The organism is Roseateles asaccharophilus (assembly GCF_031458115.1).
Lineage (GTDB): Bacteria > Pseudomonadota > Gammaproteobacteria > Burkholderiales > Burkholderiaceae_C > Pelomonas > Pelomonas asaccharophilus_A.
Genome location: NZ_JAVDXV010000005.1, coordinates 1 through 112,228 on the forward strand (window position 1 = coordinate 1; position 112,228 = coordinate 112,228).

Here is a 112,228-nt window from a genome sequence, read left to right on the forward strand (position 1 = left end):
CAGGGGGCTCAAGGCCCCGGCAAGACTCATCTTGAGACGAGTTTCCCGCTTAGATGCTTTCAGCGGTTATCTCTTCCGCACTTAGCTACTCGGCAATGCCACTGGCGTGACAACCGATACACCAGAGGTGCGTCCACTCCGGTCCTCTCGTACTAGGAGCAGGCTCTCTCAATCTTGCAGCGCCCACGGAAGATAGGGACCAAACTGTCTCACGACGTTTTAAACCCAGCTCACGTACCTCTTTAAATGGCGAACAGCCATACCCTTGGGACCGGCTACAGCCCCAGGATGAGATGAGCCGACATCGAGGTGCCAAACACCGCCGTCGATATGAACTCTTGGGCGGTATCAGCCTGTTATCCCCAGAGTACCTTTTATCCGTTGAGCGATGGCCCTTCCATACAGAACCACCGGATCACTTTGTCCTACTTTCGTACCTGCTCGACTTGTCAGTCTCGCAGTCAAGCACGCTTATGCCAATGCACTATCGTCACGATTTCCGACCGTAACTAGCGTACCTTCGAACTCCTCCGTTACACTTTGGGAGGAGACCGCCCCAGTCAAACTGCCCACCATACACTGTCCCCAACCCGGATAACGGGCCAAGGTTAGAACCTCAAACACACCAGGGTGGTATTTCAACGTCGGCTCCACCAAAACTAGCGTCCTGGTTTCAAAGCCTCCCACCTATCCTACACAGATCTGTTCAAAGTCCAATGTAAAGCTACAGTAAAGGTTCATGGGGTCTTTCCGTCTTTCCGCGGGGAGATTGCATCATCACAAACATTTCAACTTCGCTGAGTCTCTGGAGGAGACAGTGTGGCCATCATTACTCCATTCGTGCAGGTCGGAACTTACCCGACAAGGAATTTCGCTACCTTAGGACCGTTATAGTTACGGCCGCCGTTTACTGGGACTTCAGTCAAGAGCTTGCACCCCATCATTTAATCTTCCAGCACCGGGCAGGAGTCACACCCTATACGTCGACTTTCGTCTTTGCAGAGTGCTGTGTTTTTAATAAACAGTTGCAGCCACCGATTCTCTGCGGCCTCATTGGGCTCCCCAAGTAAATGGTTCACCTACTAAAGGCACACCTTCTTCCGAAGTTACGGTGTCAATTTGCCGAGTTCCTTCTCCAGAGTTCTCTCAAGCGCCTTAGAATACTCATCTCGCGCACCAGTGTCGGTTTGCGGTACGGTCGTCAATAGCTGAAGCTTAGTGGCTTTTCTTGGAAGCAGGGTATCACTCACTTCGTCTGCAAGCAGACTCGTTATCACGCCTCATCTAAGCTCTCCGGATTTGCCTAAAGAGCACGACTACACGCTTGAACCAACATATCCAACAGTTGGCTGAGCTAACCTTCTCCGTCCCCACATCGCACTATTGATCGGTACAGGAATATTGACCTGTTTCCCATCAGCTACGCATCTCTGCCTCGCCTTAGGGGCCGACTCACCCTACGCCGATGAACGTTGCGTAGGAAACCTTGCGCTTTCGGCGAGGGGGCTTTTCACCCCCTTTAACGCTACTCATGTCAGCATTCGCACTTCTGATACCTCCAGCAGGCTTCACAACCCACCTTCACAGGCTTACAGAACGCTCTCCTACCACGCATATTGCTATGCATCCGCAGCTTCGGTAACTGGCTTAGCCCCGTTACATCTTCCGCGCAGGACGACTCGATCAGTGAGCTATTACGCTTTCTTTAAATGATGGCTGCTTCTAAGCCAACATCCTGACTGTTTTAGCCTTCCCACTTCGTTTCCCACTTAGCCAATTTTAGGGACCTTAGCTGGCGGTCTGGGTTGTTTCCCTCTTGAGTCCGGACGTTAGCACCCGGTGCTCTGTCTCCCAAGCTGTACTCTGCGGTATTCGGAGTTTGCCAAGGTTTGGTAAGTCGCCATGACCCCCTAGCCTAAACAGTGCTCTACCCCCGCAGGTAATACTTGAGGCACTACCTAAATAGTTTTCGGAGAGAACCAGCTATTTCCAAGTTTGTTTAGCCTTTCACCCCTATCCACAGCTCATCCGCTAGTTTTGCAACACTAGTCGGTTCGGACCTCCAGCACCTGTTACGGTACCTTCATCCTGGCCATGGATAGATCACTTGGTTTCGGGTCTACACCCAGCGACTATTCGCCCTATTCGGACTCGATTTCTCTACGGCTTCCCTATTCGGTTAACCTCGCCACTGAATGTAAGTCGCTGACCCATTATACAAAAGGTACGCAGTCACCCTTTCGGGCTCCTACTTTTTGTATGCATGCGGTTTCAGGATCTATTTCACTCCCCTCCCGGGGTTCTTTTCGCCTTTCCCTCACGGTACTTGTTCACTATCGGTCGATTACGAGTATTTAGCCTTGGAGGATGGTCCCCCCATATTCAGACAGGATTTCACGTGTCCCGCCCTACTCTATTCGCGCCTAGTTCCACAATCTACATTTCTCATACGGGGCTATCACCCGCTGTGGCCGGACTTTCCATTCCGTTCTGATATGCAAACTGCTAAAACGCGAGGGCTACTCCGATTTCGCTCGCCACTACTTTCGGAATCTCGGTTGATGTCTTTTCCTCGAGCTACTGAGATGTTTCAGTTCACCCGGTTCGCCACAATGACCTATGTATTCAGTCAGAGTTACTCCTTGCGGAGTGGGTTTCCCCATTCGGAAATCTCCGGATCAAAGCTAATTTGCCAGCTCCCCGAAGCTTATCGCAGGCTATCACGTCCTTCGTCGCCTGTAATCGCCAAGGCATCCACCACATGCACTTAGTCACTTGACCCTATAACTTTGACACCGCTGACTGCAGTGTCGTCAAGGACTCAATTCAGATCCGCAGATCTAAACTGTTTTTGAGTATTCACGCGTTACGCCGTTCTTCATACCTAATCAATTTCTTGCTTAGTTGAAGTCTATGTTTGACGCAATCAAAATCATTGTTAGCGGCACGGTGCGTCAGGAGACGCTTTCCGCTAACAACGCTGATTCGACTCTACAAATTGTTAAAGAACAACAGCCGATCTTTCGATCAAGACTGGCAAACCTCAACAGAACTCGCGTTCCGCTGAGGTTTGCCAACCTAATGAGTGAACTGGTGGAGGATGACGGGATCGAACCGACGACCCCCTGCTTGCAAAGCAGGTGCTCTCCCAGCTGAGCTAATCCCCCGTACAGATTTCTCTGCAATCCGTGGTGGGTCTGGCTGGATTCGAACCAGCGACCCCCGCCTTATCAAGACGGTGCTCTAACCGACTGAGCTACAGACCCACGCGAACTTCGTTGCGTTTGCCTGTCATCACCAGCCTGTCGAGGCCAGCTCCCCAGGCTCACACGATATTCACTCACTGTTGTGTTTACAGCCGATAAGTGTGGGCGCTTGAAACTAAGTGCTTGAGCTTTCGCTCTATTAGCGATCTTGCTCTGCAAGTCCCGAGGAACCTACGAGGCGCGATCAATCTAGAAAGGAGGTGATCCAGCCGCACCTTCCGATACGGCTACCTTGTTACGACTTCACCCCAGTCACGAACCCTGCCGTGGTAATCGCCCTCCTTGCGGTTAGGCTAACTACTTCTGGCAGAACCCGCTCCCATGGTGTGACGGGCGGTGTGTACAAGACCCGGGAACGTATTCACCGCGGCAAGCTGATCCGCGATTACTAGCGATTCCGACTTCACGCAGTCGAGTTGCAGACTACGATCCGGACTACGACCGGGTTTCTGGGATTAGCTCCCCCTCGCGGGTTGGCAGCCCTCTGTCCCGGCCATTGTATGACGTGTGTAGCCCTACCCATAAGGGCCATGATGACCTGACGTCATCCCCACCTTCCTCCGGTTTGTCACCGGCAGTCTCATTAGAGTGCCCTTTCGTAGCAACTAATGACAAGGGTTGCGCTCGTTGCGGGACTTAACCCAACATCTCACGACACGAGCTGACGACGGCCATGCAGCACCTGTGTTCTGGCTCTCTTTCGAGCACTCCCAAATCTCTTCAGGATTCCAGACATGTCAAGGGTAGGTAAGGTTTTTCGCGTTGCATCGAATTAAACCACATCATCCACCGCTTGTGCGGGTCCCCGTCAATTCCTTTGAGTTTCAACCTTGCGGCCGTACTCCCCAGGCGGTCAACTTCACGCGTTAGCTACGTTACTGAGAAGAAACCCTCCCAACAACCAGTTGACATCGTTTAGGGCGTGGACTACCAGGGTATCTAATCCTGTTTGCTCCCCACGCTTTCGTGCATGAGCGTCAGTACAGGTCCAGGGGATTGCCTTCGCCATCGGTGTTCCTCCGCATATCTACGCATTTCACTGCTACACGCGGAATTCCATCCCCCTCTACCGTACTCTAGCTATGCAGTCACAAAGGCAGTTCCCAGGTTGAGCCCGGGGATTTCACCTCTGTCTTGCATAACCGCCTGCGCACGCTTTACGCCCAGTAATTCCGATTAACGCTTGCACCCTACGTATTACCGCGGCTGCTGGCACGTAGTTAGCCGGTGCTTATTCTTCAGGTACCGTCATTACCCCGAGGTATTAACCCAGAGCGTTTCTTCCCTGACAAAAGCGGTTTACAACCCGAAGGCCTTCTTCCCGCACGCGGCATGGCTGGATCAGACTTGCGTCCATTGTCCAAAATTCCCCACTGCTGCCTCCCGTAGGAGTCTGGGCCGTGTCTCAGTCCCAGTGTGGCTGGTCGTCCTCTCAGACCAGCTACAGATCGTTGGCTTGGTAGGCTTTTACCCCACCAACTACCTAATCTGATATCGGCCGCTCCAATCGCGCGAGGTCTTGCGATCCCCCGCTTTCACCCTCAGGTCGTATGCGGTATTAGCTGCTCTTTCGAGCAGTTATCCCCCACGACTGGGCACGTTCCGATATATTACTCACCCGTTCGCCACTCGTCAGCTTAACCTGTTACCGTTCGACTTGCATGTGTAAGGCATGCCGCCAGCGTTCAATCTGAGCCAGGATCAAACTCTACAGTTCGATCTTGATTTACTCAACGGAATCGACTCAAACCATTTGCATGATTCAAATCTAATTTCCGTGAGCGTTTAAAGTCCGAAGGACCGTTGCAAGTCACCTTGCAACATCACTTCGCCTCAAACGCCCACGCTTATCGGCTGTTAATTCTTAAAGAACATCGCAAACTTCAGAGTCTTAACTCTTCATTTTGCGCTGCTGACTTCGTTTGTCGTCATCAGCACAGAAGCGAGATTCTAATCCGCTTTTTGCCTCGTCGTCAAGTATTTTTGAAAATTTCTTTTCTCAACACTTTGCTGATTTTCATCAGCAGCCGACTCGGCCTCCTTGTTGCTTTCAATCAATCCGCTTTCGCGATTTGTTGTCAGCAGCAAAGAGATGGGATTTTGAACTGCTTTCGCATCTGTCGTCAAGTACTTTTGAAAAATTATTTTCGAAGCACTCGGCGACTCTCTCGATCCGCCCAGACCTTTCGACCCGCCTCCGCCAACTGGCCCTGCGTCTTTCAACTCAGTGCTGTGATCAGCGAAGCCCACGACTGTAGCACAGGAATTTGGGGGCGGGCAAGAGTTTCGACAACTTTTGCTCTGCGCAATGAAGAACACCCATGGCGCCTGGCGGACCATGGGTGTTCGTTTGATTGCTTTCAGCGCGAGCCTCGCGACGGTGGCGCCGAACGCTATATAGATAGGAGGCGCTACGCCTCTTCGTGGAACGCCTCTTCGCGCTTGTTCTTGATGGATGGCAGCATGACGACCACGATCATCAGCGCTGCAGCGATCAGGAGGCCAGCCGACAGCGGGCGGGTCAGGAAGGTGCTCCAGTCGCCCCGCGCCAGCAGCAGCGCGCGGCGCAGGTTCTCTTCCATCATCGGGCCCAGGATGAACCCCAGCAGCAGCGGCGCCGGTTCGCAGCTCAGCTTGTAGAAGACATAGCCCAGCAGCGCGAAGCCCGCCGTCATGTAGACGTCGAAGTTGTTGTTGTTCAGCGAGTAGGTACCGATGCAGCAGAACACCACGATGGCCGGGAACAGGAAGCGGTAGGGCACCGTCAGCAGCTTGATCCAGATGCCGATCAGCGGCAGGTTCAGCACGATGAGCATCAGGTTGCCCAGCCACATCGATGCAATCAGGCCCCAGAACAGCTCAGGGTTGCTGGTCATCACCTGCGGACCGGGCTGGATGCCCTTGATGGTCATCGCGCCGACCATCAGCGCCATGACGGCATTGGGCGGGATGCCCAGCGTCAGCATCGGAATGAAGCTGGTCTGCGCGCCGGCGTTGTTGGCGCTCTCAGGCCCGGCCACCCCCTGGATGGCGCCCTTGCCGAAGGGAACGCGCGGATTGCGGGTCACCTTCTTCTCCAGCGTGTACGACGCAAACGCTGCCAGCAACGCGCCGCCACCGGGCAGCACGCCTAGCACCGAACCCAAGGCCGTGCCGCGCAGAACAGCCGGCCACGCATCCTGGAAGTCTTCACGCGTGGGCCACAAGCCCTTGACCTCCTTGGTGAACACCTCGCGGTGCTCGGCGGGCTGACCCAGGTTGGCAATGATTTCCCCGAAGCCGAACACGCCCATGGCAATAACCACGAAGCCGATGCCGTCGGTCAACTCGGGAACATCGAACGAGAAGCGCGCCGTGCCCGTGATGACGTCGGTGTTGATCTGCCCCAGCAGCAGCCCGAGGACGATCATCGCGATCGCTTTCAGCAGCGAGCCCGAAGCGAGCACGACGGCGCCCACCAGGCCCAGCACCATCAGCGAGAAGTACTCCGCGGAGCCGAACTTGAACGCGAGTTCGGTCAACGGAGGTGCGAAGGCGGCAATGATGATGGTGCCCACGCACCCGGCGAAGAAGCTGCCCAGGCCAGCCGCGGCCAGCGCCGCCCCTGCGCGGCCACGGCGGGCCATCTGGTAGCCGTCGATGGCTGTAACGACCGAGCTGGATTCGCCCGGCACGTTGATCAGGATGGCGGTCGTCGACCCGCCGTACTGAGCGCCGTAGTAGATACCGGCCAGCATGATCAGCGCGGGCGTTGCATCCAGCGTGTAGATGGACGGCAGCAGCATCGCGATCGTGGCGACGGGGCCCAGCCCCGGCAGCACGCCGATCAGCGTGCCCAGCACCGCACCAAAGAAGGCATAGAACAGGTTCTGCAGGCTCAATGCCGTCTGCAGGCCCAGTCCGAGGTTGTTCAGCAGTTCCATGTTCGTCCTCAGATGTTCAGAAAGACCGGCCAGACCGGCAGGGTCAGCTTCAGTCCGAGGATGAACAGCGCCCAACTGCCGGCAGTCAGCACCACGCAGCTGAGCAACACATCACGCAGGCGGAACTCCTGCCCCGCCAGAGAAGCCAGGATGATGGTCAACGGCAGCGTGCAGATCAGGCCCAGGCGCGGCAGCGCCACCGCGAACAGCGTGATCGCCGCAATGATGACCAGCAAGGGGCGCCACGCGATGGGGCCGATGGGATCGCCCCCTTCGGACTCCAGCGTCAAGGCCTTGAACAGCACCAGCGCACCCATCAAGGCGAGCAGCACACCCAAACCGAAAGGGAAATAGCCGGGACCTGGCTGAGCGGATGTGCCGAAGGAATATTCCGTCGCACCCCACGCAAAGCCCAGACCCACTGCCAGGAACAGCATCCCGGACCAGAAGTCCCGCTGGCTTTTGATCTTCATCGCTTCTTGTCTCCATTGCGCCGCGGGAGGGCGCGAACAACGTCGAGCGATTCTGTCAGCGGGGGGAGGCCCTCAGCCTGTGGATTACACGGATCAACCTTCCCAGGCGGGCGTGCTGCGCAGCACCTCTTCCACCGTCGTCGCACCCTCGGCGACTTTCATCGCGCCGGCCAATCGCAGCGGACGCAAACCCTCCTGCATGGCTTGCCGGCGCAGTGCGGTCAAGTCGGCCAATGCGCCCTTCACGCCTTCGGTCACGGTCAGCAGCTCATACAGGCCGGCGCGACCGCGGAAGCCGGTGTTGCGGCACTCCAGGCAGCCCACCGGCTTGTACGGTTTCACACCGCCACCGAGGCGCCAGTGCTTCACCAGCTCGTTGAGGCTTTCGCGCGTGACCAGCGGGTCCGGCTGCTTGCAGTGCACGCACAGCGTGCGCACCAGCCGCTGTGCCAGCACGCCGATGACGGTGGCGCTGATCAGATAGGTCGGCACGCCCAGGTCTTGCAGCCGCGTGATGGCCGAGACCGAATCGTTGGTGTGCAGCGTGCTGAAGACCAGGTGGCCGGTCAGCGCCGCCTGGATGGCCATCTCGGCCGTCTCCAGGTCACGGATTTCGCCGACCATGATGATGTCCGGGTCCTGGCGCATCAGCGCGCGCAGCCCTTCCGCGAAGCCGAAGTCCAGCTGGTTCTGCACCTGAGTCTGGTTGAAGGCCGGCTCGATCATCTCGATCGGGTCTTCGATGGTGGTCACATTGACCTCGTCCGTCGCCAGCCGCTTCAGCGTCGAATACAGCGTCGTGGTCTTGCCGCTGCCGGTGGGGCCGGTCACGAGGATGATGCCGTGCGGCTGCTTGACCAGCCCTTCCCAGCGGTCCGAGTCGTGCTGGCCGAAGCCCAGCGAGGCCAGGTCCTTGACCGCTGTGTCGGGGTCGAAGATACGCATGACCATCTTCTCGCCGAAGGCGGTGGGCAGCGTGGACAGCCGCATTTCCACTTCATCGCCGGCCGGGTTGCGCGTCTTGATGCGGCCGTCCAGCGGCCTGCGCTTCTCCACCACGTCCATGCGGCCCAGCAGCTTGATGCGCGACGTCATCGCGCTCATCACCGTGGGCGGCAGCTGGTAGACCGTGTGCAGCACGCCGTCGATGCGGAAGCGGATAACGCCCATCTCGCGGCGCGGCTCCAGGTGGATGTCGCTGGCGCGCTGGTCGAAGGCGTACTGCCACAGCCAGTCCACCACCTGCACGACGCCCTGGTCGTTGGCGTCCAACTGCTTGTTCGCGCGGCCCAGTTCCACGAGCTGCTCGAAGCTCGCCACCTGGCTTTGCTCGCCGGCCTTGGTGGCCGCGCGCACAGAGCGGGCCAGCGTGAAGAACTCGGTCGTGTAGCGGGCGATGTCCAGCGGATTGGCCACCACCAGCTTGACCGGCTTGCGCACGTGCGACTCGATCTGCGCCACCCAACTGGTGTCGAAGGGCTCGGAGGTCGCGACGGTCACGTCGTTGACACCGAACAGCACGGGCAGGCAGCGCTTGGCCTCGGCATAGCCGATGGACATCACGTCGCCCACGCGGCCCACGTCCACCTTCAATGGGTCGATGCGCAGATAGGGCAGCCTGGCTCGCACCGCCAGCCACTCCGCCAGCGCGTCCACGTCCATGGTCTTGCCCGTGGCCAGGTGCACGAGATTGGCGTGCCCCAGCCGCACCAGCGGGTGCAGCGAGCTGTCGCCGGCGCCCAGGCGCTGCTCGGTGCGCTGCACCTGGGACTCATCGATGAGGCCGTCCTCCATCAACCATTTCAGCAACGTGCGCCATTCCAGGCGGCCGTCGGACTTGGGGGCGGGAGCCAAGGGCTTGGACTTGGTCGTCATCGAGGGCGGGCTCAAAGGGCGTTGAGGATGCTCATGGGCAGTGGTCGCACCAGGCGCAACCACTTGCGCGCCGGCAGGCTGAAGCGCGATTCGATATTAGCCGCGCGCAGCTCCAACACGTCTCGGTGCGGCACCTGAACACCGCGCGCCGCGACGACCACCGTGTTGCCCTCCTTGGTGGGCGCCAGGCTCCAGACCTGGTCCGAACCAAACACCCGGGCGATGCGCAGCGCGCTGCGCGCAAAGCTGGCGCTGCGGCCGAACAGGTTGACGGTCATCAACCCGCCGTCCGACAGCACGCCGCGGCAGGCGGCGTAAAAGTCCTCGTCGTCCAGCACGGGCGACTCGGCCTCGTGGTCATAGAGGTCCACATTCAGCACGTTTGCCGTCTGCAGATGGGCGTCATCCGTGACCCAGCGCGCCGCGTCGCCGTTGACGACCTCCAGGCGCGCGTCGTCGTGCGGCAGCCGGAACCACTGCCGGCAGGCGGCGATGACCTCGGGGTTGATCTCCACGGCCGTGGTGCGCATCTTCAGCTGGCCCAGGCTGAAGCGCGTCAGCGCCGCGGCGCCCAGGCCCAGCTGCACCGCGTGGCCCTGGCCCAGCTCCGCCTCGTCGCGCCACAGCATCCAGGCACACATGCGCTGGATGTACTCCAGCTCCAGCTGGTCGGGCTTGCGGATGCGCATGGCGCCCTGCACCCAGATCGAGTCGAGATGCAGGAAGCGCACGCCGTCGAACTCGCTCAGCGTGGCAGGAACCCAATTTCTTTTCTTGGCCGTCATGCACCCATCATCCCAGGTGCGGCGCTAGCGCCGCGCGCCAGACCTCGATCTTGTCGGCCAGCGCCACGCCCGCGTGGGCCGGGCTGGTGGACGGCAGGCGCAGTACCGGCACGCCGGGGTCGCCCAGCAGCGCCAGCGTCTCGCGGTGGGCCAGCGCGCCGTTGCAGGCGATGGCGCGCAGCGCGGGCAGGCGCTGCAGCAGCTGCGTCAGATCGCTGGGCAGCGCTTCGGCGATGGCGGTGTCCAGGCTGCCCTCGCGGTGGCAGGAGGCAACGGCGTCCCACAACCCCACGCGGCCGGCCAGCAGCGCCTGCAGGCGCTGTGCATAGGGTTGGGCCGTCAGCTCCGGCTCCCGCAGCAACGCCGCCATCACCGGCCAGAACGCATTGCGCGGATGGGCGTAGTACTGAGCGGCCTTCAGCGATGCCGCTCCCGGGAAGCTGCCCAGCACCAGCACGCGCACGTCCGCGTCGACGACCGGTGCCAGCCCGATCAGGCGGTCCGGCGCCGGGGTCGTTGCCGGGGGACTGGTCAGCGCGCGGTGACGCTGCGAGGATGCGCGGGCTTTCAAGGGAGACATGGATGACGATGACGAGCCCGCAGTGTCTCAGCCCCCGCATCGAGGTCAGCCATGGCTGACCTGATCGCACGCATCGCCACGCTGTGGCGCTATCCGGTCAAGTCCTGCGCCGGTGAGACGGTCGACAGCCTGTCGCTGGGCGAGGACGGCTGGCCCGTCGGCGACCGCAGCTGGGGCGTGATCGACGCCGGCGGCGAACTGACGTGGATGGGCGCTCACCCACGGTTGGCGCTGGTCCATGCGCGGCTGAACGGCAGCACGCTGGAGCTGCAGGCACAGGGCCGCGCTCTGGCTCTGCCGGCCGATGGCGGCGAGGCTGTCGAGGTGCGCGGCTGGAACGGCGAGCGCCAGGACTTTGATCGGCTGCTGGCCTGGGACGGCGGCGACGACGCCGCCGCGCTGCTGCGCGCCACGACCGGCGAGCGGCTGCGCCTCGTGCGCCTGAGCATCGAAGCGCAACGGCGGCCGGTGCTAAACGCGCTGCACCTGGTGGGCGACGGCTCGCTGCAGGCCTGGCGGGCCGCCAATCCGCAACCGCTGAACGGCGCGACGCAACGCGCGCGGCCCAACATCGTGCTGCAGGCCGAGGACGGCGGCGAGTTGCCGCCCTTCATCGAAGACATCCTGACCCAGGCCCGCATCGGCCAGCTGTCGCTGCAGCGCACGACGGTCTGCGTGCGCTGCGTGATGCCCACCGTGGACCCTGCCACCGGCGAGCGGCAGCCCCCGGCGCTGGACACGCTGACCCGGCTCAGTGCCGAGCGGGCACCCGGTGCACCGGTGCAGTTCGGCGTCTACGCACGTGGCAGCGGTGCGGGCCGGCTGAACGTGGGCGACCGCGTCGAACTGACGTTGAATTTCTCCTGAGTCTCGACCCCATGAAGAAACTGCTCCTGCTGTCCATCGCCCTCTGCGCCACACTGGCCTGCCACGCGGCTGAACCCGAAGCCAAGGCTCCCATGCCCGCTGCCAGCGCTGCGTCCGCGGCCATCAAATTGCCCAAGGGCCGCTGCCCCACCATGCCCCCGCCGCAGATGGTGCTCACGCGAGCCACCGGCGAATTCCATTACGTCGCCCGCTTCCTGCTCAAAGCCGACGGCAGCATCGAAAATATACGCATCGAAGGTCGTGGCCCTCGCGGACTTTCAGATCGCATCGGCTCGGCCATTGCGGGCTACCGTTGCCTGGCCGCAGAGGCCGATCAGGAAATCGTCCAGACCTTCGACTTCAAAGTGAGCTGAGGGCGCCCAACCTCGGCAGCGCCGCACGTGCGTTGGCCGAGGTGATGGCGGCCGTCTGTTCCAACGTCCAGCCACGCAGCTCGGCCAGGCTCTGCGCGATGCGCGGCAGCTCGGCGGACTCGTTGCGCGCCTGGCCGGGCTCGGCCTCGCGCAGGGCGGCGGTCTTGTAGAGCCAGTGCGGCGGAATGTCGGGCGCATCGGTCTCCATGACCAGCGCACTCTCGGGCACCGTCGCCGCGATGCGGCGGATCTGCAGCGAGCGGTCGAAGGTCAGCGTGCCGCCAAAGCCGAGCTTGAAGCCGAGATCGATGAAGGCCTGGGCCTGCTGCTCGCTGCCGTTGAAGGCGTGCGCAATGCCGCCGTGCGCAAAGTCGACGCGGCGCAGCCCGGCCAGCAGCTTGTCGGCGCTGCGGCGCACATGCAGCAGCACCGGCAGTCCGGCGCGCTTGGCGAGTTTGAGCTGCTCGACGTAGAAATGCTGCTGGGTGTCAGGGGCTATGCCCGGCACGAAGTAGTCCAGGCCGATCTCGCCAACGGCGACGAGTCTGGGATCGATGCCGTGGGTGTCCAGCGCCTCGGCAAGCCGATCAAGATCACCCGCCCCGGCACCCATCACGCACAGTGGATGGATGCCCAGCGCATAGCTGAAGCCTTGGCGGATCGCCAGCAGCCGCACGGTGTCGAAGTTGCCGGCTGCAACGGCCGGGATGACGATCTGCGTGACGCCTGTTGCGCGGGCCCGCGCGACCACGGCGTCACGGTCGGCATCAAACTCGGCCGCGTCGAGGTGGCAGTGGGTATCGATCCACACTGCCAGCCCCTTCAACGGAAGACGACCGTGCGGTTGCCGTTCAACAGCACGCGGTGCTCCGCATGCCACTGGATGGCGCGCGCCAGCGCCACGCATTCCATGTCGCGGCCAATGCCCACGAGCTGCTCGGGCGGCATGCTGTGGTCGATGCGCGCGACCTCCTGCTCGATGATGGGGCCTTCGTCCAGGTCGCTGGTCACGTAGTGGGCCGTCGCACCGATCAGCTTCACGCCACGCTCGTAGGCCTGGTGGTATGGCTTGGCACCCTTGAAGCTGGGCAGGAAGCTGTGGTGGATGTTGATGGCCCGGCCGCTGAGGTGCTCGCACAGCTCGGGTGACAGGATCTGCATGTAGCGCGCCAGCACCACCAGGTCGATCTGGTTCTCGGCGATGACGTCGCGGATCTTGGCTTCCTGCGCCGCCTTCTGCTCATCGGTCGCGGCCAGCAGCGGGAAGTGGTGGAAGGGGATGTTGTGCGAGGCCGCGAGTTGGTAGAAGTCGCGGTGGTTCGAGACGATGGCCGGGATCTCAATGGGCAGGTGGCCCGTCTGAACGCGGAACAGCAGGTCGTTCAGGCAGTGGCCCAGCTTGGAGACCAGCAGCAGCACGCGGGTCCTGCGGGCGCGGGCCACCAGTTCCCAGTCCATCGCGAACTCGGCGGCCAGCGGCGCGAACGCGGCCTGCAGCGCAGCTTCCTCGGCGGCGGCCTCGAACTCGATGCGCATGAAGAAGCGCGCATGGTCGGCATCGCCGTGCTGGTGCGACGTGATGATGTTGCCGCCCTCGCGCAGCAGCACGCCGGTGACGGCGTGCACGATGCCGGCGCGGTCGGGGCAGGAGAGCTTGAGGATGAAGCGCGGGGTCGTCATGGAACTCAGGGCTGGAATTGACCCGCGACAAGACGCAGCTGCCGGTCGCAGCGCGCCGCCAGGTCGCGGTCGTGGGTGACAAGGATGAAGGCGGTGCCGAGCTGGCGCGAGCGCTCCAGCATCAGCGCGAAGACGGCGTCGGCCGTGTCGCGGTCCAGGTTGCCGGTGGGCTCGTCGGCCAGCACGCAGGCCGGGTGCGTGACCAGCGCGCGCGCGATGGCCACGCGCTGGCGCTCGCCGCCGGACAGCTCGGCCGGCCGGTGTTGCAGCCGGTCCTTCAGGCCCACCTGGGCCAGCATCTGCGCGGCCGTCTCGCGCGCCTGCGCCGGCGTCTGGCGGCGGATGCGCAGCGGCATGGCTACGTTGTCCAGCGCGCTGAACTCGGGCAGCAGATGGTGGAACTGGTAGACAAAGCCCAGGTGCTGGTTGCGCCACTGGCCGCGTGCGGCCTCGTCCATGCCCGCCAGCGACTTGCCCATCAGCGTGACGCCACCCTGCGTGGGCACGTCCAAACCGCCCAGCAGGTGCAACAGCGTGGACTTGCCGGAGCCCGAGGCTCCGACGATGGCCAAGGTCTCGCCCTTCTTCACCGTCAGGTCGACGCCGCGCAACACGGTCACGTCCAGGCCGCCTTCGCTGAAGCGGCGCGTCAGGCCTTGGGCCTGCAGGATGACGTCACTCATAGCGCAGCGCCTCCGCCGGTTGCACGCGGCTGGCACGCCAACTGGGATAGAGCGTGGCCAGGAAGGCCAGCACCAGCGACGTGACGGCGATGGGGACGATGTCGGCCTGCTGCGGATCGCTGGGCATCTGGCTGATCAGGTAGATGCTGCCCGGCAGGAAGCTGACGTTCAGCATGTGTTCGATGAAGGGCACGATGACATCGACGTTGAACGCGATCAGCAGCCCCAGCGCCACGCCGGCCAGCGTGCCGATGACACCCGACACCGCGCCCTGCACGATGAAGATGCCCATGATGGAGCGCGGGCTGGCGCCCAGCGTGCGCAGGATGGCGATGTCGCTCTGCTTGTCGGTGACCGTCATGACCAGCGTGGACACCAGATTGAAGGCCGCCACCGCGACGATCAGCGTCAGCACGATGCCCATCATGCGTTTCTCGATCTGCACCGCGTCGAACCACACCGCATTGGAGCGGGTCCAGTCCCGCACCAGGATCTCCGGCCCCATGCTGCCGGCCAGGTCGGCCGCCACGCGGCGGGCGTCGTGCACGTCCTTCAGCTTCAGCTGCACGCCGGTGGGGCCACCGGTGCGGTACAGCTTGGCCGCGTCGTCCACATGGACCAGCGCCAGGCTGGAGTCGTATTCGTAGTGGCCCGAGCTGAACGTGCCCACCACATTGAACGCGCGCAGCCGCGGCACGACGCCGGCCGGCGTCACCTGGCCGCCCGGTGCGACGACGGTGATCTTGTCGCCCTCGCCCACGTTCAGCTGGCGCGCCAGCTCGGCGCCCAGCACGATGTTCCAGGCACCGGGCTGCAGGCGGGCGAACGCGCCGTCCTTCAGCTGCGCCCCCAGGGCGGTGACCTGCGCCTCGTCGGCCGGCGAGATGCCGCGGATGACCGTGCCGCGCATGTCGTCGCCGCGCGCGATCAGGCTCTGCGTGGCGATGAAGGGCGCCGCGCCGATGACGGCCGGGTTCTGCCGCGCCTTGGTGGCCGTGGCCTGCCAGTCCGGCAGCGCCTGCCCGGCATAGTCCAGCAGCTCCACATGCGCGATGACGTTCAGCATGCGGTCGCGCACTTCCTTCTGGAAGCCGTTCATGACCGACAGCACGACGATGAGGGCCATGACCCCCAACGCGATGCCGATCATGGACGCGCCGGAGATGAAGCTGATGAAGGCGTTGCGCCGCCCGCCGCGGCCGGCGCGGATGTAGCGCCAGCCGACCTGGAGTTCAAAAGGCAAGGCCATGGACCGGATGTGCAGGGAACAGCATGGGGCCGGGATGGTAACTGGCGCCTCTGGCGAGAATGCCTCGATCTCCCTTCAGGAACCGCGATGAAGCGCTTTTCCGTCCTGCTGACGGCCTGTCTGCTGACAAGCCCCCTTGTCGCCCAGCCCGACCTGGTCATCCTGGTGCGCCATGCCGAACGCGCCACCGAGCCCGCCGGCGACCCGGGCCTGACGCCGGCCGGCCAGCAACGCGCCGCCGCGCTCGCCCAGGCGCTCGCCGGGCTGCGCGTGAACGCCATCGTCACGACGCAATACCGCCGCACGCGCGACACGGCCGCGCCACTGGCCCAGGCCTCGGGTCTACAGCCGCTGGTGGTGGACGCCAAGGCCGGCCATGTGCAGGCCGTGGCCGACGCCGTGCGCGCGCAGACGGGCGTGGTGCTGGTCGTGGGCCACAGCAACACGGTGCCTGCCGTGCTGGCCGCTCTGGGCGGCCCCAAGCTGGTGGATCTGTGCGAGACCAGCTTCCATCACGTCTTCACGCTGCAGCCCGGCCCGCAAGCGCGGTGGGCGCAGTTCAGCTACGGCGCGCCCAGCAAGCCTCCAGAGGCCGGTTGCCTTTAGGGCCTGTTAGCCCTACGGGAGTAGGTCGCGAAGGCCCTCTGCCAGGGGCCAATCAAGGCGCAGCGCGCCGCTCGCATTGATATGCGAGCAAGTGGTGCAACGCGGAGTGGCCCCTGGCAGAGGGCCTTCCCTTCGGGTTGAGGCCAGAAAGCCCGCGCGCGGCGTTGCAAATGCTCGCCGGGTGTTCAACCCGGCTCCGCTTTGCGCCTTGCTCGCGGGCCTTCTGGCCTCACCGCGGCCTGCTCCCGTAGGGTTAACAGGCCCTAGTTCGCGCCAGGCCGCTTCAGCTCCCACTTCGCCAGCGTGAACTCGCGATAGGGCACGGCCTGCGTGCTCAAGGTGCGCTCGAACCACGGCAGCGCGTCGCCGCGCCGGCCCTGGGCTGCCAGCTGCTGGCCGATGAAGAAATAGGCCTCGGCCAGGCGCAGCCGCTCATGCTCGGGCTTGGCCTTGGCGGCCTTCAGCAGCGAATCGCGGTCCAGCGCGCCGCCCAGGTAGCGCAGCAACTGGCCGCCCCATTCGTCCTGGCCGGCATCAAGATTGGCAACGTCGTCGGCGATGGCCGCCTTGCCCCGGCCGCCCTGGCGCTCGGCGGCCAGGTACAGCCACAGCAGCACGAAGTGGCGTGACTCGCCGGTGGTGTTGGCGGCCACGTCGCGCAGCACGGACTCTGCCTTCGCATAGTCGCCCAGCATGAAGTGCGCCGTACCCAGCCAGCCCGCGGGCGGGCTGCTGCTGCCCAGCTGCGCCTGCGCGTTGAATGCGGCCAGCGCATCGGCCGGGCGGGCCAGGCCCACCAGCGCCACGCCCTTGGCCTCCAGCGCCGCGGCGGCCTCCTCGGCGGGCGGCTGGGTCTTCAGCGCCGCCTCGGCGTCGAGCAGCGCGCCCTCGAAGTCGCCCAGCAGGTTGCTGGCCTGCGCACGCTCGGCCCACACGCGGGCGGCGAGGCGGCCGGCGGGATCCAGCTTGGGCAGCAGCAGCGTGCCAGCCAATCGCGTGATCTCGTTGGCCTGCAGGATCTGCAGCAGCGTATCGGGCCGGCCCGCGCTGAACTTGGCCATGCGACGGTCTATGGCCTTGAACTCGTCCTCCAGCTTTTTGTCGCGGAAGTCGATCAGCACCAGCCGCGCCCGGCTGCTCAGCAGTTGCCGCGCGCGGCCGACGCGCTCGCGGTAGGTCTCCAGATCGCTGGGCAGCACCTCGTCGCCACGGCGCTCATAGCGGCTGGCCACCACCATCGCGCCGTTCTGCGCCTCCACGCGCACCTGGAAGCCGAAGTGCTTGTCGCTGACCTGCTGCGGCGCGGGCGCCGCGGCCGTGAAGGGCTGCGGGCCGGTGAAGCTGACGCGCAGCTCCATCAGCCGCGGCGGGTCCAGCAGAAAGGGTTGGCGGCGGCGCGCCTCGGGCGGCAGCGCGAACGCATCGACCAGCTCGATGGCCGGCAGCTCCACCTCCAGCTGGCCACGGCCATAGCGCCCCGGCGCCGGGTGCTCGAAGGCCAGCTTCAACTCGATCTCGTTGCTGGCCCGGTCGTCCACCAGCTCCGGCGCGCCCACGCTGACCAGCCCCGGCACCGCCTTCACGTACTGCCCGCCAACGGCCTCGGCGAGACGGTCGACGCCGGCCTGCGCCGCGTTGGCGCGCCAGCGCTCGGCCGCCAGGCCGGCGGCCTTGAACGAGGTGCGCAACTGCGCGGGCTTCTTCAAGTCCGCCAGGTTCCAGTCCTGGCGGAAGCTCATGCTGTCCACCGCGAACGCCGGCGGCGCGATGGCCGTCAGTGCCTCGGTGCCGGGGCCGACGACGAGCCCGGCGCCATAGGGGAAGTAGCCGCGCCGCTCCAGCGACAGGCCCTGGCCGTTCATCGTCGGGTCCAGGAAATAGACCTGCTCGCCCAACTGCACGCGGCTGATGACGTGGTCGAACACGTTGTGCGAGGGCAGGAAGCCGAACACGCCACGGTTGCGGAACACCGACACCAGCACGGGGCGCGCGTCCAGCCCCAGGCCGGTCAGCAGCGCGTTCAGCAGCACGACCTTGTCCTTGCAGTCGCCCAGCCGCTCGGCCAGCGTGCGTGCCGCGGGCTTGGGGCGGTGCGAACTTTCACCCAGGCTGGCGGAGAAGTAGCGCACCTCGTCCTGCACGAAGCGCAGCGCCGCGGCCACCTGCTCCTGCGGCGTGCCGCCCTGCGCCCGGATCGCGGCCACGCGTTCGGCCAGCGCCGCATCCGCGGGCTCGGCCGCGAACAGCCGCTGGGCCCACTGGTTCACGTCGGCCCAGCTGCCGTAGTCGCTGACATGCAGCGCCGGGTAGACCTTGAACCAGGGCGGCGTGTTCACCTCTTCGGTGACGGGCGCGACCTGCTCCCTCACCAGGCGCAGCACCTGGCGGCCCCCCTCCTCGAAGCGCTCCGGCTGCAGCGCCGTGGCCAGGCCCTTGACCTGCAGGGGCCGGTCGGGCGGGCTTTCGATGCGCAGGTGCAGGCGGTCGATGGGCACGTCGTCCGCCAGCGTCAGCAGCGCGGCGAAGTGGCCTTCAAAGATGGGGTTCTCGCCCTCGATGCTGTAGGCCACGTCGACGACGTCGCCCACGCGCACGTCGTTGATGACGACCAGCGCCGTGCGCACGCCGTCGATCATCTGGCGCTCCAGCTGCTGCTCGCGGCGCATCAGCTCGATGCGTGCATCCTTCAGCCGGTCCTCGCGCCGGCCGTCGCGGATGACGGCCACCTGGTGGATGACCAGTTGCTGGTAGGCCGGGTTGAAGCCGATCTGCGGCTCCGACACCTCGCGCAGCGTGGACGTGTCCAGCGCCACGCGCTGCAGGCGGGTCCAGCCGACGGTGGCCGACTTGGGCGCGACCTGGATCTGCAAGTCAACCAGCGGATCACGCCTGGCCTTGGTGCCGGGCGCCGCCGGCTTGGCGGTCGACGCGCTGGCCTCGGGCACGGGCTTGACCCAGCCGGGCACCGGGCCGAAGCGGTAGCCGGCGCCGACCGGCACGGCGGGATAGGGGGATGCCGGCGCCGCCTTCACAGCGTTGACGGGCTTCGCCGGCTTGGCGGCACCTGCCGCAGCGGGCTTGGGGGCCGCTGTCGTCTGCGCGACGGCCAGCCCAAAGGACAGGGCCAGCCACAGCGCCGGCCAGAACTTCTTGGTCATCAGCATCTTCTCCCTGCTCTGCCGCCGCGATTGTGCGGCGGCTCAGGGTCGGATGCTCAGTGCAGCATCTGCTCCACCTCGGCCGACGGATCACCGGCGGCGGCCACCTTGGCGGCCAGCATGTCCAGGTCCAGGTGCAGATGCTCGATCAGTTCGGGCACGGCCACCTTCAGCGCATGCACGGGCTCGTCGTGATGCTCGGCCGCATCGGCCAGCACCTCGGCCACATGCAGCACCGCGGCGATCAGCGAGAACGGGCGGATCTCCAGCGGCGTGTTGGCGTCCTTGAACGCCTCCACCATGCGGTCCGGGAAATGCCAGTGTGCCGCCAGCGACGCGGTCACGTCGGCATGCGTGCAGCCGAAGCGGTGCTCCTCCAGCGAGAAGCGGCTGCCCGGCTCGGCGGCGTGGCTCTCCACGTCGGCCACCAGGTGGGGCTCGTCGATGGCCATCAACAGCTGGCCGGTGCGCAGCATCAGCCCGGCCAGGTAGGCGGTGTCGGTGGTGGCGCTGTCGGCCCCCAGCATGCGGGCCAGGATGCGCGAGTAGTTCGCGGTGGCGATGCTGTGGCGCCAGAACACGGTACGGTCCAGACCCTGAACCTTGGGAAAGGCGCCGCTGAGGCAGGCGGCCATCGCCAGGTTGCGCAGCGTCTCCAGGCCCAACGCATGGGCGGCGTCGATGACGGTGGAGATCTGGTGCGACGGGCTGTAGTGCGCCGAGTTGGCCAGCCGCAGCACCTTGGCGGTCAGCGCCCCGTCTTTCTCGATGAGGGCGGCGATCTGGGCCAGACCCACGTTGTCGTCGTCAAAGCTCCTCAGCAGCCGGGAGGCCACCTCGGGCATGGTCGGCAGGGCGTTGTGCTTGACGAAGAAACGCTCGGCAGCTGCAGTCATCGTTGACTCCTTCCTGAACTCGGATGCGAACCAGTCTAGGACTAGAGCACCAGCAGCGCGCGGAAATCGTTCACGTTGGTAAAGCTGGGGCCAACGCTCAGTAAATCCCCCAGGGGGGCAAAGAAACTGGCGCTGTCGTGCGCGTCCAGCAGCGCCTGCGGATTCAGGCCCAGGGCGCGGGCGCGACCCAGGCTGGTGGGGGTCAGCAGCGCACCGGCGTGCGGGCCCACGCCGTCGATGCCATCGGTGTCGGCGGCCAGCGCGTAGACGCCCGGCTCGCACTGCAAGGCCAGCGCGCAGCCCAGCAGGAACTCGGTTGCGCGGCCACCCTTGCCTGCCGGCTTGGAGGCGCCGACGGTCACGGTCGTCTCGCCGCCGGACAGGATCACGCAAGGTTTGGCGAAGGGCTGGCCACGTCGCGCGACCGCGCGGGCCAGCGCCGCATGCAGGCCGCCCACGACGCGGGACTCGCCCTCGATCTCGTCGCTGAGGATATGGGCCGCGATGCCTTGCGCCCGCGCGGCGTCGGCAGCGGCTTCGAGGCTCATCTGCGGCGTGGCCAGCATGACCAGCGCATGCCCGGCCAGCCGCTCATCGCCGGGCTTGGGGGTCTCGAACGCGCCCGACTCCAGGCCGGCGCGGGCGGCGGCGGGCAGGTCAATCTTGTAGCGGCGGCAGATGGTCAGCGCATCGGCGCAGGTGGTGGGGTCGGCCACCGTGGGGCCTGAAGCGATGACGGCCGGGTCGTCACCCGGCACGTCGCTGATCGCCAGCGTCAGCACGCGGGCCGGCGCGCAGGCCGCGGCCAGGCGCCCGCCCTTGATGGCGGACAGGTGCTTGCGCACGCAGTTCATCTCGCCTATGGATGCGCCGCTGTTCAACAGTGCCCGGTTGACGGCCTGCTTGTCCGCCAGCGTCAGGCCGGGCGCAGGCAGGCTCAGCAGCGCGGAGCCGCCGCCAGAGATCAGGCAGATGACCAGGTCGTCGGCCGTCAGTCCACGCGTCAGCGCCAGCAGCTTCTCGGTGGCGGCCAGGCCGGTCGCGTCGGGCACCGGATGAGCGGCCTCGACGACCTCCAGCCAGCGCGGCCGCCAGTTTGTGGGAATGTGGCCATAGCGCGTGATGACCAGCCCGGACAGCTTCGCCTCGGCGGGCCAGGCCGCCTCCAGCGCCTGCGCCATCGCGCCGCCCGCCTTGCCGGCGCCCAGCACGAGCGTTCGGCCTTTCGGCGGCGACGGCAGGTGCGCCGCGAGCATCCGTGCTGGTAGTGCCCGCGCGACGGCCACGTCGTACAGCTGGCGCAGCAAGGCGCGCGGGTCGACTGTCATTTCTGCAAGGCCCAACGCGCCATCAACGCGCGTTCCTCTTCGGTCATGGCCGTCGCGTTGTTCAGCGGCATGAGGCGCTGCACGGCGACCTGCTGGTGGATCTGCGCCTTGTGCGCCGTCAGCGTCTCGGCCGTGTCCAGCCGCACGCCCTTCTGCGCCACGTCGCCGGTGTGGCACATCAGGCAGCGCTGCGTGGCGATGGCCTGCACCTGCTCCAGCGTGACGGGCGCCACCGCCGCGACGGCCGGCTGCGGCTTGGGCGCCATCCACACGATGAGCCCGGCCAGCAGCGCCAGCGCGAGCGCGACCGAGCCCCAGCTGTTGACGCCCTTGTGCCGCTTCACGAAGAAGATGCGGATGGCCACGCCCGCCGCCATCAGCACGCACAGGACCATCCAGTTGTGCGCGTGCTGGGTCAGCATGCCGTAATGGTTGCTCAGCATCGCGATCAGCACCGGCAGGCCGAAATAGGTGTTGTGCACGCTGCGCTGCTTGCCGCGCTGGCCATGGATGGGATCAGGCTTCTGGCCCGCACGCATCTGAGCGATGACCTTCTTCTGGCCCGGGATGATCCAGTGCGCCACGTTGGCGGTCATCATGGTCGCCAGCATCGCGCCGACGATCAGGAAGGCCGCACGGCCGGCGAACAGGTGACAAGCCAGCCAACTCGCGAAGATGACCACGACGACGACCACCGCCATCACGCGGCCGTCGTTGCCGATGCCGCCGTCCTTCGTGCGCCCCAGCGTCTGGCAGGCGATGTCGTACGCCGCCGCGCCGCCGAACAGGAAGCCGATGGCCGCCAGCACCGCATGCCAGGGCGCACCCCATTCGTGCACGCGGGTGTCGATCAGCATCTGGCTGGGGTTGCACAGATAGAGCACGACGAACAGCGCGAAGCCGCTCATCCAGGTCCAGTAGCTCTCCCAGTAGAACCAGTGCAGGTCCTTGGGCAGGTTGGCGGGCGCCACCATGTACTTCTGCGGGTTGTAGAAGCCGCCGCCGTGCACGGCCCACAGCTCACCGTCCACGCCCTTGGCCTTGAGGTCCTCGGCCGTGGGCTTGAGCAGGTGGTTGTCCAGCCAGACGAAGTAGAACGACGCGCCTATCCAGGCGATGACGGTGATGACATGCAGCCAGCGCAGCAGCAGGTTGGCCCAGTCCAGGAGATAAATGTCCATGAGCGGCGGGTTCTCGCACGGCCCCACCACGGCGGGTGCTGTGGGGCCTCAAGCGTCGCGTCCGCAGGGGCCAACATGGCCCCCGACACCGCTGCGACTGGGCGCGAGTGTAGGCAGGCACGCGTCACCCGCGCACCACGCGCCGCTCCGCGAACCCACAATCGGCCCATGCTCCTTTGCACATCCTGTGCCCGTTCGTTCGCCGCCACTATTGCACTGGCACTCGCCGGCCCCGTGCTGGCGCAGGAGGCCCCGGTGGTCCGTCTGGCCACCAATGTCGAGCGCAGCTACTTTCCGCCGGCCGAGGCGCTGCTGCGCAAGGCCTATGCCTCGCTGGGGATGCAGGTCGAGTTCCTGCCCTGGCCGCTGCCACGCGTGCAGGTGGAACTGGCCACCGGCCGCCTGGACGGCGTGGCCATGCGCGTGGACGCCTTTTTCGAGCAGACGCCCATCGTGCGCAAGGTGGATGTGCAGTTGCTGCAGTTGCATGTCTACGCCTTTGGCCGACCGCCCTGCCCCGCTGCGCTGAGCGCCGAGGAGCTGGCGCGGCGGCGCATCAGCTACCAGCGCGGCATGACGGCCGTGGAGGCGCTGCTGCCCGAAGCCTCGCGCGTGCCGGCCAACACGCCCAGCGACGCCTTCCTGAACCTGGGCGCCGGCGCGGCCGACTTTGCGCTGGTGCTGACCACGCCGTGGATGGCCGAGGTGCCCGTGGACACGCGCGGGGGCACGCTGTGCCGGGTGGCCACGCCGCTGGCCCGCAGCGCGCTGTTCCACGGCGTGCACGAGTCGCGGGCGGCCTGGGTGGCGCCGCTGGAGAAGGCGCTGCGCCGCATGCGCGACCGCGGCGAGATCCAGCAGGCCTGGGCCGACTACGAGCGCGAGGTCGCCAGCGAGAACAAGCGCCTGCAAGCCCAGCCAGGCCGCAGCCTCACGCTGACGCCGGCGGCAGTGCCAGCATCTGCGCCAGCACGGCCACCGCAATGACGGCGGGCTCCTTGCCCGGCACGCCCGGCACGCCGATGGGACAGACGACCTGGGCCAGTTCACCCTCCGTGAAGCCGCGCGCCTCCAGGCGCTGACGAAAGCTCGCCCACTTGCTGCGGCTGCCGATGAGGCCGATGAAGGCCAGGTCGCCGCGTTCGCGCTGGCGCTTCAGGCAGGCGGCGACGATGTTGAAGTCCTCGGCATGGCTGTAGCTCATGATGAGGACGGCCGAACCGCCGGCGAGGTCGGGCACCGCGTCGGCCGGCGAGTCCAGCGATTCCTGCTGCCAATGGGGCTCGGGCGGCTGGGTGGGAAAGGCGGCCTCGCGGCTGTCCACCCAGTGCAGGGCCAGCGGCAGATCACGCGCGATGCGGGCGATGGCCAGCCCCACGTGGCCGGCGCCGAACAGCGCGACGGGACGCAGTGGCGGCACGGGCAGGTAAGCGGCCAGGTCTTCGCCCGCGGCAATGGCCTGGAAGCGCAGCCACACGACGCCGCCGCAGCACTGGCCCAGGCCGGGGCCCAACGGATAGCGCACTTCGGCTTCCAACGCGCCGCCGGCCAGCGCCGCGCGGGCACGGGCGATGGCGTCGAACTCCAGATGGCCGCCGCCCACGGTGCCGGTGGTGGCGCTGGCCGTCACGGTCATCCAGGCGCCCTCTTCGCGCGGCACGCTGCCGCTGGTGCGGGAGACCGTAACGAGGATCAGCGCTTCAGCTGCCACGGTAGGTGGAATAACTCCACGGCGACGCCAGCAGCGGCACGTGGTAGTGGCTGGCCGCGTCGGCGATGCCGAAGTCCAGCGGCACTTCGTCCAGGAAGGCTGGCTGCGGCAGCGCGGTGCCGCGGGCGCGGAAATAGCTCGCCACCTCGAACACCAGCCGGTAGCGGCCGGCCAGGAAGTCCGCGCCCTCCAGCAGCGGTGCGTCCGCCCGGCCGTCGGCGTTCAGGTGCAGGCTGCGCAGCCACTTGGGGCCTTCCGCATCGAATCGGTACAGCCGCACGGCCATGCCGGCGGCCGGGCAGCCGTTGGCGGTGTCCAGCACATGTGTTGTCAGTTTGCCCATGGGAACTCCGAGGCGGAATCGACGATTGCTTCAGGCAAAGTGTAGGGATGAGTACACCCCGCTACCCCCGTGACCTGATCGGCTATGGCGAAAACCCGCCCCACGCGCAGTGGCCCGGCGGCGCGCGGGTGGCCGTGCAGTTCGTGCTGAACTACGAGGAAGGCGGCGAGAACTCGGTGCTGCACGGCGACGCCGGCAGCGAGCAGTTCCTGTCCGAGATGTTCAACCCGGCCAGCTACCCGGCCCGACACCTGAGCATGGAGGGCATCTACGAGTACGGATCGCGCGTGGGCGTATGGCGGCTGCTGAAGGAGTTCGAGCAGCGCGCGCTGCCGCTGACCGTGTTCGGCGTGGGCATGGCGTTGGAGCGCCACCCGGACCTGACGCAGGCCTTCGTCGAGCTGGACCACGAGATCGCCTCGCACGGCTGGCGCTGGATCCACTACCAGAACATGGAAGAGGACACCGAGCGCGCCCACATGGCGCAAGCCATGGCCAGCCTCAAGCGCCTGACGCTGGGCCGGGACCCGCACGGCCTGGGCTGGTACACCGGCCGCGACAGCCCCAACACGCGCCGCCTGGTGGCCGACTTCGGCGGCTTCGAGTACGACAGCGACTACTACGGCGACGACCTGCCGTTCTGGATGCAGGTGAAGAAGACCGATGGCAGCCTGGCGCCCCATCTGGTGGTGCCCTACACGCTGGACTGCAACGACATGCGCTTCGCGCTGCCGCAGGGCTTCAGCCATGGCGAGCCGTTCTTCGAGTACCTGAAGGACACCTTCGACGTGCTGTACGCCGAGGGCGCCGACAGTCCCAAGATGATGAGCATCGGCATGCACTGCCGGCTGCTGGGGCGGCCCGGGCGCATGCGGGCGCTGCAACGCTTTCTCGACCACATCGAGGCCCATGACCGCGTGTGGGTGTGCCGGCGGCTGGACATTGCGCGGCACTGGAAAGCCACCCACCCGTTCGATGCCAAGACGGCCTTCGTCTGGGAATGACCACGCTACATATCCGGGCCCCACAAGGTTTGCACAGGACGCTTTGACCATGTCTTCCTCCACCCACGTCACCGACGCCTGGATCGCCGATCACTTCGAAGACGAAGTCCGCTTCCTGCAGCAACTCGTCCGCATCCCCACCGACACCCCGCCCGGCAACAACGCGCCGCATGCGGACCTCACGGCGGAGCTGCTGACCGAGCTGGGCTTCACGGTCGAGAAGCACCCGGCGCCGGGCTGGGCCGTGCAGGCGGCGGGCATGCAGTCGGTGACCAACCTGGTCGTGCGGCACCGCTTCTCCACCTACGGCCCCACCGTCGCGCTGAACGCGCACGGCGATGTCGTGCCGCCCGGCGACGGCTGGACACATGACCCTTATGGCGCCGAGATCGTCGACGGCAAGCTCTACGGCCGCGCCGCCGCGGTCAGCAAGAGTGACTTCGCGACCTACACCTTCGCGCTGCTGGCGCTGAAGAATTCCGGCCTGCCGCTGAAGGGTGCGGTGGAGCTGCACTTCACCTACGACGAGGAATTCGGCGGCGAGCTGGGCCCCGGCTGGCTGTTGCGCGAAGGCATCACGCGGCCCAAGTTCCTCATCGCGGCCGGTTTCAGCTACCAGGTCGTCACGGCGCACAACGGCTGCCTGCAGCTTGAGGTCACGCTTTCGGGCCAGGCCTCGCACGCGGCCTATCCGCACACGGGCGTGGACGCGCTGCAGGCCGCCAACAAGCTGCTGACGGCGCTGTACGCGCACAACGACGTGCTGCGCACGCGGCTGTCGCAGGTGCCCGGCATCACGCACCCCTACCTGAACGTGGGCCGCATCGAGGGCGGCAGCAACACCAACGTCGTGCCGGGCAAGGTGGTGCTGAAGCTGGACCGCCGCATGATCCCCGAGGAAGACGCCACCGAGGTCGAGGCCGAACTGCGCGCGCTGATCGCCGCCGCCGTCGCGCAGAGCCCCGGCGTGACGCTGGACATCAAGCGCCTGCTGCTGGCCCATTCCATGCAGCCGCTGCCCGGCGCGGCGCTGCTGATCGCCGCGCTGCAGAAGCATGCCGAAGCGGTTTTCGGCGAGCCCATCCCCACCTCCGGCACGCCGCTGTACACCGACGTGCGCCTGTACACCGCGCACGGCGTGCCGGCCGCCATCTACGGCGCCGGCCCGCGCACGGTGCTGGAGAGCAATGCCAAGCGGGCCGACGAGCATCTGGTGCTGGACGACCTGAAGCGCGCCACGCAGGTGGTGGCACGGACGGTGGCGGACCTGCTGTCGCCCGCCTGAGTCGCGAAACGTGAACCGCCTCGTGCCCCGCTCACGGAAGCGCCCGCGATGAAGTCGCGTCGTGGCGACGGCGCCGACCTGCAGCAGCTGCTCGCGCTGAACCTCGCCGACCTGCAGTTGCTGGCCGTGCTGCTTCAGGAAGGCAGCGTCACGCGGGCCGCCGAGCGCACCCGCCAGCCCCAGCCGGCGGTCAGCCGCAAGCTGCAGCGGCTGCGTGCCGTGCTGGGCGACCCCTTGCTGGTGCGCAGCGGGTCGCGCCTGGTGCCGACCGAGCGCGCCGCGCTGCTGCGTGAGCCGCTGTCCGAGATCCTGTCGCAGGTGGCGCGGCTGGGCGCCGGCAGCGGCTTCGACCCGGCGACGACGCAGCGCGCCTTCGTCATCGCCTCGGCGGACAGCCTCGCGCCGACCTTCCTGCCCGAGGTGATCGCGCGCGTCACGGCGGCCGGCTCGCGCATTGCCGTCCATGTGCGGCCGGTCGACCCGGCGTTCGACATCGCCCAGGCGCTGGACGCCGGCCACATCGACCTGGTCGTCAGCAACGAGCCGCGGCCGCGCGAGGATCTGCGCCTGGGGCCGCTCTACAGCGACGAGGTGGTCTGCATCATGCGCGAAGGCCATCCCTTCGCGCAGGAGCGGCGCCTGTCGCTGGCGCGCTACCTGCGCATGAGCCACCTCGTGCCGCACGCGGGCACCGCACCGCGCACGGGCCCCATCGACGGCGAACTCGCGAAGACCGGCTACCAGCGGCGCATCACCGCGACGGTGCCGGAGTTCAATCTCGTGCCCTATGTGCTGACGCGCTCCGACCTCGTCTTCACCACCGCGCGCCGCTTCGCCGAGCACTACGCGGCCATGATGCCGCTCGTCATCACGCGCGCGCCCAGCGAGCTGCCGCCGATGAACTTCTACCAGCTGTGGCACGAACGCAGCCACGCCAGCCCGGCGAGCCGGTGGCTGCGTGAGCAGGTCAATGCCGTCGCCCAGGATCTGACGCGGCCCACCTGAGGCCCAACATGGCCTGAGCGATATGGGCCACATGGCCCGCGCATGGCTTTTGCCATGCCTGCGCGATTCCTAGACTGAATGCATTCGTCCAGGAGCTCGCTGATGCACCGCCGCCAATTGCTCAAGTTCGCCGCCGCCTGCGCGCCGGTCCTCCCCGCCCCGGCGCTCGCCGCACCGGCCAGGCTGACGCCCATCAAGTTCACGCTGGACTTCCGCGTCACCGGCCAGGTCGCGCCGTTCTTCGTCGCGCTGGCCAAGGGCTACTACCGCGAACAGGGGCTGGACGTCAGCATCGATGTGGGCAGCGGCTCGGTGGCCTCCATCACCCGCGTGGCCAGCGGCGCCTACGACCTGGGCTTCGGCGACATCAGCTCGCTGATCGAGTTCAACGCCGATGCCGGCCGCGCCGACCTCGTGCGCGCCGTCTACCAGTACTACAACCGTGCGCCCTTCGTCATCATCGGCCGCCGCGACCGCGGCCTCGCCAACGACTGGCGCAGCATCGCCGGCAAGCGCATCGCCGCCGCCGCCGTCGAGTCGACCCGCCGCGCCTGGCCCATGGCCGCCAAGCAGCTGGGCATGAAGGCTGACGCGTTCGAGTGGGTCACGACCGACTTCTCGCAGCGCGACAACGTCCTCATCCGCGGCGACGTGGACGGCGCGACCTACTTCCACGACTCCGCGGTGTCGCTGTTCCAGCGCGTGCCGGCCGAGCAGCTCGCGGTGCTGAAGTATTCGGATGCCGGCTTGCAGCTCTATGGCAACGCCATCCTCGCGTCGACCAAGCTGGCCGCCGCCAACCCGAATGCCGTCGCCGGCTTTCTGCGTGCCACGCAGCGCGGGCTGCACGACACGCTGGCCGACCCGGCTGGCGCGATGGCCCATGTCCTCGCCCGCGAGCCGCTGCTGAATGCGGCGACCGAAGTGGCGCGCTGGAACATCACCGCCGGCTATGTGAGCGGCGCCGACACGCGCCAGCATGGCCTGGGTGGCGTGCACCGCGCGCTCGTGGAGCAGCAGATCGCCTCGGTCGGCGAGACCTTCGGGCTGAAGGCCAAGCCGGCCTTGGACGGCGTCTACGACCTGCGCTTCCTGCCGCCCATGGCCGAGCGCGCGCCGAAGGCCTGAGCACCATGAGCGACGCCCTGAACGACAGCGATGCGCTGTATCTGCGCCGCGCGATCCAGCTCTCGGCCGAAGCCGGCTGGCGCGGCAACCGGCCGTTCGGTGCGGTCGTCGTGAGCCGCAGCGGCACGTTGCTCGGCGAAGGCCGCAACGACAACACCGAGACCGGCAACTGCACCCGGCACGCCGAGGTCAATGCGCTGAGCGCCGCCTCGCAGGCGCACCCACGCGACGCGCTCGTCGGCGCCACGATGTACGCCTCCGGCGAACCCTGCGTGATGTGCGCGGGCGCCATCTTCTGGTCGGGCATACGCCGCGTCGTCTTCGGCATCGACGCCGTCAGCCTGAGGACTTTCCGAGCACTGCAGGCCGGCGCCGACGACCTGGAGATGTCCTGCCGCGAGGTCTTCGCCACGTCTTCCCAACCCTTCGAGGTGCTAGGCCCGGCGCTCGCCGACGAAGCCCTCGAACCCCACAACGCCTTCTGGCACCGCTGAAGCAGAGTCACCATGAACATGATGCAGGAACTGCAGAAGGAGTCGCGCATGGGCGCGATGGGCTCCGAGACCCATCAGCGCGAGGTGCGCGTCATCGACCTGGCCGACTTCGACGCCCGGCGCGCCGAGATTGCCGACCAGCTCTGGGACGCCGCCGTCGATGTGGGCTTCTTCCAGCTGAAGAACCACGGCATTGCGCCGGGCGTCATCACGCAGGCGTTCGAAACAACCCAGCGCTTCTTCGCGCTGCCCGAGGCGGTGAAGGCCCGGCACCCGTTGAAGAAGCAGTTCAACGCCGGCTGGGAAAGCCGCGCCCAGGTGCGCCCCTCCACCGGCACGCCCGACCAGAAGGAGTCCTACCAGATCACGCGGCCGCACATGGCCGGCCTGTGGCCCGACGACGAGCTGCCCGGCTTCCAGGCCACGATGCTGGACTTCGAGCGGCAGGCCTGGGCAGTGGGCATGCGCGTGCTGTCCTGCTTTGCCACCAAGCTGGGCTTCGCAGACGACTTCTTCAGCATCGCGCACGACCCGTCCAAGCCCGCCTACCAGAGCACGCTGCGCCTGCTGCACTACTTCGCCATAGCCCCCGACCAGCGCGACCGCCTGGGCCTGTGGCGGGCCGGTGCGCACACCGACTTCGACTGCCTGACGCTGCTTTTCCAGCGTGCCGGCCAGGGCGGCCTGCAGCTGCTGCCGGGCAAGGACATGGACTCGCAGGCCTGGACGCCGATCACGCCGGCCGACGACCTCATCACCTGCAACATCGGCGACATGCTGATGCGCTGGAGCGACGACCAGCTGCCGTCCAACTTCCATCGCGTGAAGAACCCTGGCCCGGACGAGTACCAGGGCGCGCGCTACAGCCTCGCGTTCTTCGCGCAGGCCAACCGCGACGTGCTCATCGAAAGCCCCTCGGGCAAGTACGCGCCCATCACGGCCGAGGACTATCTGCAGCAGCGCGTGGCCGCCAACTTCGCCAAGTACTGACATCGCCGCACCACATCAGGGCGAGAGCGCTCAAGCGTCGATCGCCCGTGGTGCAGACGGCGTTTTCGCGACGCCATGACCCGCACCACTGCAGGCATGGAACTTGTGTAGTGCAGGGAATCACTGCGTCGCACGCCTCTCAAGGAAACCGAATGACCTTCACCCAGCACGTCGGCAAGCTGCTCACCGCCCTCGCCCTGATCACCGCGCCATTCGTCCACACACAGGCGCAGGCCCAGGAGACGCCCATCAAGTTCCAGCTCGACTGGCGCTTCGAAGGCCCCGCCGCGCTGTTCCTGCTGCCGGTGGCCAAGGGTCACTTCAAGGCCGAGAAGCTGGACGTGACCGTGGACGCCGGTAACGGCTCGGGCGGCGCGGTGACGCGCGTGGCCTCGGGGAGCTACGACATCGGCTTCGCGGACATGGCCGCGCTGATGGAGTTCCACGCCAACAACCCCGACGCGCCCAACAAGCCGGTGGCGGTCATGGTGGTCTACAACAACACGCCGGCCGCGGTTCTGGCGCTGAAGAAGTCGGGCATCAAGAGCCTGGCCGACCTCACCGGCAAGAAGCTGGGCGCGCCGGTGTTCGACGCCGGCCGCCGCGGCTTCCCCATCCTGGCCAAGGCCAACAAGCTGGGCGCCGTGAACTGGATCAGCATGGACCCGCCGCTGCGCGAGACCATGCTGATGCGCGGTGACGTGGATGCCATCACCGGCTTCTCGTTCACGTCGCTTTTGAACCTGGAAGCGCGCGGCGCCAAGGCGGCCGACGTGGTCGTCTTCCCATACGCCGAGAACGGCGTGAAGCTGTACGGCAACGTCATCATCGCCAGCCCGAAGTTCATCAAGGAGAAGCCGCAAGCGCTGAAGGCCTTCCTGCGCGCCTTCACCAAGGGCGCCAAGGAGGTGCTGGCCAAGCCCGACGACGCCATTGCCTTCGTCAAGGAGCGCGACGGCATCATCAACGTGGACCTGGAAAAGCGCCGGCTGCGCATGGCCATCGCCGACGTCATCGCCAGCCCGGATGCACGCGCCGAAGGCTTCGGCCAGCTGAACGCAGCACGCCTGTCGCTGATGGCCAGCCAGGTGTCCGACACCTATGCCACCAAGACGCGCGTGGACGCCGGCAGCGTGTGGAACGGCAGCTTCCTGCCCAGCGCCGCCGAGCTGAACATCCTGCCGGCCAAGAAGTGAGCATGGAGGCGTTTGTCGATTTCCGCGATGTCTGGCTCGCCTACAACGACGAGCTGCTGCAGCAGGGCAAGTTTGCTGTCGAAGCCATAGACCTGAAGGTCGCGCGCGGCGAGTTCATCGCCATCGTCGGTCCGTCGGGCTGCGGCAAGTCCACCTTCATGAAGCTGGCCACGGGCCTGAAGCCACCGTCCCGTGGCGAGATCCGCGTGGACGGCAAGACCGTGCACGGCCCGCTGAAGATCAGCGGCATGGCCTTCCAGTCGGCCTCGCTGCTGCCCTGGCGCACCACGCTGGCCAACGTCATGTTGCCGTTGGAGATCGTGGAGCCCTTCCGCTCCGAGCTGAAGCACAAGCGCCAGGAGTTCGAGGCCCGCGCCCGCGCCTTGCTGGCCCGCGTGGGTCTGGCCGGCTATGAAGACAAGTTCCCCTGGCAGCTGTCCGGCGGCATGCAGCAGCGCGCCAGCATCTGCCGTGCGCTGATCCACGAGCCCCAGCTGCTGCTGCTGGACGAGCCCTTTGGCGCGCTGGACGCATTCACGCGCGAGGAGCTGTGGTGCATCCTGCGCGACCTGCAGTCCGCGCAGGGCTTCAACGTCATCCTCGTCACGCACGACCTGCGCGAGTCGGTCTTCCTGGCCGACACCATCTACGTGATGAGCAAGAGCCCGGGCCGCTTCCTGTTGAAGCGCGAGGTCGGCCTGCCGCGCCCGCGCGAGCTGGACGTCACCTACACGCCCGAGTTCGGCGAGATCGTCCATGAGTTGCGTGGCCACATCGGCGCGCTGAAGAAGGCCGGCGCGGAGATCGCCCAATGAAACTGCGCAACCAGGCCCACTGGATCCTGCTGGTCCTCATCCTCGGCATCTGGCAGAGCCTGTGCGGCCTGTTCGACGTGTCGGAGTTCATCTTCCCCAGCCCCTCGCGCATCGCGCAGCAGTTCTGGGAGCACCACATGGTCATCCTGGGCCATGCCTGGCGCACCTGGTGGGTCACGATGCTGGGCTTCGCGATCTCCATCGTCGTGGGCGTGCTGCTGGGCTGCCTGATGGGCAGCTCCAAGCTGGCCTACTCGGCCATGTACCCGCTGATGACCGGCTTCAACGCGCTGCCCAAGGCGGCCTTCGTGCCCATACTGGTCGTGTGGTTCGGCATCGGCGTGGGGCCCGCGGTGCTGACAGCCTTCCTGATCAGCTTCTTCCCCATCATGGTCAACATCGCCACCGGCCTGGCCACGCTGGAGCCCGAGCTGGAGGACGTGCTGCGCGTGCTCGGCGCGCGCCGCACGGACGTGCTGTGGAAGGTGGGCCTGCCCCGCTCCATGCCCTACTTCTTTGGCGCGCTGAAGGTCTCCATCACGCTGGCCTTCGTCGGCACCACGGTGTCGGAGATGACCGCCTCCAACGAAGGCATAGGCTATCTGCTGATCTCGGCCGGCTCCTCCATGCAGATGGGTCTGGCCTTCGCCGGCCTGGTGGTGGTGGGCGCGATGGCCATGGCCATGTACGAATTCTTCGCCGTCGTCGAGCGCCGCATGACCGGCTGGGCGCACCGCGGCAGCCAATCCTGATTCACACCTGAGGAGAACCATGAACAAGAAACAAGCGCTGCTGTCTGCTCTCGTCACTCTCGCCGCCGGCCCCGCGCTGGCACAAAGCAGCGTGACTGCCTTTGGCCTGATCGACATGAGCATAGGCACCGGCAAGGTGGCCGGCACCAACGCGTCGATCAAGACCGCCGACAGCGGCAAGATGACCACCAGCCACTTCGGCTTCCGCGGCATGGAAGACCTGGGCGGCGGCGTGGCCGCCACCTTCCAGCTGGAGAGCTTCCTGCGCGCCGACATCGGCAACAGCGGCCGCTCCAACACCGACAACTTCTGGGCCCGCAACGCCAACGTGGGCCTGACCAGCAAGGAGTGGGGCACGGTCAAGCTGGGCCGCAACACCACCACGCTGTTCGTCGCGGCGCTGAACTTCAATGCCTTCGGCGACTCCTTCGGCTACTCGCCCACCATCCGCCACATCTTCACCAGCGGTACGGTGACCGGCGACTCCGGCTGGAGCGACTCGGTGCTCTACACCACGCCCAACTACAGCGGCTTCACGGCCAGCGCCTTCGTCGCCGCCGGCGAAGGCTCGGGCGGCCGCAACGTGGCCGCCAGCGGCACCTACGTGAACGGCCCGCTGGCCGGCGCGCTGGTCTACCAGAAGGTGCAGAAGGACGCGGCCGTGGACGACACCTCGGTGTGGATGGCCAATGGCTCCTACGACTTCGGCGCCGTCAAGCTGTTCGGCCAGTACGCCAAGGCCGAGAACCTGACCCGCCGCGTCGACTACAAGATCTACGAGGTGGGCGCCAGCGTGCCCATCGGTGCCGGCAAGCTGCTGGCGCAGTACGGCGAGATCAGCCCCAGCGCCGGCGCTGGCCGCAAGACCTGGACCGTGGGCTATGACTACTGGCTGTCCAAGCGCACGGACGTCTATCTCGTCGGCATGAGCGACAAGATCGAAGGCCTCGCGGCTGGCAACAGCGTGTCGCTGGGCATGCGCCACCGGTTCTGACGCGCCCCGGCGGCCTGCCTAGAATGCGGCCCGCCATGCCCACGCTGACCCACGCCCGCGCGCGCCGCCACTCCTGGTGGTGGCTGGCCGTGTTCGTGCTGGGCGTGCTGGCGCCGGGCATCAGCGCGACGCTGGCGCACGCGCGCGGCGACTTCTCGGCCTGGCAGGACATCTGCCGCTCGGCCAGTTCGCCCAACGCGCTGAAGCCGCAGCCCATCGAGGCCGCGCTGGACCTGCTGGCCAAGGGCCATTGCCCGGCCTGCCACCTGGCCGCGGCCGACCTGGCGCCGCCGCCCGCCCCGATGCTGCTGCCGCTGCGCAGCGAGCTGGGCTTCGAAGCCCCCGAGCGCTTCTGGAGCGCGCCGGTCACCGCGCATGCGTGGCGGCCTGCCGCCGCACGCGCCCCTCCCCTGCAAGCCTGAGTCCCCGACCGTCGCCACCGCGCCGCGCGGTGGCCTTGCCGCGCACGCCTGCGCGGCCGACTCTGCTTGCATCCGTCATGAAACTCCATCCATTCGCGCTGGCGGCCCTGGCCGCCATGGCGCCCGCTGTCGCCCAGGAAGACAGCCCCCGCACCGCCCTGGGCCTGGTCACCGTCCAAGGCGGCACCGCCACCTCGCTGCCCACCGTCATCCCCACCACGCTGGAAGGCCTGACCGCCGCCGACATCGCCCGCAGCATCAACGCCACCGACGCCGAGGACGCGCTGAAGTACCTGCCCAGCCTGCTGGTGCGCAAGCGCTACCCCGGCGACTACAACCATGCCGTGCTGTCCACCCGCGCCTCCGGCACCGGCAACAGCGCGCGGGCCCTGGTCTTCGTGGACGGCATCCCGCTGGCCAACCTGCTGGGCAATGGCGCCAGCTTCACGCCGCGCTGGGGCCTGGTGGCGCCGGAAGACATCGCGCGCGTGGACGTGCTGTACGGCCCGTTCTCCGCCGCCTACAGCGGCAACTCGGTCGGCGCCGTCGTGGACTACCAGACCCGCCGCCCGCAGCGCTTCGAGGCCCATGCCGAGGCCGGCCTGTACGAGCAGCGCTGGCGCTACGGCAGCGACGACGCGCGCTACCAGGGCCGCCACGCCAGCGCGTCGCTGGCCGACCGCGCCGGCGACTGGAGCTGGTCGCTGGGCCTCTCGCGCCACGACAACGAGGGCCAGCCGCTGACCTTCCCGACCCGCGCCGTCGCCACCACCGCGCCCGCCGCCAACGCGGTGCCGGTCACCGGCGCCGTCGCCGGCCAGGACCGCTTCGGCCAGCCCTGGTGGCTGCTGGGTTCTGCCACGCAGATGCACACGGTGCAGGATCAGGCGCGGCTGCGCCTCGCCTGGCAGGCCACGCCCGAACTGCGCGCGCAATTGCTGGGCGGCCTGTGGCGCAACACGGCCAATGCCACCAGCCAGAGCTGGCTGCGCGACGCCGCCGGCCAGCCGGTGTTCAGCGGCCCCATCAGCATTGCCGGCCGCGGCTACACGCTGGCCGCCAACGAGTTCGGGCTGACGCGTGACGAGGCCGAGCACCGCCTGCTGGGCGCCACGCTGAAGCGCACGGTGGCCGACGGCCTGAACTGGGAGCTGGCCGCCAGCCACTTCGACTACGCCAAGGACCGCAGCGCCCAGCCGCTGGCGCGCACCGGCGGCCCAGGCCGGGTCACCCGGCTGGACGGCAGCGGCTGGACCACGCTGGCCGCCAAGGCCTCGGCCGGCGGCTGGGAGGGCGGCGTGCAGCGCGAACACCATGTCTGGCGCCAGCGCGTGGACAACGCAAGTGAGTGGCGGACCGACGGCACGTTGACGCCGTTCACCGCGTTCAACGGCGAGACCACGCTGACCAGCGCGTTCGCGCAACGCGTGATGGAGCTGCGCACCGACCTGCGCGCCGTGTTGGGCCTGCGCCACGAGAGCTGGCGCGCCGACCACGGCAGCAAGACCGCGTCCACAGGCCAGACCGTGGGCTATGCCGCGCGCCTCGAGACCGAGCTGTCGCCCAAGGCCGCGCTGGGCTGGGCCGCCAGCGATGCGCTGGACCTGCGCGTCAGCATCGGCCGCGCGGTGCGCTGGCCCACCGTGGGCGAGCTGTTCCAGGGCGGCGTCAGCAGCACGGGCGCCTATGTCGAGGGCGACCCCGTCACCAACCCCGGCCTGAAGGCCGAACGCGGCTGGACGCGCGAGCTGTCCGCGCTGTGGCATGCCGAAGCCGCCGAGCTGCGCGCCACCGTGTTCCACGAGAACACGCACGACGCGCTGTACAGCCAGTCCACCGTCATCAACGGCCGATCGGTGTCCAGCGTGCAGAACATCGGGCGCATCGAGACGCTGGGGCTGGAGCTGGCCGGCCGCGGCGAGATGGCCAAGGCCTGGCGCTGGCAGGCCAGCCTGACCTATGCGGACTCCACCATCCAGGAGAACGCCGGCTTCGTCGCCGCGCCGGGCGATACGGTGGGCAAGCAGCAGCCGCGCGTGCCGCGCTGGCGCGCCAGTGCGCTCATCAGCTACGCAATCACTCAGGCGCTGGACGCGTCGTTCGGCGCCCGCTACGGCAGTTCTCAGTACGGCAACCTGAACAACGCCGACTTCAACGGCATGGCCTACCAGGGCTTCAGCCGCTACCTGACGGCGGACGTGAAGCTGAACTGGCGCATCACGCGGCAGTGGAGCGCCAGCCTCGGCGTGGACAACATCAACGACGCCGAGTACTGGAACTTCCATCCCTACCCGGGGCGCACGGTGCTGGCGAATGTCCGTTTCGACCTGTAAAAACAGTCCAATGAATTAGCGGGGGCCGGCCGGGGTTGATCGCGGCATCGTTCACGGCCGCAGCCCCGATGATTCATCCCGTCACCAGTGCACGGCCCCCGGCAACGCTGCGGCCCCTGGCGAGACGGCGCGCGCGCCGTCCGCGACGCTACGGAAACGTGGAGCCAGTCCTCGCGATGCGGCGCGCCCTGACTGGGGATGGGCTGCAAGGCGAAAACCGCAGCCATAGCCCGGCTATGGCGAGGATTTGCAACGCCGCAGAGCGCCCCAGGCAGGGATGCGCCGCTCGCGGGGGACTGGCTTCGCGTTTCCCACAGGCCTGCGTTGCGTCACCCGCGAGGGTGTCGCCAGATTGGCCGCCTGCGCTGTGATGCACGCCGCAGCCCCACGTCTTCGCAAGAAGATGTCCCGGGCGGTGTGAGGCGCTCTTGCGCCCCGACGGCTGTTGCCGGCGGGGCTTCTTTCTTTTCAACGCATGGCGACGATGCCGCCTTCGCGCGTGTGCGCCAGCAGGAAGAGCCCCGCCTCGCGGCGCTCGCCGCTGCTGACCTGCACATCCACCATGCAGGCTCCGCCCACATCAGTGGCGCGCACCAGCCGCGTCTGGCGCTTTGCCGGTGCCCGGCCCAGGCGCTCGATCAGCTCGCGGTAGACCGCCTGGCGGCCCGGCTCGCCGGCGGCGCCGAGGCTGCCCTGCATCGCGAACTGCGCCGTCAGGCCCCAGGCGTCGCTGGCGTTCCAGCTGGCATCGAAGTCATCCAGCCGCTGCTGCAGCGCAGCGCGGTCCTCGCACGGCGACGTGGCCGCGAAAGCGGCATCGGGCAGGGCCAGCACGCCGGCGGCGACGATGGCCACGGACGACACCAGCGCATAGAACAGGCCTGCTTGAGAGGTGAAGCGCTTCATGAGGTTCTCCAGAGATGGGTTCAGCGGGCCACGGGCGCGATGGGCTCGGGCACCTTGTTGCGGATGGCGGGCAGGCTTTGCAGGTAGGCGAACACGGCCTTGAGGTCGTCGTCCGTCATCTGGCTGTAGACGGGGATGGGCATGGGCGGCAGCACGGGTCGGCCGCGGCCCAGGTGGCGGCCGGTGCGCATCGTCTGCAGGAAGTCGTTCTCGCTCCAGCGGCCCAGGCCGGTCTCCAGGTCGGGCGTCAGGTTGGCCGAGAAGCTCAGGCCCCAGGGGCCGGAGTAGGCCGTGCCGGTGGCGGCGATGGTCACCATCCACGGGCCGGCCGGCGGCGCCACCGGTGCGGTGATGACGAAGCCCTCCGGGTGGCCCGACAGCGCCCGCGCGAGGTCGGGCTCCGGGCCATGGGCGCCCTTCTTCAGTGGCGTGTGGCAGTCCGTGCAGCCGCTGGTGTTGACGAGGTAGCGGCCGCGCTCGACGCGGTCGGCCGCCTGCGCGCCGCCGGCCAGCAGCGCGAGCAGGGGAATGAGGATCTTCATCAAGGGTTCTCCGGTTTGAAATGGCGGGCCAGCAGTGCCAGGCCCAGGGCGTCGACCTCGCGGGTGCCCAGGGGCGGCATCTGCTGGTAGGGGTTTCGCGTGCCGGCGCGGCGCAGCACGGCGGCGCCATCCACTGACACGGGTGCGGCGCCCACATCCAGCGCCAGCCGCAGCGGCACGGGCACGCCGCCGTCGAAATGGCAGTGCGCGCAGTTGCCGTGCAGATAGCCGCGCGCGGCGTGCTCGGCCGCGCTGGCGGCAATGAAGTCGGGCGCCTGCGTGGCCCAGGCGGCGGGGGCGTTCTTCAGCAAGCCGTCGCGCAGCAAAGCCGGTACGGCCGGCCCCAGCTGCAGCGCGGCGAAGCCCAGCACCGGGCTGCGCGCGCCGCCGTGGCAGGCGATGCAGTCGCCGGTGGACGGCACGTCGTAGCGCCGCCCGCCGGGCAGCGTCAGCTGCAGGCCGCGGGCCGGCGCGCGGACGGCGTCATCACCCTGCCAGACGTAGCTGGCGAAGGTCCAGCGGCCATCGGCCTCCCGCGTGATGACGCGGGTCTCGACCGGCTGGCCGGCCACGCTGAACTCCTTCCACAGCCGCGTGCCAGCGGGAAAGCGCCAGGCGTCCGGCTGGGCCGCGTCCACCTGCGCGCCCGGCGGCAGCGCGATCCAGCGCCGCTTGGCGGCGCCGTCGCTCCACAGCGCAAAGCGCGGCTCGAACGCACTCACCGCCGCCCCATCCAGGCCGGTCTGGCTCAGGCGATCGGGCAGCCCGGCGCGCACCGCGGAGGCGGCGAGCAGCAGCAGGAGGACGGCGAGGCGTTGCATGGGCCGGCACTGTGCCGAGCGCGTCTGCCGCGGCCATCGCCCCGACGAGCCAATGTGAGGAATACCAAGGAGCCATGACCGAGGTCATGGCATGGCTCTTCGGGGCTGGCCCGTTGGGGCGATGGCAGCGGCGGCGCCCGCCGGAACACTGGCGGCCTCAACAGGAGCACCGCATGACCCACCCCGCCCGCCTCGACCTCTACGCCCACATCCACAAGGCCCTGCGCCTATTCATGACCGACACGCTGCAGCAGCTGGGCCGCATGGATATCGACGACCCGCTGGACCTGGCCACCGCGCTGGCCCAGCTGGACGCGCTGCTGGACGCCGCCGCCCACCACGTGGAGAAGGAGAACACCTACATGCACCCGGCCATCGAGGCCCGCCGCGCCGGCGCCAGCGCCGCCATCGAGGCCGAGCACGAGGAACATCTGGACGCCATCGCCACGCTGCGGGCCGAAGGCGCCGCGCTGCGCGCCATGCCTTCACCCGCCGCGGCGCAACGGCTGTACCGCCGCTTCGCCGGCTTCGTCGCGCACAACTTCGAGCACATGGCCGTGGAGGAGAGCCGCCACAACCAGGCGCTGTGGGCGGCCTACACGGACGCGGAGCTGTTCGAGATCCACGGCCGCATCCTGGCCAGCATCGGCCCGCGCGAGATGGGCGACGTGCTGCGCTGGATGATCCCGGCGCTGTCACCGGCCGAGCGGGCGCTGGTGGTCGGCGGCATGCCAGCCGCCGTGCAGGCCCCGGTGCTCGCGTCGGCCCGCGCCTGGCTCAACGACACGGCCTGGGCCAAGCTGTGCCGGGCGGTGGGTCAGCCCAGCGCGCCCGGCCTGGTCGCCGCCTGACGCTGACTGTTCCACCACGCCGCGGCCTCACCCCGCGAGTTCAGGCCCAGCTTGTCGAGGATGTTGGCCACATGCCGCTTGACGGTGTGGGGGCTGAGGTCCAGCGCGCGGGCGATGTGCTTGTTGCTCGCGCCGGCGGCGATCTGCGCGATGACCTCGGCCTCGCGCTGCGACAGACGCTCGTCGGCCGGCGCTACCGGCAGCACTTCCTGCGTCGCCGGCCTCAGCGCATCGGCCCAGCCGCGCAGGCGGGCCAGGTCGCCGGTGTCCAGCAGATCGCCCCAATCCTCGCCGGCCACGCGCAGCAGCCGCGGCACCACCCACATCAGGCCGCCGGGCTCGCGCCGCGCGAGGGCCGGTGCCAGCGCCTGCGCCGCACCGGCACGGTCGCTCTGCTCCAGCAGCGCCTCGGCCAGCAGCAGCCGGGCCTCGGCCAGCTGGCCCAGCAGATCGCCGCTCTCGCCGTCGGCCAGCAGGCCACGCCAGGCGGCAATGGCGTCGGCACGCCGCCCCTCCAGCGCCGCCAGCTGGGCCTGCAAGCCCAACAGCGGCCGCGGGCGGTAGGGCATGACGAGATCGTTCAGATCGGCCCCCAGCCGCGCCAGGCGCGCCAGCCCTTCGGTCAGCGCCGCGCGGTTGCCGCAGGCCGCGGCCATGCGCGACATGAAGAACGTGGCATGCCATTCACCCCAGATGCCGTAGCCCGGCACATGCTCGGCCAGACGCAGCCGCATCAGCTCCAGCGCCGAGTCGTGCTGGCCGGCGATCAGGTCCAGCATCGCGTGCAGGGCCTGGCCATGGTTGCGCGCAATGATGAGGCGGCCGAACCAGGCCGCGTCGGACTCGGCGCGCGCCAGCCACTGCCGTGCATCCGGCAGGCGCCCCTGCCAGAACAGGTTCCAGGCCTGGGCCATGTGGGCGTTGACGCCGAATGGCAGCGCCCGGTCGCCCAGCACCTGCATCGCGCCGCGGTACCAGCGGTCCACGGGCAGCGCCATGCCGGCGCAGCTGATCTGCCGCGGCGCTGGCGAGCCGGTGTACCAGGCCTCCAGCGACGTCGACTGCTCCAGCTCCGCGACGAGCGCCTCGAACAGCGGCGCAACCGCATCGAAACGGCAGCTCTCCAGCGCATGCCAGGTGCGGCCCAGCAGCGACATGCGGCGCAGTTCGCCGGACAGCGCGAAGGGATCGAGGTCGCGCAGCAAGGCCTCAGCCTCCTTGAGCCGGCCCTGCGCGATCAACAGGATGCTGCGGTGCGCGCGCGACGCGCGCAGGCCGGCGTCGTCGCCGCGCGCCTCGAACAGCGCCTCGGCGCGGCTCAGATGCCATTCGGCCTGCTGCGCCTCCCACAGCACCCACAGCGCCAGTGCCTTCACGCGGTGCAGCTCGGCGTTGGTGTCGGCGAAACCGGCATCGAAGCGGCGCGTCAGGTCCAGCAGGCCTTGCGCGCCCAGCTGGTTCATCAGCAGCGCGCCGTCGGCCAGCAGCAGCTCGGCGGCGCGCTCGGGGCGGCCGGCGGCCAACAGCAGGCCCTGCCGGCGCATCGCGTCGGTCTCCAGCATCGCGGCCCGCTCCAGCAGCTCGCGATGGACGTCGGGCTGCTCCTGGCGCAGCCGCTGCCGCAGCATGTTGCGGAACATCTGGTGCAGCCGCAGCGTGTGCGGTGCCAGATCCACGACGGTGACGAACAGCGACAGCCGCTCGATCTCGGCCAGCCAACCCGGCACGTGGGCGCCTTCGCCCAGCGCCTGGCAGCGCGCGACGTCCAGTTCGTACAGCACGCTGCTGCGCAACAGGAAGCCGCGCAGGCCGGCATCCAGCCGGTCCAGCACCTCGGCGGCCAGGTAGTCGAAGGTCGCGCGGTCGATGGCCGCGGGCAGGCGCTGGCCCTGCTTCATGCCCAGCACCAGACGCACACCGGCCGGCCAGCCCTGGCAGCGCTCGTACAGGCCGGCGGCGGCCTCGCCGTCCAGGCCCGCCGTGTGGGCCAGTCGCTCGACCTCGTCGCGCGCCAGCGCCAGTTCGGCCGGGCCCAGGTCGGCCAGTTCGCCCGTGGCGCGCAGGCGGGCCAGGCGCAGCGGCGGCTCGTGCCGTGCCGACAGCACCAGCCGCCAGCGCCAGCCCATGCGGGCCAGCCAGCGGTCCAGGAACTGCACGGAAGCAGCGTCCTGCAGGTGGTGGACGTCGTCCAGCACGATGAGCCCGCGCTCGACCTCGCAGGCCTCCAGCGCGTTCAGCATCGCATCGGCCACGGCGGTGATCTCGCCGCCGCCCCGCAGCGCCGCATCGCGCAGCCCCTCGGGCGCCGTGCGCCACGGTGGGTCGAAGGGTTCGAAGGCGGCGAACAGGCAGTCCAGCAGCCGTCCCAGGTCGTCGCCCTCGTCCAGCGCCACCCAGGCGATGGCGGTGTCGCGCCCCCGGGCGGCAAGCGCCTGCGTCAGCAGCGCCGTCTTGCCATAGCCGGCGGGCGCATTGATCAGCAGCACGCGCTGCTCGGCCAGCGCCCGCTCGACCTGCGCCAGCAGTCCCGGCCGGGGCAGCAGCAAGCCCTCGCGGGGCTGGGGGGCACGGGTCTTGGTGTGGGCGAGGGCCATGGCGCGAAATGATAGGGGGCGCCCCCTGCCTCTACCCCCCGGACCGCGGGGGCCACGGGGCCGTCGCCGCTAACGATTGCCTAACGGGTGCTCCAGAGACTGGCGCGGCTTGAAAGAGGAGTCCTCCATGACCATCGCTCGCCGCCTGCTTGCCTCCGCCCTGCTCTGCACCACGCTGGCCGCCCAGGCCCAGCAAGGCGCCGACCTGGCGTTCACCTTCACCGACTTCACGACCTGGACGCTGTTCGGCAACGCCACGGCGCAGAACGACACGCCGGGCAACGGCTTCACCTACAGCAACCTCATCCTGACGCCGCCGGCCAGCGGCGGCGGCATGAGCGGCGCCGGCTTTGCGCCCGGCGCGCTGGCGCTGGACTTCAACCAGTCGTTCAGCTTCAACTTCCACTTCTTCATCCCCGTCAGCAGCGAGCTGCGCGGCGACGGCCTGACCTTCACGCTGAGCGATGTCGCCGGCCTGGGCAACGCGGGCTCCGGCCTGGGCTACGAGGGCCTGAGCAGCCGCAGCATCGCGCTGGCCATCGACACCTTCCATTTCGACGGCAAGCCGGTGTCGCCCAGCCTGCAGATCCTGTCCGGCGGCTCGGTCACGCCGCTGGCCGCCACCGAGACCGGCCTGGGCGACGCGATCCGCGACCCCAACTACCAGTGGTACGCCTCGCTGAGCTTCGCCCCCTCGGGGCTGGACGACCACGCCGGCACGCTGACCGGCACCATCGAGCACCTCGATCTGGGTACGTTCACCGTCAGCGCGGCGGTCAGCTTCGCGGACCTGGGCCTGGTGGGCGAGCCCGTGTACTTCGGCTTCACGGCCGCCAACGGCCTGGCCACGGACAGCCACTTCGTCACCAGCGCGATGCCGGTGCCCGAGCCGGGCACCTGGGCCATGCTGCTGGCCGGCCTGGTGCTGGTGGGCGGCACCGCCAGCCGGCGGCTGCGCTCACGCTGATCCGATGGACAACAGCTGCTCCAGCCGCTGCTCGCGCAGCCCGTAGAAGCGCTTGATCTCGGCGATCTGCGCCAGCAGCTCGGGCCGGCGCGCGGCCAGCGCCTCGGCCGCGGCGCCTTGTGCCTTCACTGCCAGGATCATCTTGTTCTTGCTGGTGTGCTCCAGCGCGATGAACTCGAACACCTGCGTGCGGTAGCCCTGGCTCTCCAGCAGCAGCGCGCGCAGCGAGTCGGTCACCATCTCGGCCTCCTGGCCCAGGTGGATGCCATGCTGCAGCATGGGCCTGAGCACGGCCGGCATCGTCATCTGCGGGCGCAGCTCCTTGTGGCAGCAGGGCGAGCTCATGATGACGCGGGCGCCAGACTGCAGACCCACGTGCAGCGCGTGGTCTGTCGCGATGTCGCAGGCGTGCAGCGCGATCATCACGTCCAGCGGCTGCACGGGCTGCGTGCGCACATCGCCCTGATCGAAGCGTATGCCCTGGAGCTGCTCGTTGGCGATGACGGCCGCGCACAGCCTGACCATGTCGTCGCGCAGCTCGATGCCGGTGACGCGCGGTGCCAGGCCTTGCGCCTGCAGCCAGTCGTGCACGGCGAACGTCAGATAGCCCTTGCCGGAGCCGAAGTCGGCCACGCGCACGGGGCCTTGCAGCTGCGCCTCGTCAACGGCGGACGACAGGATCTCGACGAAGCGGTTGATCTGCTTCCATTTGCGCGCCATCGCCGGCACCAGCGCCGGCTGGCCCTTCACGAGATGCGTCAGCCCCAGCGCCGACCAGACCGGGTGGGCCATCTCCAGCGGGCGATGCTTGGCCTTGTCGTGCGCGGCCGGTGCCGGCGCTTCGGCGTCGCTGCCTGCATCCAGGCGGGTCACGCGCAAGGTCTCGCGGCCCTTGCGGCTGACGGCGAACTGCACCTCTTCGGAAGCCGTGTGCAGGTGGGCGTTGCGAAAGCGCGCGCCCAGCAGCGCGGCGATCTCGGCCAAGCCGGCCTCAGGCGCATGGTTCTTCGTGACGTCCTTCGTCCGGTGGCGCCACAGGAAAGTCAGTGCTGGCTCACCGCGCAGTTCAATGGCGCGCACGGTCAGGCGCTCGACATCCTCATCGTCGCCAACCGGGCCCGAGAGCAGCAGCTTGCCGAACTGGCCGCCGGCCAGCGCAAGGCGGATCAGGTGCAGGAAGCGCTCATGCGCGGGCGCGGTCTGCGCGGGAGGTGGGGTGATCAGGCTCGTGAACATCGAGCCGGATTGTCTCAAGCGTGGCTGATCAGCCCCCGCGCTTCGGCAGAGTCCAGATGCGGCAAGGTATTGAACGTGACGAGATGGAAGCGCTCGCGGTTGTAGGCCAGCTCGGTCAGCGACGCATTGCGCAGCCGCAGGTTCAGCTCCACCAGGCTCTCGGGCGGCGCCTGCAGCACATGCGCCACCGCCGTCGAGATCGGGCCACCGCTGGACACCACCAGCACCTGCCGGCCCACGCCGACGGCCAGCACGCGCGCCAGCGCATCGACGATGCCGGCGTGGAAGTCCACATGGGCCGGCATGCCCTGCGGCTGCGACTCGCCACGCATCCACGCGAGCAGCCCCGTGCGCAGCAGCCGGAAATGCTGCTTGACCGTCTCCGGGTCGGTGGGCTTGGCCAGCGGCTCCGGGTGAACGGCGCGCACGACGGCCTCGCTGTCGTACTCGTTCAGGCCCGGCAGCGCGATGGCGGGCAGCTCCTCGCCATAGCCCTCGACGATGCCGGCCAGCGACTGCGCATGGCGGCGCAAGGTGCCGGTGAACACCGCATCGAAGCGCTGGCCGCGCTCGCGCCAGTAGGCGCCCAGCAGCCGGCATTGCTCGTGGCCCTTGGCGCTGAGCTGGTCGTAATCGGCCGCGCCGAAACTGGCCTGGCCGTGACGGACGAGGTAGAGGCTTCCCATGCAGCGCATCATCACCGCGGGCCCCGCCGGTGCTTGTCGCGCAGAAGACGACAACGCCCGCCGCCGTTCGGCGACCGGGCGCAGGCCAGGCCCCTCGAGCGGGTGGCGAACGCGTGCCACGCACGTAACGATTCGCCGCAAAGGCCGGCAGGCCCGTGCAATGGGCTTAGAGTCGGCCAGCGGGCCGGGCGGCCCGTCGCGCATCGACCCGGAGCGGGAATGTCGGCCTTCCACAGTTCCAAGCCACCCAGGCGCCCTGTCAGGACCACGCTGCGAGGCGCGCGGTCGCGAGACCTAGGCCTGCGCGCCAGCGGCCATACCGATCCGCGCTGGTACCGGCAGCTGTTCCAGGCCAACCCGCTGCCCATGTGGGTCTATGACCTCGAAACGCTGCGCTTCCTGGCCGTCAACGAGGTGGCGTGCCAGAAATACGGCTACACGCGCGACGAGTTCCTGGCGATGACCATCCGCGACATCCGCCCGCCGGAGGACATCGGCGCCGTGGAGCAGTCGGTGCGCCTCACGCCGGCCCAGGTCTTCAGCAGCGGCGTTTGGCGACATCGGTTCAAGGACGGCACGATCATCTTCGTGCTGATCACTTCACATGAATTGCGCTACGAAGGCCGCCCTGCCCGTTTCGTCGCGCCGCTGGACGTGACCGGGCGCGTGCGCGCCGAAGCCGCGCTGCAGGAGAGCGAGGCTGCGCTGCGCCGCGCGCAGGGCATGGCCAAGCTCAGCCACGTCGTGAGCCGCCCGGACGGCAGCTTCGAGCGCTGGTCGGAGACGCTGCCGGTGCTGGCCGGCTATGCGCCGCAGGACATGCCAGTCACGACGCGCGACTGGATGAACCGCGTCGTGCATCCGGACGACCGCGCGATGTATCGAAGCAAGAGCCTGGCGGCCGCGCGGAACCGGTGCAAGGTCGAGATCGAGTACCGCATCGTGCGCCCGGACGGCGCCATCGTGCACATCGCGCAGGTCAACGAACCGGCCGAGACGTCCAGCCTGGAAGGCGGCGGCCTGCGCTGGTTCAGCACGCTGCAAGACATGTCCGCCCAGAAGCGGATCCAGGCGGCCATCCACGATCTCAACACCCGGCTCGAGCAGCGGGTGGCGGAGCGCACGGCCCAGTTGGAGGCCACCAACCGGGATCTCGTCGCGGCCACACGGGCCGCCGAACGCGCCAACCAGGCCAAGAGCGAGTTCCTGAGCCACATGAGCCACGAATTGCGCACCCCGCTGAACGCCATCCTCGGGTTCTCGCAGCTCCTCGCCCAACCCGGCCATGGCTACGATGCCGACCGCCAGGCGGTCTTCAACGGCCACATCCACAAGGCGGGCGAGCATCTGCTGAAGCTCATCGGCGACATGCTCAACCTGGCGCAGATAGAAGCCGGCAAGCTCAGGCTGAACCTGCAGCTGCTGCCACTGAAGGCCCTGCTGTCGGCATGCGAAGCCATGGTCATGCCGCAGGCCGAGTCGCACGGCCTGCGGCCCCGCTTCGACGTCCCGCCGGAGGACCTGCTGGTGGTGGCCGACGGCACCCGGCTCAAGCAGGTGCTGCTGAACCTGCTGTCCAACGCGATCAAGTACAACCGACCGGGGGGGCCTCTGGAACTGCGCGTGCTGCCGGGGGGTCGCGAGCATGTGCGCATCGAGGTGCGGGACGGCGGCGAAGGGTTGACGCCAGCCCAAGTGGGCCAGCTTTTCGAAGCCTTCAATCGCCTGGGGCGCAGCCGCGACGGTGACGACGCCGCCGAAGGCACCGGCCTCGGGCTGGTCGTCACGCGGCATCTGGTCGAGCAGATGGGCGGCCGCATCGGCGTCGACAGCCAGCCCGGCGTCGGCAGCTGCTTCTGGGTCGAGTTGGCCCGAGGCCGGGCCGCGGACTTCGACGCCGGCACCGAGGCGTCACCCGATGCCGCAGCGGGGGCGCCGCAGGCCCGCACGGTCCTGCTCGTGGAAGACGACCCGTCCAGCCAGGAACTGGTCCGGACGCTGCTGGGCACGCGCCCCGACCTGCGCCTCGTCATCGCGAGCAATGGCCGCGAAGGCATCGCGCTGGCGCTGGCCCACGAGCCGCAGGTCATCCTCATGGACAACCGCATGCCGGAACTCACGGGCCGCCAGGCCCTCGAATTGCTCGGCGGGGATCTCCGCACGGCCGCCATCCCCGTCATTGCCATCAGCGCCGCGACGCAGCCCCCATCCGCCGGCGAAGCCGAGCCGTTCAAGGCGTTCCGCCGCATCGCCAAGCCCTTCTTGAAAGACGACCTGCTCGGCGCGATCGACGCCGCGCTGCTGCCGCACCGCGAGCCCTGACGAGCAAGCCGCCGGCGCAGGCCGCGAGAATGCGGCCCATGCTGCTGCGCCAAGCCACCCGCGCCGACACCGCCGAACTCTGGCGTGTGCGCTACGCCGTCACCGAGAACACGCTGACCCCGGGCCGCATCTCCGATGCCGAGTTGCACGCCTACCTCGAGGACCATGGCCGCGGCTGGGTCGTCGAACTCGAACCCGGCCGCCTTGCCGGCTTCGCGATCGGGGACGCCCGCGACGGCCACATCTGGGCCATGTTCGTGGACCCGCCGCTGCACGGCAAGGGACATGGCCGCCAATTGCACGACGTCATGGTGGCCTGGCTGTTCGAACAAGGCCACGCGCGGCTGGACCTGGGCACGCAGCCCGATTCACGGGCCGAGGCCTTCTACCGCCGCGCCGGCTGGCGGCCCACCGGCGAAGGCCTGGATGCGCACGGCGACCGCCGCTTTGAACTGTTGAAGAAAGACTGGAATCCCCATGCTTGAGACCCATGTCATCGAGACCGCCCCCAACCCGCGTACGACCCTCATCGTGCTGCACGGGCTGGGCGCCGACGGCTACGACTTTGTGCCCATCTGCGGCGAACTGAACCTGACCGCCATCGGCCCGATCCGCTATGTGTTCCCGCACGCGCCGCAGCGCCCGGTGACCATCAACAACGGCTATGTGATGCGGGCCTGGTACGACATCCGCGTCACCGACCTCGTGCGGGAGGAGGACGAGGGCGGGCTGCGCGAGTCGCAGCAGATGATCGCGGCGCTGATCGATGCCGAACGCGAGCGCGGCATGCCTGCCAACCGCATCGTGCTGATGGGCTTCTCGCAGGGCTGCGCGATGACGCTGATGACGGCGCTGCGCTATCCCGAACGCCTGGGCGGCGCGGTGGGCCTGTCGGGCTATCTGCCGCTGGCCGGCACCGCGACGGCCGAGCGCCATGCGGCCAACGCCGACCTGCCCATCTTCATGGCCCACGGCCGGCAGGACCCCATCGTGCCGCATGCGCGCGGCGCCGCCAGCCGCGACGCGCTGCGCGCGCTGGGGCATGACGTCGAGTGGCACGACTACCCCATGCCGCACTCCGTGTGCGCGGAAGAGATCGCCGACCTGAACGCCTGGCTGCTGAAGCAACTGGCCTGAGTTGACCCTGCTGTTTCCCGGGTCGTCGCATGCGGCGTCGGGGATGATCGATGAGTCATGGAGCGCCTGGCCGAACAGATCGTTGACTGGCACAACCGCCACCCCCTCGCACGCCGCATCGGCGTGGAGGATGTGCACACCATCGGTGTGGTGGCCCTGCCCTTCGTGCGCACGTCCGCCGAGGCCGGCGGCTTCGTCGAGCCGGTGCTGACCGACGCGGTCAGCGCCTTCGACGAACTGCATGGCTCGCCGCCGGCCTCGCGCGGGGCGGTCTGGCTGCAGCGGCTGAAGGAGTTGCCCGCACGGCTGCCGCAGCTGCTGGGGCGGGGCAAGCGCACGCAATGGCGCGCCTTCAACGAGAAGTTCATTCCCGGCCTGAGCCCGGCGCGCATCGAGGCCTTTGCGCTGGCACACGGCTTTGCCGAGGCGCCGGCCACGCCGGACACGCGGCCCTGGCGCGTCATCGTCATCGACGAGGCGCTGGCCGCCAAGCGCGGCGGCTGGCCGTTCGAGTTGTATCTGATGAGCGCCGGCGTGGATGTGGGCGGCGCCCGCACGCGCGTGCTGTCGGGCCGCGGCATTCCGTCGGAAATCGTCGGCAGCCGGCTGTGGCATCCGGTGCGCGTGGGCATCGCGGCCGCCGTGCTGCTGGTGCCCGCCGCGGTGGCAGCCTGGCTGCTGTGGCCGCGCAGCGCGCCCGCGCCCGTGCCGCCGGCACCTGCCGCAGCGGCTTCTGCGGCGTCGATGCCTGCGCCCGGGCCGCTGCCGTCCGCCCCAGCGGTGATGGCGCCCGCATCGGCGGCGGCCTCCGCGCCGGCATCCGAGACGTCAGCGTCAGCTCCGGCAGCGGCATCGGCCGCAGCGTCAGCGGTTGAAGCGGCCGCCAGCGATGCACCGACACCCGACATCCGCCCGCGCCTGGTGGAGCGCGCCGATGGCAAGCGCCTGCCGCCCCTGGGCGGCGGCAAGCCGCCGGAATCCGTGGTCGAGAAGCCCGTCGAGAAGGCACCCGCGACGCCGGTCGAAGCACCCGCCAAGACCACCGAACCCGCCAAGGCGGAGCCGCCCGACCCGCGCCTGGCCCGCATGGCCGAAGCCCCCGGCACTCAAGCCGTCGCGCTGGTGGGGCCGGCCGGCAGCAAGGCCGACGCCGAGGCGCTGCTGGTCAAGATGAAGGCCGGGCTGGTGGGCGTGCACAGCAACCCGGACGCCCTGCAGGCCGATGTCATCAAGACGCCCGAGGGCTGGCGCGCCACCGTGTGGCCCTTCCCCAGCCGCGAGCAGGCCCAGCTCATCAACGCGACGCTGGTCGCGCGCGGGCTGAAGACCAAGGCGGTGAACTTCTAACGCCGGCGGATGACGAAGGCGCGCTTGTCGCCCGCGTCGAAGCCGCAGCGCTCGTAGAAGGCCCACACGGCGGGATCCTTGCGGCTGGTGGTCAGCACGACCTTGTAGCAACCCGCGGTCAGCGCCTGGTCGACGGCATGGCGCACGACGGCCTGGCCATGGCCTCGCCCGCGGTGCTCGGCATGCGTGACGACGTTCTCGATGACGCCATAGCTGCTGCCGCCGCGCGTCAGGTTGGGAATGACGGCCAGGTTGCAGCTGGCGATCAATGCATCGCTGACAAAGAGGCCAAAGTGGCGCATGCCGGGGTGCGCGAACACCGCCCGCACCGCCTCGGCGGTGGGTGGCACATCACCGGCGTTCAGGTGCTGGTAGAGCGCCACAAGGGCGTCGGCATCGCCGACGCCCAGGTCGCGGATCGCGACCGTCGCCGTCACTTCACTTCCAGCTTCATCGTGTTGGCGATGAAGGCCAGGATGTCGCTGCGCTCCTCAATGATCTTGGACGTGGGCTTGCCGGCGCCGTGGCCGGCATTCACCTCGATGCGGATCAGCTTGGGCGCCGGGCCGGTGTCGGCGGCCTGCAGCGCGGCGGCGTACTTGAAGCTGTGCGCCGGCACGACGCGGTCGTCGTGGTCGGCCGTCGTGATCAGCACGGCCGGGTACTTCGCGCCGCTCTTGATGTTGTGCAGGGGCGAGTAGGCGTGCAACGCCTTGAACATCTCCGGGCTGTCGGCGCTGGTGCCGTAGTCCGTGGCCCAGGCCCAGCCGATGGTGAAGTGCTGGTAGCGCAGCATGTCCATCACGCCCACCTGCGGCACGGCCGCGGCGAACAGGTCGGGGCGCTGGTTGGCGACGGCGCCCACCAGCAGGCCGCCGTTGGAACCGCCGTTGATGGCCAGCGTCGCCGGGCTGGCGATCTTCTGCTTCACCAGCCACTCGCCGGCGGCGATGAAGTCGTCGAAGACGTTCTGCTTCTTCAGCTTGGTGCCGGCCTCATGCCAGGCCGAGCCGTACTCGCCGCCGCCGCGGATGGACGCGCTGACGTAGACGCCGCCCATCTTCAGCCAGCTGGCCGCCGTGACGCCGTAGCCCGGCGTGATGTTCACGTTGAAGCCGCCATAGCCGTACAGCAGCGTGGGGTTGCTGCCATCCAGCTTCAGGCCCTTCCTGGCGGCGATGAAGATGGGGAAGCGCGTGCCGTCCTTGCTGGTGACGAACTCGCGGCGCGTCTCGAACTCGTCGGCGTTGAAGGCCGTCTTGGGCTTCTTGAACAGCTCGATCTTGCCGGTCTTCACGTCGTAGCGATGGATCTCGGCAGGCGTGGTCAGGCTGGTGTAGCTGAAGAAGGTTTCCTGGTCGTCCCAGCGGCCGCCGAAGCCGCCGGCCGAGCCGATGCCGGGCAGCTTCACATCGCTGAGGCGCTTGCCGTCGGCGCCGTGCACGCGCACCAGCGTGGCCGCGTCGTTCAGGTAGCTCAGCAGGAAGCGGCCGCCCACGGCGGAGGCGCTGGTCATCGCATCGGGGCCTTCGGCCACCAGCGTCTTCCAGCCGGCCGGCGCTGGGTTCTTCAGGTCGATGCTGATGAGCTTGCCGCGTGGAGCGCCCTTGTCGGTGCGCACGATGAGCTTGCCGCCGGTGACGGCAACGGGGCTGTACATCGCGTCGAAGTCCAGCGTGATGGGCTGGGGCTTGCCGCCCGCGAACGCGCCCTTGGGCAGCGGCAGCACGATCAGGCCGTTCTTGCTGCCGGCGCTCTTCCAGACGCTGATCAGCAGCAGCTGGCCGTCGTCGGACACGTCGGCGCCAAAGCCCCATTCCTTGTCATCGCGGTTCTCGGTGACCAGCACGTCGTCGCTCTGCGACGTGCCCAGGCGGTGGTAGTAGAGCTTCTGGAAGTAGTTGGCGCCCTTGAGTTTCTCGCCCTCCTTGGGCGCGTCATAGCGCGAGTAGAAGAAGCCCTTGCCGTCGGCCGTCCAGGCCGCGCTGCTGAACTTCACCCAGTCGATCTTGTCGTCCAGGTCCTTGCCGGTGGCGAGGTCGCGCACCTTCCAGGTCTGCCAGTCGGAGCCGGCGCCGGCGACGCCGTAGGCCAGCAGCTTGCCGTCGCGCGACGGCACCAGGCCGCTGAGCGCCACCGTGCCGTCCTTGGAGAAGCCGTTGGGGTCCAGTGCGACGACCGGCGCGTCTTTCAGCGACGCCGCGGTGTAGATGACGTTCTGCTGCTGCAGGCCGTCGTTGCGGCTCCAGAAGTAGCGCCCACCTTCCTTGAAGGGGATGCCGAAGCGCTCGAAGTTGTAGAGCTCGGTGTAGATGCGGCGCGCCGGCAGGCGCTGCGGCATGGCTTCGAGGAACTTGTCGGTGACGACGTTCTGCGCGGTGACCCAGGCCTTGGTCTCGGCGCTGTTGTCGTCCTCCAGCCAGCGGTAGGCGTCGGCGACGGCCGTGTCGTGATACGCGTCGATCTGGTCGACCTTGCGCGTGACGGGGTAGGTCAGCGACTGGGCGTGGGCGGCAGTGGTCAGCATGGCCGCGAGGGTAACGGCGGTCAGGGCGAGCTTCATCGTGCGAAGTCCTGGGTTCAAGAAGGGGCGGATTGTCTACGCGCTTCTTGAACTGGCCGATGGTCACCTCGGGTTTAACCCAGCGGCACCCGTGGATCCGGCTTTGCCGGGCCACGCGGTACGCCCCTCGAGGGGCCGGCGAAGCCGGTAGGGGTGGACTAACTTCTGTAGTCGGCGTTGATGGTCACGTAGTCGTGGCTGAGGTCGCAGGTCCAGACGGTGGCGCTGGCCGCGCCGCGGTTCAGGCCGATGCGGATGGTGATCTCGGTCTGCTTCATGACACGCTGGCCGTCTTCCTCGCGGTACTCGGGCCGGCGGCCGCCCCGCGTGACGACGTGCACGTCGTCCAGGTGCAGGTCGATCAGGCCCTGGTCCAGGTCGCCAATGCCGGCATAGCCCACCGCCGCCAGGATGCGGCCCAGGTTGGGGTCGCTGGCGAAGAACGCGGTCTTGACCAGCGGCGAGTGGGCGATGGCGTAGGCCGCCAGCTTGCACTCGGCCTCGTCGCGGCCGCCTTCCACGGTGATGGTGATGAACTTGGTCGCGCCCTCGCCGTCGCGCACGATGGCCTGGGCCAGTTCCTGCGCCAGCGCAATCAGCGCCTCGCGCAGCGCCTTCGCGTCGGCGCTGTCCAGCGACGTGATCTCGGCATGCGCCGCCTTGCGGCTGGCGATCAGCAGGAAGCAGTCGTTGGTGGACGTGTCGCCGTCGATGGTGATGCGGTTGAAGGACGCGTCGGCGGCCTCCTTCACCAGGGGCTGCAGCAGTGCGGGCGCGATGTTGGCGTCGGTCGCGACAAAGCCCAGCATGGTCGCCATGTTGGGGCGGATCATGCCGGCGCCCTTGGAGATGCCGCTCAGCGTCACCGGCACGCCGCCAATGGTGATGCGGCGCGACGCCGCCTTGGGCAGCGTGTCGGTGGTCATGATGCCCGCGGCGGCCTCGCCCCAGTTGTCGCCCTTCAGCGCGGCCAGCGCGGCGGGCAGGCCGGCGGTGATGCGGTCCACCGGCAGCGTCTCCATGATGACGCCGGTGGAGAACGGCAGCACCTGCTCGGGCGTGCAGCCGATCAGGCCGGCCAATGCCTTGCAGGTCTCGCGGGCGCGAGCCAAGCCGTCGGCACCGGTGCCGGCGTTGGCATTGCCTGTGTTGATCAACAGCGCGCGGACGGCCGAACCGCCGGCCAGGTGTTCGCGGCAGACCTGCACCGGTGCGGCGCAGAAGCGGTTGGTCGTGAACACGCCGGCGACCGCCGCGCCCTCTTCAAGCGCGATGACGGTCAGGTCGCGCCGGTTGGCCTTGCGCACCCCCGCCATCGTCACGCCGAGGCGCACGCCCGGCACGGGCAACAGGGTGGCGGGATCGGGGGCGGTGAGATTGACGGGCATGGCGCGCTCGGTGGGAGTCAGGGAAAGCGCGGGGATTCTAAGGAAGCGTTGAACAAGTCTCCGCGATGCAGCGCGCCGCGGTTGGGATGGGCCGCAAGGCGCAAAGCGGAGCCGGGTTGAACACCCGGCGAGCATTTGCAACGCAGCGGATCACCCAAAGCGGGGATGCGCTGCGCGCGAGGGACTTGTTCAGCGCTTCCAAATGCAAAAAGGCTCCCGAAGGAGCCTTTGCAAGAAGCCGTGAAGCGGCGCTGCCGATCAGCGCGGCAGACGGCGACGCGCGATCAGGCCGATGGCGCCCAGGCCGGCCAGGAACAGCGCGTAGGACTCGGGTTCGGGCACGGCGGCCAGCGGCGTGGCGACGACCAGGTCTTGCAGCGTGGAATTGCTCAGGCGGGTCAGCTCGTACTTGGCCGGGCCGGTGTAAGCCAGCGCATTCGACAGGAAGCTGTTGGCCAGCGTGCTGACGGCCACGCTGTTGGCGTCCGTGCTGGTCAGCTTGAAGCTGCCAGAAGAGAAGTCCATCGTGGTCCCGGTCTCGCGCACCAGTTCCCACAGCGCGAGCTGGAAGGCGGCCTTGTCGTTGTAGGTCGACAGGCTGGCGTAGCTGGTGGAGAACAGGGCCTGCAGATGCTGGGCTTGCACGCCGGTGAAGCCGCCCACGTCGTACTCGCGCGCGATGCCGGCGCGGCCGTTGCCCTGGCTGGGTTCGATGCAGTAGGCCAGGAAGCTTTCGTTCGTTGCGACGTAGGTGTAGTTCAACGCGGTCGTCGAGTAGCCGCTGGTTGTGGCCGTACCGTCAGCGGTGCTCAGCTTGACGCCGGCTGCATCAACGCCTTGCCACTTGATCGTGATGGCCTCAGCGGCCTGGGAGGCCAGCAGTCCGAGGCTCAGAAGGCTGGAGACAACAATGCTCTTCATGGGAGGGTTCCGGTTCTGTAAGGGCTCAGGCCTTGTTGCGGCGACGGAAGGTGGAGGCGCCCGCGCCCACCAGGGCCAGCGCAGCCAGCGCGATGCTGCCGGGCTCGGGCAGTTCCAGCGCGGCGGCATAGCCCTGTCCGGACTTGTCGGCATAGCTGATGCCGGCGATCTGGAGCTGCCATTCACCGGCGCTCAGCTGCCGGGTGCCAAAGGCCCACTGCTCAAAGCCGCCATCAGCGACGTCCCAGTCGATGGCGATCGTTTCGGCCCAGCCCAGGCCTGTATCGCCGACACGGCGCAGGATGACGGACTGGATATCGATCAGGGGCAGCCCCCCCGCTTCGGAGCCGGTGTTCAGCATGCCGCTGACCCAGGTGTTGCTGCTCAGCGAGAAGCTGTAGATGTCCTCGAAGCTCTGACCGAAACCCGTGGGGTCCTGGTGCGTGTAGTTGCTGTAGCTGACCGTACCGGCCGACGCGCTGGTGGCCAGGGCGATTGCTGCGGCTGCAAACAGGGCTTTCATTCTGGACTTTCTGATACTTCTATCGGGGAAACCCTTGACGGGGCGACTTGGGTTGCACTCTAGGGGGGTGGCGCTGGCCCAGGCACCCCCCATGCGTGTGGCCCTGGGGTCTCTCCGTGCTCAAACGCACGCTTTCCCCCCCACATGGGTGGGCCTTGCAGCGTGGCTGCACCAATGAAAACGGGCCGGCAAAGCCGGCCCGTGACGGATTCACGCCTGACGAAATCAGGCCAGCTTGCCGTGGCAGAGCTTGAACTTCTTGCCGCTGCCGCAGGGGCAGGGGTCGTTGCGGCCGATGTGGCCGAACCGCTCCAGCAGAGTGGCAGGGTCAACGTCCTGGCTGATGGAGCCATCCTCGTTGGGGTGCTGGTAGGTCACGTTGGAGACGGACTCGGCCCGGCGCTCCATCGCCTCGGCGGCCTGGCTGGCCTCTTCCTGCGACTGGATGCGCACGTTCAGCAGCGTGCGGGTGACTTCCATCTTCACCAGGTCCAGCAGCTGCGAGAACAGCTCGAAGGCCTCGCGCTTGTATTCCTGCTTGGGATTCTTCTGCGCATAGCCGCGCAGGTGGATGCCCTGGCGCAGGTAGTCCAGCGCGGCCAGGTGCTCGCGCCACCGCTGGTCGATGCTCTGCAGCAGCACCATGCGCATGAACGGGTTGAACTGCTCGATGCCGACGCGGTCCAGCTTGGTCTGGAACAGCTCGTCGCCGGACTTGATGACCAGCTCCAGCACTTCCTCGTCGGTGATGGAGTCGCTCTTCTTGACCAGCTCGGACAGCGGGATGTCCAGCTGCCATTCGTCCTTCAGCACCTGCTCCAGGCCCGGCAGGTCCCACTGTTCCTCGACGCTTTCGGCCGGCACGTAGGTGCGGACCACATCGGTCAGCGTGGACGCGCGCAGCGACGCGATCTGCGCCACCAGTTGGTCCGCCTCAAGGATGTCGTTGCGTTGCTGGTAGATGACCTTGCGCTGGTCGTTCGACACGTCGTCGTACTCCAGCAGCTGCTTGCGGATGTCGAAGTTGCGGGCCTCGACCTTGCGCTGCGCGCCTTCGATGGAACGCGTGACGATGCCGGCCTCGATGGCTTCGCCCTCGGGCATCTTGAGCCGGTCCATGATGGCGCGCACGCGCTCGCCGGCGAAGATGCGCATCAGCTGGTCGTCCAGCGACAGGTAGAAGCGCGAGGAGCCCGGGTCGCCCTGGCGGCCGGCACGGCCACGCAGCTGGTTGTCGATGCGGCGGCTCTCGTGGCGCTCGGTCGCGATGATGCGCAGGCCGCCCTCGGCCTTGACCTTGTCGTGCAGGCCTTGCCACTCGTCCTTGAGCTGCTGGATGCGCGCGGCCTTGTCGGCCTCGGCGATGGACTCGTCGGCCTCGATGAACTGGATCTGCTTCTCGACGTTGCCGCCCAGCACGATGTCGGTGCCGCGACCGGCCATGTTGGTCGCGATGGTGATGACGCCCGGGCGACCGGCCTGGGCGACGATCTGCGCTTCCTTCTCATGCTGCTTGGCGTTCAGCACGTTGTGCGGCAGCTTGGCCTGGTTCAACAGGTTGGAGATCAGCTCCGAGTTCTCGATGGACGTGGTGCCCACCAGCACCGGCTGGCCGCGCGTGTGGCAGGCGCGGATGTCCTCGATGACGGCGGCGTACTTTTCCTTGTCGGTCTTGTAGACCAGGTCCAGCTCGTCCTTGCGGATGGTCGGCCGGTTCGGCGGGATGACGACGGTCTCGAGGCCGTAGATCTCCTGGAACTCGTAGGCCTCGGTGTCGGCCGTGCCCGTCATGCCGGACAGCTTGCCGTACATGCGGAAGTAGTTCTGGAACGTGATGGAGGCCAGCGTCTGGTTCTCGGCCTGGATCTGCACGCCTTCCTTGGCCTCGACGGCCTGGTGCAGGCCATCGCTCCAGCGGCGCCCCGACATCAGGCGGCCGGTGAACTCGTCGACGATGATGACCTCGCCGTTCTGCACGACGTAGCTCTGATCCTTGTGATAGACGTGGTGGGCCCGCAGCGCTGCATTCAGGTGATGCATCAGCGTGATGTTGGCCGCGTCGTACAGGCTGGCGCCTTCGGCGATCAGGCCGGCCTGCGCCAGCAGCGCCTCAGCGTTCTCATGGCCGTCTTCGGTCAGGTGGATCTGGTGGGACTTCTCGTCCACCGTGAAGTCGCCCGGCTCGATGACGCCCTCGCCCGTGCGCGGGTCCAGTTCGCCGATCTGCTTCTTCAGGCCAGGAACGATGCTGTTGATCTTCAGGTAGACGTCGGTGTGGTCGTCGGCCTGGCCCGAGATGATCAGCGGCGTGCGCGCCTCGTCGATGAGGATGGAGTCCACCTCGTCGACGATGGCGTAGGACGTGCCGCGCTGCACGCGGTCGGCCGTCTCGTAGACCATGTTGTCGCGCAGGTAGTCGAAGCCGTACTCGTTGTTCGTGCCGTAGGTGACGTCGGCGGCGTAGGCGGCCTGCTTCTGCTCGCGCGGCATCTGCGGCAGGTTGATGCCCACCGAAAGGCCCAGGAAGTTGTAGAGCTTGCCCATCCACTCGGCGTCGCGGCGCGCGAGGTAGTCGTTCACCGTGACGACGTGGACGCCCTTGCCCGTCAGCGCGTTCAGGTAGACCGGCAGCGTGGCCATCAGCGTCTTGCCTTCGCCGGTGCGCATCTCGGCGACCTTGCCGGCGTTCAGCACCATGCCGCCGATCAGCTGCACGTCGAAGTGGCGCATCTTCAGCGCGCGCTTGCTGCCTTCGCGGCAGACGGCGAAGGCTTCCGGCAGGATCTGGTCGACGGTGGCGCCGTCCTTCAGGCGCTGCTTGAAGGACTCGGTCTGGGCGCGCAACTCGTCGTCGCTCAAGGCCTCGTACTTCGGCTCCAGCGCATTGATCTGCGCCACGGTGCGGCGGTATTCCTTGAGCAGGCGCTCGTTGCGGCTACCGAAAATCGACGTGAGAAGCTTGGGCAACATGCTGGATGTGGGGTGGGCGGGCGCCGTCAGGGCCGACGCGTGTCGGGCGAAGGCGCGAATCTGGGGGCGCGAAAGCGCATTGCAAGCAGGACTTGCCTGGGCCGCGCAAAAGCGGTGCAGTTTAGCAGCGCCCCCAATGCGGACCCGGTCGCCTGACTACACTGACGCCATGTCCCCGCCCCGCTATCTCGCCCCCAAGGGCCTGCGCGCCAGCGTGCCGGAACCCATGCCGGTCGCGCAGGCGCTGCGTGCGCATGACGGCCTGGTCCGGCTGGGCGAACGGCTGGAAGCGTCGCGGCGCCGGCTGCGCGTCATCGCGCCGGCGCTGCCCGGCACCCTGATGGCCAGCGTCCAGCCCGGCCCGCTGGACGAGGATGGCTGGAGCCTGTTGGTCGCGAACGCCGCGGTCGCGGCCAAGCTGCGCCATCTGCTGCCGCGCCTGGAAGGGCTGCTGACACAGGCCGGCCTGCCGGGCCGCATCCGCATCAAGCTGGCGCAGAAATAGGAAAAGCCCACTGCGGTGAAGCAGCGGGCTCTCTTTGGTGCCGGCTATCGGATTCGAACTGATGACCTACCGCTTACAAGGCGGTTGCTCTACCAACTGAGCTAAGCCGGCGAAAACAGGACGCGGATTCTAGCCCGCTCACGGACCGCGCTCGCGCGCGGATTCGCTATTTGATGCGCTTGAGCGTGGGGCGCGGGCCGCCACCGGGTGCATCGGGCGAAGGCGGGGTGTCATCGCCCTCATCGTCACCCGTCTCGCTGGCCAGGCGCAGGCCGCTTCGCCGCGGCTCGGACGCAACGGGCGCAGGCTGCACGACAGCGCCCTCGGCCAACGGCTCGGGCGCCGGGAAAGCCATGCCCTGCCCGTTTTCACGCGCATAGATGGCCACGACATGGTCCACCGGCACGATGATCTCGCGCGCCACGCCACCGAAGCGGGCCTTGAATTGGATGTGCTCGTTGCCGAGATCCAGGCCGCTGGTCGCGTCGAAGCCGATGTTCAGCACGATCTCGTTGTTGGACACGTACTCCATCGGCACCTGCACCGAACGGTCGACATGGACCGCGATGTAGGGCGTGAAGCCGTTGTCCGTGCACCAGTCATGCAGCGCGCGGATCAGGTATGGGCGCGTGGAGGTGCCACCACCTGCTCCACCTTCGCCACCTTGCGTTTTTTCCATCTACGACAGCGGCCCACTGAGGGCGCAATACGTCAATAAACCCAGCGACTGCCGCGGATCTGGCTTTGCCAGCCCGCAGGCAGTGCCCCCTCGAGGGGGCGCACGAAGCGCGTAGGGGGTGGGCCGATCAGCGGCGCATGACCTTTTCCGAGGGCGTCAGCGCCTCGATGTAGGCGGGGCGGCTGAAGATGCGCTCGGCGTACTTCAGCAGCGGCAGCGCGTTCTTGGACATGTCGATGCCGTAGTAGTCCAGGCGCCACAGCAGCGGAGCGATGGCCACGTCGAGCATCGAGAAGTCGTCGCCCAGCATGTACTTGTTCTTCAGAAAGATGGGCGCCAGCTGCGTCAGGCGGTCGCGGATCTGCGAGCGGGCCTTTTCCAGCTGCTTGTCGGTCGCCTTGACCGTCGTGCCACGGCCTTCGAGCACATTCACGTGGGCGAACAGCTCCTTCTCGAAGTTCAGCAGGAACAGGCGCACGCGGGCGCGAGCGACCGGGTCGCCGGGCATCAGCTGCGGATGCGGGAAACGTTCGTCGATGTACTCGTTGATGATGTGCGATTCGTACAGGATGAGGTCGCGCTCGACGAGGATGGGCACCTCGTTGTACGGGTTCATCAGTGCGATGTCTTCAGGCTTCGCGAACAGGTCAACGTCGCGGATCTCGAAGTCCATGCCTTTCTCGAACAGCACGAAACGGCAGCGGTGCGAGTAGGGGTCGGTGGTACCGGAGTAAAGGACCATCATGGCTTGGGCTCCCGAGGGGTCAGTCAATCAAAACACAGCGCAGCGGTGGCCGCGCTGAAAAAGCAAACGCAGTGGGTGGCTGAAAGCCCGCCCCACTGCGTGTTTGGCACCACCTTCGGGCGGTGCCGGGACTCAAAGGTTTACTTCACGTCCTTCCAGTACGACGCGTTCAGGCGCCAGGCGAAGATCGTCAGGAAGCCGAGGAAGATCAGCACGATGACGCCCAGCTGGAAGCGCTGGCCTTGTGCCGGCTCGCCCATCCACTGCATGTAGGCGACCAGGTCTGCCACGGCTTCGTCGTACTGGCGCTCGGTCATCGTGCCGGGTGTCAGCTGCTGGTAGCCGGCGAAGACGTGGATCTTCTTGCTCGCGTCATGCGGGTCGGCAACTTCCTCGAACTTGGCGGCGCGCTGGCCTTGCAGTTCCCACATCACATGCGGCATCGCGACGCTGGGGAAGGCCAGGTTGTTCCAGCCCGTCGCCTTGGTGTCGTCGCGGTAGAAGTTCCGCATGTAGGTGTAGAGGTAGTCGGCACCCGAGCCCTTGGACACGTCGGCACGCGAGCGGGCGATGACGGTCAGGTCGGGCGGGTTGGCACCGAACCAGTCCTTGGCCTCTTGCGGGTTGAGGCTGACCTTCATCGTGTCGCCCACCTTGTCGGCGGCGAACAGCAGGTTGCTCTTGATGTCGGCATCGGTCAGACCGATGTCGCGCATGCGGTTGTAGCGGTGGAAGGCCGCCGCATGGCAGTTCAGGCAGTAGTTGACGAACAGCTTGGCGCCGTTCTGCAACGCCGCCATGTCCGACATCTTTTCCTTGGGGAACTTGTCCCACTCGATGCCGCCGCCGGCCGCTTGGGCAACGCTCAGGCTCAGCGAGGCCAGCAGGATCGCAATCAGCTTTTTCATTGGTGTTCTTGCTCCGCGTCTCAGTGGGCGTGGAAGGTCACGCGATCAGGCACCTGCTTGGGCGTGCCCAGGCGGCTCCACCACGGCATCAGCAGGAAGAAGCCGAAGTAGAACAGCGTGCCGGCCTGCGCCACCAGCGTGCCCATGTCGCTGGGCGGCTGGATGCCCAGGTAGCCCAGCACCAGGAAGAACACGACGAATACCGTGTAGACCCACTTGTGCCAGTCTGGACGGTAGCGGATGGACTTGACCGGGCTGTGGTCCAGCCAGGGCAGGAAGAACAGGATGATGACGGCGCCGCCCATGACGACCACGCCCCAGAACTTCGCGTCGAAGACCTTCAGCAGGAAGATCAGCACGGCAGCAGCAACCAGCAGCACGACCTTGGCCGGACCGCCAAACTTGCCCTTCAGGAAGCTCACGATGGCCGAGATGCCGATGATGACGCACAGCACGTTGACCATCGGGTCGGTCGTCGCACGCAGCATCGAGTAGAACGGCGTGAAGTACCAGACTGGCGCGATGTGCGCGGGCGTCTTCAGCGGGTCGGCCGGGATGAAGTTGTTGTACTCCAGGAAGTAGCCGCCCATTTCCGGTGCGAAGAAGATGATGGCGGTGAAGGCCATCAGGAACAGGCAGACGCCGTACAGGTCGTGGACCGTGTAGAACGGGTGGAAGGGCACGCCATCCAGCGGCTTGCCGTTCGCGTCCTTCGGGCCCTTCTTGATCTCGACGCCGTCGGGGTTGTTGGAGCCGACGTCGTGCAGCGCCAGCAGGTGGGCGACCACCAGGCCCAGCAGCACCAGCGGCACGGCGATGACGTGGAAGCTGAAGAAGCGGTTCAGCGTCGCGTCGCCGACGACGAAGTCGCCGCGGATCATCAGTGCCAGGTCTTCACCGACGAAAGGCACGGCAGCGAACAGGTTCACGATGACCTGGGCGCCCCAGTACGACATCTGGCCCCAGGGAAGCAGATAGCCCATGAAGGCCTCGGCCATCAGGCACAGGAAGATCGCGCAGCCGAAGATCCAGACCAGCTCGCGCGGCTGGCGGTAGCTGCCGTAGATCAGGCCACGGAACATGTGCAGATAGACGACCACGAAGAAGGCCGAGGCGCCCGTGCTGTGCATGTAGCGGATCAGCCAGCCCCAGGGCACGTCGCGCATGATGTACTCGACCGACGCGAAGGCCAGGGCCGCGTCCGGCTTGTAGTGCATCACCAGGAAGATGCCGGTGACGATCTGGATCACCAGCACCAGCAGCGCCAGCGAGCCGAAGATGTACCACCAGTTGAAGTTCTTCGGAGCGTAGTACTCCGACATGTGGACCTTGTAAGCGTCGAACGCGGTCGGGAACCGGTTCTCCAGCCAGGTCATCGTCTTCACACCCACCGAGGCGCCGGCAGGGGCTTCCTTGAATTCAGCCATGTCTCGTCCCGTTTTCTAGTTAGGCCTTCTTGTCGTCGCCAATCAGCAGCTTGGCGTCGGACAAGTACATGTGGGGCGGCACTTCGAGGTTGTCGGGTGCAGGCTTGTTCTTGAACACGCGGCCGGCCATGTCGAAGGTCGAACCGTGGCAGGGGCACAGGAAACCGCCCGCCCAGTCGTTCGGCAGCGAAGGCTGGGCGCCGGCGGCGAACTTGTCGCTGGGCGAGCAGCCCAGGTGCGAGCAGATGCCCACGGCGACGAAGTACTCGGGCTTGATCGAGCGGTGACCGTTCTTGGCGTACTCCGGCGTCGGATAGGCCTTGCGGTCGGAATTCGGATCGGCCAGTTCGCCGTCGTGCTTCTTCAGGGCCTCAAGCTGTTCCGGCGTGCGACGCACGATCCAGACCGGCTTGCCGCGCCATTCGACGGTCAGCTTCTCGCCGGGCTTGAGGTTGGAGATGTCCACCTCGACGGGGGCGCCAGCCGCCTTGGCTCGCTCACTGGGCGCAAAGGTGCTGACGAAGGGAACGGCGGTCGCGACGCCACCAACGGCACCGGCGCAGCTGGTCGCGATCAACCAGGTGCGTTTGCCTTGGTCCACTTGCTGGTCACTCATGAGGGTCCTCTGAAGAGACTTCTATTCGGGGCAGCCGAGGATTCTAGCGGACGCCGGTTTGCGATCCGCCCGGCCCGGTGCCGGCGGCACCACAGGTTTACCCGCCTTCTGCGTCATGAGGCCAGCCGTCAACATCCCTGCCTACACTTCCGCCGGTCTTCAAGGAGCCTTGCGCATGAGTTTCTTTTCCGAGTTCAAGGAGTTTGCCGTCAAGGGCAACGTCATCGACCTGGCGGTCGGCGTCATCATCGGCGGCGCCTTCGGCAAGATCGTCGATTCGCTGGTGGGCGACGTCATCATGCCGGTCGTCAGCAAGATCTTCGGCGGCCTGGACTTCAGCAACTACTTCATCCCGCTGGCCGGCCAGACCACGACGGTGCTGGCCGACGCGAAGAAGGAAGGCGCCGTGCTGGCCTACGGCAGCTTCATCACCGTCTCGCTGAACTTCATGATCCTGGCCTTCGTCATCTTCCTGATGATCAAGCAGATCAACCGCCTCAAGCGCGCCGAGCCGGCGCCCGCTCCTGCCGAGCCGCCAGCCACGCCGGAAGACATCCAGTTGTTGCGCGAAATCCGCGACTCGCTGAAGCGCTAGGCGCTTTTCTGGCCCCGCGTGCCCGGTAAGCAATGGTTACCGGGCTTTTTTTTGTCACGGAGTTGGCATATCGCGAAAACCCGCACATGTTGCCGGCGCGATACTTTCAGGGACTTCCCGTGCCCATTTGTTGATGAACGCGCCCGAGATCCGCCTCAATCCGCACCTCGAAGCCTCGCTGACCCGCCTCCGACTGGCGGGCGAGCAGGCGGCCGAGCGCTGCGCGGAAGGCCTGGGGCTGTCGGCGCTGTCGGCGGGCCAGGTCAAGCGGCGCGACGCGCTGCTCGCGGCTCAATTCGTCTTCCGCCAGCAACAAGGCACGTTCCTGCAACGCTTCCTGCAGAGCCTGCGGCGCCAGATCACGGCCGAGCAAGGCGACCCCAAGCCCGTCGCGGCGCCGCCCAAGAAGGACTGGGGCGAGCTGTCGCTGATGGACGACGACCAGGTCAACAACCTCGTCGCAGCCGACCGCATCGGCCTGGCCATCGGCCACCAGTGCGAGTGGGAGTTGCGCGAGGTCGAGTCCTATATCGCGGGCATCCAGACCGGCGAGCGCAACCCACTGCGCCCCGAACTGGTGGGCCAGGCCCTGCTGGACGCGGTTCAAGCGATCACCGACGACCCGCTGAGCCGCCAGACGCTGACGGACGAGCTGACCCGCTCGCTCGCGCAGGAGATGCGCGCGTGCTATGGCGACATCGCCGAACTGCTGCGCTCGCGCGGCCTGCGCCCGCAGGACCTGCGCGTTCGCGCGTCACCCGACGGCAATTCGCGCAACGCCTCGCTGGGCGGTGCCACGCAACCGGGCGAATTCGACTCCGGGCATGGCGCCATGTCGACGCGCGGTGGCGCGGGCAGCTACGGCTCCTCGGGCCACGGCGGCCTGGGCGGCGGCTTCGGTCGTGGCGGCAGCAGCCGCAGCGGCGGCCTGGGCAGCGGTCATGGCGGCCGCGGCGGTGGTGGCGGCATGGGCCGTGTCGATCCGCAGATGATGGACCTGCTGCGCCGGCTGGCGCAGACGCCCGGCGGCTACGAAGGCGGCGGTTTCGACGGCGGTGGCCATTCCAGCCGCATGGGCCTGGACACCTTGTCCGGCGAGCCCAGCGCCTGGGGCCAGTTGCCCATCCCGACCAACCTGATCCATCAGCACCGCGACGAACTGCGCAACGCCTCCACGGGCCGGCTGGACCACATGGTCATCGATGTGGTCGGCAGCCTGTTCGACCAGATCCTGTCCGACCCCAAGGTGCCGCCGCAGATGGCGCGGCTGCTGGCCCGGCTGCAGTTGCCGGTGCTGCGCGTCGCGCTGGGCGACGAAACCTTCTTCTCGTCGCGCCGCCACCCGGTGCGCCAGTTCGTCAACCGCATGGCCTCGCTGGCCTGCGCGTTCGACGACTTCGCCGAAGACCCCGGCCGCGCCTTCCTGGCCCATGTGCGAGACCTCGTGCAAGACGTCGCCAACGGCGACTTCGACCGCATGGACGTCTACACGGCCAAGCTGGATGCGCTGGAAGCCTTCATCGCCGAACAGGCGCGCAACACGCTGAAGGCCAGCGGCGACGCCGCCGCGGTCGTCGAGCGCCGCGAGACCGACCTGCGCCTGCAGCAGCGCTATGCGCTGCAACTGCAGCAGCAGCTCGCCAAGGTCCCGATGCAGGAGTTCCTGCGCAGCTTCCTGGCCGGCGTCTGGAGCCAGGCCATCGTGCTGGCCTCGCGCGAAGGCGCGCCCGAGCGCGCGCTGCGCCTGCGCACGCTGGGCCGCAGCCTGGTCATGAGCGTGCAGCCCAAGGGCGGCACCGCGGCGCGCGCGGACTTCCTGCGCGAGCTGCCCAACCTGATGCGCACCCTCAACGAGGGGCTGGACCTGATCCGCTGGCCCGACGGCCCGCGCAAGGACTTCTTCGGCGCGCTGCTGCCGGCGCATGCCGAGTCGCTGAAGGGCCAGGCGCCCAGCGCGCTGGACACCAACCTGCTCATCAAGCAGCTGGACCAGATCTTCGGCGTACCGCCGCCGGCCGAGGCCGACCTCAGCAAGCCGGTGGCCGGCGAGACCCAACCCGCCGACCTGGACGCCAGCCAGCGCCTGACGCCGGCCGAGGCCAAGAGCCTGGGCCTGGTGGAGGAGGCCAACGTCGACTGGAACGGCGAGGTCGACCTGGACCTGTCCGGCAACGACGCGGTGGCCGCCGCCGAGCCCATGCAGGCGGTGGACATCTCCATCGACGGCCTGCCCGCCGCCGAGGCCCCGCCCGAGCCCAGCAGCGGCGCGCAGCTGATGGACAACATGCAGCTGGGCTTTGCCTACCAGATGCACACCGGCACCGAGTGGCAGAAGATGCGCCTGGCCCACGTCAGCGCGGGCCGCAGCTTCTTCATCTTCACGCACGGCAACCGCCACCAGGAAACGGTGACGATGACGGCCCGCATGCTGAAGAAGCTCTGCGAGGCCGGCCGCATGCGCGCCTACGAGACCGCCCACCTGCTGGAGCGCGCCACGGCGCGCACCCGTGCGCAGCTCGCCGCGCTGGGCGGTGCCGGCCGCTGATTGCGGCTACCAGCGGAAGTTGGCGTTGCCGCTGCCGCGTTGCAGGAAGTTCACCGGCGCGATGTCGGGCGTGGCAAGGTCAAAGCTCTCACGCACCGTCGCCGCCAGCGGCCGGTCGTCGATGCGCGGCGGCTTGAACTCCCAAAGCGCCATCGTGTCGCTGGCCCAGCGCAGCAGCGACGGCGGCATGCCCGGCAGCGCCCTGACCCTCACCTCGCTGCAACGGCCGTCGGCGCCCACCAGGCATTGCGCGTCGACCGCGCCCACCCAGCCAGCAGACTTGACCAACTCCTCCGGATAGGCCGCGTACGCACGCTTGAGCACCAGAGGTCGCACATCCATGCCCGTGATCTGCAGCCGCCCGCCCTGAGCGTCGGGAGTGACCTGCAGCGTCACGTACAGCCCCGTGCTGAGGCGGCCGGGCTGGTTCGACGCGTCACGCGGTGGTGAGATGCGCAGTGGCACGACCCGCTGCTTCACGGCGCTCCAGAAGCCGCTCGGCGCCATGGCTTCCTCGTGAGGCTGCAGCTGCGCGATGCGCCCTTGAGCGTCGAACTGCGCATCAAACGCGACCGTCACGCTGTAGGCCTCGGCCGCCTGCAGCGCAGCCGGCAAGGCCAGCAGAGCGGCGGCGATCAGCAGGGTCCGGTGATGCATGGGGCCTCCGCCTATGAACTGGAGGCACCCAGCAGCCGGCGTGCCATCGCGAGTGCCGCGCCCAGGCTGGCCGGGTCGGCCAGCCCACGCCCCGCGATGTCGAAGGCCGTGCCGTGGTCGGGGCTGGTGCGCACGAACGGCAGGCCCAGCGTGACGTTGACGCCCTGTTCAACGCCCAGGTACTTGACCGGGATCAGCCCATGATCGTGCGTCATCGCGACCACTACGTCGAACTCACCGCGGCGGGCGCGCATGAAGATCGTGTCGGGCGCGTAGGGGCCGCTGGCGTCCATGCCAGCCGCGCGCGCGTCGGCGACGGCCGGCGCGATGTGATGGATTTCCTCGTCGCCGAACAAGCCGCCCTCGCCGGCATGCGGGTTCAGCCCCGCCACGGCGATGCGCGGCGCAGCAACGCCCATGCGCTTCAGCGCGGCATCGGTGATGGCCAGCGTCTCGCCGACCGACTCGCGCGTCACCCGCGCGATCGCGTCCCGCAGCGAGCAGTGGATGGTGACCAGCACGGTGCGCAGCTCCTCGTTGGCCAGCATCATGCGCACCGGTGGCCCGCCGGCCAGCGCCTGCAGCATCTCGGTGTGCCCCGGATGCGGCGAGCCGGCCGCGTGCAGCGCCTCCTTGTGGATGGGCGCGGTCACGAGGCCCCGGCCTCGGCCCGCCAGGATCTCCTCGACCGCCGCCTCGATACAACGTGCGGCCGCCGCGCCGGCGCGCGCGTCGACACGGCCCAGCGGAACATCGGCGAGATCGGACGGCAGCCCGCTGGGCTGCCAGACCGGAAGGCAATTCGGCGGCACGACCTCGTCAGGACGCTGCAGCTGGGCCACGACCAAGTCCGCGCCCAGCGCCGCCACGGCCTGGCGCAGCACCTCCACATGACCCACGACGACCGCGTCGCGCGGCGCCTCACGCCGCCACAGGCTGACGATGATCTCGGGGCCGATGCCGCAGGCGTCGCCCATCGTGACGAGCAGCGGCGCGGCGGATGTGTTCACAGTCATGCCGGCATTCTTTCATCACGTCACGACGAGGCTGGCAGACTGCGGGTCACGATGAGTAACGCATCCCCCTACCCCATCGGCACACCCGGGCACCCCTGGGGCGCCTCCGAAATCGCGGCCTGGCGGGCCGGCGTGCACCGGCACCGCAGCTACGCGAGGGACGTGCTCGCGGCAATCGAGGCGCTGCGCCGGACCTTCGATGTCAGCGAATACGGTGCGCTGGTCTACGACGGTGAGCGCTTCCCGCTGATGGTTGTGCGCAGCCGCGACTGGCGGGCCAACCTGCCCACGCTTGTCGTCACCGGCGGCGTGCATGGCTACGAGACCAGCGGCGTGCTGGGCGCGCTGCAGTTCCTGCGCGAGCACGGGCTGGAGCAGGCCGGCCGAGCCAACCTGCTGGTGGCGCCCTGCGTCAGCCCGTGGGCCTACGAGCGCATCCAGCGCTGGAACCGCGACGCGCTCGATCCGAACCGCAACTTCCGTGAGGGCAGCCCGGCCGGGGAGTCCGCCGCGCTGGTGGCGCTGCTCGCGCCGCTGCGCGGCCGCACGCTGATGCACATCGACCTGCACGAAACGACGGACTCCGACGAGTCCGAGTTCCGGCCCGCGCTGGCGGCCCGCGATGGCGAGGCCTTCGTGCCCGATGTCGTGCCGGACGGCTTCTACCTCGTGGACGACGCCGAGCGGCCGCAGCCGGCCTTCCAGCGCGCCGTCATCGACGCCGTGGCGCAGGTGACCCACATCGCTCCACCCGACGCCAACGGCCAGATCATCGGCTGCCCACTGCAATCACCCGGCGTCATCAGCTTCGCCGTGGCGAAGAAGGGCTTGTGCGCCGCCATCACGGGCGCGCGCTTCAGCACGACCACCGAGGTCTACCCCGACAGCCCGCGCACGACGCCGCAGCAATGCATCGCGGCGCAGGTCACCGCCGTGCGCGCAGCCATCGCCTATGCGCTGGGGCACGCTTAGGCGGGGTTGGGCACGTCGATGAAGCGGTAGTCCAGGCCCAGGTCCGCAGCCACTCGCTCACCCACGCCCTGCACGCCGTAGCGCTCGGTCGCATGGTGGCCGGCCGCGATGAAGGCCACGCCGGTCTCGCGGGCGTAGTGGGCCTGCGGTTCGGAGATCTCGCCGGTCACATAGACATCGACGCCGGCCGCGATCGCGGCCTCGAAATAGCCCTGCGCGCCGCCCGTGCACCAGGCCACGCGGCGCAGAGGCCTGCCGTCGCCGGGCGCCAGCACGGGCTCACGGCCGGTCAGCGTGCGCAGCTGCGTGGCCATGGCGTCCAGCGTGGTGGGCGCCATGGAGCCGATGAAGCCCAGCTCCGAGTCGCCGAAGCGTGCATCGGCCGCCCAGCCCAGGCGCTTGCCCAGCTGCGCGTTGTTGCCCAACTCAGGATGTGCATCCAGCGGCAGGTGATAGGCGAACAGGTTCACGTCGTGGCGTATCAGCCGCTCCAGCCGCTGCTTCATCCAGCCAGTCACGCGGCCGTCCTGGCCGCGCCAGAACAGGCCGTGATGGACCAGGATGGCATCGGCGCCCGCATCGATGGCCGCGTCGATCAGCGCGAGGCTGGCGGTGACCCCACAGACCAGCCGGGCGACCTCTGCACGGCCCTCGACCTGCAGACCGTTCGGCCCATAATCCTTGAAGCGTGCTGGCTCCAGCAACTGGTTCAGGTGGCGCTCCAGCGCGGCGCGTTCGGTCATGGCTTGAGAGGTATGGGGTGTTGAAACGGCTCTGGCTGATTTTCGCGCAGGCGGTCACCGTGGCGCTGGGCGTCATCTTCGTCATCGCCACGCTGAAGCCGCAATGGCTGCAGCAATCGCGCTGGCGCCAGGCCCCCGTCGCCGAGACGGCGCGCGAAATCGCCCTGCCCCCGGCCCCACCCGCGCCCGCCGCCTCCGTCATGCGAACCGGCTTTGCGCAGGCCGCGCGCGCCGCTGCGCCCGCGGTCGTCAGCATCACGGCCAGCAAGGCGCCGTCGCGGGCCGCCCGCCGCGGGCATGAGAACGGCTTCCCGTTCAACTTCCCGTTCGGCCCGCCGCGCGGCATGCCGCAGCAAGGTCTGGGCTCGGGCGTCATCATCTCCGGCGATGGCGTGCTGCTGACCAACAACCACGTCGTGGACGGCGCGTCCGACATCGAGGTGCAGCTGACCGACGGCCGCCAGGCCCGCGCCGAGCTCATCGGCACCGACCCCGACACCGACCTGGCCGTGTTGAAGATCAGCCTGCCGGGCCTGCCGGCCATCCCGCTGGGCGATGCCGCCAGCCTGCAGGTCGGCGATGCGGTGCTGGCCATCGGCAACCCGTTCAACGTGGGCCAGACGGTGACCTCGGGCATCGTGTCGGCGCTGGGTCGCAACCAGCTCGGCATCAACACCTTCGAGAACTTCATCCAGACCGACGCGGCCATCAACCCCGGCAATTCGGGCGGCGCGCTGGTGGACGCCGACGGCCGGCTGGTGGGCATCAACACGGCCATCTTCTCGCGCAGCGGCGGCTCGCTGGGCATCGGCTTCGCGATCCCCGTGGACGTGGCGCGCCAGGTGGCGACGGCCATCCTGAAGGACGGCTCGGTGGCGCGCGGCTACATCGGCGTGCAGACGCGCGAGCTGACGCCCGAGCTGGCCGAGGCGCTGAATCTGGGCGACGCCAAGGGCGTGCTGATCGGCGGCGTGGAGAACGACGCCCCGGCAGCCAAGGCCGGCATCAAGCCGGGCGACGTGCTGATCCGCGTCGGCGACCGCAGCATCACGTCACCCGCCGAATTGCTGGCCAGCGTCGCGGCGCTGAAGCCCAAGAGCCAGGTGGACGTCGGCGTGCAGCGCAACGGCAAGACCTTGAACTTCCAGCTTGCCGTGGCCCAACGGCCGCGCCGCCCGCAGCCGCTTGCCGCGGACGAGTGATCAGGTCTGGGGCGGCGACTCGGCGTCGTCGGCCGCCGCCGGCGTCTTCTTGAGGAAGAACTTCGCGACCCAGATGCCGGCTTCGTACAGGAAGCACATCGGCACGGCCAGCGCCAGCTGCGAGAACACGTCGGGCGGCGTGATGACGGCCGCGATGACGAAGGCCACGACGATGAAATAGCCGCGGAACGCCGTCAGCTGCTCCACCGTCACGAGCCCCACCTTCACCAGCAGCACCACCACGATGGGCACCTGGAAGGCCATGCCGAACGCGATGTACAGGCCCAGGATGGCCTCCACGTAGGACGCGATGTCGGGCGTGGCCGCGACCGACTCGGGCGTGAAGTTCTGGATGAAGAAGAACATCTGGTCCAGCACGTACAACTGGACGAATGCGATGCCGCCGTAGGCCAGTGCACTGCCGAACACGATCAGCGGCAGCGCGAAGCGCTTCTCGTGGCTGTACAGGCCCGGCGCGATGAAAGCCCAGGCCTGGTAGATCAGCCAGGGCAGCGCCAGCAGCACTGCGGCCATCATCAACACCTTCAGCGGGATGAAGAACGGCGAGAACACGCCCACCGCGATCAGCTTGGCGTCAGCCGGCATGTGGGCGCGAATGGGCGCGGCAATGATGTCGATGAGCCGACTGGGGCCGGGCCAGATCGCCAGCAGCGCCATCGCGGCACCCAGGCCGTAGGCCGCGTACAGCAACCGGTTGCGCAGCTCGATCAGGTGAGCGACGAAGGGCTGCTCGGTGCCCGCCAGTTCGTCGTGGTCGGGCTTCTGGAAGGAGGAACTCATCGATTCAAGCCGGGAGGCCGGAAACGCGCCACCCGGGCGGCTCCCGACTGGGTATGGCGGCGCACGCCGGCCTTCTGCTTGAACCACAGCGGCGTCGCACCGCGCTTCAGGCGCCAGTTTTTCTTCGGATGGCGGTACTCGGGCGCCAGCGACGCCAGGCCGTAGTCGTGGGACGTGCCGGTCGCGTCGCTCCAGGTGTCGTTCAGCGCCTGTGTGGCGGAATCGACCTCCTGGCGCACGCTCTGCTCGACGTCGTTCACCGCCGTCTGGAACTGGGACTTCATCTTCTGAAGTTCCTCCAGCTCGATGGAGCGGTTGACCTCGGCCTTCACATCGGCCACGTAGCGCTGCGCCTTGCCCAGCAAGGTGCCCACCGTGCGGGCGACGCGGGGCAGCTTCTCGGGGCCGATGACGATCAACGCCACCGCGCCGATCAGCGCTATCTTGTCAAAGCCGAAGTCAAGCACTTAGAAGCTGTGGGTTAGCCCTGCGCGGCCGAGCAGACCGTCGCAGCGGCGCCAATCAAGGCGCCAAGCGCAGCCGTGGCACGTGCCACGGCGAGCATTTGCAACGCCGAGTGGCGGCGTTGCGGCGGGATGAGCGGGCGTGAGGGGCTGACGCACAGCTTCTCAAGCTCAGGACTTGGTCTTGGCGTCGACGTCGACCGTGTTCGGGTCGTTGGCCTTGTTGGCGGCGACCTGCTGCGGCGGGGCTTCGGGGCTGCTGCCGTCCTTCATGCCGTCCTTGAAACCCTTGACGGCACCGCCGAGGTCGCTGCCGATGTTCTTCAGCTTCTTCGTGCCGAAGATCAGAACGACGACCAGCAGAACGATCAGCCAGTGCCAAATGCTCAAACCACCCATGATGTCTACTCCTTAAGGACTGGCTCAAATTCTAGGTGACGCCTGTGACAGGGCCGAGCAGGCCGCAGCCACACCCTGCGTCGGGCGCAAGCCCTAGGTTGGGTCCGGCGTCAGCCTTTCAACCAGGGCCTCGGGCCACCCATCACGTGCAGATGCAGGTGATACACCTCCTGCCCGCCGTCCGGCCCGGTGTTGATGACGTGGCGGAACCCATTCGTGACGCCCAGTTCCTTCATCAGGCGCGGGCCCAGCGCGGTCATCTTGCCCAGCAACTGGCTTTCGGCCTCGGTCACGTCGGCCAGGGACGCGATGTGGCGCTTCGGGATGATGAGGACGTGCACCGGCGCCCAGGGGTTGATGTCATGGAAGGCCAGGACATCCTCGTCTTCGTAGGCCTTCTTGCTCGGGATCTGGCCGGCAACGATCTTGCAGAAGATGCAGTTGGGGTCGTGGGACATGTTGATTTCCTTGTTCAGACCGGCATGCGCCGGCCATCGATGCAGGCCAGCGAGCCACGGATCAGGCGGTAGATCACCCACAGCGGGTTGATGACCATCGAAGCCACCGCCACAAACCAGGCGACGCTGCCCAAGTTGCCGCGACCCATGCCCAACCAGATCACCAGCAGGCTGCCCAGCAGCGCCACCCACCAAAGCACGGTCCACCAGAAGGTGCGCATCTGCCAGCGGAAGTGGCTGCCGTACAGCGTCTTGCTGACGTCACCGTACTTGATGTGGTTGATCAGGATGGCCGCCAGGCCGGTCAAGCCGCCGGAGAAGAACGACAGCGCGTACAGCGTGTAGAGCACCAGGCTCAAGCGCCGGGCGGCCGCGGTGGGCGTGACGCTGGCGTCTTGCGCCGGGATGGCTGCCTGCATGTCGACTCCCTCCAATCCTTGCTGTTCAGACCGGCATGGGCTGGCCGTCGTTCCAGGCCAGGAAGCCTCGCACCAAACGGTAGACCAGCCAGATCCAGTTGGCGGCCAGGATGACGAAGCCGACCCCGATGAAGACGGTGATCCAGCCCAGGAACGCCCACAGCAGGCTCCACCAGAAGCTGCGCATCTGCCAGCTGAAATGGCTGCGGTAGATCGTGCCCTCGGTATCGCCCACCTTCACGTGGTTGATGATGATGGCGATCAGCGCCGGCAGGCCGGTGAAGACGCCCACCGCGTAAAGGACGTAGGTCACCAGCGTCAGGTTGCGCAGGCTTTGCAGCTGCTGGCCGTCGACGGTGGGAGCGACTTCGAGATTGCCTGTCTGCATGTTCAGTCCTTCTTGCGTGCCGCGATTTCCGCGAGGCCCGACAGCCCTTCGCGCCGCGCCAGCTCGGCCAGCACGTCCTCGGGCTTCAGGCCGAAATGGGCCAGCGCGACCATGCTGTGGAACCACAGATCGGCCACCTCGTAGACCAGCTTCTGCGGGTCGCCATCCTTGGCCGCCATGACCGTCTCGGTGGCTTCCTCGCCAATCTTCTTCAGGATGCTGTCCAGCCCCTTGTCGAACAGCTTGGCGACGTAGCTGGTGCCGGGATCGGCACCCTTGCGGGACTCGATGACCGCGCCGACGCGGGAAAGGATGTCGTCACTCATAGATCTTGCTCGGGTCCTTCAGCACCGGTTCGGCCGGCGTCCACGCGCCGTTCTCCAGCTTCTGGAAGAAGCAGCTGTGCCGGCCCGTGTGGCAGGCGATGCCCGGCTCGTGGCCCAGTTGCGTGATGGTCAGCAGCACGACGTCGTTGTCGCAGTCCATGCGGATGGCGTGCACCTGCTGGAAGTGGCCGCTCTCCTCGCCCTTGTGCCACAGCTTGTTGCGCGATCGGCTGAAATAGACCGCCTGGCCGCGCTCGGCCGTCAACGCCAGCGCCTCGCGGTTCATCCACGCGAACATCAGCACGTCGCCCGTGCCTTGCTCCTGGGCGATGACGGGCACCAGGCCCTTGTCATCCCATTTCACTTCGTCGATCCAGCTCATCTTTTCAGTCTAGGTGAGTCGGGCCGGAATGCCCGCGCTCGGCGGCAAACCATTGCAGCACGGGGATGGTGCCGGGCAACACGGGCTTGACCTGCACGGGCAGGTCCGCCCAGGCCATCTGCTGGCCCTCCAGCATCTGGAAATCACCCGTCCAGTCGAACACCTTGCAGAAGTTCAGCCGCACGCGGGCGTGGGGATAGTCCATGACCAGCGTCTGCCACGGGTGGGCCGGACCGATCTCTATGCCCAGTTCCTCGCGCAGCTCGCGGGCCAGCGCCTGCTCGACGGTTTCGCCGGCCTCGACCTTGCCGCCCGGGTATTCCCAATAGCCCGCGTAGACCTTGTCCGGCGGGCGTGAGGTCAGCAGGAAGCGCCCTTCCCGGCCCGCTGCATCACGCTCGACGAGCACGCCCACGGCCACTTCGACCGGCACACGTTCGGCTTCAGACATGGTCCAGGCCTTCCGGCGCCTGGCCATAGTCGCGGATGCGCAGCGCCGGTTCTGCCTCGCCCACGGCGCCGCGGCCGGCGCGGTCGCGTGCGAACTGGAAGGCCACGCGGCCCGATCGCGACCCGCGCTCCAGCGCCCAGATCAGCGCTGGCTGGCGCGCGGCCTCGATGGCGGCGTCGTCCAGTCCGAAATGGCGCAGCCACTGCGCGACGATGGTCAGGTACTCGTTCTGGCTGAACGGGTAGAAGCTGATCCACAGGCCGAAGCGCTCGGACAGCGAGATCTTTTCCTCGACCGCCTCGCCCGGGTGGATCTCGCCGTGCTCGCCATGCGTGCCGGCGAGGTTGTCCACCATCTTCTCGGGCAGCAGGTGGCGGCGGTTGCTGGTGGCGTATATCAGCACGTTGTCGCTGGCCGCCGCGATGGAGCCGTCGAGCACGCTCTTCAGCGCCTTGTAGCTGGCCTCGCCTTCGTCGAAGCTCAAGTCATCGCAGAAAACGACGAAGCGCTCCGGGCGGGCCGCGACCTGTTCGACGAGGTCTGGCAGGTCCACCAGGTCGGCCTTGTCGACCTCGATGAGGCGCAGGCCACGGTCGGCGAACTCGTTCAGCACCGCCTTGATCAGCGAACTCTTGCCGGTGCCCTTGGCGCCCGTCAGCAGCACGTTGTTGGCCGGCCGTCCGGCAACGAACTGGGCCGTGTTGCGCAGCAGCTTTTCCTTCTGCGGCTCCACTTCCTGCAGGTCGGACAGCCGGATGCGGCTGACCGCCTTCACCGGCTCCAGACACAGCGCACCATGCCGGCGGCGGGCACGGAAGGCGGTGGACGCGGCCCAGTCGGGCGCCGTCGCGGCATGGGGCAGGACGGCCTCGAGCCGGGTCAATAGACCCTCGGCGCGGGCCAGGAAGGATTCCAAAGCGGCAGACATGCCGCCAGTGTAGGAGCCAGATGCCTAGCCGATGGACTTGAGGGATGCTTCCAGTTGCTCCGTGGGCAGCCGCTTGAAGCCCGAGCGCGCATAGCGCTGCAGCCGGCCCATGATGAAGCAGACCCACACCGACGCCTGCGCGTTGGCATGCACCGTGGGCGTCAGCGACCCCTGCGCCTCGGCGGCGGCACGCAGCACCTGGCGCAGCGAGGATTCGACGCGATCAAAGAACTGGTTGATGCGCGCGGTCAGCCGTTCGTGTTCGTAGACCAGCGCGTCGCCCACCATCACGCGCGTCATGCCCGGGTTCTTCTCGCCGAACTGCAGGATGACGCTGGCAATGCGCGCCGCCTGCCCCGGCATGGGCTGGGGGGCGTCGACGATCTGGTGGATGAGGCCGAAGACGCTGCTCTCGATGAAATCGATGAGCGCCTCGAACATCTGCGCCTTGCTGGCGAAATGCCGGTACAGCGCCGCCTCGCTGACATCCAGCTTGGCTGCCAGCGAGGCGGTGGTGACGCGGTCGGCCCCCGGCTGCTCCAGCATGCCGGCCAGCACCTGCAGGATCTGCGTGCGGCGCTCGCCAGGCTTGGGGCGCTTCTTGGGAGTGGGGCTGGGGCTGTCAGCGGGCAGATCGGCGTCCATGCGCCGGATGCTAATCGCGCAGCCAGCCCAGCCGACGGGCTTCGTAGATCGCCTCGACCTTGGAGCGCACGTGCAGCTTGCGATAGACGCGCTTCACATAGGTCATCACCGTGTGCGGCGACACCTGCATGAACTGCGCGATCTCGTCGAAGGTGAAACCCTTGGCCGCCAGGTGCAGCACGCGCGACTCCTGCTCGGACAGCGCCACGACCTCCTCGTCGGCCAGCGTGGCCGCCATGGCCTCGGGCGACGGGCCGGTGGACCCTTGAGCGCCGGGCGCCAGACGCACCAGCAGCCGGCGCGCGATGACGGGGCTGATCGGGCTGCCGCCGGCGCGCAGCGAGCGCAGTTGGCCCGGCAGGTCCAGCGCCAGGCTGTCCTTCAGCAGATAGCCGGTGGCGCCGGCCTCGATGCTGGATACCACATGCTGCTCATCGCCGAACACGGAGATCACCATGACCTCGCATTGCGGACGGGTCTGGGCCGCGTGGCGGATCAGTTCGATGCCGCTGCCGCCGGGCAGGTCCAGGTCGACCAGCAGCACATCGGGCTGGAGCTGGTCGAACATGCGCCGGCCTTGCGGCAGGTCGGGGGCAATGCCAAGCAACTCGATATCGGGCACGCTGCTCAGCGCATGCGTGAAAGCCTCCCGGAAGCGGGCCTGGTCTTCGACGATGAGGACCGAGAACGGGGTCATTGACTCTGGAAATCTCTCTAGCTGCCGGACGGCGGATTGTCCGACGAGGATACCCCGTCGCCCATTCACGCTTTCCTTCAGAACTGGGGGGACCTCGCCAGCGCCGCAAGCGAACGCACGCGCCGGCTCACGTAGGCCGGCCGGTGCTGCAGGCGACGGCCATCGGGCGTCTTGCGCAGCCAGCGCTGCATCCAGACGGTGGACATCCCCAGGCTGCGGGCCGATTTCTGGTGCATCAGCGTGTCCTCGACGAGGATGCAATGTTCGGGCTTGAGCTTGAGCCGCGCCAATACCGCACGGAACATGCGGGTATCCGGCTTGGGTCGGGAGTGGCCGAACATCTGCATGTCCTCCACGCAGATCAGCCCCTCAAAGGCGCTGCTGAGGCCGATCGCCGCCAGCACGCGCTCGGCATAGCTGCGCGGCGCATTCGTCATCAGGAACTTGCGCCCCGGCAGACGGCGCAGCGCGGCCAGGTCATGGGCGTGGCCATGCAGATGCGCATCCAGGCCGGGCAGCCGGTGCGTCTCGGCGAGGAAATGCGCCGGCTTGATGCCGTGATGGCGCTGCAGGCCGGTCAGCGTCGCGCCGTAGCGTTCCCAGTACCGGTTGCGCAGCCTCGCCGCCTCCTCGTCCGTGAGGCCGAGGTAGGTCACCATGTAGGCCGCCATCGACGCGTTCAGCTCCTTGAACGCCCGGTGCGACGCGTTGTGCAGCGTGTCGTCGAGGTCGAACAGCCAAATCTTGGGATGTCTGCTCATCGAGACGAGATCATGGTTCCGTAGGCTTGGTCCGTGAGGACTTCCAGCAGCATGGAATGCGGCACCCGGCCGTCGATGATGTGGACCGCGTTGACACCGCTCTTGGCCGCGTCGATGGCGCCGGCGATCTTCGGGATCATGCCGCCGCTGATCGTGCCGTCTTCCACCAACTCGTCGATGCGACGGGGTGTCAGCTCGGTCAGCAGTTCGCCCTGCTTGTCCAGCACGCCGCGGATGTTGGTCAGCATCAGCAGCTTCTCGGCCTGCAGCACCGTCGCCAGCTTGGCGGCCACCACGTCGGCGTTGATGTTGTAGCTCTCGTTCTTCTCGCCAAAGCCGATGGGACTGACGACAGGGATGAACTGGTCGTCCTGCAGTGCCTTCACGACCGACGGGTCGATGGAGACGATATCGCCAACCTGGCCGATGTCGTGCTCCTTGGCCGGGTCGTCCTTGTCGACCATCTTCAGCTGCTTCGCGCGGATCATGCCGCCGTCGCGGCCGGTCAGGCCCACGGCCTTGCCGCCGGCGGCGTTGATCAGGCCCACGATGTCCTGTTGAACCTGGCCAGCCAACACCCACTCGACGACTTCCATCGTCTCCTCGTCGGTGACGCGCATGCCCTGGATGAACTGGCCCTTCTTGCCCAGGCGCGACAGCGCGCCTTCGATCTGCGGGCCGCCGCCGTGCACGACGACCGGGTTCAGGCCCACCAGCTTCAGCAGCACCACGTCCTCGGCGAAGTCCTGCTGCAGTTCCGGGTCGGTCATGGCGTTGCCGCCGTACTTGATGACGATGGTCTTGCCGTGGAACTTGCGGATGTAGGGCAGCGCCTGGGACAGGATCTCGGCCTTCTCGCGCGGCGCGATGTGGGAGACGTCGGTGGTGTGGGTGCTCATGCGGGGGACTCCGGGTTTTGGCGCAATTCTAGGAAGCCTGTGTGATGCCCGCAGAATGCCGAGCCATGCAAGCCAGCGCATATCTGAAACTCTCTGTTGCCACGGCCTTCGCAACCATCGCGCTGAAGTCGGCCGCCTGGTGGTGGACCGGCTCGGTGAGCCTGGCGGCCGACGCGCTGGAGTCCTTCGTCAACCTGGCCGGTGCGCTGTTTGCGCTGGCCATGGTCACGCTGGCCGCGCAGCCGGCGGACGACAACCACCCCTTTGGCCACCACAAGGCCGAGTATTTCTCCAGCGGCTTCGAGGGCATCCTCATCATTGCCGCGGCGCTGGGCATCCTGTGGGGCGCGGTGGACCGCTGGCGCCATCCGCAGCCGCTGGAAAGCCTGGGGCTGGGTCTGGGTCTGACGCTGTTCAGTACGGCACTGAACGGCGCGCTGGCCTGGGCCATGCTGCGCAAGGCGCGCGAGGTGCGCTCGATGGCGCTGGAGGGCGACGCCCGCCACCTGTTCACCGACGTGTGGACCTCCGTCGGCGTCGTCGCCGGCCTGCTCGGCGTGATGGCCACCGGCTGGCACTGGCTGGACCCGCTGCTGGCCGCGGCCGTGGCGCTGAACATCCTGCGTGAAGGCATCCACCTGCTGCGCGAATCCAGCGGCGGGCTGATGGACAAGGCGCTGGACGCTGAATCGCTGGCCGCGGTGCACGCCGTGCTGGAGCGCCAACGGCAGGCGCAGCCCGTGCGCTTCGACCACATCGCCAGCCGCGTCGCCGGCCAGCGCCGCTTCGTCGACCTGCACATGCACCTGCCGGCCGGCTGGACGCTGGGCCGTGCGGCCGCGCTGCGCGGCGAGGTCGAGCAGGCCTTGATGAAGGCAGTGCCGGGGCTGCGCGCCAGCATCCAGCTGCTGCCGATGAACATGGAAGCGCACAACCTGGATGAAGAGGATTTGACGTGATCGCGGTGTTGCAACGGGTGCGCGAGGCGCGCGTGGAAGTGGGCGGCGCCGTCGTCGGCGCCATCCAGCAAGGCTTTCTGATGCTGGTCTGCGCCGAGCCGACCGACACGGAGGCGACGGCCGAGAAACTCATCGCCAAAGTGCTGAAGCTGCGCGTGTTCAGCGACGAGGCCGGCAAGATGAACCGCAGCGTGCAGGACGTGGGCGGCGGCCTGCTCATCGTCAGCCAGTTCACGCTGGCGGCCGACACCAACGGCGGCAACCGGCCCAGCTTCTCGGGTGCGGCGCCGGCCGAACAGGGACGAAGGCTCTACGAGCACACGCTGGCGTTCGCGCGCCGGCAGCACCCGGTCGTCGCCGCGGGCGAGTTCGGCGCCGACATGCAGGTGCACCTCGTCAACGACGGCCCCGTGACCATTCCCATGCGGATGAACTGATGACGCCTGAAATCGTCCTGATCGACTCGACCGATGGCCGCGCGCCTGCGCTGGACCAGCCCCGCGAAGACCGCCGCGTGCAAGGCGCGCCGCAACGCCGCACCTGGACGCTGCACGAAGCCGGCCCCATGAGCGCCGGCGTGTGGGAATGCGAGGTGGGCCGCTGGCGCATCGTCTTCCCCGCTGGCCGCCAGGAGTATTTCCATGTGCTGCAGGGCCGCGTGCGCGTGCACGGGTCGGCCGGCGCCGTGGACGTCGGCCCCGGCCAGGGTGGCGTCATCCCGCCGGGCTTCGAGGGCGAGTTCGAGGTGTTGGAGCCGGTGCGCAAGCACTTTGTCTTCGTGGAAGTTGCCGCCTGAGCAACGCAGCCCGGAACACCTGATCCTGGCATTAGCATCCGCCCCCAAGAAACCTGGGGAGGTGAGTTGATGCTGAAACGACTGCTGGCTGCCATCGCGATCTCGCTGCCCTTGGCCGCGCCGGCCGAGGAGGCCGCCAAACCGACGCAGACCATCGCCCTCATCTCCACGCTCGGCGACCAGCTCAGCATCGTCAAGCAGCGCGGCAAGCGCGCCAGCAGCATCGACGACTTCTCGCGCCGCACGCTGCAGATCGACCCCCAGTTGCTGAACATGTCGGTGCTGCGCGGGCTGGACAGCGCACTCGCCGCCGAGGAGCCCAACTCGCGCCGCATCATGTTGCGCTGGAGTGCCAACCCCGGGCTCGCAGAACAGTTGAAGAACGCGTCCTTCGAGGCCCGCGATGCGCTGGTGCTGGATGCGCTGCGCGAGCGCCTGACCCAGATGCCGCAACGCGCCGACTGGGACCGCATCGAAGCCATCCTGCCGCGCTTTTCCTGGGAGACGCGCGAGGGCATGCCCAACCGGCTGGGCGGCATCGGCATCTACGTCAAGCCCACCGGCAACCAATGGGAACTGCTGGACGAGGACGGCATCGACCGCAAGCAGGATCTCGCCGACCCGGACCAGACCACCATCAACCCGCGCACAGGCGAGCAGCAGAAGGACAAGGCCTATGTGGCGCCCTTCATCTCGTTCGAGCGCGTGACGCTGGACGCCAAGACGCTGGCCGTCGTCGCCCGCAAGCCGCAGTTCACGCACACCAAGTACAGCGACCCGAACTCCAAGTCCATCGACGTTGTCGAGCAGGTCTCACCGGCCGAGCTGGTGACGCAGCTCAACAAGCTCGTCGAACAGGCCGCCTACCGCTCCGTGCGCGGCGCGGTGGAGGTCGGCCCGGTCAAGCAGGTGCCGGCGGAGGCGGGCAAGCCCTGACGGGCTCGCGCCGCGGTTCAGCCGAGTTCCACCGTCCAGCGGTTGACGCTGCCCGGCGCCGGCCGCGGCAGCGCCAGCGCGCCCATGCGGTAGGCATGCGGGCGGCGCGTGGCGGACAGCTCCGCGCCGGCCTCGTCGCGCACGCGCTCCACGCCATGGCCGCGCGGCCCCACGCGGTAGTTCAGCTCGAAGCGCAGGTCGGCCAGTTGCAGCTGCACCTGCAGGCCGTCCAGCTGCGGCGGCATGACGGGGTCCACCACCAGTTCGCCCTGCTCCAGCCGCAGGCCCAGCAGTGAACCGATGACCAGCCCCAGCGCGATGCCGGGGCCGCTGGAGTAGATGCGCCAGCCGCCGTCCAGCGCCACCTCGCCGGCCAGTGCGCGGCCGTATTCGGCCCGGGCCACATAGCGGTCCGCGAAGGCGGCGTCGGAGCTGGAGTAGTAGCAGTTGGCCTGGCGCGGGCTGGCGCTCTTCACGCGGTCGCGCAGCGCGATGGGGTGGGCCTGCATCAGCGCCTGCAGGAAGGCCTCGGCATGGCCCAGGTGCGCCAGCATCTGCGCATAGCGCAGGTGGGCGTGCATGTACATGATGCCGATCTCGCGGCCGAAGAAGGTGCTGGTCTCGGCGCGCTGGAACAGCAGCGACGGGCCGCCGCGATAGGGGAGCGGCGCATCGAACAGGCGCGCGCCGTCGGGGCCCTTCAGGTGCTGCTCGATCAGCGCGGCCTGCGTGCGCGCCTGATCGGGCGTGAACAGGCTGTCGATGACAGCGTGCATCATCGGCAGCAGGCTGTAGCGCAGGCCGGTGCGCTGGTCCGTCGGGTGTATCCACAGCTCGCGCCCGCCGGCCTCGGGGAACAGTGCGTAGCCGGCCACCACGTCGTCCTGCACCAGCAGGCGCTGGAACTCGGCGCGCACGCCAGCCGCCTCGGCCACCAGGCGTGCGGCCTCGTCGCCGCGTCTCAGCTGACCGAATGCTCGCGCCAACGTGTGCAGCATCTGGTGGTGCAGCGTGACGGTCCACGCGCTGCACAGGCGCTCGCGCAGCGCCGGGTCGGCAGGCTGCAGCGAGTCGTTCCAGTCGCCATGCCAGTAGGCGGCCAGGCCCGTGCCGGGCACCACGCGCCGGCGGATCAGCGCCAGCGCCCGCTCCACGTGCACGGCCAGCGATGCCGGCACGTCGTCATGGAAGGGCAGCACCTCGTCCAACAGGCCCGCGTCGCCGCTGGCGATCAGGTATTGCGCGAGGCCCAGAAGCGGCCAGAACACGATGTCGCCGTGCGAGTCACCGGCGCGGATCTGCGCCTCGCGCTCGAAGAACATGAACCACTGCGGCCAGTCGCCATCGGCGTTCTGCGCGCTGAACACGCGCAGCAGCAGGTCGCGCACCGGCGCCGTCTGGCCCAGCGCCAGCAGCATCTCCAGCGGGCCCTGGCAGACGTCGCGCGTGCCCCAGCCACCGCCGGAGTACTGCTCCAGCCCGCGCGGCGACAGGTAGTGCACCAGCGCGTTGTGGGCGTACCAGGGCAGGATGTCGTGCAGCTGCGCCAGCGCCGTGTGCCGCCATTTCGGCAGCGCCAGCGGTTGGGCGGGCGGCGCCGCCACGTCCAGCAGTTCACCGCGCAGCGTCAGCGTGAATGCATGGCCCGGTGAGAAGTCCAGGCACACCAGGGACTCGCCACGGCTGACGCCGTCGTCGTACAGGCGACCGTCGTCGCCGACGATGGTGATGCCCGGCGCCTCGATGACCAGCGCCCCCTCCGGAAAGCGCTCGGCCAGCGCGCTGCCTTCGGGCGGCGTGATGCGCAGCCGCTCGCCGCTGTGCTCCCACACGGGCTTGTCGGGCGCGGCGCCGTCGTCGCCGCCCAGCGCGAGGTTAAGGGTCGCGCGCAGCCGCAGGCCGCGGCCCTTCAGCACGCGCAGCGTCAGCGTCATCGCATCCGGCGCGGCGCCGGCGGCGGCGACGACCTCGATGACGCCGCCCAGGTGGGCGTAGATCCAGCGGCAGCGCTGCGGCTGCATCTCGAAGGCCGACGGCAGGCCCAGCAGCTGCCAGTCCTCCGCCTGCGGCTGCACGAACAGCCGCAAGCCAGCGCTGTGGAACAGCCCCAGCAGGCTGCGCTGCGTGGACAGCATGCGGTTGATGCTGACATGGCCCTGCGTCAGCATGGAATGGAACACGCCGCCCATCCAGCAGGTGGACGTCAGCGCGCCCTCGTCGGGCACGAGGTGGTCGCCCGCGCGCAGGATGTGGCCGTGCGGGCGCTGCACCAGCAGCTCCTTGGCGCGCAGCACCACGTGGCCGGCATCGGGCGTGAAGAAGCTCAGCAGCCGGCCGTCCAGCCGCTCCTCGTGGCGGCGTTCGCCGGGGAACAGCTCGCCGCAGGCAGCCTCGTCCAGATCGATGGTGGGGAAGGTCTGTGCCGTGGCGAACAGGCTGGCCGCCAGCGGCTGGCCGGGCTCCTCCAGCGCCGCCGAGGGTCGGGCCTCCGGCATTGCCAGCAGCGCGGGCAGAAGGGCCAGGTCGGCATCGCTGCTGGCCTCGGGGTGATGCGCCCGCAGCGTCAGGAAGAAGCCGGCCGATGTGCTCTCGCCCGGCTTCAGCGTCAGGGCCTCGTCCTGCAGCGCCACCAGCGCATGCTCCTGCTGCAGCCGCGTGCCCGGCAGACCGGCCAGCACGGCCGGCGGCACGACGGTGCCGTCGCGGGCCGCATGGCCCCAGACCTGTGCCGCGTCCGTCGCAAAGCTCTCGGCGCGCCGGAGCGAACCGGCCAGCAGCCAGGGATGCTGGCCCTTCTGCGCCTGGTTCTGCCGCGCCGCCAGCAGCACGCCGTGCTGCGCATGCCGCAGCGGCTGCAGGTCGATGTAGTGGCTGACGTAGAACTCGTTGGTGCGCACCGCGCCGTAGTCCGCCAGGCCGATGTCGTGCACCAGCACGGGCGCGATGTCGCAGGCGGCACCGCTGTCATTGATGGCCTGCAGATGCCAGAACAGCGTGGGCTGGTCTTCGGCCAGCCGCAACTGCAGCCGCAGCGCCAGCCCGTCCCACACGCCGCGCATCTCGAATGCGCCCTCGGCCATGTGCACGCTCAGCGGCGACAGCGGCCCCAGCAGCGGCACGGCGCGCCAGTCACCGCCGGCATCGCGCCGGCGCAGCCAGATGTTGGCCGGGCCGCCTTCCAGCTCGTTGCCGGGGAAGAGGTTGAGCAGCAGCCCCGACGCGAGCTGCAGCCGGCGCAGTGCGCCATGGGACAGCAGTTCGGCTTCGAGGCCGGCTTGGTTGCGGATCAGGTGCGGAGTCATGTTTGCTTCTGCGCCAACAGCCAGGGCAGCAGTTCAGGGTCGTTGTAGGCGGGCGTCCACGAGTCGTGGCCCACGCCGGGGTAGATGGTCAGCGAGGCCGTGCCGCCCGCGGCGCGCAGCGCGTCCACGCAGGCCACGTGCGGCGCCAGCGGCACCACGGTGTCCTGGTCGCCGTGATAGGCACGCACGGGCACGCCGCGCATGGCGGCCACCTGGGCCGGGTCGCCAAAGCCGCAGACGGGCGCGATGGCCGCCAAGTCGCGCGGATGGGCCGTCGCCCACTGCCACATGCCGAAGCCGCCCATGGACAGGCCGGTGCCGACGCAGCGCTGCGCGTCGACATGCAGCCTGGCCTTCAGCGCGACCAGCAGCCGGTGCAGGCGCTCGGGGTCCCAGCGCTGGTTGTCGTCGCACTGCGGGCTGACGACGATGGCGGGCCAGGCGGCACCGGCGGCGATGAGCTTGGGCGGGCCATGCACCTTGACCTTCTGCAGGTCGGTGCCGCGCTCGCCGGAGCCGTGCAGGAAGATCACCAACGGCCAGCGCTCGCTGCGCTGCGCGTACTCGCGCGGCAGCCAGATCCAGAAGCGCGTTCCCTCCAGCTCCCACGCGCGCTGCTCGCCGGCCGCCAGACCGGGCGGCACGGTGGGTGGCAGCGCGGCGCAGGCGCTCAGCAGCACGGGGCTCGTCAACAGCAGCTGGCGGCGGGAGATCGTCATGGCATGGGCTCCAGGTGGATGGTCGTCGCGCCGGTTGGGAGGGGCAATTCGCGGCCCTGCCATGTGAGCAGCGCAGATTCGACGTTAGCGCGCGGTAACTGCGCCGTACCCGGCCAGGCCAGGCGCAATTCACCGGGCAGGCGTTCGGGCCGGCGGTCGATGTGCAGCGTCCAGCCGCCGTCGGCGCGGCGCAGAAGCCGGTAGTCCAGTCGCCCCCAGGCGGTGGACAGGCCGGTCACGCCGATGTCGCCGGCCGCACGCCACGCGGGCGACAGGCCGGCGCCGAGCACCACCGTGCCGGTGGCCTCGCGCTCGTAGGCCAGCAGGTCCAGCGCGGCGCGCAGGTAGTCGGACGAGATCCAGGCATGCGGCATGTCGCCCAGGAAGCGCGGCTCGCGCGCGTCGGGCAGCACCACCTCGGCCCAGCTGTGCCAGCCGGCCGGCCGCTGGTGCGTGAAGAACCAGGCCAGCAGCCGGTGCGCATCATCCACGCGACCCAGGCGGGCCAGCGCGCTGACGTTGCGCAGCTCGTAGGGCGTGTAGTCGCGCCAAATCTTGGCGCCGCTGATGCGTGCATCGGCCTCCTTCACGTAGCGGTCGAAGGTGCCCCGCAGCAGCTCGACCGGCAGCCTGGCTTCGGCCTGGGCCGGATTCAGCGCCATCGTCGTCGACGTCGCATCGAAGTCGCCGCGGTCGGCGGCACCGGCGATGTGGTCGAGCTTGAAATGCTGGGCCGTCGCGGCGATCGAGGCAGAGAGGTCCGCCTCGAACTCATCGCGCATCGCGGCCCAGCCTGTGGCCTGTGCGGCGGCGCCCAGCGCCTGCGCGATCTGCACCGCGTCCTTGTAGCCGCGCAGCGCCCAGAAGTCGTCCCAGTAGGAGTAGGCCGGCTTGTCGCTGTAGCCCTCGTGGCTGATGGACGGCGGCATCAATCCTTTGAACCTTGGATCGGCACCGGGCTGGCGTTCGCTCTGGCGCAGCGCTTCCATCCAGGCCATCACGCGCTGCACCTTGGGCCAGTGGCGCTGCAGCAGCGCGCGGTCCTGCGTGTGCCGCCACAGCTCGGCGACGGCGTACAGGTACTGGCCATGGCTGTCGTTCTCGACGACGGGATCGGCGCCGCGCTGGTCCACGCAGCAGGGCACCTTGCCGCTGTCAAAGATGTAGCCACCGAACCAGTCGACGAATTCCTCGGCCGCCTTGGCCTCGCCCATGCGCACCAGGCCCGCCACCATCATGGCGCCATCACGTATCCATGACCGCGCATAGGAGCGCGTGCCCGGTCGCAACGCCGGGCCCTCGCGAGACATCAGCATCTGCGCGAGTGCGGCGCGCATGGTGTCGACCACGGGCTGGGCCTGCGGCGGCAGTCGCAGCTCCAGCACGCCCAGGCGGTCGCGCCACTGGGCGGCGGCGACGGCCAGGCGCGTGTCCAGCGCTGAGGCATCGACGACGCCAGCGCCCGACACCCAACCCAGCGTGCGGGACTGGCCCGGCGCCAGGTCCACATCGAAGCGCATGACGGCGGAGGGCAGTCCCTCGGTGTCGGCCAGATCCGTGAGCGGCGCGGACTGCAGCAGCGAGGCCATGCCGGGGCCGGCACTCCACGGCGCCGCGCGGACCTCGGCCGGTGCTTCGCGCGGCTTCAGGTTCAGGCCCGCGGCGCTGAGCTTTCCATCCGCCCACGCGATCGCCGGCAGCGGGCTGATGCCGCCTGGAGTGGACAGGAACTGCTGCGGCGGATTGACCTGCCAGGGCCGCAGCGTCAGCAGCAGCGCGACCCGCTGCGGTTTGCTCGTCGGATTGCGCAGCGTGTAGCGCGCCAGCAGTTGCGGGTTCTGGGCCTGGCCGTCGGCCCCTGCCTCGATGCGCAGTTCGACGTCGGCATGGCGCCACTGCACGACGGGCAGCGCATGCTCGACGAGGCTGTGCTCGGCGCGCACCTGGGCCCAGGTGATGAAGCGGCCATCGGTCAGGCGGATGGTGGGTTCGATGCTGGGCCCACCTCGGGTCAGCTCGATGGCGCCGTCTTCGCTGACCAGGCCGGAGCGCTGCGCGCCGCCGTCCACACCAACGACGGTCCAGTAGTTCTGCTCGCCGATGAAGCCACGCGGCAGCTCGCCACGCGGAAGCGCCTTGGCCAACTCGGTCACGGCCGCATTGCGGTCGGGCCATTGCGCGGCATCGCGCAGCTCGACCTCGGGCGGCTTGCGGCCCTCATGGCGGATGCGCAGCCAGCGCCACTCCTGTTCACCGAGGAACAGCGCGCGGCCCGGACGCGAGGACAGCAGCTTCCAGCGCCGGTTGTCGTCCGACACCTCCACGCGCGTGGCCGCGCCGCTGGCAAACCACAGCCCGTTGAACTCGCGCAGGCGCTGGAAGTCCAGCGTCAACTCGCCGCCGCCGAGCCTGCGCTTCGGCTCGGGCCACTTGTCGGGCGCCGGCTCGCGTGGCTCCAGGTTCAGCGCGCCGACGCACAACTGCCCTGCCCCGCCGCCCTGCTGCTGGCCGGCGACGACGACGAACTCGATGAACTGGCTGCGGGTGAGCGTGCGGTCGGTCGTGGGGCCCCAGGCGAACGCGACATGGCGGCGCTTGAAACTCATGTCGGTCAGCGTGTCGGGCAGCGCCAGCGCGGGGCGATTGACCCACCAGACGTTGTCGCCGCTGGCGTCGACAAACTTGATCTGCACATCGTTGTGCCTGCTGCTGCCCTTGAGCTGCGCGGTCAGCGCGAAGTCAGCGGGCCAGTCCAGCGGCAGCTCGCGGCGCAGCACGGCATAGCCGGACACGCCCGCGAAGTCGTAGTCCAGGCACAGGCTGTCGTCCTTGACGTCACGGCGCAGCGCTGCCTTGACCTGGTCGGAGGCGGTGGCTTTCCAGACGGTGGTGTCCTTCATGTCGTCCAGCACGGCGGCACCGGCCCAGGGAGCCGCCAGCAACAGGACCAGCGCAAACGCCTTCTTCACTTCACACTTCCCATCAACAAACCCTGCATGTAATAGCGCTGCAAGGCAATGAACAAGGCCAGCACCGGCAGCACCGTGATCACCGCGCCGGCCATCATCAGCTCGCTGTCCTGCACGTGCTCGCGCGACAACGCCGCCAGCGCCACCGGCAGCGTGTGCATCTCGCCGTCGGTCAGCACGATCAACGGCCACATGAAATCGTTCCAGCTGCCCAGAAAGGCAAACACGGCCAGCGTGACCAGTACCGGCTTCAAGGTCGGCAGCACGATGTTCCAGAAGATGCGCCACTCGCCGGCGCCATCCAGCCGTGCCGCCTCCAGCAACTCATCCGGCACGCCGCGCGCGTATTGGCGCACGAGGAAGATGCCGAAGATGCCCGCCATGCTCGGGATCAGCACACCCATCCAGGTGTTCACCAGGCCCATGCCCTTGAGCATCAGGAACAACGGCAGCATGGCCACCTGGCCGGGGATGACCAGCGCGGCGATCAGCAGGCCGAACACGCGCTCGCGGTGCTTGAAGCGCAGCTTGGCGAACGCGTAGCCGGCCAGCGTGTTGAAGCTGACCGACACGAACGTGGCCACGATGGCCAGCGCGAGGCTGTTGATGAAGGCGCGCTTCAGGCCGCCGTCGCCCAGCAGCTTCTCGTAGTGAACCAGCGTGGGCTCGCGCGGCAACAAGGGTGGCGGCAGGCTGGAGGCACTGCCGGCCGGCATCAGTGACACGCAGACCATCCACACCAGCGGGAACACGGCCAGCAGCGCGAAGGCCCACAGCAGCGCATTGACGGCGATGCGCTTCATGCGGCCTCTCCGGTCCAGCGGCGCTGCAGCGCGATCAAGCCCTTGCTGACCGCCACGATGATGACGAACAGCACGAAGGCGATCGCCGAGGCCAGGCCCAGGTTCCACCACTTGAAGCCTTCGTCGTACATCAGGTACAGCACGCTGACCGTGCTCTGCAGCGGGCCGCCCTGCGTCATCACATAGGGCTCGGCGAACAGCTGGAAGTAGCCGGCCGTCGTCAGGATGGTGACCATCAGCAGCGTCGGCGCGATGCTGGGCAGCGTGATGAAGCGGAACTGCGCCCAGCTGCGCGCACCGTCCAGCCGCGCGGCTTCGTACAAATCGTGCGGCACGGCCTGCAGCGCGGCGATGAAGATGATCATGTTGCCGCCGAAGTTCTTCCACGCGGCGAAGCCGATGATGGTGGGCATGGACCAATGCGGGTCGCCCAGCCAGTCGATGGGGTCGATGCCGATGGACTGCAGCGTGTAGTTCACGAGGCCGTACTTGACGTGGAACAGGTAGCGCCAGATGACGGCCACGGCCACCAGCGTCGTCACCACCGGCGCGAACAGCGCCGTGCGCAGCACCGGCTTGAAGCGCACCAGCTTGCTCTGCAGCAGCACGGCCGCGGCCAGCGACAACACGATGGACAGCGGCACGCCCAGCACGACGAAGTAGGCCGTGTTGCCCAGCGCCTGCCAGAACAGCGGCATGGACAGCACATGCACGTAGTTGTCCCAGCCCTGCCAGCGCAGGTTGCGCAGATCGGCGAGCGCGTAGATGTCGAAGTCGGTCAGGCTGAGCGCCAGGCCGGCAAACACCGGCACGCCGAAGAAAAGCGCGATGACGATCAATGCCGGGGCGGCAAAGGCCCAGGCAGCGAGAGATTCGCGACGGCCGTGCCGGGTCATGCCTTCGCCCGATCCAGCATCCAGCGACGCTTCTCAAGGATTCCATCCACCCGCGAGTCCAGGCCCCGCACCGCGGTGTCGATGCTGTCGCGCCCGCCGACCACCCGCGCAGCGGCCAACTGCATCTCCTGCATGATGCGCTCCCACTCCGGCACGGCCGGCGTCGGGCGCACGCGCTCCAGCTGGCGGCGGAACGCGGCGGCGTGGCGATCCTCGGCCAGCGTCGCGCCGCCCTCCAGCGGCATGGCCCAGGTGCTGCGCCGCGGCGGCAGGTCGCCGGTCAGCTCATAGAACCGCAGTTGCACATCGGGCCGGCTCAGGTAGCTGATCAGCGCCCAGGCCTGGGGCTTGTGGCGCGAGCGCTTGAACATCGCCAGGCTGGCGCCGCCGGCGACGGACGCGCCCAGGCCCCTCGGCCCGGGCAGCTCCGCGGTGGTCCACGCATCGTCAAGTTCGGCGGGCAGCCGGCGCTTGAACTCGCCGATGTTCCACGGGCCCGAGATGTAGAACGCGAATGTGCCGCGCCCGAACTCCTGCCATAGGTTGGCGACCTGGTTGTTGGTCAGGCCCGGCGCGTCACCACGCTCGAAGCGCTCGGCATAGAAGCCCAACGCGCGGCGAAAGTCCGGCGATGAGAAATTGCCGAAGCGGCCGCCGTCGCGCAGCACCTCGCCGGGCTGCTGCAGCGCCAGCGCCAGCAGCGGCTCGAACTCGTTGGTGGGTAGCAGGATGGGCGTTGCCATGCCGTGCTCGCGCAGGCGGGCCAGCGCGTTGCGCCACTCGTCCCAGTCCTGCGGGATGCGCGGGATGCCGGCGCGCTCAAGCAGGTCCTGCCGCACGAACAGCAGCCGCGTGTCCACGTACCACGGCAGGCCCACGCGCTGGCCGTTGGGCGCGTTGGTGGCCCAGATGCCGTCGAAGTAGTCGGCCGGTTGCATCACCGGTGTGCGCTCTATCCACGGCTCCAGCGGCTCCAGCGCGCCCAGCGCCTGCATTTCGGGCAGCCAGGTGTTGCCGACCTGCGCGAGATCCGGCGTCGCGTCGCCGGCGAAGGCCGTCAACAGCTTCTCGTGCGCGGCCGTCCACGGCAGTTGCTCGACCTTCACGCGCACGGTCGGCTGCTCGCGCTCGAAGCCTGCAATCAGCTCCGCCGCCACCTCGGCCTCGCGGCCCATCGCCCAGAAGCGCAGCGTGGTGGTTCCGGTGTCGCGGGCGCAGCCCGTCAGGGCTGCGGCTCCAGCGGCGGTAAGCAGACTGCGACGGCGCATGAACGGGGTCAGCCCAGCCAGCCGCCTGTGAAGCCTGCGCGCTTGAGCCCCTTCACGAGGTGCGCGTTCTTGCGCATCGCGCTCCAGATCAGCTCGCCCTTGTGGTTGCCCATCATGGCCAGCATGGGGCCTTGGTCTATGCCCAGCATGTCGGTGTCCACCCAGCCCTTGCCGGGTTCGATGCGGCCGTGCTGCAGCTTCACGTCGGGGTAGTTGAAGCTGGGGTTGAACGCGTCCCAGAAGCCGTAGCGGCCCCAGGTGTGCGGGTAGCGCTGCTTGATGGCCATCAGCGCGGGAATGCAGATCTCCGGCGCGAAGGCGATGGAGCTGCCGGCGCCATAGGGCGCCAGCGTGCCGTCGTCGTGCTCACCCATGCCGCGGCCGGCGTAGCTGATGAAGCGGCGCTTCTCGATCTTGCCGCTGGTGGTCTTGTAAGGCAGCGTGATGTCGGCCGGGCCGTCGCTGGCGGTCACGCCCCAGACCTCGTCGCTGTAGCCCTGCCAGCCCAGCGGATTGGCCTTGGCATAGGCCTGTTGCACATAGGTCGCGCGACGCGAGTTCTCGAAGTAATCCAGGCCTTTGCCACGCATGTAGGCATCACGGATGCCGCGAAAGTCCACCCAGCAATGCGTGAACTGGTGGCCGAACAGCGGCGGGAAACGCAGCAGGTTCTGCCCGTAGCTCTCGCCCCAGCTGCGGTCGTAGGTGCTGATCCAGGCATCGTAGGCCTCGGGCTTGACGGGCCGCGTGGGCGAACCCAGCGCCAGCAGATAGACCATCATGGCCTCGTTGTAGCCCTTCCAGTCGTTGGGGATGTGCCCCTTCTCCGGCGTCCAGCCGTGGCCGACGGACGGCGGGCGCACCTGGGCCCAGGCCCAGTCGACGCGGCCGTACAACTCGTCCACGAGGCCGCGGATGCTGGCCTCCTCAGGCTGGTCGGCGTCGAAGAAGCTCTGCGCATGCAGCGCGCCCATCAGCAGGAGGGCCGTGTCGACGGTGGACAGCTCGCACTGCGCAAAACGCAGGCCTTCCTTCATGTCGAGGAAGTGATAGAAAAAGCCCTTGTAGCCGGCCACGCCGGTCTTGCCCGGCCCTTGCGGCAGGCCGGCGAAGAAGCGCAGCGTCGTCAGCGTGCGGTCGCGCGCCTGGTTGCGCGTGATGTAACCGCGCGCCACGCCCACCGGATAGGCACTGAGCGCGAAGCCCACGGCCGCGATGCTGGCGAACGATGGCGTGGGCCAGCGGTCCGGCGCCAGGCCGGTCCTGGGGTCGGTGGTCTCCCAGAAGAAGTCGAAGGTGCGGCGTTCCAGGTCGGCCAGGAAGGCCTCGCTGGCCGGTGTGGGCGCGAGGCCCCAGGCGGGCAGCGCCGCTGCGAGCGCGAGGCCCGTGCCTTGCGCCAGCAGCGCACGTCGTGTCAGCAGATCCATGATGTGAAGCAATTGTGGGAGCCGGCGGTGACCGGCTCCCTTTTCCAGGCCGAGGTCAGAACTTGTAGCTCAGGACCAGGCGCACGGTACGGTTGTCGCCACGGATGGCGTTGGGCTTGCCGACGTTGAGGTTGTCGCCGCCGTATTGGTTGGCCTTGCCACCGGCCGGCACCGGACCGCCGCCCCAGTCGTCGAAGCCGCCGTAGTTCTCGACGCCGAACACGTTCAGCACGTCGCCGCGCAGCGTGAAGCGGTGCTGGCCGAAGCCGAACTCCTTGCCCAGGCTCAGGTCGACCTGACGGAAGCTGGGCGCGTCACCCTCGACGTAGACGCACTGGTTCCAGCCCGCGGCGCAGGACGTGACCCGGCGCGGCATGCCGCTGGCCCAGGTGGCCTTGGTCGAGAACGTCATGCCCCAGGGCAGCAGCTTGTCGGTCATGAAGGCCGCGACGATGCGGTGCTCGTCCACCAGCGTGCTGGGGTTGTAGCCGCGGCCCGGCTTGCCCACGGTCCAGTCGAAGATGTCGTTGGTCCACTCCTTGTTGGTGGTCTTGGCATCGCTGTAGGTGTAGGCGATGGTGGCCGTCCAGCCCGACGCGGCGGTGTAGGGCTTCTCCAGCTTGCCGTAGAGGGAGTCCGTCTTGCTGGCGCCGACGAAGTCGCCCAGGATCAGCGTGCCGAAGCCGTTCGGGCCGCCCCACAGCGGATCGATGGGACTTTGCGTGGCCCAGCCGCCATTGGCGTCACGGTTGCCGCCGTACCAGGTGAACTGGTTCTTGGCGTGCACGCGGCCGACGGCGATCTCGCCGTTCCAGCCGCCCAGCGCCTGGCGCAGGCCGAAGGTCAGCTGGTCGGCATAGGGCATCTTGAACTCATTGCGGATCAGCCAGATCTCGCCGCCCGGTGACGCGTTCTTCTGCATCTCGTCCAGCGCATGGTTGGCCATCGTGCGGTCGTAGCTGCGGCCCCAGCCGCCGAACAGCACGCTGTTGCGGTCGCCCAGCACGTCGAACGAGAAACCGACGCGCGGCGCGAACGCGCCCTTGTAGGCGCTGCGCGAGTTGCCGGTGGCGATGAAGTCGTCGATGTTGATGCCGCCCTTGGCCAGCGACTGCGCATAGGTCTGGCCGGCCGGCGGCGTGATGCCGTAGCGCGGCACGTCCAGCGCCTTCAGCGCGGCGACGCGGTCGGCCGGCGTCTTGTAGTCGTTGTTCAGCATGTTGTCCTCGTAGTCGTAGCGGACCCCGAGGTTCAACTCCAGCTGCGGCGTGACGGTCCAGTCGTCCTGCAGGTAGAAGCCGTACTGCTTGTTGTTGATGTTGACGGCCACCGGCGCCAGTGCGCGGTCGATCTTGCACTGGTCGCTGTTGTTGCCGCCGTTGGTGATGTTGGTGCCGGTGCAGCTGCCGCCGCTGTAGAACGGGTTGCCGGTGGCGCGGTCGATCAGCGCCTCGACGACGTCCACCGAGCGCGACGTGCCGCCCAGCTCGTACTTCATGTCCTTGAACTTGGCGCCGGCCTTGATGACATGGCCCTTGATGCCGGTGTAGCTCAGATCCTCGGACACGAACACACCCTTCTGGCGGCGGTCCTGCGCATCGGGCGAACCGCCGACGAAGACCACGTCCTGCGACGCGCTGAGCAGCTGCGGCGTGGCGGTCGACACCTTGTACTTGATGAAGGGCGTGGTGGCGCGCGAACGCGGGTTCCAGTGGTAGTCCTCGACGCCGATGCGGCTCTCGGCCAGCCAGTCGCCGCGCGACCACTCGTGCTTCAGGTCGACGCGGGTCTCGTCGTTCTTGCGGTCCTTGTCGTTGCCCGGCGCGCTGAGTTCACGGTTCTCGGCGATGTGGTCGCTTTCGCGGCGCAGCCGCATGGACAGCGTCAGGTGTTGCTCGTCGTTCAGTTGTGCGTCGATCTTGCCGAACAGCAGGTGCTCGGTGAACTTGTCGACATGGTTGCCCTTGGCCGCCAGCACGGTGGGCATGACGCCGCCGCTGGTGGGCAGCTTGTCGGTCTCGCGCGGCACGACCTGGCGCGAATCCTCGATCTGCTTGCCGTCGTAGGCGAAGAAGAAGTGCAGCTGGTCCTTGACGATGGGGCCGCCCACGCTGACGCCGTACTCGTACTTCTCGGACGGCGGCAGCGTCACGCCGTTGGCCTCACGCTCCTTCTCGAACGGCGACTTGCCGCGCCAGTTCGTGCCGGTGCGGTCCACATAGGCCTGGGTCTGGAATTCGTTGGTGCCGGACTTCGTGACGGCCGTGATTGCCGCGCTGCTGACCTGGTCGAACTCGGCCTTGTAGTTCTGCGTCAGCACCTTGAACTCGGCGATGGCCGATTGCGGGAAGGGGTTGCCGCGCGACACGTCCTGGCCGCTGACGCCGCCGCGCAGGATGTTGTTCTTCTGGCCCACGCCGTCGATGAAGACGTTTACATGATCAAAGTTTTGCGAGCCAGACTGGATCTTGGTGTTGCCGCTCCCGTCGCTGGAGAAGGCCACGCCCGGCGCGAGGTCGGCGCTGGACAGGAAGTTGCGCGTCGTCTGCGGCAGGCTCTCGATCATCTTGGCCGACACGCTGGTACCCATCTGCGAGTCGCGCACGCCCTGGCGCTGCGCGGTGCCCGCGATGGTCACGCGGCCCAGTTCGGTCGTGCCGAGTTGGAGGTCCACGGCCGCGGTCTCGCCGACCGACAACGTGATGCGTTCGCTCTTGGCGTTGCCCACGCGGATTTCATAGCTGCCCGGCGCCAGGCCCAGCAGCGTGTAGCTGCCGTCCGCCTGCGTCTGGCCGCGGTAGGTGGCGCCGTTGGCCGTGTTGACGGCGACGACGGCGAGGCCGGCGCTGGGCTGGCCGGCGGCGGCCTTGACCTGGCCCTTGAGGGTGGCCGTGCTGACCTGGGCCGAGGCCGTGCCTGCCAGAGCGAGGACGACGGCGGTGGCGAGTGCCTGGCGGCGCCAGGGCTTGCTGCGGGAAAGCGTGCTCATGATGGTCCTTGTCTCCTGTGTGTTGTGTTGGTGCTCTGGGAACGGACTGGAACGAAGCGGGGTCAGGCCTTGCTGCCGCAGGAGCGGCGCACGACCAGTTGCACGGGCATGACCGTGGCCTCACCGCTGGCGGCGGGGGCGTCGAGGGCGTCGGCCAGCGCGTCCAGCGCCTGGCTGCCCAGTGCCGCGATGGGCACATGCATGGTGGTCAGCGCGGGGCTGACGTAGCGGGCGACCGGGATGTCGTCGAAGCCGGCCAGCGCGATGTCGTCCGGCACGCGCACGCCGCCGGCCTGCAGCGCGCCCAGCAGGCCGATGGCCATGATGTCGTTGGCGGCGAAGACGGCGTCCGGCCGCTGGCCCGGCTGCAGCGCCAGCAGCGCCGCGCCGGCACGCTGGCCCGCGGCCTCGGAGAAGTCGCCGGGCAGCAGCAAGGGCTCCTGGTGCGGGCCGACGCCGGAGCCCAGGCCCGCGCGATAGCCGCGCTCGCGCTCGCGCGCCTCGAAGTTGGCTTGCGGGCCACCCAGGAAGGCAATGCGGCGCCGGCCGGTGCGCACCAGGTGCTCGGTCATCTCGCGGGAGCCGCCATAGTTGTCGATGGCGAACACGCGTTGCGCCGCGCCTCGCACGCCGGAGTTCAGCAGCACGGCCGGCAGGTTGTGCGGCAGGTTCTGCGCCAGGAAGTCGTCGTCCGCATGCGGCGACATGACGACCAGCCCGTCCACACGGCCATTCATCGCGCGCAGCGCGGCAGCGGCCTCGTCGGCGTCATCGTGCGAGCTGGACAGCAGCAGGTGCAGGCCGCGCGCGCGGGCGGCCTGGTCGATGCCGCGGATCAGTTCGGAGAAGAACTCGCCGTGCAGGTCGGGCAGCAGCGCGCCGACCGTGTCGGTCTTGCGCGTGATGAGGCTGCGCGCGGCGCCGGACGGCGCATAGCGCAGCTCGCGCGCGACGTCGAGGATGCGCTGGCGCGTGTGCGGCAGCACGTTCTCGGCGCCGTTGAGCGCGCGCGAGACGGTCGCAACCGACACGCCGGCCACACGGGCCACATCCTTGATCGTTGCGGCAGGAAAGTTCATCAGGGCAGGTCCAGGTCTGCGCCATGGCTGGCGATGACGCGAGCGTAGTAGCGCGCGCTGGCCTTGGGCGTGCGCTGCTGTGTCTGGAAATCCACATGCACGAGGCCAAAACGCTTGGCGAAGCCCAGCGCCCATTCGAGGTTGTCGAACAGTGACCATGCGAAGTAGCCGCGCATGTCGGCGCCCCGTGCCATCGCGTCCTGCACGGCGGCGATGTGGGTGCGCAGATAGTGTTGGCGCAGTGGGTCGTTCACTTCGCCATTGATCGCCGTGGGCGGGTCGTAGAACGCGGCGCCGTTCTCGGTCACGTACAGCGGCAGGCCGCCGTAGCGCTCGTGCATCCACACCAGCGTGTCGGCCAGGCTTTGCGGGTGCAGCTCCCAGCCGGTCTCGGTATAGGTGCCGCCGGGCTGGCGCTGAGGAACCACCGGCACGGGCCAGGCCTTGGCATCGTGGCGCACGACGGCGCGGGTGTAGTAGTTCAGGCCCAGGAAGTCGATGGGCTGCTTCAACGCTTCCACTTCGGCGGCCGGCCAATCGGGCCAGGCCTCGCCGAACACCTCGCACAGCTCGTCCGGGTAGCGGCCCAGCAGCGCCGGGTCCAGGTACTGCCGGTTCATGTAGGCGTCGGCCAGTTGCGCGGCGTGGCGGTCGGCATCGGTCGCGTCGGCCGGCACGTGCTTGGGCTCGATGTTGACGACCAGGCCTATCTTGTTCCTGCCAACGGCCCGGTAGGCCTGCACCGCGCTGGCATGCGCCTGCATCAGCCGGTGGGCCACGATGGCCGCCTCGTAGGCGCTCTTGTGGCCGGGCGCCAGGTTGCCGTGCATATAGCCCTGGTCGGCGATGACCCAGGGCTCGTTCAGCGTGGCCCACAGCGGCACGCGGTCGTCCAGCGCCTTGAAGCAGACCTGCGCGTAGTCGGCGAACCAGTCCGGCATGTCGGGGTTGGTCCAGCCGCCGCGGTCGTCCAGCGTGGCCGGCAGGTCCCAGTGGTAGAGCGTGGCCATGGGCTGGATGCCGTTGGCCAGCAGCTCGTCCACCAACCGCTCGTAGAAACCCAGGCCGGCCGCATTGACCTTGCCGCGCCCCTCGGGCAAGACGCGGCCCCAGGCGATGCTGAAGCGGTAGGCGGTCAGCCCCAGCTCGCGCATCAGCGCGACGTCGTCCTTCATGCGGCGGTAGTGGTCGCAGGCGACGTCGCCGGTGTCGCCACCCGCCACGCGGCCGGGCGTGCGCACGAAGCGGTGCCAGTTGCTGACGCCGGCGCCGTCGGCCAGCGGCGAGCCTTCGATTTGATAGGCGGAGGTCGCGCAGCCCCACAAGAAGCCGGGCGGGAACGGTTGTCTCATCCGTGTTGCCGGCTGCACTGCTGCGCCGGCCATGTAAACGTTTTCACGCATTCTTCTGCGTCCACGTTCACACGTCAATCCGCGCACAAACCCGCTGTGGACCGAATGCAACGCCGGGGTTGTGCCAAGGCCGTAACCCATGCGCGCGAAGGCGTCGACAGGGCCTGTTAACGCTACGGGAGTAGGCCCTAGCATGCGCGCCGATTCATTCTCAGGCTTGCCCTCCATGCTCGATCAGCCCGCCGGAACCGTCTATCCCACGCCCGCCCACGAAGGCCTGTCGCCGCGCCAGCGCTTGCATCTGCTGCTGCTGGGCGTGGCCGACGTCGCCCGGTCGACGGCCTTCTTCGAGGCGCTGGGCTGGTCGCGCTCGCCGACCGGCAACGACGGTTTCGCTAAGTTCGACCTGGGCGGCTATGCGCTGTGCCTGATCTCGCGCGAGGCGTTCGCGCAGGACGCGGGTTTCGCATCACCGCAAGGCAGCGGCTTCGCGGGCGTGGGGCTGATCTACATCGCCAAGTCGCCCGAGGAAGTGCCGCGCATCCTGGCCAAGGCGGTGGAGGCCGGCGGCCGGTTGGTGAAGCCGGCCACGCGCACGCATTGGGGCGTGGCCGGCTACTTCACCGACCCCGATGGCCACTTGTTCGAGGTGGACTACGAGGACGTCTGGGTGCTGGACGATGACCATCGGCTGGTGGTCGACAAGATCAACGCGGGCTGAATGAAAAACGGCCGCCATGCAAGGCATGGCGGCCGTTGTAGGGAGGGCTTCGATCAGTCGGCGTACTGGCCGGCGGCCTTGATGACCGGGCCCAGCTTGTTGATCTCGGCCTCGACGAACTTCTTGTGCTCGGCGGTGCCGACGCGGGCGTCGTTGACGATGACCGCACCTAGCGCTTCCTGGCGCTTGTGGAAGTCGGCATCCTTCAGCGCGACGCGCAGCGCCGCGTTGACCTTGTCGACCACGGCCTTGGGCGTGCCCTTGGGCGCGTACAGGCCGTGCCAGATCGCCAGGTTGAAGCCCTTCACGCCCGACTCGTCGGCCGTCGGCAGCTTGGCCAGAGCACCGCTGGTCAGGCGCTTGGACGACATCACCGCATAGGCCTTGACCTTGCCAGCCTCGATCTGGCTGGTGGTGTTGGTGGTCTGGTCGCACATGATGTCGACCTGGCCGCCCAGCAGGTCGTTCATGGCCGGCGCGGTGCCCTTGTAGGGCACGGTGGTCATGTCGATCTTGATGGTCTGCTGGAACAGCAGGCCGCACAGGTGCGAAGCCGAGCCGACGCCGGCGTTGGCGAGGTTGATCTTGCCCTTGTTGGCTTCCAGCCATTTCGCGAGGTCGCCGTAGCTGTTGGCCGGCAGCGTGGGCCGGCCGATCAGCGTCATGGGCACTTCGTTGACGAGGCCCAGGTACTCGAAGTCCTCCAGCGTCTTGTACGGCAGGCTGCGGTACAGCGACGGCGCGGTGGCCAGGCCGATGTGATGCAGCAGCAGCGTGTAGCCGTCCGGCGCGGCCTTGGCGACCTTGTTGGCGCCCAGCGTGCCGCCGACACCGCCGACGTTCTCGATGATGAGCGTGGCGCCCAGCGGCTTGCGCAGCGCCTCCGCCAGGTCGCGGGCGACCTTGTCGGTGGGACCGCCGGCCGCGAACGGCACGACGATGGTGACGGGCTTGTCGCCCGGGTACTGGGCCAGGGCAGGCAGGCTGGCCATCAGGCCGGCAGCCAGCAGCAGGGTGGTGCGCATGGGTTTGTCTCCAACAGTTAACGACGGTCTTCGATGAGCTTGCCGTCGTTGGGCAGGCTGCCGGTTGGCAGCAGAACGACTTCGATGCGAAGTTTGGTCAGGTCACGAGCCGTCAGCATCAGGCTTTCCACGAGGCCGGCGGCTGTGGGTTTCCACAATTCCACCTGCAACTCGACCTGATCCTGCGCCAGTTCGCCGCTGACGACAAGGCGCGCACGCCGCACCTCCGGATGGCGCCGCACGATGTCGGCCACCTGACCCGCATGCACGAACATGCCGCGCACCTTGGCCGACTGATCGGCCCGGCCCAGCCAGCCCCGCAAGCGCTGGTTGGTGCGGCCGCAAGGACTGGCTGGATGCGATGAAGGCAGCACGGCCGACAAGTCCCCCGTCGCGAAGCGGATCAGCGGGTAGCCGGGCGACAGCGTCGTCACGACCACCTCGCCCACCTCGCCGTCGGGCAGCGGGTCGCCGGAGCCGGGGCGCACGATCTCGACCAGCACGCCTTCGTCCACGACCAGCCCCTCGCGCGCCGGGGTCTCGTAGGCGATCAGGCCCAGGTCGGCCGTGGCGTAGCACTGGTGCACTGTCACGCCGCGCTCCGCGAACCACGCCACCAGCGGCGGCGGGCAGGCCTCGCCGCTGACCAGCGCGCGCCGCAGCCAGGGCATCGCCTGGCCGGCCTCTGCGGCCTTGTCGAGCAGGATGCGCAACAGGCTGGGCGTGCCGGCATAGGCCTCGGGCTGCAGGTCCATCACGGCCTGCAACTGCTGCTCGGTGTTGCCCACGCCGCCCGGAAAGCTCGCCGCGCCTATGGCGCGCAGCCCGCCCTCCATCATGGCGCCGGCCGGCGTCAGGTGGTAGCTGAAGCCCACGTGCGCGAGTTGGCCTGCGCGGATGCCGGCGGCATGCAGCGCGCGGGCGATGCGCCAGGGGTCCGGCGAGTCGGCGTCGGGCTCGGGCTCATACAGCGGCCCGGGCGACTGGAAGATGCGCCGCGGCGGTCCTGAAGCGTAGCCGCCGAGCCGCAACGCGCGGCGTGCGGCCTGGGCTGCGGCCAGGCTGCTCTTGCGCGTCAGCGGCAGCTGCGCCAGCGCCGCGCGCGTCGTGATGGCCGCAGCATCCACACCGGCCAGCAGCTCGGAGTAGGCGGGACAGCTGCGCTGTGCATGCGCAATCTGGCCCGGCAACGCGGCCAGCAGCGCGGCCTCGCGTTCCGCGGGGTCGCGCGTCTCCAGCGCGTCGAAGAACGCGTCGGTGCTCACTCGTCATCCTTCCAGCGCGTCAGGCGGCGCTTGATTTCGTCCTGCAGCTTGCGCAGCTCGGTGGCCGACTTCAGCGTGACGGTGTCCCACTCGGGCGTGCGCGCGGGGCGCTTGGCCAGCTGGACCTTGACCGTCGCGCCGTCCACCGCGAGCTTGAGCACCAGGTCGGCACCCAGCATCCAGCCGTCGCCGCGCTCCGCCAGCACGCGCTGATCGCGCACGAAGCGCTTCATCGTCTGCAGCGCCGAGTCCGCGTTGAACGGCGGCGGCGCGATATCCCATGTCTCGTCACTCATGCCAGCCACCTCTTGCGACGTTTGTAGGACTTCACGTCCTTGAAGCTGCGCCGTCCTTCCCCGCCCACGCCCAGGTAGAACTCCTTGACGTCCTCGTTCTCGCGCAACTCCGCGGCCGCACCGTCCATGACGACGCGGCCGTTCTCCAGGATGTAGCCGTAGTCGGCGTAGCGCAGCGCCATGTTGGTGTTCTGCTCGGCAAGCAGGAAGGTCGTGCGCTCCTTGGTGTTCAGGTCGCGCACGATCTCGAACACCTCCTCGACGATCTGCGGCGCCAGGCCCATGCTGGGCTCGTCCAGCAGCACCATCTTCGGGTTGGCCATCAGCGCGCGGCCGATGGCGCACATCTGCTGCTCGCCGCCCGACGTGTAGGCCGCCTGGCTGCCGCGCCGTGCCTTCAGGCGCGGGAAGTAGGTGTAGACCTTGTCCAGCGTGTCGTGCACCGCCGCCTTGCCGTCCTTGCGCGTGTAGGCACCGGTCAGCAGGTTCTCCTCGATGGTGAGGTGGGCGAAGCAATGCCGCCCCTCCATGACCTGCACGACGCCGCGCGCCACCATGTCGGCCGTGGACAGCTTCTCGATGCGCTCGCCGCGCAGCTCGATGCTGCCCTTGGTCACCGCGCCACGCTCGCCCTCCAGCAGGTTGGAAACCGCGCGCAGCGTGGTGGTCTTGCCGGCGCCATTGCCGCCCAGCAAGGCCACCACCTGCCCCTCGGCCACCTGCAGGCTGACGCCCTTGAGCACCAGGATCACGTGGTTGTAGATGACCTCGATGCCGTTGACGTCCAGCAATGGAGCTTGGGTGTTCATCGGGAGTCCAAAAATTCGACCACAGAGTCACAGAGACACGGAGGAACAGCCCACAGAGAAACGATTTCCTCTGTGCCTCCGTGCCTCTGAGGTTGCATTTACATCAGCTCTGGCAATCTGCCGGCGTGCGTCGCTCGAGCTTCTTCTCGCCCGCGTACTTGTCCGCCGCGGCCTTCACCAGCGGCCGGATGATCTGCTCGTCGGCCTGATACCAGTCGGACGTGAAGTTCCACTTCGCGCCGTCCCAGGTCTGCACGCGCGCCCAGGCCGAGCCCATGTGATCCACGCAGCTGGTGGAAACCGGCCGCATGACGCCGGCCAGGCCCAGCGCGTCCAGCTTCTTCTGGTCCAGCGCCAGGTTCTCCAGCCCCCAGCGCACCTGCTCGCCGCTCATGACCTTGCCCTTGCCGAAGCGTTCCTGCGCGCGCTTGACACCCTCAACGCCCAGCATGGCCGAGATCAGGCCGCGCATGTAGAGCACCTGGCCCACTTCATCCTTCGGCCCCGTGCCCTGGCCCTTGCCGTGCACCAGCTGCAGGATGTCCTTGGCGACCTTGGAGTCAGGGTGCACGCCGTGCTGCATGGTCAGCGCGGAGTACCCCTTGGCGCCGTCGGCCACGTCCTTCACGTCCGGCTCGGCGCCGGCCCACCAGATACCGTACATCTTGTCGCGCGGATAGCCGGTGGCCTGTGCTTCCTTCAGCGACGTCGTGTTCATGACGCCCCAGCCCCACAGCAGCACGTAGTCGGGCCGGGTCTGGCGGATCTGCAGCCAGGCGCTCTTCTGCTCCACGCCGGGGTGCGTGACCGGGATGGTGGCCAGCTCGAAGCCATGCGTCTTGGCCCGCTCCGTCAGCATTGGGATGGGCTCCTTGCCATAGGGGCTGTCGTGATAGACCAGCGTGATCTTCTTGCCCTTGAGCTTGTCCAGCCCGCCTTCCTTCTTGCCGATGTGCTGGATCAGCACGTCGGCGCCCATCCAGTAGGTGCCGATCAGCGGGAAGTTCCACTTGAAGACGCCGCCGTCGGCGCTTTCGCTGCGGCCATAGCCGGCGGTGATCAGCGGGATCTTGTCGGCCGGCGCCTTCTCAGTCAGCGCGAAGGTCACGCCGGTGGACAACGGCTGGAACACGGTGGCGCCGCCGTTCTTGCCCTTCAGCCGCTCGTAGCACTCCACGCCGCGGTCGGTCGCGTAGCCGAACTCGCATTCCTCGAAGCTGATCTTCACGCCGTTCATGCCGCCCTGCGCGTTGACCAGCTTCAGGTAGTCCACATAGCCGTTGGCCCACGGCGTGCCGTTGGGGCCGTAGGCGCCGGTGCGGTAGACCAGCACCGGGAAGAACTGCTCCTTGGCCTGGGCGAAGGCGGACCCGGCCGAAGCGAGTGCGGCCAGCGTGAGTGCAATTGCCTTGAGCTTCATCGTTTGTCTCCGTGGTTTGCTGCTTAGTGCGGGAAGGGCCAGAGACGCAGCTTCTCCTTGCCCGTGGACCAGAGCTTGGCCAAGCCGTGCGGCTCGACGATGAGGAAGAACACGATCAACGCGCCGAAGATCATGTACTCGAAATGGCTGACCATGGCCGTGTCCACCTGCAGGCCGACAAGCCCGCCCAGCCACGGCAGCAGCTGCGCCAGCGCGATGGGCAGCACCACCATGAAGGCCGCGCCGAAGAACGCGCCCATGATGGAACCCAGGCCGCCGATGATGACCATGAACAGCAGCTGGAAGCTGCGGTCGATGCTGAACGCCGCCGGCTCCCAGGAGCCCAGGTAGACAAAGCCCCACAGCCCGCCGGCCACGCCGACGATGAAGCTGCTGACCGCAAACGCGCTGAGCTTGGCCGACACCGGCCGGATTCCGATGACGGCCGCCGCCACGTCCATGTCGCGCATGGCCATCCACGAGCGGCCGATGTGGCCGCGCACGAGGTTCTTCGCGATCAGCGCGAACACGACGACGAAGGCCAGGCAGAACAAATACTTCTGCAGCGGCGAGTCAATGGGCAGGCCCAGCACAGCCAGGTTGGACACGCTGACCGAGCCCGAGGCCGAATCCAGCGTGAACCACTTGATGCGCAGGAAGGCCCAGTCGGTGAAGAACTGCGCCGCCAACGTCGCCACCGCCAGGTACAGCCCCTTGATGCGCAGCGACGGGATGCCGAAGAACACGCCCACCACGGTGGACGACAACCCGCCCAGCAGCAGAGCGAGGATCAGCGGCATGCCTTCCACGCGGGCGAAGAAGTTGTAGGCCGCATAGGCGCCCACGGCCATGAAGGCGCCGGTGCCCAGCGAGATCTGGCCGCAGTAGCCGACGAGGATGTTCAGACCGATGGCGGCCAGCGCCAGGATCAGGAAGGGGATGAGGATGGCACGCAGCAGGTACTCGTCGGCCAGCAGCGGCACGCCGACAACGGCGACCGCCAGCAGCAGCGCGATGGCGACGCGATCCTGGCGGATCGCGAAGATCTGCGAGTCCGCCGCGTATGAGGTCTTGAACTGGCCGTTTTCGCGGTAGAGCATGCTCAGACCCGGTCGATGATTTTTTCCCCGAACAGCCCCTGCGGCCGCACGAGCAGGAACACCAGCGCCAGTACGTAGGCAAACCAGATCTCGATGCCACCACCCAGCATCGGCCCCAGGTACGCCTCCGACAGTTTCTCGCCAACGCCGATCAACAGCCCGCCGACGATGGCGCCGGGCACGCTGGTCAGCCCGCCCAGGATGACCACCGGCAGCGCCTTCAGCGCGACGAGCGACAGCGAGAACTGCACGCCCAGCTTGCTGCCCCAGATGATGCCGGCCACCAGCGCGACGAAGCCCGCCACGCTCCAGACGATGACCCAGATGCGAGACAGCGGGATGCCTATGCTCTGCGCGGCCTGGTGGTCGTCGGCCACCGCGCGCAGCGCGCGACCCGTGCCGGTGTACTGGAAGAACAGGCTCAGCACGCCCACCAGCAGCGCCGCGATGACCGTCGCGATCAAGTCCTCCTGCCCGACCAGGATGCCGCCGGGGAAGGTCTGCTCCAGCAGGAACAGCGGGTCCTTGGGCATGCCCACGTCGATCTTGTAAATCGCCGAGCCGAACAGCGTCTGGCCGAAACCGTCCAGGAAGTAGGTGATGCCCAAGGTCGCCATCAGCAGCGTGATGCCCTCCTGGTTCACCAGCCGCGATAGCACCAGCTTCTGGACCAGCCACGCCAGCACCACCATCAGCGCCAGCGCCACCGCGAAGGCCAGCACGTTGACCAGCAGCTTCGAACTCAGGCCGGTCCACTGCGGTATCCATTCCGAGAAACGCGCCATCGCCAGCGCGGCGAATAACACCATCGCGCCCTGAGCGAAGTTGAAGACGCCGCTGGCCTTGAAGATCAGCACGAAGCCGAGCGCGATCAGCGAATACAGCATGCCGGCCATCAGGCCGCCGATCAGGGTTTCGAGGAATGGTCCCATCAGTGCCCCGCTCCGAGATAGGCCTTGATCACGTCTTCGTTCCTGCGCACGTCGTCGGGCACGCCGTCACCGATCTTCTTGCCGTAATCCAGCACCACCACGCGGTCCGAGATGTCCATCACCACGCCCATGTCGTGCTCGATCAGCACGATGGTCGTGCCGAACTCGTCGTTGACGTCCAGGATGAAGCGGCACATGTCCTGCTTCTCCTCCACGTTCATGCCGGCCATGGGTTCGTCCAGCAGCAGCAAGCTGGGCTCCATCGCCAGCGCGCGGCCCAGGTCCACGCGCTTCTGCAAGCCATACGGCAGGCGCCCCACCGGCGTCTTGCGGTGCGCCTGGATCTCCAGGAAATCGATGATGCGCTCCACAACCGCCCGCTGCTCGCTTTCCTCGCGCCGCGCCGGGCCCAGGTGCAGCGCCTGCCAGAACAGGCCGCGCTTCATGCGCAGGTTGCGGCCGGTCATGATGTTGTCCAGCACGCTCATGCCCTTGAACAGCGCCAGGTTCTGGAAGGTGCGCGCTACACCCATCTCGGCGACCTGGCGTGGGCTCATGCCCTTGAAGGTCTTGCCGTGCAGCGTGATCTGGCCCTGCTGCGGCTGGTAGACGCCGTTGATGCAGTTCAACATGGAGCTCTTGCCCGCGCCGTTGGGGCCGATGATGGCGCGCACCTCGTGCTCGCGCACGTCGAAGCTGATGTCGGTCAGCGCCTTCACGCCGCCAAACGCCAGCGAGATGTTCTTCACGTCGAGGACGACGTCGCCGATGGCTTTCATGCAGCTGCGCCGTTCACGGCCGGGAAGGTCTTCACCTCGACGATGCGCAGGTCCGCCGCGACCAGCGACGTGCGGCCGTCCTCGAACTTCACCTGCGTCTCGATGTACTGCGAGGCCTTGCCGTCGTACAGCGCATTGATGAGCACACCGTACTTCTCGGCGATGGCGCCGCGGCGAACCTTGCGCGTGCGCGTCAGCTCGCCGTCGTCGGCATCCAGCTCCTTGTGCAGCACGAGGAAGCGGCTGATCTGGCTGCCGGCCAGCAGCTCGTCGCGCGCCAGGTCGGCATTGACCTTCTCCACGCACTCCAGCATCAGCTGGTACACCGCGTCGCGGCCAGCCAGGTCCGTATAGCCGGCGTACGACAGGTTGCGGCGCTCGGCCCAGTTGCCCACGGCCTCAAAGTCGATGTTGATGAAGGCGCAGACCGACGAGCGCCCATCGCCGAAGCACACCGCCTCCTTGATGTGCGGGAAGAACTTCAGCTTGTTCTCCACGTACTTGGGCGCGAACATCGCGCCGTCGAAGGCACCGCCCTGCAAGCGGCCCACGTCCTTGGCGCGGTCGATGATCTTCAGGTGGCCGCCCGGCGTCAGGAAGCCCGCGTCGCCGGTGTGGAACCAGCCCTCAGCGTCCAGCGCCTCCCGCGTGGCGGCGTCGTTCTTGTAATAGCCCTTCAGCAGCCCGGGCGAGCGCACCAGCAATTCGCCGTTGTCGGCCAGCTTGATCTCCACGCCGTCGATGGGCACGCCCACCGTGTCGGCGCGCGCCTCGCGATCGGGCTGCAGGCAGACGAACACGGCAGTCTCCGTGGAGCCGTAGAGCTGCTTCAGGTTGATACCGATCGCGCGATAGAAGCTGAACAGGTCGGGGCCTATGGCCTCGCCCGCCGTGTAGGCCACCCGCACGCGCGAGAAGCCCAGCGTGTTGCGCAGCGGGCCGTAGATCAGCACATCACCCAACGCATAGGCCAGGCGGTCCAGCACGCCCACGCGCTCGCCATCCATCAGCCGCGTGCCGACGCGGCGGGCCAGCGCCATGCAGCGGTCGAACAGCCAGCGCTTGGGCGCGGCGGCGTCTTCCATGCGGATCATCACCGTCGTCAGCAGCCCTTCGAACACGCGCGGCGGCGCGAAGTAGTAGGTCGGGCCTATCTCCTTCAGGTCGATGCTGACGGTGCTGGCCGACTCCGGACAGTTGACGACATAGCCCACCGCCAGCCATTGCGCGAAGCTGAAGATGTTCTGGCCAATCCAGGCCGGCGGCAGATAGGCCAAGACTTCTTCGTCGGGCGTCAGACGGTCGAAGCGCTGGCCCGCGCGGGCGCGGTCGATCAGCGTCGCATGCGTGTGGATGACACCCTTGGGATTGCCGGTCGTTCCCGACGTGAAGAACAGCGCGGCGATATCGCCCGCACCGCCAGCCGCCACCTCGGCGGCAAAGAAGTCTGGCCGGCTGGCGTGCGCTGCGCGTCCCTGCTCCGCCAGCGCATCGAGCGACGCCAGTCCGGGCTCGTCGTAATGGCGCAGGCCGCGCGGATCGTCGAACCAGATATGGCACAGCAGCGGGCACTGCGCGCGCAACTCCAGCAGCTTGTCGACCTGCTCCTGGTCTTCCACGACGGCGAACGCGATCTCGGCATTGGTCAGCGGGAAGGCGAACTCGGCGGCGGCGGCGTCCTGGTACAGCGGCACCGGCACGGCACCCAGCGACTGCGCGGCCAGCATGCTGGCGTACAGCCGCGGGCGGTTCTCGCCGATGACGACGATGTGCTCGCCGCGCTTCAACCCGGCTGCCGCAAGGCCCAGCGCAAGGTCCTGCACCAGCGCGGCCAGTTCGCCCCAGCTCAGTGTCTGCCACAGGCCGAACGCCTTCTCGCGCAACGCGGGCGCATGCGGCCGTTGCGCGGCATGGTCAAGCAGGAGCCGGGGGAAGGTGTCCGTCAAGCTTGTCTCCGTTGCGGGGGCTGGAGCCTCCGTCTGTGCGACCCATTCTGGCCACGACTTTGACGCCCATCTGTCGGTACGACGACAATTTACGGGTCTTCACCGCCCAGACTTTCCCGCACACGATGGCCGACTTCGCGCCTTTGCCGCTGCGTCAACGCGCCCGCCGCCCCAGCCCGGCGGAGCTGGAGGCCATCCCGTGGCTGCAATTGCTGGACGGCGCACAGCGCGAGCTGGCCGTCGCCGCGCTGGAGGTGGCCGACGCGGCCCCTGGCGAACGGCTGTGCCGCATCGGCCGGCCGGCCACCTTCTGGTTCGGCGTGGTGGACGGGCTGCTGAAGATGAACAACGACGACAGCACCGGCCAGGCCGTGACCTTCACCGGCATCCCGCCCGGCGGCTGGTTCGGCGAGGGCACGCTGCTCAAGCGCGAGAGCTACCGCTACAACATCCAGGCGCTGCGGCCCAGCGTCGTCGCGGGCCTGCCCATCGCCAGTTTCCATGCGCTGCTGGACGGCAGCATCGCGTTCAACCGCTTCGTGCTGAACCAGCTGAACGAACGACTGGGCCAGTTCATCGCGGCACGCGAGACCGACCGCATCCACGACCCCGACGTGCGCGTGGCACGCAACCTGGCCGCCCTCTTCCACCCGCTGCTGTACCCGGGCGTGGGCAACTGGCTGCGCATCACGCAGCAGGAACTGGGCTATCTGGTGGGGCTTTCACGCCAGCGCGTGAACCAGGCGCTGCACGGCTTGAGCGAGGCGCAGCTGATCCGCATCGAGTACGGCGGCCTGCGCGTGCTGGACCTGGCCGGCCTCAGGCGCTTCCCGGCCTGAAACGCTGCGGCGACAGCTGCTGCGCGGTCACGCCGAGGTCCGCGAGATCGCGCGGCAGCGATCGGCCCAGCGCCAACTCGGCAGCCGCACGGCCCAGCGCCGGCGAGGTCTGGATGCCATAGCCGCCCTGACCTGCACACCAGAAGAAGCCCGGCACCGACGGCTCGAAGCCCACGACCGGCGTGCGGTCGGGGCTGAACACGCGCAGGCCGGCCCAGCGGTGGCGCACGCGGCGCACGGGTTGGCCGGTCAGCGTCTCGAAGCGGTCCACCGCAATGGCGACGTCCAGTTCCTCGGGCTGCGCATCGCAGGCCGGGCTGGGCGTCTCGTCGGCAGCCGAGATCAGCAGCAGGCCGGCGTCGGGCTTGAAGTACTGGCTCTCGTCAATGGCAACCACGGCCGGCCACAGCGTCGCGTCCACGCCGTCAGGCAGGTCGACGAGGACCGCCGTGCGGCGCAGCGGCTGCAGCGGCACCGGCGCGATGCCCGCCAGCGCGGCCACATCGTCGGCCCACGCACCAGCCGCGTTGACGACGATGCCGGCGCGGAAGCTGCCGGTGGCGGTGCGGGCCAGCCACTTGCCGCCTTCACGCTCCAGTGCCTGCAGTCCCGTGTCCAGGTACAGCTGCGCGCCGGCCGCGCGCGCGGCGCGCAGGAAGCCCTGGTGCAGCAGGTCCACGTCGATGTCAGCGGACGTCTCGTCCAGCAGAGCGCCGGCGATGCGCTCGCGCTGCAACAGCGGCACGCGGGCCAATACTTCTTCCACGTTCAGCGTCGTCGTGCGCTCGCGCACATCTGCATCGGCCGTGAAGCCGGCGACGAGGTCCAGCTGACCCGCACCGACAAGGAACAGCGTGTGCCGCTCGCGCAGCAATGCCTGCTTGACCATGCCCTGCGGCGGCGTGCGGAAGTAGCCCAGGCTGGCCCGCGTCAGCGCGCGGATGGTGGCATTGCCGTACAGCGCCGAGTACAGCGCCGCGGACCGGCCTGTGGAGTGGTAGCCCGCATGGGGCTCCATCTCCAGCACCGCCACACTCGCCTCGCCCGCCAGCGAGGCCGCGACTGACGCCCCTGCGATGCCGGCGCCGATGACGATGCAATCCACATTTTTCGTTGTCTCTTGACCCATGGCTGCATGAATTTTCCAATTTGGAAAATAAATGTACCATCACGAAAATCTTTGGGCAACGCCGAAGCCGGCGCATCCAACCCCGCCTTGAGGAGATCGAGTGGACGCTTCCCTGCAGACCTCACCGCAACACCATCCTGCGCAGTGGTTCGGCCAGCCGCGCGGCCTGGTGGTGCTCTTCCTGACCGAGATGTGGGAGAAGTTCTCCTTCTACGGTATGAAGGCGCTGCTGATCTACTACATGATCCGGCACCTGCAGTTTGCGCAGGCCGATGCGTCGCTGATCTACGGCGCCTATGCGGGCGGCGTCTACCTGACGCCCATCTTCGGCGGCTACCTCGCCGACCGCTGGCTGGGCCGGCGCCGCGCCATCCTCATTGGCGGCACGTTGATGGCGTTGGGCCATTTCGTGCTGGCGTTCGAGTCGGCCTTCTTCGCCGCGCTGGTGCTCATCGCGCTGGGCAACGGCCTGTTCCTGCCCAACCTGCCCAGCCAGGTTGGCGACCTCTACGACGAGAAGGACCCGCGCCGCGGCGGCTCGTACAACATCTACTACGTGGGCGTGAACCTGGGCGCGCTGCTGGCGCCGCTGGTGTGCGGCACGCTGGGTGAGGTCTATGGCTGGCACTGGGGCTTCGGTGCGGCCGGCGTCGGCATGTGCCTGGGGTTGGCCA

At 68.0% G+C, this 112,228-nt stretch carries 104 protein-coding genes, 3 tRNA genes and 2 rRNA genes (1 of these 109 cut by a window edge); 34 read left to right on the forward strand and 75 right to left on the reverse strand.

Going from position 1 to position 112,228, the window contains the following annotated elements; translation table 11 throughout:
- The 10 genes from J2X21_RS13160 to J2X21_RS13205 form a co-directional block, all read right to left on the reverse strand.
- Positions 1-2,781 (reverse strand): 23S ribosomal RNA (locus J2X21_RS13160); the annotation flags it as partial.
- A gap of 310 nt (positions 2,782-3,091) precedes the next feature.
- Positions 3,092-3,167, reverse strand: a tRNA-Ala gene (locus J2X21_RS13165).
- A gap of 22 nt (positions 3,168-3,189) precedes the next feature.
- Positions 3,190-3,266: transfer RNA gene (locus tag J2X21_RS13170), tRNA-Ile, on the reverse strand.
- A 193-nt stretch (positions 3,267-3,459) separates the two neighbouring features.
- Positions 3,460-4,983: ribosomal RNA gene (locus tag J2X21_RS13175) — 16S ribosomal RNA — on the reverse strand.
- 233 nt (positions 4,984-5,216) lie between these two features.
- Entirely contained in the window at positions 5,217-5,516 is a 300-nt protein-coding gene (locus J2X21_RS13180) for a hypothetical protein (protein ID WP_310329196.1), read from the reverse strand.
- Between the two features lie 161 nt (positions 5,517-5,677).
- Positions 5,678-7,189, reverse strand: a complete 1,512-nt coding sequence (locus tag J2X21_RS13185; RefSeq protein WP_310329198.1) for a tripartite tricarboxylate transporter permease — start codon at positions 7,187-7,189, stop codon at positions 5,678-5,680.
- Between the two features lie 8 nt (positions 7,190-7,197).
- Entirely contained in the window at positions 7,198-7,662 is a 465-nt protein-coding gene (locus J2X21_RS13190; RefSeq protein WP_310329202.1) for a tripartite tricarboxylate transporter TctB family protein, read from the reverse strand.
- Positions 7,663-7,755: 93 nt separating this feature from the next.
- Positions 7,756-9,537 carry a type IV pilus assembly ATPase TfpB gene (gene tfpB, locus J2X21_RS13195; protein ID WP_310329204.1) on the reverse strand — a complete coding sequence of 594 codons (1,782 nt, stop codon included), beginning with the start codon at positions 9,535-9,537 and terminating at the stop codon, positions 7,756-7,758.
- A gap of 11 nt (positions 9,538-9,548) precedes the next feature.
- Positions 9,549-10,322 (reverse strand): spermine/spermidine synthase domain-containing protein, encoded by a 774-nt coding sequence (locus J2X21_RS13200; protein ID WP_310329207.1) that lies wholly within the window; start codon positions 10,320-10,322, stop codon positions 9,549-9,551.
- 7 nt (positions 10,323-10,329) lie between these two features.
- Complete coding sequence (locus J2X21_RS13205; protein ID WP_310329209.1) at positions 10,330-10,893, reverse strand: DNA-deoxyinosine glycosylase; 564 nt, start codon at positions 10,891-10,893, stop codon at positions 10,330-10,332.
- 60 nt (positions 10,894-10,953) lie between these two features.
- Here J2X21_RS13205 and J2X21_RS13210 point away from each other — a divergent pair, with 60 nt between their 5' ends.
- Positions 10,954-11,769: an MOSC domain-containing protein gene (locus tag J2X21_RS13210; protein WP_310329212.1), complete on the forward strand. Its 816-nt coding sequence runs from the start codon at positions 10,954-10,956 to the stop codon at positions 11,767-11,769.
- A gap of 11 nt (positions 11,770-11,780) precedes the next feature.
- Positions 11,781-12,143 (forward strand): hypothetical protein, encoded by a 363-nt coding sequence (locus tag J2X21_RS13215; protein WP_310329216.1) that lies wholly within the window; start codon positions 11,781-11,783, stop codon positions 12,141-12,143.
- Here J2X21_RS13215 and J2X21_RS13220 read toward each other — a convergent pair.
- Genes J2X21_RS13220 through J2X21_RS13235 form a run of 4 tightly spaced genes read right to left on the reverse strand, consistent with a single transcriptional unit; the run spans position 12,130 to position 15,755 of the window.
- Positions 12,130-12,960 carry a TatD family hydrolase gene (locus J2X21_RS13220; RefSeq protein ID WP_310330056.1) on the reverse strand — a complete coding sequence of 277 codons (831 nt, stop codon included), beginning with the start codon at positions 12,958-12,960 and terminating at the stop codon, positions 12,130-12,132. The two genes, J2X21_RS13215 and J2X21_RS13220, sit on opposite strands and share 14 nt — an antisense overlap.
- 5 nt (positions 12,961-12,965) lie before the next feature.
- Positions 12,966-13,823 (reverse strand): formyltetrahydrofolate deformylase, encoded by an 858-nt coding sequence (gene purU, locus J2X21_RS13225; RefSeq protein ID WP_310329220.1) that lies wholly within the window; start codon positions 13,821-13,823, stop codon positions 12,966-12,968.
- A 5-nt stretch (positions 13,824-13,828) separates the two neighbouring features.
- Complete coding sequence (lolD, locus tag J2X21_RS13230) at positions 13,829-14,506, reverse strand: lipoprotein-releasing ABC transporter ATP-binding protein LolD (protein WP_310329224.1); 678 nt, start codon at positions 14,504-14,506, stop codon at positions 13,829-13,831.
- The gene (locus tag J2X21_RS13235) at positions 14,499-15,755 is read right to left on the reverse strand and encodes a lipoprotein-releasing ABC transporter permease subunit (protein WP_310329227.1); all 1,257 of its coding nucleotides are present in this window, start codon (positions 15,753-15,755) and stop codon (positions 14,499-14,501) included. The genes lolD and J2X21_RS13235 overlap by 8 nt, the downstream gene beginning before the upstream one ends.
- An 87-nt stretch (positions 15,756-15,842) precedes the next feature.
- Here J2X21_RS13235 and J2X21_RS13240 point away from each other — a divergent pair, with 87 nt between their 5' ends.
- Positions 15,843-16,361, forward strand: a complete 519-nt coding sequence (locus tag J2X21_RS13240) for a histidine phosphatase family protein (protein WP_310329229.1) — start codon at positions 15,843-15,845, stop codon at positions 16,359-16,361.
- Positions 16,362-16,624: 263 nt separating this feature from the next.
- On the opposite strand, the gene J2X21_RS13245 is transcribed toward J2X21_RS13240, so the two are convergent.
- From J2X21_RS13245 to J2X21_RS13260, 4 genes are read right to left on the reverse strand one after another with little or no spacing between them, the layout of a single operon-like run.
- Positions 16,625-19,519, reverse strand: coding sequence for a DUF3857 domain-containing protein (locus J2X21_RS13245; protein ID WP_310329232.1), 2,895 nt, complete (start codon positions 19,517-19,519; stop codon positions 16,625-16,627).
- Between the two features lie 56 nt (positions 19,520-19,575).
- The gene (locus tag J2X21_RS13250; RefSeq protein ID WP_310329234.1) at positions 19,576-20,415 is read right to left on the reverse strand and encodes an HDOD domain-containing protein; all 840 of its coding nucleotides are present in this window, start codon (positions 20,413-20,415) and stop codon (positions 19,576-19,578) included.
- A 41-nt stretch (positions 20,416-20,456) separates the two neighbouring features.
- Complete coding sequence (locus tag J2X21_RS13255; RefSeq protein ID WP_310329237.1) at positions 20,457-21,743, reverse strand: glycerate kinase type-2 family protein; 1,287 nt, start codon at positions 21,741-21,743, stop codon at positions 20,457-20,459.
- Positions 21,740-22,924, reverse strand: a complete 1,185-nt coding sequence (locus J2X21_RS13260) for a urate hydroxylase PuuD (protein ID WP_310329239.1) — start codon at positions 22,922-22,924, stop codon at positions 21,740-21,742. Before J2X21_RS13260 ends, J2X21_RS13255 begins: the two co-directional genes overlap by 4 nt.
- A 168-nt stretch (positions 22,925-23,092) precedes the next feature.
- On the opposite strand from J2X21_RS13260, the gene J2X21_RS13265 reads away from it, so the two are divergent.
- Positions 23,093-23,911 (forward strand): substrate-binding periplasmic protein, encoded by an 819-nt coding sequence (locus J2X21_RS13265; RefSeq protein ID WP_310329242.1) that lies wholly within the window; start codon positions 23,093-23,095, stop codon positions 23,909-23,911.
- Here the strand turns inward: J2X21_RS13265 and xdhC are convergent.
- Together xdhC and uraH are read right to left on the reverse strand one after the other, a co-directional pair.
- Positions 23,856-24,635, reverse strand: a complete 780-nt coding sequence (gene xdhC / locus J2X21_RS13270) for a xanthine dehydrogenase accessory protein XdhC (RefSeq protein ID WP_310329246.1) — start codon at positions 24,633-24,635, stop codon at positions 23,856-23,858. The genes J2X21_RS13265 and xdhC overlap by 56 nt on opposite strands.
- Positions 24,625-24,978 (reverse strand): hydroxyisourate hydrolase, encoded by a 354-nt coding sequence (gene uraH, locus J2X21_RS13275; RefSeq protein WP_310329247.1) that lies wholly within the window; start codon positions 24,976-24,978, stop codon positions 24,625-24,627. Before uraH ends, xdhC begins: the two co-directional genes overlap by 11 nt.
- A 47-nt stretch (positions 24,979-25,025) precedes the next feature.
- On the opposite strand from uraH, the gene puuE reads away from it, so the two are divergent.
- The 12 genes from puuE to J2X21_RS13335 all read left to right on the forward strand — a co-directional run bounded on the left by puuE (position 25,026) and on the right by J2X21_RS13335 (position 37,396).
- Positions 25,026-25,982 carry an allantoinase PuuE gene (gene puuE, locus J2X21_RS13280; RefSeq protein WP_310329250.1) on the forward strand — a complete coding sequence of 319 codons (957 nt, stop codon included), beginning with the start codon at positions 25,026-25,028 and terminating at the stop codon, positions 25,980-25,982.
- Between the two features lie 49 nt (positions 25,983-26,031).
- Positions 26,032-27,267, forward strand: coding sequence for a M20/M25/M40 family metallo-hydrolase (locus J2X21_RS13285; protein ID WP_310329253.1), 1,236 nt, complete (start codon positions 26,032-26,034; stop codon positions 27,265-27,267).
- A gap of 48 nt (positions 27,268-27,315) precedes the next feature.
- Positions 27,316-28,272 carry a LysR family transcriptional regulator gene (locus J2X21_RS13290; RefSeq protein ID WP_310329255.1) on the forward strand — a complete coding sequence of 319 codons (957 nt, stop codon included), beginning with the start codon at positions 27,316-27,318 and terminating at the stop codon, positions 28,270-28,272.
- 102 nt (positions 28,273-28,374) lie between these two features.
- On the forward strand, positions 28,375-29,400 hold the full coding sequence (locus J2X21_RS13295; protein ID WP_310329258.1) for an ABC transporter substrate-binding protein: 1,026 nt from the start codon (positions 28,375-28,377) through the stop codon (positions 29,398-29,400).
- 5 nt (positions 29,401-29,405) lie between these two features.
- On the forward strand, positions 29,406-29,894 hold the full coding sequence (locus J2X21_RS13300; RefSeq protein WP_310329260.1) for a nucleoside deaminase: 489 nt from the start codon (positions 29,406-29,408) through the stop codon (positions 29,892-29,894).
- A gap of 12 nt (positions 29,895-29,906) precedes the next feature.
- Positions 29,907-30,884, forward strand: a complete 978-nt coding sequence (locus J2X21_RS13305) for an isopenicillin N synthase family dioxygenase (RefSeq protein ID WP_310329263.1) — start codon at positions 29,907-29,909, stop codon at positions 30,882-30,884.
- Between the two features lie 152 nt (positions 30,885-31,036).
- Entirely contained in the window at positions 31,037-32,080 is a 1,044-nt protein-coding gene (locus J2X21_RS13310) for an ABC transporter substrate-binding protein (protein ID WP_310329266.1), read from the forward strand.
- Positions 32,081-32,082: 2 nt separating this feature from the next.
- Positions 32,083-32,895, forward strand: a complete 813-nt coding sequence (locus J2X21_RS13315) for an ABC transporter ATP-binding protein (protein ID WP_310329269.1) — start codon at positions 32,083-32,085, stop codon at positions 32,893-32,895.
- Positions 32,892-33,647 carry an ABC transporter permease gene (locus J2X21_RS13320; protein ID WP_310329271.1) on the forward strand — a complete coding sequence of 252 codons (756 nt, stop codon included), beginning with the start codon at positions 32,892-32,894 and terminating at the stop codon, positions 33,645-33,647. Before J2X21_RS13315 ends, J2X21_RS13320 begins: the two co-directional genes overlap by 4 nt.
- Positions 33,648-33,666: 19 nt before the next feature.
- Entirely contained in the window at positions 33,667-34,641 is a 975-nt protein-coding gene (locus tag J2X21_RS13325) for a porin (protein ID WP_310329273.1), read from the forward strand.
- 35 nt (positions 34,642-34,676) lie between these two features.
- Positions 34,677-35,063 (forward strand): DUF2946 family protein, encoded by a 387-nt coding sequence (locus J2X21_RS13330; RefSeq protein WP_310329275.1) that lies wholly within the window; start codon positions 34,677-34,679, stop codon positions 35,061-35,063.
- 77 nt (positions 35,064-35,140) lie between these two features.
- Positions 35,141-37,396, forward strand: a complete 2,256-nt coding sequence (locus J2X21_RS13335) for a TonB-dependent receptor (protein WP_310329278.1) — start codon at positions 35,141-35,143, stop codon at positions 37,394-37,396.
- A 468-nt stretch (positions 37,397-37,864) separates the two neighbouring features.
- On the opposite strand, the gene J2X21_RS13340 is transcribed toward J2X21_RS13335, so the two are convergent.
- From J2X21_RS13340 to J2X21_RS13350, 3 genes are read right to left on the reverse strand one after another with little or no spacing between them, the layout of a single operon-like run.
- The gene (locus J2X21_RS13340; RefSeq protein WP_310329280.1) at positions 37,865-38,302 is read right to left on the reverse strand and encodes a hypothetical protein; all 438 of its coding nucleotides are present in this window, start codon (positions 38,300-38,302) and stop codon (positions 37,865-37,867) included.
- 20 nt (positions 38,303-38,322) lie between these two features.
- Entirely contained in the window at positions 38,323-38,844 is a 522-nt protein-coding gene (locus tag J2X21_RS13345; protein WP_310329282.1) for a c-type cytochrome, read from the reverse strand.
- Positions 38,844-39,665 (reverse strand): hypothetical protein, encoded by an 822-nt coding sequence (locus J2X21_RS13350; protein ID WP_310329283.1) that lies wholly within the window; start codon positions 39,663-39,665, stop codon positions 38,844-38,846. Before J2X21_RS13350 ends, J2X21_RS13345 begins: the two co-directional genes overlap by 1 nt.
- Before the next feature lie 173 nt (positions 39,666-39,838).
- Here J2X21_RS13350 and J2X21_RS13355 point away from each other — a divergent pair, with 173 nt between their 5' ends.
- Complete coding sequence (locus J2X21_RS13355; protein ID WP_310329286.1) at positions 39,839-40,516, forward strand: hemerythrin domain-containing protein; 678 nt, start codon at positions 39,839-39,841, stop codon at positions 40,514-40,516.
- Here the strand turns inward: J2X21_RS13355 and J2X21_RS13360 are convergent.
- On the reverse strand, positions 40,483-43,110 hold the full coding sequence (locus tag J2X21_RS13360) for a winged helix-turn-helix domain-containing protein (protein WP_310329289.1): 2,628 nt from the start codon (positions 43,108-43,110) through the stop codon (positions 40,483-40,485). The genes J2X21_RS13355 and J2X21_RS13360 overlap by 34 nt on opposite strands.
- 127 nt (positions 43,111-43,237) lie before the next feature.
- Between J2X21_RS13360 and J2X21_RS13365 the strand changes: the two genes are divergently transcribed.
- Entirely contained in the window at positions 43,238-44,077 is an 840-nt protein-coding gene (locus J2X21_RS13365; RefSeq protein WP_310329291.1) for a PEP-CTERM sorting domain-containing protein, read from the forward strand.
- Here J2X21_RS13365 and J2X21_RS13370 read toward each other — a convergent pair.
- Both J2X21_RS13370 and J2X21_RS13375 read right to left on the reverse strand, forming a co-directional pair.
- Complete coding sequence (locus tag J2X21_RS13370; RefSeq protein WP_310329293.1) at positions 44,069-45,313, reverse strand: class I SAM-dependent methyltransferase; 1,245 nt, start codon at positions 45,311-45,313, stop codon at positions 44,069-44,071. The two genes, J2X21_RS13365 and J2X21_RS13370, sit on opposite strands and share 9 nt — an antisense overlap.
- Before the next feature lie 14 nt (positions 45,314-45,327).
- On the reverse strand, positions 45,328-45,999 hold the full coding sequence (locus J2X21_RS13375; RefSeq protein ID WP_310329296.1) for a histidine phosphatase family protein: 672 nt from the start codon (positions 45,997-45,999) through the stop codon (positions 45,328-45,330).
- A 219-nt stretch (positions 46,000-46,218) separates the two neighbouring features.
- On the opposite strand from J2X21_RS13375, the gene J2X21_RS13380 reads away from it, so the two are divergent.
- The 4 genes from J2X21_RS13380 to J2X21_RS13395 are packed head-to-tail and all read left to right on the forward strand — an operon-like array spanning position 46,219 to position 50,805.
- Positions 46,219-48,321 carry a hybrid sensor histidine kinase/response regulator gene (locus J2X21_RS13380; RefSeq protein ID WP_310329299.1) on the forward strand — a complete coding sequence of 701 codons (2,103 nt, stop codon included), beginning with the start codon at positions 46,219-46,221 and terminating at the stop codon, positions 48,319-48,321.
- 38 nt (positions 48,322-48,359) lie between these two features.
- Entirely contained in the window at positions 48,360-48,806 is a 447-nt protein-coding gene (locus J2X21_RS13385; RefSeq protein ID WP_310329302.1) for a GNAT family N-acetyltransferase, read from the forward strand.
- A complete protein-coding gene (locus J2X21_RS13390) occupies positions 48,799-49,458 on the forward strand; it encodes an alpha/beta hydrolase (protein ID WP_310329305.1) in 660 nt (219 codons plus the stop codon). Before J2X21_RS13385 ends, J2X21_RS13390 begins: the two co-directional genes overlap by 8 nt.
- Positions 49,459-49,515: 57 nt before the next feature.
- Positions 49,516-50,805, forward strand: coding sequence for a hypothetical protein (locus J2X21_RS13395; protein ID WP_310329308.1), 1,290 nt, complete (start codon positions 49,516-49,518; stop codon positions 50,803-50,805).
- On the opposite strand, the gene J2X21_RS13400 is transcribed toward J2X21_RS13395, so the two are convergent.
- The 6 genes from J2X21_RS13400 to secA all read right to left on the reverse strand — a co-directional run bounded on the left by J2X21_RS13400 (position 50,802) and on the right by secA (position 59,170).
- Complete coding sequence (locus J2X21_RS13400; protein ID WP_310329311.1) at positions 50,802-51,242, reverse strand: GNAT family N-acetyltransferase; 441 nt, start codon at positions 51,240-51,242, stop codon at positions 50,802-50,804. The two genes, J2X21_RS13395 and J2X21_RS13400, sit on opposite strands and share 4 nt — an antisense overlap.
- Positions 51,239-53,368, reverse strand: a complete 2,130-nt coding sequence (locus J2X21_RS13405) for a prolyl oligopeptidase family serine peptidase (RefSeq protein WP_310329313.1) — start codon at positions 53,366-53,368, stop codon at positions 51,239-51,241. The genes J2X21_RS13400 and J2X21_RS13405 overlap by 4 nt, the downstream gene beginning before the upstream one ends.
- Before the next feature lie 158 nt (positions 53,369-53,526).
- Positions 53,527-54,756, reverse strand: a complete 1,230-nt coding sequence (gene argJ / locus J2X21_RS13410; RefSeq protein ID WP_310329316.1) for a bifunctional glutamate N-acetyltransferase/amino-acid acetyltransferase ArgJ — start codon at positions 54,754-54,756, stop codon at positions 53,527-53,529.
- Between the two features lie 258 nt (positions 54,757-55,014).
- Positions 55,015-55,677 carry a PEP-CTERM sorting domain-containing protein gene (locus tag J2X21_RS13415; RefSeq protein ID WP_310329319.1) on the reverse strand — a complete coding sequence of 221 codons (663 nt, stop codon included), beginning with the start codon at positions 55,675-55,677 and terminating at the stop codon, positions 55,015-55,017.
- A 25-nt stretch (positions 55,678-55,702) separates the two neighbouring features.
- The gene (locus tag J2X21_RS13420) at positions 55,703-56,200 is read right to left on the reverse strand and encodes a hypothetical protein (protein WP_310329321.1); all 498 of its coding nucleotides are present in this window, start codon (positions 56,198-56,200) and stop codon (positions 55,703-55,705) included.
- A gap of 225 nt (positions 56,201-56,425) precedes the next feature.
- Positions 56,426-59,170: a preprotein translocase subunit SecA gene (secA, locus tag J2X21_RS13425; RefSeq protein WP_310329323.1), complete on the reverse strand. Its 2,745-nt coding sequence runs from the start codon at positions 59,168-59,170 to the stop codon at positions 56,426-56,428.
- 169 nt (positions 59,171-59,339) lie between these two features.
- On the opposite strand from secA, the gene J2X21_RS13430 reads away from it, so the two are divergent.
- The gene (locus J2X21_RS13430; RefSeq protein ID WP_310329325.1) at positions 59,340-59,675 is read left to right on the forward strand and encodes a hypothetical protein; all 336 of its coding nucleotides are present in this window, start codon (positions 59,340-59,342) and stop codon (positions 59,673-59,675) included.
- 35 nt (positions 59,676-59,710) lie between these two features.
- Here the strand turns inward: J2X21_RS13430 and J2X21_RS13435 are convergent.
- From J2X21_RS13435 to petA, 6 genes are all read right to left on the reverse strand, one after another.
- Positions 59,711-59,786, reverse strand: a tRNA-Thr gene (locus J2X21_RS13435).
- Between the two features lie 55 nt (positions 59,787-59,841).
- Entirely contained in the window at positions 59,842-60,354 is a 513-nt protein-coding gene (locus tag J2X21_RS13440; RefSeq protein ID WP_310329327.1) for a ClpXP protease specificity-enhancing factor, read from the reverse strand.
- A gap of 127 nt (positions 60,355-60,481) precedes the next feature.
- Positions 60,482-61,099: a glutathione S-transferase N-terminal domain-containing protein gene (locus J2X21_RS13445; protein ID WP_310329329.1), complete on the reverse strand. Its 618-nt coding sequence runs from the start codon at positions 61,097-61,099 to the stop codon at positions 60,482-60,484.
- 140 nt (positions 61,100-61,239) lie between these two features.
- Positions 61,240-62,007: a cytochrome c1 gene (locus J2X21_RS13450; RefSeq protein WP_310329330.1), complete on the reverse strand. Its 768-nt coding sequence runs from the start codon at positions 62,005-62,007 to the stop codon at positions 61,240-61,242.
- Positions 62,008-62,027: 20 nt separating this feature from the next.
- Entirely contained in the window at positions 62,028-63,434 is a 1,407-nt protein-coding gene (locus J2X21_RS13455) for a cytochrome b (RefSeq protein ID WP_310329332.1), read from the reverse strand.
- A gap of 19 nt (positions 63,435-63,453) precedes the next feature.
- Positions 63,454-64,050 carry a ubiquinol-cytochrome c reductase iron-sulfur subunit gene (petA, locus tag J2X21_RS13460; RefSeq protein WP_310329335.1) on the reverse strand — a complete coding sequence of 199 codons (597 nt, stop codon included), beginning with the start codon at positions 64,048-64,050 and terminating at the stop codon, positions 63,454-63,456.
- Between the two features lie 175 nt (positions 64,051-64,225).
- On the opposite strand from petA, the gene mscL reads away from it, so the two are divergent.
- Complete coding sequence (mscL, locus tag J2X21_RS13465) at positions 64,226-64,645, forward strand: large conductance mechanosensitive channel protein MscL (RefSeq protein WP_310329337.1); 420 nt, start codon at positions 64,226-64,228, stop codon at positions 64,643-64,645.
- Positions 64,646-64,778: 133 nt separating this feature from the next.
- Positions 64,779-67,190 (forward strand): DUF1631 family protein, encoded by a 2,412-nt coding sequence (locus J2X21_RS13470; protein ID WP_310329340.1) that lies wholly within the window; start codon positions 64,779-64,781, stop codon positions 67,188-67,190.
- A 6-nt stretch (positions 67,191-67,196) separates the two neighbouring features.
- On the opposite strand, the gene J2X21_RS13475 is transcribed toward J2X21_RS13470, so the two are convergent.
- Together J2X21_RS13475 and pdxA are read right to left on the reverse strand one after the other, a co-directional pair.
- Complete coding sequence (locus J2X21_RS13475) at positions 67,197-67,847, reverse strand: hypothetical protein (RefSeq protein WP_310329343.1); 651 nt, start codon at positions 67,845-67,847, stop codon at positions 67,197-67,199.
- Positions 67,848-67,858: 11 nt separating this feature from the next.
- Positions 67,859-68,863, reverse strand: a complete 1,005-nt coding sequence (gene pdxA / locus J2X21_RS13480) for a 4-hydroxythreonine-4-phosphate dehydrogenase PdxA (protein ID WP_310329345.1) — start codon at positions 68,861-68,863, stop codon at positions 67,859-67,861.
- 51 nt (positions 68,864-68,914) lie between these two features.
- Between pdxA and J2X21_RS13485 the strand changes: the two genes are divergently transcribed.
- Positions 68,915-69,835, forward strand: a complete 921-nt coding sequence (locus J2X21_RS13485) for a M14 family metallopeptidase (protein WP_310329347.1) — start codon at positions 68,915-68,917, stop codon at positions 69,833-69,835.
- Here the strand turns inward: J2X21_RS13485 and J2X21_RS13490 are convergent.
- Positions 69,832-70,578 (reverse strand): Nif3-like dinuclear metal center hexameric protein, encoded by a 747-nt coding sequence (locus tag J2X21_RS13490; RefSeq protein WP_310329349.1) that lies wholly within the window; start codon positions 70,576-70,578, stop codon positions 69,832-69,834. The two genes, J2X21_RS13485 and J2X21_RS13490, sit on opposite strands and share 4 nt — an antisense overlap.
- Positions 70,579-70,598: 20 nt before the next feature.
- On the opposite strand from J2X21_RS13490, the gene J2X21_RS13495 reads away from it, so the two are divergent.
- The gene (locus tag J2X21_RS13495; protein ID WP_404667340.1) at positions 70,599-71,780 is read left to right on the forward strand and encodes a S1C family serine protease; all 1,182 of its coding nucleotides are present in this window, start codon (positions 70,599-70,601) and stop codon (positions 71,778-71,780) included.
- On the opposite strand, the gene tatC is transcribed toward J2X21_RS13495, so the two are convergent.
- The 14 genes from tatC to argB form a co-directional block, all read right to left on the reverse strand.
- Positions 71,781-72,581 (reverse strand): twin-arginine translocase subunit TatC, encoded by an 801-nt coding sequence (gene tatC, locus J2X21_RS13500; protein WP_310329355.1) that lies wholly within the window; start codon positions 72,579-72,581, stop codon positions 71,781-71,783.
- Positions 72,578-73,048, reverse strand: coding sequence for a Sec-independent protein translocase protein TatB (tatB, locus tag J2X21_RS13505; protein ID WP_310329358.1), 471 nt, complete (start codon positions 73,046-73,048; stop codon positions 72,578-72,580). Before tatB ends, tatC begins: the two co-directional genes overlap by 4 nt.
- Before the next feature lie 168 nt (positions 73,049-73,216).
- The gene (gene tatA, locus J2X21_RS13510; RefSeq protein WP_310329361.1) at positions 73,217-73,444 is read right to left on the reverse strand and encodes a Sec-independent protein translocase subunit TatA; all 228 of its coding nucleotides are present in this window, start codon (positions 73,442-73,444) and stop codon (positions 73,217-73,219) included.
- A 110-nt stretch (positions 73,445-73,554) separates the two neighbouring features.
- Positions 73,555-73,902 carry a histidine triad nucleotide-binding protein gene (locus tag J2X21_RS13515; protein WP_310329363.1) on the reverse strand — a complete coding sequence of 116 codons (348 nt, stop codon included), beginning with the start codon at positions 73,900-73,902 and terminating at the stop codon, positions 73,555-73,557.
- 14 nt (positions 73,903-73,916) lie between these two features.
- Positions 73,917-74,321 (reverse strand): DUF4870 family protein, encoded by a 405-nt coding sequence (locus J2X21_RS13520; protein ID WP_310329366.1) that lies wholly within the window; start codon positions 74,319-74,321, stop codon positions 73,917-73,919.
- Positions 74,322-74,346: 25 nt separating this feature from the next.
- Entirely contained in the window at positions 74,347-74,709 is a 363-nt protein-coding gene (locus tag J2X21_RS13525; protein ID WP_310329369.1) for a DUF4870 family protein, read from the reverse strand.
- 2 nt (positions 74,710-74,711) lie between these two features.
- Complete coding sequence (locus tag J2X21_RS13530; RefSeq protein ID WP_310329370.1) at positions 74,712-75,035, reverse strand: phosphoribosyl-ATP diphosphatase; 324 nt, start codon at positions 75,033-75,035, stop codon at positions 74,712-74,714.
- The gene (hisI, locus tag J2X21_RS13535) at positions 75,028-75,417 is read right to left on the reverse strand and encodes a phosphoribosyl-AMP cyclohydrolase (RefSeq protein ID WP_310329372.1); all 390 of its coding nucleotides are present in this window, start codon (positions 75,415-75,417) and stop codon (positions 75,028-75,030) included. The genes J2X21_RS13530 and hisI overlap by 8 nt, the downstream gene beginning before the upstream one ends.
- Positions 75,418-75,421: 4 nt before the next feature.
- The gene (locus J2X21_RS13540; protein ID WP_310329375.1) at positions 75,422-75,868 is read right to left on the reverse strand and encodes an NUDIX domain-containing protein; all 447 of its coding nucleotides are present in this window, start codon (positions 75,866-75,868) and stop codon (positions 75,422-75,424) included.
- Positions 75,861-76,796: an ATP-binding protein gene (locus J2X21_RS13545; RefSeq protein ID WP_310329377.1), complete on the reverse strand. Its 936-nt coding sequence runs from the start codon at positions 76,794-76,796 to the stop codon at positions 75,861-75,863. Before J2X21_RS13545 ends, J2X21_RS13540 begins: the two co-directional genes overlap by 8 nt.
- 24 nt (positions 76,797-76,820) lie before the next feature.
- Positions 76,821-77,441: a nucleoid occlusion factor SlmA gene (gene slmA, locus J2X21_RS13550; RefSeq protein ID WP_310329379.1), complete on the reverse strand. Its 621-nt coding sequence runs from the start codon at positions 77,439-77,441 to the stop codon at positions 76,821-76,823.
- Between the two features lie 10 nt (positions 77,442-77,451).
- The gene (locus J2X21_RS13555; protein WP_310329381.1) at positions 77,452-78,138 is read right to left on the reverse strand and encodes a response regulator; all 687 of its coding nucleotides are present in this window, start codon (positions 78,136-78,138) and stop codon (positions 77,452-77,454) included.
- A gap of 77 nt (positions 78,139-78,215) precedes the next feature.
- A complete protein-coding gene (locus J2X21_RS13560; protein ID WP_310329383.1) occupies positions 78,216-78,899 on the reverse strand; it encodes a pyrimidine 5'-nucleotidase in 684 nt (227 codons plus the stop codon).
- Entirely contained in the window at positions 78,896-79,798 is a 903-nt protein-coding gene (argB, locus tag J2X21_RS13565; protein WP_310329385.1) for an acetylglutamate kinase, read from the reverse strand. Before argB ends, J2X21_RS13560 begins: the two co-directional genes overlap by 4 nt.
- Before the next feature lie 65 nt (positions 79,799-79,863).
- Between argB and J2X21_RS13570 the strand changes: the two genes are divergently transcribed.
- The 4 genes from J2X21_RS13570 (at position 79,864) to J2X21_RS13585 (ending at position 82,489) form a co-directional block, all read left to right on the forward strand.
- Entirely contained in the window at positions 79,864-80,757 is an 894-nt protein-coding gene (locus tag J2X21_RS13570; RefSeq protein WP_310329387.1) for a cation diffusion facilitator family transporter, read from the forward strand.
- Positions 80,754-81,194 (forward strand): D-aminoacyl-tRNA deacylase, encoded by a 441-nt coding sequence (gene dtd / locus J2X21_RS13575; RefSeq protein ID WP_310329389.1) that lies wholly within the window; start codon positions 80,754-80,756, stop codon positions 81,192-81,194. The genes J2X21_RS13570 and dtd overlap by 4 nt, the downstream gene beginning before the upstream one ends.
- Entirely contained in the window at positions 81,194-81,553 is a 360-nt protein-coding gene (locus J2X21_RS13580) for a cupin domain-containing protein (RefSeq protein WP_310329391.1), read from the forward strand. The genes dtd and J2X21_RS13580 overlap by 1 nt, the downstream gene beginning before the upstream one ends.
- Positions 81,554-81,622: 69 nt before the next feature.
- Positions 81,623-82,489 (forward strand): hypothetical protein, encoded by an 867-nt coding sequence (locus J2X21_RS13585; RefSeq protein ID WP_310329393.1) that lies wholly within the window; start codon positions 81,623-81,625, stop codon positions 82,487-82,489.
- A 17-nt stretch (positions 82,490-82,506) separates the two neighbouring features.
- Here the strand turns inward: J2X21_RS13585 and J2X21_RS13590 are convergent, their stop codons facing one another.
- From J2X21_RS13590 to J2X21_RS13635, 10 genes are all read right to left on the reverse strand, one after another.
- Positions 82,507-85,791 (reverse strand): GH36-type glycosyl hydrolase domain-containing protein, encoded by a 3,285-nt coding sequence (locus tag J2X21_RS13590; RefSeq protein WP_310329394.1) that lies wholly within the window; start codon positions 85,789-85,791, stop codon positions 82,507-82,509.
- Positions 85,788-86,510 carry a carboxylesterase family protein gene (locus tag J2X21_RS13595; RefSeq protein ID WP_310329396.1) on the reverse strand — a complete coding sequence of 241 codons (723 nt, stop codon included), beginning with the start codon at positions 86,508-86,510 and terminating at the stop codon, positions 85,788-85,790. The genes J2X21_RS13590 and J2X21_RS13595 overlap by 4 nt, the downstream gene beginning before the upstream one ends.
- A complete protein-coding gene (locus tag J2X21_RS13600; protein ID WP_310329398.1) occupies positions 86,507-89,479 on the reverse strand; it encodes a glucosidase family protein in 2,973 nt (990 codons plus the stop codon). The genes J2X21_RS13595 and J2X21_RS13600 overlap by 4 nt, the downstream gene beginning before the upstream one ends.
- Positions 89,476-90,282, reverse strand: a complete 807-nt coding sequence (locus J2X21_RS13605; RefSeq protein ID WP_310329400.1) for a carbohydrate ABC transporter permease — start codon at positions 90,280-90,282, stop codon at positions 89,476-89,478. The genes J2X21_RS13600 and J2X21_RS13605 overlap by 4 nt, the downstream gene beginning before the upstream one ends.
- Positions 90,279-91,178: a carbohydrate ABC transporter permease gene (locus J2X21_RS13610; RefSeq protein ID WP_310329404.1), complete on the reverse strand. Its 900-nt coding sequence runs from the start codon at positions 91,176-91,178 to the stop codon at positions 90,279-90,281. The genes J2X21_RS13605 and J2X21_RS13610 overlap by 4 nt, the downstream gene beginning before the upstream one ends.
- Positions 91,175-92,446, reverse strand: coding sequence for a sugar ABC transporter substrate-binding protein (locus J2X21_RS13615; RefSeq protein WP_310329406.1), 1,272 nt, complete (start codon positions 92,444-92,446; stop codon positions 91,175-91,177). The genes J2X21_RS13610 and J2X21_RS13615 overlap by 4 nt, the downstream gene beginning before the upstream one ends.
- An 8-nt stretch (positions 92,447-92,454) precedes the next feature.
- A complete protein-coding gene (locus tag J2X21_RS13620) occupies positions 92,455-93,873 on the reverse strand; it encodes a glucoamylase family protein (protein WP_310329409.1) in 1,419 nt (472 codons plus the stop codon).
- Between the two features lie 55 nt (positions 93,874-93,928).
- Positions 93,929-96,862, reverse strand: a complete 2,934-nt coding sequence (locus J2X21_RS13625) for a TonB-dependent receptor (RefSeq protein WP_310329412.1) — start codon at positions 96,860-96,862, stop codon at positions 93,929-93,931.
- 62 nt (positions 96,863-96,924) lie between these two features.
- Positions 96,925-97,941, reverse strand: a complete 1,017-nt coding sequence (locus J2X21_RS13630) for a LacI family DNA-binding transcriptional regulator (RefSeq protein ID WP_310329414.1) — start codon at positions 97,939-97,941, stop codon at positions 96,925-96,927.
- Positions 97,941-99,293 (reverse strand): GH1 family beta-glucosidase, encoded by a 1,353-nt coding sequence (locus tag J2X21_RS13635; RefSeq protein WP_310329417.1) that lies wholly within the window; start codon positions 99,291-99,293, stop codon positions 97,941-97,943. Before J2X21_RS13635 ends, J2X21_RS13630 begins: the two co-directional genes overlap by 1 nt.
- A gap of 226 nt (positions 99,294-99,519) precedes the next feature.
- On the opposite strand from J2X21_RS13635, the gene J2X21_RS13640 reads away from it, so the two are divergent.
- A complete protein-coding gene (locus tag J2X21_RS13640) occupies positions 99,520-100,014 on the forward strand; it encodes a VOC family protein (RefSeq protein WP_310329420.1) in 495 nt (164 codons plus the stop codon).
- A 53-nt stretch (positions 100,015-100,067) separates the two neighbouring features.
- Here the strand turns inward: J2X21_RS13640 and J2X21_RS13645 are convergent, their stop codons facing one another.
- The 9 genes from J2X21_RS13645 to J2X21_RS13685 form a co-directional block, all read right to left on the reverse strand.
- Positions 100,068-101,039 (reverse strand): tripartite tricarboxylate transporter substrate-binding protein, encoded by a 972-nt coding sequence (locus tag J2X21_RS13645; protein WP_310329422.1) that lies wholly within the window; start codon positions 101,037-101,039, stop codon positions 100,068-100,070.
- Between the two features lie 17 nt (positions 101,040-101,056).
- Positions 101,057-102,304, reverse strand: coding sequence for a phenylacetate--CoA ligase family protein (locus J2X21_RS13650; protein WP_310329424.1), 1,248 nt, complete (start codon positions 102,302-102,304; stop codon positions 101,057-101,059).
- Entirely contained in the window at positions 102,301-102,600 is a 300-nt protein-coding gene (locus J2X21_RS13655) for a hypothetical protein (protein WP_310329426.1), read from the reverse strand. Before J2X21_RS13655 ends, J2X21_RS13650 begins: the two co-directional genes overlap by 4 nt.
- A complete protein-coding gene (locus tag J2X21_RS13660; RefSeq protein ID WP_310329428.1) occupies positions 102,597-103,409 on the reverse strand; it encodes an ABC transporter ATP-binding protein in 813 nt (270 codons plus the stop codon). The genes J2X21_RS13655 and J2X21_RS13660 overlap by 4 nt, the downstream gene beginning before the upstream one ends.
- Positions 103,410-103,512: 103 nt before the next feature.
- Positions 103,513-104,829: an ABC transporter substrate-binding protein gene (locus J2X21_RS13665; RefSeq protein WP_310329431.1), complete on the reverse strand. Its 1,317-nt coding sequence runs from the start codon at positions 104,827-104,829 to the stop codon at positions 103,513-103,515.
- 23 nt (positions 104,830-104,852) lie between these two features.
- Positions 104,853-105,929: a branched-chain amino acid ABC transporter permease gene (locus J2X21_RS13670; RefSeq protein ID WP_310329434.1), complete on the reverse strand. Its 1,077-nt coding sequence runs from the start codon at positions 105,927-105,929 to the stop codon at positions 104,853-104,855.
- A 2-nt stretch (positions 105,930-105,931) separates the two neighbouring features.
- On the reverse strand, positions 105,932-106,861 hold the full coding sequence (locus tag J2X21_RS13675; protein WP_310329437.1) for a branched-chain amino acid ABC transporter permease: 930 nt from the start codon (positions 106,859-106,861) through the stop codon (positions 105,932-105,934).
- Positions 106,861-107,640: an ABC transporter ATP-binding protein gene (locus J2X21_RS13680; protein ID WP_310329440.1), complete on the reverse strand. Its 780-nt coding sequence runs from the start codon at positions 107,638-107,640 to the stop codon at positions 106,861-106,863. Before J2X21_RS13680 ends, J2X21_RS13675 begins: the two co-directional genes overlap by 1 nt.
- The gene (locus J2X21_RS13685) at positions 107,637-109,586 is read right to left on the reverse strand and encodes an AMP-dependent synthetase/ligase (RefSeq protein WP_310329443.1); all 1,950 of its coding nucleotides are present in this window, start codon (positions 109,584-109,586) and stop codon (positions 107,637-107,639) included. Before J2X21_RS13685 ends, J2X21_RS13680 begins: the two co-directional genes overlap by 4 nt.
- Positions 109,587-109,711: 125 nt before the next feature.
- Here J2X21_RS13685 and J2X21_RS13690 point away from each other — a divergent pair, with 125 nt between their 5' ends.
- Positions 109,712-110,425, forward strand: coding sequence for a Crp/Fnr family transcriptional regulator (locus J2X21_RS13690; RefSeq protein WP_310329445.1), 714 nt, complete (start codon positions 109,712-109,714; stop codon positions 110,423-110,425).
- Here the strand turns inward: J2X21_RS13690 and J2X21_RS13695 are convergent.
- Positions 110,406-111,554: an NAD(P)/FAD-dependent oxidoreductase gene (locus tag J2X21_RS13695; RefSeq protein WP_310329447.1), complete on the reverse strand. Its 1,149-nt coding sequence runs from the start codon at positions 111,552-111,554 to the stop codon at positions 110,406-110,408. The two genes, J2X21_RS13690 and J2X21_RS13695, sit on opposite strands and share 20 nt — an antisense overlap.
- A gap of 100 nt (positions 111,555-111,654) precedes the next feature.
- Here J2X21_RS13695 and J2X21_RS13700 point away from each other — a divergent pair, with 100 nt between their 5' ends.
- On the forward strand, positions 111,655-112,228 hold the start of the coding sequence (locus J2X21_RS13700; protein WP_310329450.1) for a peptide MFS transporter. Its footprint extends 719 nt past the window's final position; 574 of the gene's 1,293 nt are visible here — the first part of the coding sequence; its start codon is at positions 111,655-111,657; its stop codon lies off the right edge, out of view.

Coding starts and splice junctions, on each gene's coding strand:
- J2X21_RS13185 (WP_310329198.1), bottom strand. CDS start 7,189: ATGGAACTGCTGAACAACCTCGGACTGGGCCTGCAGACGGCATTGAGC.
- J2X21_RS13190 (WP_310329202.1), bottom strand. CDS start 7,662: ATGAAGATCAAAAGCCAGCGGGACTTCTGGTCCGGGATGCTGTTCCTG.
- tfpB (WP_310329204.1), bottom strand. CDS start 9,537: ATGACGACCAAGTCCAAGCCCTTGGCTCCCGCCCCCAAGTCCGACGGC.
- J2X21_RS13200 (WP_310329207.1), bottom strand. CDS start 10,322: ATGACGGCCAAGAAAAGAAATTGGGTTCCTGCCACGCTGAGCGAGTTC.
- J2X21_RS13210 (WP_310329212.1), top strand. CDS start 10,954: ATGGCTGACCTGATCGCACGCATCGCCACGCTGTGGCGCTATCCGGTC.
- J2X21_RS13215 (WP_310329216.1), top strand. CDS start 11,781: ATGAAGAAACTGCTCCTGCTGTCCATCGCCCTCTGCGCCACACTGGCC.
- purU (WP_310329220.1), bottom strand. CDS start 13,823: ATGACGACCCCGCGCTTCATCCTCAAGCTCTCCTGCCCCGACCGCGCC.
- lolD (WP_310329224.1), bottom strand. CDS start 14,506: ATGAGTGACGTCATCCTGCAGGCCCAAGGCCTGACGCGCCGCTTCAGC.
- J2X21_RS13235 (WP_310329227.1), bottom strand. CDS start 15,755: ATGGCCTTGCCTTTTGAACTCCAGGTCGGCTGGCGCTACATCCGCGCC.
- J2X21_RS13240 (WP_310329229.1), top strand. CDS start 15,843: ATGAAGCGCTTTTCCGTCCTGCTGACGGCCTGTCTGCTGACAAGCCCC.
- J2X21_RS13245 (WP_310329232.1), bottom strand. CDS start 19,519: ATGACCAAGAAGTTCTGGCCGGCGCTGTGGCTGGCCCTGTCCTTTGGG.
- J2X21_RS13250 (WP_310329234.1), bottom strand. CDS start 20,415: ATGACTGCAGCTGCCGAGCGTTTCTTCGTCAAGCACAACGCCCTGCCG.
- J2X21_RS13255 (WP_310329237.1), bottom strand. CDS start 21,743: ATGACAGTCGACCCGCGCGCCTTGCTGCGCCAGCTGTACGACGTGGCC.
- J2X21_RS13260 (WP_310329239.1), bottom strand. CDS start 22,924: ATGGACATTTATCTCCTGGACTGGGCCAACCTGCTGCTGCGCTGGCTG.
- J2X21_RS13265 (WP_310329242.1), top strand. CDS start 23,093: ATGCTCCTTTGCACATCCTGTGCCCGTTCGTTCGCCGCCACTATTGCA.
- uraH (WP_310329247.1), bottom strand. CDS start 24,978: ATGGGCAAACTGACAACACATGTGCTGGACACCGCCAACGGCTGCCCG.
- puuE (WP_310329250.1), top strand. CDS start 25,026: ATGAGTACACCCCGCTACCCCCGTGACCTGATCGGCTATGGCGAAAAC.
- J2X21_RS13285 (WP_310329253.1), top strand. CDS start 26,032: ATGTCTTCCTCCACCCACGTCACCGACGCCTGGATCGCCGATCACTTC.
- J2X21_RS13290 (WP_310329255.1), top strand. CDS start 27,316: ATGAAGTCGCGTCGTGGCGACGGCGCCGACCTGCAGCAGCTGCTCGCG.
- J2X21_RS13295 (WP_310329258.1), top strand. CDS start 28,375: ATGCACCGCCGCCAATTGCTCAAGTTCGCCGCCGCCTGCGCGCCGGTC.
- J2X21_RS13300 (WP_310329260.1), top strand. CDS start 29,406: ATGAGCGACGCCCTGAACGACAGCGATGCGCTGTATCTGCGCCGCGCG.
- J2X21_RS13305 (WP_310329263.1), top strand. CDS start 29,907: ATGAACATGATGCAGGAACTGCAGAAGGAGTCGCGCATGGGCGCGATG.
- J2X21_RS13310 (WP_310329266.1), top strand. CDS start 31,037: ATGACCTTCACCCAGCACGTCGGCAAGCTGCTCACCGCCCTCGCCCTG.
- J2X21_RS13315 (WP_310329269.1), top strand. CDS start 32,083: ATGGAGGCGTTTGTCGATTTCCGCGATGTCTGGCTCGCCTACAACGAC.
- J2X21_RS13320 (WP_310329271.1), top strand. CDS start 32,892: ATGAAACTGCGCAACCAGGCCCACTGGATCCTGCTGGTCCTCATCCTC.
- J2X21_RS13325 (WP_310329273.1), top strand. CDS start 33,667: ATGAACAAGAAACAAGCGCTGCTGTCTGCTCTCGTCACTCTCGCCGCC.
- J2X21_RS13330 (WP_310329275.1), top strand. CDS start 34,677: ATGCCCACGCTGACCCACGCCCGCGCGCGCCGCCACTCCTGGTGGTGG.
- J2X21_RS13335 (WP_310329278.1), top strand. CDS start 35,141: ATGAAACTCCATCCATTCGCGCTGGCGGCCCTGGCCGCCATGGCGCCC.
- J2X21_RS13340 (WP_310329280.1), bottom strand. CDS start 38,302: ATGAAGCGCTTCACCTCTCAAGCAGGCCTGTTCTATGCGCTGGTGTCG.
- J2X21_RS13345 (WP_310329282.1), bottom strand. CDS start 38,844: ATGAAGATCCTCATTCCCCTGCTCGCGCTGCTGGCCGGCGGCGCGCAG.
- J2X21_RS13350 (WP_310329283.1), bottom strand. CDS start 39,665: ATGCAACGCCTCGCCGTCCTCCTGCTGCTGCTCGCCGCCTCCGCGGTG.
- J2X21_RS13355 (WP_310329286.1), top strand. CDS start 39,839: ATGACCCACCCCGCCCGCCTCGACCTCTACGCCCACATCCACAAGGCC.
- J2X21_RS13360 (WP_310329289.1), bottom strand. CDS start 43,110: ATGGCCCTCGCCCACACCAAGACCCGTGCCCCCCAGCCCCGCGAGGGC.
- J2X21_RS13365 (WP_310329291.1), top strand. CDS start 43,238: ATGACCATCGCTCGCCGCCTGCTTGCCTCCGCCCTGCTCTGCACCACG.
- J2X21_RS13370 (WP_310329293.1), bottom strand. CDS start 45,313: ATGTTCACGAGCCTGATCACCCCACCTCCCGCGCAGACCGCGCCCGCG.
- J2X21_RS13375 (WP_310329296.1), bottom strand. CDS start 45,999: ATGGGAAGCCTCTACCTCGTCCGTCACGGCCAGGCCAGTTTCGGCGCG.
- J2X21_RS13380 (WP_310329299.1), top strand. CDS start 46,219: ATGTCGGCCTTCCACAGTTCCAAGCCACCCAGGCGCCCTGTCAGGACC.
- J2X21_RS13385 (WP_310329302.1), top strand. CDS start 48,360: ATGCTGCTGCGCCAAGCCACCCGCGCCGACACCGCCGAACTCTGGCGT.
- J2X21_RS13390 (WP_310329305.1), top strand. CDS start 48,799: ATGCTTGAGACCCATGTCATCGAGACCGCCCCCAACCCGCGTACGACC.
- J2X21_RS13395 (WP_310329308.1), top strand. CDS start 49,516: ATGGAGCGCCTGGCCGAACAGATCGTTGACTGGCACAACCGCCACCCC.
- J2X21_RS13405 (WP_310329313.1), bottom strand. CDS start 53,368: ATGAAGCTCGCCCTGACCGCCGTTACCCTCGCGGCCATGCTGACCACT.
- argJ (WP_310329316.1), bottom strand. CDS start 54,756: ATGCCCGTCAATCTCACCGCCCCCGATCCCGCCACCCTGTTGCCCGTG.
- J2X21_RS13415 (WP_310329319.1), bottom strand. CDS start 55,677: ATGAAGAGCATTGTTGTCTCCAGCCTTCTGAGCCTCGGACTGCTGGCC.
- J2X21_RS13420 (WP_310329321.1), bottom strand. CDS start 56,200: ATGAAAGCCCTGTTTGCAGCCGCAGCAATCGCCCTGGCCACCAGCGCG.
- secA (WP_310329323.1), bottom strand. CDS start 59,170: ATGTTGCCCAAGCTTCTCACGTCGATTTTCGGTAGCCGCAACGAGCGC.
- J2X21_RS13430 (WP_310329325.1), top strand. CDS start 59,340: ATGTCCCCGCCCCGCTATCTCGCCCCCAAGGGCCTGCGCGCCAGCGTG.
- J2X21_RS13440 (WP_310329327.1), bottom strand. CDS start 60,354: ATGGAAAAAACGCAAGGTGGCGAAGGTGGAGCAGGTGGTGGCACCTCC.
- J2X21_RS13445 (WP_310329329.1), bottom strand. CDS start 61,099: ATGATGGTCCTTTACTCCGGTACCACCGACCCCTACTCGCACCGCTGC.
- J2X21_RS13450 (WP_310329330.1), bottom strand. CDS start 62,007: ATGAAAAAGCTGATTGCGATCCTGCTGGCCTCGCTGAGCCTGAGCGTT.
- J2X21_RS13455 (WP_310329332.1), bottom strand. CDS start 63,434: ATGGCTGAATTCAAGGAAGCCCCTGCCGGCGCCTCGGTGGGTGTGAAG.
- petA (WP_310329335.1), bottom strand. CDS start 64,050: ATGAGTGACCAGCAAGTGGACCAAGGCAAACGCACCTGGTTGATCGCG.
- mscL (WP_310329337.1), top strand. CDS start 64,226: ATGAGTTTCTTTTCCGAGTTCAAGGAGTTTGCCGTCAAGGGCAACGTC.
- J2X21_RS13470 (WP_310329340.1), top strand. CDS start 64,779: ATGAACGCGCCCGAGATCCGCCTCAATCCGCACCTCGAAGCCTCGCTG.
- J2X21_RS13475 (WP_310329343.1), bottom strand. CDS start 67,847: ATGCATCACCGGACCCTGCTGATCGCCGCCGCTCTGCTGGCCTTGCCG.
- pdxA (WP_310329345.1), bottom strand. CDS start 68,863: ATGACTGTGAACACATCCGCCGCGCCGCTGCTCGTCACGATGGGCGAC.
- J2X21_RS13485 (WP_310329347.1), top strand. CDS start 68,915: ATGAGTAACGCATCCCCCTACCCCATCGGCACACCCGGGCACCCCTGG.
- J2X21_RS13490 (WP_310329349.1), bottom strand. CDS start 70,578: ATGACCGAACGCGCCGCGCTGGAGCGCCACCTGAACCAGTTGCTGGAG.
- tatC (WP_310329355.1), bottom strand. CDS start 72,581: ATGAGTTCCTCCTTCCAGAAGCCCGACCACGACGAACTGGCGGGCACC.
- tatA (WP_310329361.1), bottom strand. CDS start 73,444: ATGGGTGGTTTGAGCATTTGGCACTGGCTGATCGTTCTGCTGGTCGTC.
- J2X21_RS13515 (WP_310329363.1), bottom strand. CDS start 73,902: ATGTCCCACGACCCCAACTGCATCTTCTGCAAGATCGTTGCCGGCCAG.
- J2X21_RS13520 (WP_310329366.1), bottom strand. CDS start 74,321: ATGCAGGCAGCCATCCCGGCGCAAGACGCCAGCGTCACGCCCACCGCG.
- J2X21_RS13525 (WP_310329369.1), bottom strand. CDS start 74,709: ATGCAGACAGGCAATCTCGAAGTCGCTCCCACCGTCGACGGCCAGCAG.
- J2X21_RS13530 (WP_310329370.1), bottom strand. CDS start 75,035: ATGAGTGACGACATCCTTTCCCGCGTCGGCGCGGTCATCGAGTCCCGC.
- hisI (WP_310329372.1), bottom strand. CDS start 75,417: ATGAGCTGGATCGACGAAGTGAAATGGGATGACAAGGGCCTGGTGCCC.
- J2X21_RS13540 (WP_310329375.1), bottom strand. CDS start 75,868: ATGTCTGAAGCCGAACGTGTGCCGGTCGAAGTGGCCGTGGGCGTGCTC.
- J2X21_RS13545 (WP_310329377.1), bottom strand. CDS start 76,796: ATGTCTGCCGCTTTGGAATCCTTCCTGGCCCGCGCCGAGGGTCTATTG.
- slmA (WP_310329379.1), bottom strand. CDS start 77,441: ATGGACGCCGATCTGCCCGCTGACAGCCCCAGCCCCACTCCCAAGAAG.
- J2X21_RS13555 (WP_310329381.1), bottom strand. CDS start 78,138: ATGACCCCGTTCTCGGTCCTCATCGTCGAAGACCAGGCCCGCTTCCGG.
- J2X21_RS13560 (WP_310329383.1), bottom strand. CDS start 78,899: ATGAGCAGACATCCCAAGATTTGGCTGTTCGACCTCGACGACACGCTG.
- argB (WP_310329385.1), bottom strand. CDS start 79,798: ATGAGCACCCACACCACCGACGTCTCCCACATCGCGCCGCGCGAGAAG.
- J2X21_RS13570 (WP_310329387.1), top strand. CDS start 79,864: ATGCAAGCCAGCGCATATCTGAAACTCTCTGTTGCCACGGCCTTCGCA.
- J2X21_RS13580 (WP_310329391.1), top strand. CDS start 81,194: ATGACGCCTGAAATCGTCCTGATCGACTCGACCGATGGCCGCGCGCCT.
- J2X21_RS13585 (WP_310329393.1), top strand. CDS start 81,623: ATGCTGAAACGACTGCTGGCTGCCATCGCGATCTCGCTGCCCTTGGCC.
- J2X21_RS13590 (WP_310329394.1), bottom strand. CDS start 85,791: ATGACTCCGCACCTGATCCGCAACCAAGCCGGCCTCGAAGCCGAACTG.
- J2X21_RS13595 (WP_310329396.1), bottom strand. CDS start 86,510: ATGACGATCTCCCGCCGCCAGCTGCTGTTGACGAGCCCCGTGCTGCTG.
- J2X21_RS13605 (WP_310329400.1), bottom strand. CDS start 90,282: ATGAAGCGCATCGCCGTCAATGCGCTGCTGTGGGCCTTCGCGCTGCTG.
- J2X21_RS13610 (WP_310329404.1), bottom strand. CDS start 91,178: ATGACCCGGCACGGCCGTCGCGAATCTCTCGCTGCCTGGGCCTTTGCC.
- J2X21_RS13615 (WP_310329406.1), bottom strand. CDS start 92,446: ATGCGCCGTCGCAGTCTGCTTACCGCCGCTGGAGCCGCAGCCCTGACG.
- J2X21_RS13620 (WP_310329409.1), bottom strand. CDS start 93,873: ATGGATCTGCTGACACGACGTGCGCTGCTGGCGCAAGGCACGGGCCTC.
- J2X21_RS13625 (WP_310329412.1), bottom strand. CDS start 96,862: ATGAGCACGCTTTCCCGCAGCAAGCCCTGGCGCCGCCAGGCACTCGCC.
- J2X21_RS13630 (WP_310329414.1), bottom strand. CDS start 97,941: ATGAACTTTCCTGCCGCAACGATCAAGGATGTGGCCCGTGTGGCCGGC.
- J2X21_RS13635 (WP_310329417.1), bottom strand. CDS start 99,293: ATGAGACAACCGTTCCCGCCCGGCTTCTTGTGGGGCTGCGCGACCTCC.
- J2X21_RS13640 (WP_310329420.1), top strand. CDS start 99,520: ATGCTCGATCAGCCCGCCGGAACCGTCTATCCCACGCCCGCCCACGAA.
- J2X21_RS13645 (WP_310329422.1), bottom strand. CDS start 101,039: ATGCGCACCACCCTGCTGCTGGCTGCCGGCCTGATGGCCAGCCTGCCT.
- J2X21_RS13655 (WP_310329426.1), bottom strand. CDS start 102,600: ATGAGTGACGAGACATGGGATATCGCGCCGCCGCCGTTCAACGCGGAC.
- J2X21_RS13660 (WP_310329428.1), bottom strand. CDS start 103,409: ATGAACACCCAAGCTCCATTGCTGGACGTCAACGGCATCGAGGTCATC.
- J2X21_RS13665 (WP_310329431.1), bottom strand. CDS start 104,829: ATGAAGCTCAAGGCAATTGCACTCACGCTGGCCGCACTCGCTTCGGCC.
- J2X21_RS13670 (WP_310329434.1), bottom strand. CDS start 105,929: ATGCTCTACCGCGAAAACGGCCAGTTCAAGACCTCATACGCGGCGGAC.
- J2X21_RS13675 (WP_310329437.1), bottom strand. CDS start 106,861: ATGGGACCATTCCTCGAAACCCTGATCGGCGGCCTGATGGCCGGCATG.
- J2X21_RS13680 (WP_310329440.1), bottom strand. CDS start 107,640: ATGAAAGCCATCGGCGACGTCGTCCTCGACGTGAAGAACATCTCGCTG.
- J2X21_RS13690 (WP_310329445.1), top strand. CDS start 109,712: ATGGCCGACTTCGCGCCTTTGCCGCTGCGTCAACGCGCCCGCCGCCCC.
- J2X21_RS13695 (WP_310329447.1), bottom strand. CDS start 111,554: ATGGGTCAAGAGACAACGAAAAATGTGGATTGCATCGTCATCGGCGCC.